The sequence below is a fragment of the Bacillus sp. BHET2 genome (assembly GCF_005938125.1).
In the GTDB taxonomy this organism is placed as follows: domain Bacteria; phylum Bacillota; class Bacilli; order Bacillales; family Bacillaceae_B; genus Rossellomorea.
Genome location: NZ_VCQN01000003.1, coordinates 57,672 through 173,014, shown reverse-complemented (window position 1 = coordinate 173,014; position 115,343 = coordinate 57,672). Strand labels below are relative to the sequence as shown.

The 115,343-nt window shown below is 43.4% G+C and carries 109 protein-coding genes, 1 riboswitch and 1 other annotated feature (2 of these 111 cut by a window edge); of the genes, 28 read left to right on the top strand and 81 right to left on the bottom strand.

The window, feature by feature from the left end:
• Both kynB and FGG79_RS21825 read left to right on the top strand, forming a co-directional pair.
• Positions 1-382, top strand: partial view of an arylformamidase gene (gene kynB / locus FGG79_RS13510; RefSeq protein ID WP_138779184.1) — the 3' portion only. Its footprint begins 242 nt before the window's first position; 382 of the gene's 624 nt are visible here — the last part of the coding sequence; its start codon lies beyond the left edge, outside the window; the stop codon is at positions 380-382.
• Positions 383-615: 233 nt separating this feature from the next.
• Positions 616-762 carry a hypothetical protein gene (locus tag FGG79_RS21825; protein WP_171050927.1) on the top strand — a complete coding sequence of 49 codons (147 nt, stop codon included), beginning with the start codon at positions 616-618 and terminating at the stop codon, positions 760-762.
• 184 nt (positions 763-946) lie between these two features.
• Here the strand turns inward: FGG79_RS21825 and FGG79_RS13505 are convergent, their stop codons facing one another.
• The gene (locus FGG79_RS13505) at positions 947-3,199 is read right to left on the bottom strand and encodes a UvrD-helicase domain-containing protein (protein WP_138779182.1); all 2,253 of its coding nucleotides are present in this window, start codon (positions 3,197-3,199) and stop codon (positions 947-949) included.
• 257 nt (positions 3,200-3,456) lie between these two features.
• Here FGG79_RS13505 and FGG79_RS13500 point away from each other — a divergent pair, with 257 nt between their 5' ends.
• On the top strand, positions 3,457-3,690 hold the full coding sequence (locus tag FGG79_RS13500) for a hypothetical protein (RefSeq protein WP_138779180.1): 234 nt from the start codon (positions 3,457-3,459) through the stop codon (positions 3,688-3,690).
• A 181-nt stretch (positions 3,691-3,871) separates the two neighbouring features.
• Here the strand turns inward: FGG79_RS13500 and FGG79_RS21820 are convergent, their stop codons facing one another.
• On the bottom strand, positions 3,872-4,036 hold the full coding sequence (locus FGG79_RS21820) for a hypothetical protein (protein WP_171050926.1): 165 nt from the start codon (positions 4,034-4,036) through the stop codon (positions 3,872-3,874).
• Between the two features lie 761 nt (positions 4,037-4,797).
• Positions 4,798-5,343, bottom strand: coding sequence for a GNAT family N-acetyltransferase (locus FGG79_RS13495; RefSeq protein ID WP_138779178.1), 546 nt, complete (start codon positions 5,341-5,343; stop codon positions 4,798-4,800).
• A 175-nt stretch (positions 5,344-5,518) separates the two neighbouring features.
• Here FGG79_RS13495 and FGG79_RS13490 point away from each other — a divergent pair, with 175 nt between their 5' ends.
• A complete protein-coding gene (locus tag FGG79_RS13490; protein ID WP_138779175.1) occupies positions 5,519-7,126 on the top strand; it encodes an amidohydrolase in 1,608 nt (535 codons plus the stop codon).
• A 67-nt stretch (positions 7,127-7,193) separates the two neighbouring features.
• Here FGG79_RS13490 and FGG79_RS13485 read toward each other — a convergent pair whose 3' ends face one another.
• The 3 genes from FGG79_RS13485 to FGG79_RS13475 form a co-directional block, all read right to left on the bottom strand.
• Entirely contained in the window at positions 7,194-8,327 is a 1,134-nt protein-coding gene (locus tag FGG79_RS13485; protein ID WP_138779173.1) for a DEAD/DEAH box helicase, read from the bottom strand.
• 15 nt (positions 8,328-8,342) lie between these two features.
• Positions 8,343-9,665: an ATP-binding protein gene (locus FGG79_RS13480; RefSeq protein WP_138779171.1), complete on the bottom strand. Its 1,323-nt coding sequence runs from the start codon at positions 9,663-9,665 to the stop codon at positions 8,343-8,345.
• 63 nt (positions 9,666-9,728) lie between these two features.
• Positions 9,729-10,934: a cation:proton antiporter gene (locus FGG79_RS13475; RefSeq protein WP_138779169.1), complete on the bottom strand. Its 1,206-nt coding sequence runs from the start codon at positions 10,932-10,934 to the stop codon at positions 9,729-9,731.
• A gap of 133 nt (positions 10,935-11,067) precedes the next feature.
• Here FGG79_RS13475 and FGG79_RS13470 point away from each other — a divergent pair, with 133 nt between their 5' ends.
• The gene (locus FGG79_RS13470) at positions 11,068-11,391 is read left to right on the top strand and encodes an AbrB/MazE/SpoVT family DNA-binding domain-containing protein (protein ID WP_240794279.1); all 324 of its coding nucleotides are present in this window, start codon (positions 11,068-11,070) and stop codon (positions 11,389-11,391) included.
• 73 nt (positions 11,392-11,464) lie between these two features.
• Here FGG79_RS13470 and thrB read toward each other — a convergent pair whose 3' ends face one another.
• The 28 genes from thrB to FGG79_RS13330 all read right to left on the bottom strand — a co-directional run bounded on the left by thrB (position 11,465) and on the right by FGG79_RS13330 (position 44,917).
• The gene (gene thrB, locus FGG79_RS13465) at positions 11,465-12,400 is read right to left on the bottom strand and encodes a homoserine kinase (RefSeq protein WP_138779167.1); all 936 of its coding nucleotides are present in this window, start codon (positions 12,398-12,400) and stop codon (positions 11,465-11,467) included.
• Positions 12,397-13,458: a threonine synthase gene (gene thrC, locus FGG79_RS13460; RefSeq protein WP_138779165.1), complete on the bottom strand. Its 1,062-nt coding sequence runs from the start codon at positions 13,456-13,458 to the stop codon at positions 12,397-12,399. The genes thrB and thrC overlap by 4 nt, the downstream gene beginning before the upstream one ends.
• Entirely contained in the window at positions 13,455-14,753 is a 1,299-nt protein-coding gene (locus tag FGG79_RS13455) for a homoserine dehydrogenase (RefSeq protein ID WP_138779163.1), read from the bottom strand. Before FGG79_RS13455 ends, thrC begins: the two co-directional genes overlap by 4 nt.
• A 431-nt stretch (positions 14,754-15,184) precedes the next feature.
• Positions 15,185-16,168, bottom strand: coding sequence for a threonine ammonia-lyase (gene ilvA, locus FGG79_RS13450; RefSeq protein WP_240794278.1), 984 nt, complete (start codon positions 16,166-16,168; stop codon positions 15,185-15,187).
• Positions 16,168-16,773 (bottom strand): 3-isopropylmalate dehydratase small subunit, encoded by a 606-nt coding sequence (gene leuD, locus FGG79_RS13445; RefSeq protein WP_138779161.1) that lies wholly within the window; start codon positions 16,771-16,773, stop codon positions 16,168-16,170. Before leuD ends, ilvA begins: the two co-directional genes overlap by 1 nt.
• Positions 16,774-16,784: 11 nt before the next feature.
• Positions 16,785-18,200: a 3-isopropylmalate dehydratase large subunit gene (gene leuC / locus FGG79_RS13440; RefSeq protein ID WP_138779159.1), complete on the bottom strand. Its 1,416-nt coding sequence runs from the start codon at positions 18,198-18,200 to the stop codon at positions 16,785-16,787.
• 98 nt (positions 18,201-18,298) lie between these two features.
• Positions 18,299-19,411: a 3-isopropylmalate dehydrogenase gene (leuB, locus tag FGG79_RS13435; RefSeq protein ID WP_138779157.1), complete on the bottom strand. Its 1,113-nt coding sequence runs from the start codon at positions 19,409-19,411 to the stop codon at positions 18,299-18,301.
• Between the two features lie 60 nt (positions 19,412-19,471).
• Positions 19,472-21,025 carry a 2-isopropylmalate synthase gene (locus FGG79_RS13430; protein ID WP_138779155.1) on the bottom strand — a complete coding sequence of 518 codons (1,554 nt, stop codon included), beginning with the start codon at positions 21,023-21,025 and terminating at the stop codon, positions 19,472-19,474.
• On the bottom strand, positions 21,012-22,043 hold the full coding sequence (gene ilvC, locus FGG79_RS13425) for a ketol-acid reductoisomerase (protein ID WP_138779152.1): 1,032 nt from the start codon (positions 22,041-22,043) through the stop codon (positions 21,012-21,014). The genes FGG79_RS13430 and ilvC overlap by 14 nt, the downstream gene beginning before the upstream one ends.
• Positions 22,044-22,097: 54 nt before the next feature.
• Positions 22,098-22,622, bottom strand: a complete 525-nt coding sequence (gene ilvN, locus FGG79_RS13420) for an acetolactate synthase small subunit (protein WP_138779150.1) — start codon at positions 22,620-22,622, stop codon at positions 22,098-22,100.
• Positions 22,619-24,340 (bottom strand): acetolactate synthase large subunit, encoded by a 1,722-nt coding sequence (gene ilvB / locus FGG79_RS13415; protein ID WP_138779148.1) that lies wholly within the window; start codon positions 24,338-24,340, stop codon positions 22,619-22,621. Before ilvB ends, ilvN begins: the two co-directional genes overlap by 4 nt.
• A gap of 587 nt (positions 24,341-24,927) precedes the next feature.
• Positions 24,928-26,595: a dihydroxy-acid dehydratase gene (gene ilvD / locus FGG79_RS13410; RefSeq protein WP_138779146.1), complete on the bottom strand. Its 1,668-nt coding sequence runs from the start codon at positions 26,593-26,595 to the stop codon at positions 24,928-24,930.
• A gap of 15 nt (positions 26,596-26,610) precedes the next feature.
• Positions 26,611-27,510 carry a branched-chain-amino-acid transaminase gene (ilvE, locus tag FGG79_RS13405; protein WP_138779144.1) on the bottom strand — a complete coding sequence of 300 codons (900 nt, stop codon included), beginning with the start codon at positions 27,508-27,510 and terminating at the stop codon, positions 26,611-26,613.
• Positions 27,511-28,226: 716 nt separating this feature from the next.
• Positions 28,227-29,372, bottom strand: coding sequence for a homogentisate 1,2-dioxygenase (locus FGG79_RS13400; RefSeq protein WP_138779142.1), 1,146 nt, complete (start codon positions 29,370-29,372; stop codon positions 28,227-28,229).
• The gene (locus FGG79_RS13395; RefSeq protein WP_138779140.1) at positions 29,320-30,303 is read right to left on the bottom strand and encodes a fumarylacetoacetate hydrolase family protein; all 984 of its coding nucleotides are present in this window, start codon (positions 30,301-30,303) and stop codon (positions 29,320-29,322) included. Before FGG79_RS13395 ends, FGG79_RS13400 begins: the two co-directional genes overlap by 53 nt.
• 6 nt (positions 30,304-30,309) lie before the next feature.
• A complete protein-coding gene (locus FGG79_RS13390; protein WP_138779139.1) occupies positions 30,310-30,921 on the bottom strand; it encodes a flavin reductase family protein in 612 nt (203 codons plus the stop codon).
• Entirely contained in the window at positions 30,922-32,154 is a 1,233-nt protein-coding gene (hisC, locus tag FGG79_RS13385) for a histidinol-phosphate transaminase (protein ID WP_346764064.1), read from the bottom strand.
• A 64-nt stretch (positions 32,155-32,218) separates the two neighbouring features.
• Positions 32,219-33,334, bottom strand: a complete 1,116-nt coding sequence (gene hppD / locus FGG79_RS13380; RefSeq protein WP_138779137.1) for a 4-hydroxyphenylpyruvate dioxygenase — start codon at positions 33,332-33,334, stop codon at positions 32,219-32,221.
• Positions 33,335-33,453: 119 nt separating this feature from the next.
• Positions 33,454-34,881 (bottom strand): dihydrolipoyl dehydrogenase family protein, encoded by a 1,428-nt coding sequence (locus FGG79_RS13375; protein WP_138779135.1) that lies wholly within the window; start codon positions 34,879-34,881, stop codon positions 33,454-33,456.
• On the bottom strand, positions 34,882-36,057 hold the full coding sequence (locus tag FGG79_RS13370; protein ID WP_138779133.1) for a dihydrolipoamide acetyltransferase family protein: 1,176 nt from the start codon (positions 36,055-36,057) through the stop codon (positions 34,882-34,884).
• A 15-nt stretch (positions 36,058-36,072) separates the two neighbouring features.
• A complete protein-coding gene (locus tag FGG79_RS13365; RefSeq protein ID WP_138779130.1) occupies positions 36,073-37,068 on the bottom strand; it encodes an alpha-ketoacid dehydrogenase subunit beta in 996 nt (331 codons plus the stop codon).
• Position 37,069: 1 nt separating this feature from the next.
• On the bottom strand, positions 37,070-38,134 hold the full coding sequence (gene pdhA, locus FGG79_RS13360) for a pyruvate dehydrogenase (acetyl-transferring) E1 component subunit alpha (protein ID WP_138779128.1): 1,065 nt from the start codon (positions 38,132-38,134) through the stop codon (positions 37,070-37,072).
• A 364-nt stretch (positions 38,135-38,498) separates the two neighbouring features.
• Positions 38,499-39,605, bottom strand: a complete 1,107-nt coding sequence (locus FGG79_RS13355) for a Leu/Phe/Val dehydrogenase (protein ID WP_138779783.1) — start codon at positions 39,603-39,605, stop codon at positions 38,499-38,501.
• A 107-nt stretch (positions 39,606-39,712) separates the two neighbouring features.
• Positions 39,713-40,108 (bottom strand): thioesterase family protein, encoded by a 396-nt coding sequence (locus FGG79_RS13350; RefSeq protein ID WP_138779126.1) that lies wholly within the window; start codon positions 40,106-40,108, stop codon positions 39,713-39,715.
• A 614-nt stretch (positions 40,109-40,722) separates the two neighbouring features.
• On the bottom strand, positions 40,723-41,517 hold the full coding sequence (locus FGG79_RS13345; protein WP_138779124.1) for an ABC transporter ATP-binding protein: 795 nt from the start codon (positions 41,515-41,517) through the stop codon (positions 40,723-40,725).
• On the bottom strand, positions 41,492-42,520 hold the full coding sequence (locus tag FGG79_RS13340; protein WP_138779123.1) for an ABC transporter permease: 1,029 nt from the start codon (positions 42,518-42,520) through the stop codon (positions 41,492-41,494). Before FGG79_RS13340 ends, FGG79_RS13345 begins: the two co-directional genes overlap by 26 nt.
• Before the next feature lie 16 nt (positions 42,521-42,536).
• The gene (locus FGG79_RS13335) at positions 42,537-43,508 is read right to left on the bottom strand and encodes an ABC transporter substrate-binding protein (protein WP_138779781.1); all 972 of its coding nucleotides are present in this window, start codon (positions 43,506-43,508) and stop codon (positions 42,537-42,539) included.
• Between the two features lie 452 nt (positions 43,509-43,960).
• Entirely contained in the window at positions 43,961-44,917 is a 957-nt protein-coding gene (locus FGG79_RS13330) for an NAD(P)H-dependent flavin oxidoreductase (RefSeq protein ID WP_138779122.1), read from the bottom strand.
• A 203-nt stretch (positions 44,918-45,120) separates the two neighbouring features.
• On the opposite strand from FGG79_RS13330, the gene FGG79_RS13325 reads away from it, so the two are divergent.
• Both FGG79_RS13325 and FGG79_RS13320 read left to right on the top strand, forming a co-directional pair.
• A complete protein-coding gene (locus FGG79_RS13325) occupies positions 45,121-45,456 on the top strand; it encodes a PadR family transcriptional regulator (protein ID WP_138779121.1) in 336 nt (111 codons plus the stop codon).
• Entirely contained in the window at positions 45,449-46,114 is a 666-nt protein-coding gene (locus FGG79_RS13320; RefSeq protein ID WP_240794277.1) for a DUF1129 family protein, read from the top strand. The genes FGG79_RS13325 and FGG79_RS13320 overlap by 8 nt, the downstream gene beginning before the upstream one ends.
• Before the next feature lie 50 nt (positions 46,115-46,164).
• Here FGG79_RS13320 and paaX read toward each other — a convergent pair whose 3' ends face one another.
• From paaX to FGG79_RS13255, 13 genes are all read right to left on the bottom strand, one after another.
• Positions 46,165-47,040, bottom strand: a complete 876-nt coding sequence (gene paaX, locus FGG79_RS13315; protein ID WP_138779120.1) for a phenylacetic acid degradation operon negative regulatory protein PaaX — start codon at positions 47,038-47,040, stop codon at positions 46,165-46,167.
• A gap of 167 nt (positions 47,041-47,207) precedes the next feature.
• Positions 47,208-47,429 (bottom strand): hypothetical protein, encoded by a 222-nt coding sequence (locus tag FGG79_RS13310; protein ID WP_138779119.1) that lies wholly within the window; start codon positions 47,427-47,429, stop codon positions 47,208-47,210.
• An 83-nt stretch (positions 47,430-47,512) separates the two neighbouring features.
• Positions 47,513-48,718, bottom strand: a complete 1,206-nt coding sequence (locus tag FGG79_RS13305; RefSeq protein WP_138779117.1) for a thiolase family protein — start codon at positions 48,716-48,718, stop codon at positions 47,513-47,515.
• The gene (locus tag FGG79_RS13300; protein WP_138779115.1) at positions 48,715-49,590 is read right to left on the bottom strand and encodes a 3-hydroxyacyl-CoA dehydrogenase; all 876 of its coding nucleotides are present in this window, start codon (positions 49,588-49,590) and stop codon (positions 48,715-48,717) included. Before FGG79_RS13300 ends, FGG79_RS13305 begins: the two co-directional genes overlap by 4 nt.
• A gap of 70 nt (positions 49,591-49,660) precedes the next feature.
• A complete protein-coding gene (locus FGG79_RS13295) occupies positions 49,661-51,178 on the bottom strand; it encodes an aldehyde dehydrogenase family protein (RefSeq protein ID WP_138779113.1) in 1,518 nt (505 codons plus the stop codon).
• 24 nt (positions 51,179-51,202) lie between these two features.
• On the bottom strand, positions 51,203-51,976 hold the full coding sequence (locus FGG79_RS13290; RefSeq protein ID WP_138779111.1) for an enoyl-CoA hydratase-related protein: 774 nt from the start codon (positions 51,974-51,976) through the stop codon (positions 51,203-51,205).
• Between the two features lie 12 nt (positions 51,977-51,988).
• Positions 51,989-52,768 carry an enoyl-CoA hydratase/isomerase family protein gene (locus FGG79_RS13285; RefSeq protein ID WP_138779109.1) on the bottom strand — a complete coding sequence of 260 codons (780 nt, stop codon included), beginning with the start codon at positions 52,766-52,768 and terminating at the stop codon, positions 51,989-51,991.
• Positions 52,761-53,069, bottom strand: coding sequence for an EthD family reductase (locus tag FGG79_RS13280; RefSeq protein ID WP_138779107.1), 309 nt, complete (start codon positions 53,067-53,069; stop codon positions 52,761-52,763). Before FGG79_RS13280 ends, FGG79_RS13285 begins: the two co-directional genes overlap by 8 nt.
• 42 nt (positions 53,070-53,111) lie before the next feature.
• Positions 53,112-53,591, bottom strand: coding sequence for a 1,2-phenylacetyl-CoA epoxidase subunit PaaD (paaD, locus tag FGG79_RS13275; RefSeq protein ID WP_481747280.1), 480 nt, complete (start codon positions 53,589-53,591; stop codon positions 53,112-53,114).
• 12 nt (positions 53,592-53,603) lie between these two features.
• A complete protein-coding gene (gene paaC / locus FGG79_RS13270) occupies positions 53,604-54,422 on the bottom strand; it encodes a 1,2-phenylacetyl-CoA epoxidase subunit PaaC (RefSeq protein ID WP_138779776.1) in 819 nt (272 codons plus the stop codon).
• Complete coding sequence (gene paaB / locus FGG79_RS13265; RefSeq protein WP_138779103.1) at positions 54,419-54,775, bottom strand: 1,2-phenylacetyl-CoA epoxidase subunit PaaB; 357 nt, start codon at positions 54,773-54,775, stop codon at positions 54,419-54,421. The genes paaC and paaB overlap by 4 nt, the downstream gene beginning before the upstream one ends.
• Positions 54,776-54,791: 16 nt before the next feature.
• Positions 54,792-55,760 (bottom strand): 1,2-phenylacetyl-CoA epoxidase subunit PaaA, encoded by a 969-nt coding sequence (paaA, locus tag FGG79_RS13260; RefSeq protein ID WP_138779101.1) that lies wholly within the window; start codon positions 55,758-55,760, stop codon positions 54,792-54,794.
• Between the two features lie 73 nt (positions 55,761-55,833).
• A complete protein-coding gene (locus tag FGG79_RS13255; RefSeq protein ID WP_138779099.1) occupies positions 55,834-57,159 on the bottom strand; it encodes a phenylacetate--CoA ligase family protein in 1,326 nt (441 codons plus the stop codon).
• 546 nt (positions 57,160-57,705) lie between these two features.
• Here FGG79_RS13255 and FGG79_RS13250 point away from each other — a divergent pair.
• On the top strand, positions 57,706-57,999 hold the full coding sequence (locus FGG79_RS13250) for a VOC family protein (RefSeq protein ID WP_171050925.1): 294 nt from the start codon (positions 57,706-57,708) through the stop codon (positions 57,997-57,999).
• A 45-nt stretch (positions 58,000-58,044) separates the two neighbouring features.
• Here the strand turns inward: FGG79_RS13250 and FGG79_RS13245 are convergent, their stop codons facing one another.
• Together FGG79_RS13245 and FGG79_RS13240 are read right to left on the bottom strand one after the other, a co-directional pair.
• A complete protein-coding gene (locus tag FGG79_RS13245) occupies positions 58,045-59,646 on the bottom strand; it encodes an MDR family MFS transporter (protein ID WP_138779095.1) in 1,602 nt (533 codons plus the stop codon).
• Between the two features lie 13 nt (positions 59,647-59,659).
• Complete coding sequence (locus FGG79_RS13240; RefSeq protein ID WP_171050924.1) at positions 59,660-60,115, bottom strand: MarR family winged helix-turn-helix transcriptional regulator; 456 nt, start codon at positions 60,113-60,115, stop codon at positions 59,660-59,662.
• Between the two features lie 246 nt (positions 60,116-60,361).
• On the opposite strand from FGG79_RS13240, the gene FGG79_RS13235 reads away from it, so the two are divergent.
• Both FGG79_RS13235 and FGG79_RS13230 read left to right on the top strand, forming a co-directional pair.
• Positions 60,362-61,207 (top strand): YitT family protein, encoded by an 846-nt coding sequence (locus FGG79_RS13235; protein ID WP_138779091.1) that lies wholly within the window; start codon positions 60,362-60,364, stop codon positions 61,205-61,207.
• A gap of 109 nt (positions 61,208-61,316) precedes the next feature.
• Positions 61,317-62,000 (top strand): GntR family transcriptional regulator, encoded by a 684-nt coding sequence (locus FGG79_RS13230; protein WP_171050923.1) that lies wholly within the window; start codon positions 61,317-61,319, stop codon positions 61,998-62,000.
• A gap of 237 nt (positions 62,001-62,237) precedes the next feature.
• On the opposite strand, the gene FGG79_RS13225 is transcribed toward FGG79_RS13230, so the two are convergent.
• Complete coding sequence (locus FGG79_RS13225) at positions 62,238-63,794, bottom strand: ABC-F family ATP-binding cassette domain-containing protein (RefSeq protein WP_138779087.1); 1,557 nt, start codon at positions 63,792-63,794, stop codon at positions 62,238-62,240.
• A gap of 103 nt (positions 63,795-63,897) precedes the next feature.
• A complete protein-coding gene (locus FGG79_RS13220; RefSeq protein ID WP_138779085.1) occupies positions 63,898-65,013 on the bottom strand; it encodes an NAD(P)/FAD-dependent oxidoreductase in 1,116 nt (371 codons plus the stop codon).
• 258 nt (positions 65,014-65,271) lie between these two features.
• Positions 65,272-65,487 (top strand) — a binding site (T-box leader).
• A gap of 74 nt (positions 65,488-65,561) precedes the next feature.
• Between FGG79_RS13220 and FGG79_RS13215 the strand changes: the two genes are divergently transcribed.
• On the top strand, positions 65,562-66,905 hold the full coding sequence (locus FGG79_RS13215; RefSeq protein WP_138779083.1) for a sodium-dependent transporter: 1,344 nt from the start codon (positions 65,562-65,564) through the stop codon (positions 66,903-66,905).
• A gap of 95 nt (positions 66,906-67,000) precedes the next feature.
• Here FGG79_RS13215 and FGG79_RS13210 read toward each other — a convergent pair whose 3' ends face one another.
• Complete coding sequence (locus FGG79_RS13210; RefSeq protein ID WP_481747279.1) at positions 67,001-67,522, bottom strand: superoxide dismutase family protein; 522 nt, start codon at positions 67,520-67,522, stop codon at positions 67,001-67,003.
• Between the two features lie 357 nt (positions 67,523-67,879).
• Here FGG79_RS13210 and FGG79_RS13205 point away from each other — a divergent pair, with 357 nt between their 5' ends.
• Entirely contained in the window at positions 67,880-68,842 is a 963-nt protein-coding gene (locus FGG79_RS13205) for a S8 family peptidase (RefSeq protein ID WP_138779079.1), read from the top strand.
• 123 nt (positions 68,843-68,965) lie between these two features.
• Here FGG79_RS13205 and FGG79_RS13200 read toward each other — a convergent pair whose 3' ends face one another.
• Positions 68,966-69,205 (bottom strand): YkuS family protein, encoded by a 240-nt coding sequence (locus tag FGG79_RS13200; RefSeq protein ID WP_138779077.1) that lies wholly within the window; start codon positions 69,203-69,205, stop codon positions 68,966-68,968.
• Positions 69,206-69,267: 62 nt separating this feature from the next.
• A complete protein-coding gene (locus FGG79_RS21815; protein ID WP_171050922.1) occupies positions 69,268-69,423 on the bottom strand; it encodes a hypothetical protein in 156 nt (51 codons plus the stop codon).
• Positions 69,424-69,572: 149 nt separating this feature from the next.
• On the opposite strand from FGG79_RS21815, the gene FGG79_RS13195 reads away from it, so the two are divergent.
• Positions 69,573-70,010, top strand: a complete 438-nt coding sequence (locus FGG79_RS13195; protein ID WP_138779075.1) for a ferritin-like domain-containing protein — start codon at positions 69,573-69,575, stop codon at positions 70,008-70,010.
• A 33-nt stretch (positions 70,011-70,043) separates the two neighbouring features.
• On the opposite strand, the gene FGG79_RS13190 is transcribed toward FGG79_RS13195, so the two are convergent.
• On the bottom strand, positions 70,044-72,308 hold the full coding sequence (locus FGG79_RS13190) for an ATP-dependent DNA helicase (RefSeq protein ID WP_138779073.1): 2,265 nt from the start codon (positions 72,306-72,308) through the stop codon (positions 70,044-70,046).
• A 101-nt stretch (positions 72,309-72,409) separates the two neighbouring features.
• Between FGG79_RS13190 and FGG79_RS13185 the strand changes: the two genes are divergently transcribed.
• Positions 72,410-73,009: a YczE/YyaS/YitT family protein gene (locus FGG79_RS13185; RefSeq protein ID WP_138779071.1), complete on the top strand. Its 600-nt coding sequence runs from the start codon at positions 72,410-72,412 to the stop codon at positions 73,007-73,009.
• Between the two features lie 43 nt (positions 73,010-73,052).
• Here FGG79_RS13185 and FGG79_RS13180 read toward each other — a convergent pair whose 3' ends face one another.
• Together FGG79_RS13180 and FGG79_RS13175 are read right to left on the bottom strand one after the other, a co-directional pair.
• Positions 73,053-74,363, bottom strand: coding sequence for an ATP-binding protein (locus FGG79_RS13180; RefSeq protein WP_138779069.1), 1,311 nt, complete (start codon positions 74,361-74,363; stop codon positions 73,053-73,055).
• A gap of 326 nt (positions 74,364-74,689) precedes the next feature.
• Positions 74,690-75,739 (bottom strand): ATP synthase beta subunit C-terminal domain-containing protein, encoded by a 1,050-nt coding sequence (locus FGG79_RS13175; RefSeq protein WP_138779067.1) that lies wholly within the window; start codon positions 75,737-75,739, stop codon positions 74,690-74,692.
• Between the two features lie 211 nt (positions 75,740-75,950).
• On the opposite strand from FGG79_RS13175, the gene FGG79_RS13170 reads away from it, so the two are divergent.
• From FGG79_RS13170 to FGG79_RS13160, 3 genes are all read left to right on the top strand, one after another.
• Complete coding sequence (locus tag FGG79_RS13170; protein WP_240794276.1) at positions 75,951-76,898, top strand: glycerophosphodiester phosphodiesterase family protein; 948 nt, start codon at positions 75,951-75,953, stop codon at positions 76,896-76,898.
• A 173-nt stretch (positions 76,899-77,071) separates the two neighbouring features.
• Positions 77,072-77,398 carry a cyclic-phosphate processing receiver domain-containing protein gene (locus FGG79_RS13165; protein ID WP_138779065.1) on the top strand — a complete coding sequence of 109 codons (327 nt, stop codon included), beginning with the start codon at positions 77,072-77,074 and terminating at the stop codon, positions 77,396-77,398.
• A gap of 119 nt (positions 77,399-77,517) precedes the next feature.
• The gene (locus FGG79_RS13160) at positions 77,518-78,591 is read left to right on the top strand and encodes an aromatic acid exporter family protein (RefSeq protein ID WP_138779063.1); all 1,074 of its coding nucleotides are present in this window, start codon (positions 77,518-77,520) and stop codon (positions 78,589-78,591) included.
• Positions 78,592-78,654: 63 nt separating this feature from the next.
• Here the strand turns inward: FGG79_RS13160 and FGG79_RS13155 are convergent, their stop codons facing one another.
• The gene (locus FGG79_RS13155; protein WP_138779061.1) at positions 78,655-79,821 is read right to left on the bottom strand and encodes an acyl-CoA dehydrogenase family protein; all 1,167 of its coding nucleotides are present in this window, start codon (positions 79,819-79,821) and stop codon (positions 78,655-78,657) included.
• 189 nt (positions 79,822-80,010) lie between these two features.
• Between FGG79_RS13155 and FGG79_RS13150 the strand changes: the two genes are divergently transcribed.
• The gene (locus FGG79_RS13150; protein WP_240794275.1) at positions 80,011-80,496 is read left to right on the top strand and encodes a hypothetical protein; all 486 of its coding nucleotides are present in this window, start codon (positions 80,011-80,013) and stop codon (positions 80,494-80,496) included.
• Positions 80,497-80,543: 47 nt separating this feature from the next.
• On the opposite strand, the gene FGG79_RS13145 is transcribed toward FGG79_RS13150, so the two are convergent.
• The gene (locus FGG79_RS13145; RefSeq protein ID WP_138779059.1) at positions 80,544-82,001 is read right to left on the bottom strand and encodes an alanine/glycine:cation symporter family protein; all 1,458 of its coding nucleotides are present in this window, start codon (positions 81,999-82,001) and stop codon (positions 80,544-80,546) included.
• 179 nt (positions 82,002-82,180) lie between these two features.
• On the opposite strand from FGG79_RS13145, the gene FGG79_RS13140 reads away from it, so the two are divergent.
• On the top strand, positions 82,181-82,429 hold the full coding sequence (locus tag FGG79_RS13140) for an alpha/beta-type small acid-soluble spore protein (RefSeq protein ID WP_138779057.1): 249 nt from the start codon (positions 82,181-82,183) through the stop codon (positions 82,427-82,429).
• Positions 82,430-82,485: 56 nt separating this feature from the next.
• Here FGG79_RS13140 and FGG79_RS13135 read toward each other — a convergent pair whose 3' ends face one another.
• Complete coding sequence (locus tag FGG79_RS13135; protein WP_138779055.1) at positions 82,486-83,001, bottom strand: DUF421 domain-containing protein; 516 nt, start codon at positions 82,999-83,001, stop codon at positions 82,486-82,488.
• A gap of 70 nt (positions 83,002-83,071) precedes the next feature.
• On the bottom strand, positions 83,072-83,710 hold the full coding sequence (locus tag FGG79_RS13130; RefSeq protein ID WP_240794274.1) for a uracil-DNA glycosylase: 639 nt from the start codon (positions 83,708-83,710) through the stop codon (positions 83,072-83,074).
• Positions 83,711-83,840: 130 nt separating this feature from the next.
• On the opposite strand from FGG79_RS13130, the gene FGG79_RS13125 reads away from it, so the two are divergent.
• Entirely contained in the window at positions 83,841-84,263 is a 423-nt protein-coding gene (locus FGG79_RS13125; RefSeq protein WP_138779051.1) for a pyridoxamine 5'-phosphate oxidase family protein, read from the top strand.
• 590 nt (positions 84,264-84,853) lie between these two features.
• On the opposite strand, the gene FGG79_RS13120 is transcribed toward FGG79_RS13125, so the two are convergent.
• The 12 genes from FGG79_RS13120 to FGG79_RS13070 form a co-directional block, all read right to left on the bottom strand.
• Positions 84,854-86,635 (bottom strand): ABC transporter ATP-binding protein, encoded by a 1,782-nt coding sequence (locus FGG79_RS13120; RefSeq protein ID WP_138779049.1) that lies wholly within the window; start codon positions 86,633-86,635, stop codon positions 84,854-84,856.
• The gene (locus FGG79_RS13115; RefSeq protein WP_138779047.1) at positions 86,628-88,385 is read right to left on the bottom strand and encodes an ABC transporter ATP-binding protein; all 1,758 of its coding nucleotides are present in this window, start codon (positions 88,383-88,385) and stop codon (positions 86,628-86,630) included. The genes FGG79_RS13120 and FGG79_RS13115 overlap by 8 nt, the downstream gene beginning before the upstream one ends.
• Before the next feature lie 158 nt (positions 88,386-88,543).
• Positions 88,544-90,715 (bottom strand): beta-propeller domain-containing protein, encoded by a 2,172-nt coding sequence (locus FGG79_RS13110; protein WP_138779045.1) that lies wholly within the window; start codon positions 90,713-90,715, stop codon positions 88,544-88,546.
• Positions 90,716-90,873: 158 nt separating this feature from the next.
• On the bottom strand, positions 90,874-91,329 hold the full coding sequence (locus FGG79_RS13105; protein WP_138779043.1) for a threonine/serine exporter family protein: 456 nt from the start codon (positions 91,327-91,329) through the stop codon (positions 90,874-90,876).
• 39 nt (positions 91,330-91,368) lie between these two features.
• Positions 91,369-92,130 (bottom strand): threonine/serine exporter family protein, encoded by a 762-nt coding sequence (locus FGG79_RS13100; RefSeq protein WP_138779041.1) that lies wholly within the window; start codon positions 92,128-92,130, stop codon positions 91,369-91,371.
• Positions 92,131-92,399: 269 nt separating this feature from the next.
• Positions 92,400-92,996, bottom strand: coding sequence for an energy-coupled thiamine transporter ThiT (gene thiT, locus FGG79_RS13095; RefSeq protein ID WP_138779039.1), 597 nt, complete (start codon positions 92,994-92,996; stop codon positions 92,400-92,402).
• Positions 92,997-93,068: 72 nt separating this feature from the next.
• A riboswitch (TPP riboswitch) is annotated at positions 93,069-93,167 on the bottom strand.
• Positions 93,168-93,245: 78 nt separating this feature from the next.
• Positions 93,246-93,545, bottom strand: coding sequence for a hypothetical protein (locus FGG79_RS13090; RefSeq protein WP_138779037.1), 300 nt, complete (start codon positions 93,543-93,545; stop codon positions 93,246-93,248).
• 61 nt (positions 93,546-93,606) lie between these two features.
• Positions 93,607-93,750, bottom strand: a complete 144-nt coding sequence (locus FGG79_RS21810; RefSeq protein WP_171050921.1) for a hypothetical protein — start codon at positions 93,748-93,750, stop codon at positions 93,607-93,609.
• A gap of 308 nt (positions 93,751-94,058) precedes the next feature.
• Positions 94,059-94,601, bottom strand: a complete 543-nt coding sequence (locus tag FGG79_RS13085) for a histidine phosphatase family protein (protein WP_138779035.1) — start codon at positions 94,599-94,601, stop codon at positions 94,059-94,061.
• A 97-nt stretch (positions 94,602-94,698) separates the two neighbouring features.
• Positions 94,699-95,511, bottom strand: a complete 813-nt coding sequence (locus tag FGG79_RS13080) for a ZIP family metal transporter (RefSeq protein WP_481747283.1) — start codon at positions 95,509-95,511, stop codon at positions 94,699-94,701.
• A gap of 262 nt (positions 95,512-95,773) precedes the next feature.
• Positions 95,774-97,396 (bottom strand): hypothetical protein, encoded by a 1,623-nt coding sequence (locus FGG79_RS13075; RefSeq protein WP_138779031.1) that lies wholly within the window; start codon positions 97,394-97,396, stop codon positions 95,774-95,776.
• A gap of 2 nt (positions 97,397-97,398) precedes the next feature.
• Positions 97,399-98,184, bottom strand: coding sequence for an ABC transporter ATP-binding protein (locus FGG79_RS13070; protein WP_138779029.1), 786 nt, complete (start codon positions 98,182-98,184; stop codon positions 97,399-97,401).
• Positions 98,185-98,402: 218 nt separating this feature from the next.
• On the opposite strand from FGG79_RS13070, the gene FGG79_RS13065 reads away from it, so the two are divergent.
• The 4 genes from FGG79_RS13065 to FGG79_RS13050 are packed head-to-tail and all read left to right on the top strand — an operon-like array spanning position 98,403 to position 102,180.
• Complete coding sequence (locus FGG79_RS13065; protein WP_138779026.1) at positions 98,403-98,798, top strand: GntR family transcriptional regulator; 396 nt, start codon at positions 98,403-98,405, stop codon at positions 98,796-98,798.
• Entirely contained in the window at positions 98,785-99,687 is a 903-nt protein-coding gene (locus tag FGG79_RS13060) for an ABC transporter ATP-binding protein (protein ID WP_138779024.1), read from the top strand. Before FGG79_RS13065 ends, FGG79_RS13060 begins: the two co-directional genes overlap by 14 nt.
• Positions 99,659-101,623, top strand: a complete 1,965-nt coding sequence (locus FGG79_RS13055) for a DUF6449 domain-containing protein (protein ID WP_138779022.1) — start codon at positions 99,659-99,661, stop codon at positions 101,621-101,623. The genes FGG79_RS13060 and FGG79_RS13055 overlap by 29 nt, the downstream gene beginning before the upstream one ends.
• 23 nt (positions 101,624-101,646) lie before the next feature.
• Complete coding sequence (locus FGG79_RS13050) at positions 101,647-102,180, top strand: RNA polymerase sigma factor (protein ID WP_138779020.1); 534 nt, start codon at positions 101,647-101,649, stop codon at positions 102,178-102,180.
• A 203-nt stretch (positions 102,181-102,383) separates the two neighbouring features.
• On the opposite strand, the gene FGG79_RS13045 is transcribed toward FGG79_RS13050, so the two are convergent.
• From FGG79_RS13045 to FGG79_RS13035, 3 genes are all read right to left on the bottom strand, one after another.
• On the bottom strand, positions 102,384-103,106 hold the full coding sequence (locus tag FGG79_RS13045) for an amino acid ABC transporter ATP-binding protein (protein ID WP_138779018.1): 723 nt from the start codon (positions 103,104-103,106) through the stop codon (positions 102,384-102,386).
• The gene (locus FGG79_RS13040) at positions 103,103-103,759 is read right to left on the bottom strand and encodes an amino acid ABC transporter permease (RefSeq protein ID WP_138779771.1); all 657 of its coding nucleotides are present in this window, start codon (positions 103,757-103,759) and stop codon (positions 103,103-103,105) included. Before FGG79_RS13040 ends, FGG79_RS13045 begins: the two co-directional genes overlap by 4 nt.
• A gap of 168 nt (positions 103,760-103,927) precedes the next feature.
• Entirely contained in the window at positions 103,928-104,743 is an 816-nt protein-coding gene (locus tag FGG79_RS13035; RefSeq protein ID WP_138779016.1) for a basic amino acid ABC transporter substrate-binding protein, read from the bottom strand.
• Between the two features lie 233 nt (positions 104,744-104,976).
• Here FGG79_RS13035 and FGG79_RS13030 point away from each other — a divergent pair, with 233 nt between their 5' ends.
• Positions 104,977-105,843, top strand: a complete 867-nt coding sequence (locus FGG79_RS13030) for an STAS domain-containing protein (protein WP_138779014.1) — start codon at positions 104,977-104,979, stop codon at positions 105,841-105,843.
• Between the two features lie 73 nt (positions 105,844-105,916).
• Here FGG79_RS13030 and FGG79_RS13025 read toward each other — a convergent pair whose 3' ends face one another.
• Both FGG79_RS13025 and FGG79_RS13020 read right to left on the bottom strand, forming a co-directional pair.
• Entirely contained in the window at positions 105,917-108,661 is a 2,745-nt protein-coding gene (locus FGG79_RS13025; protein ID WP_138779012.1) for a GTP-binding protein, read from the bottom strand.
• Positions 108,662-108,905: 244 nt separating this feature from the next.
• Positions 108,906-110,099: an MFS transporter gene (locus FGG79_RS13020; protein WP_138779010.1), complete on the bottom strand. Its 1,194-nt coding sequence runs from the start codon at positions 110,097-110,099 to the stop codon at positions 108,906-108,908.
• A 365-nt stretch (positions 110,100-110,464) separates the two neighbouring features.
• Here FGG79_RS13020 and pxpB point away from each other — a divergent pair, with 365 nt between their 5' ends.
• From pxpB to FGG79_RS13005, 3 genes are all read left to right on the top strand, one after another.
• Positions 110,465-111,184 (top strand): 5-oxoprolinase subunit PxpB, encoded by a 720-nt coding sequence (pxpB, locus tag FGG79_RS13015; RefSeq protein ID WP_138779008.1) that lies wholly within the window; start codon positions 110,465-110,467, stop codon positions 111,182-111,184.
• Positions 111,181-112,188, top strand: a complete 1,008-nt coding sequence (locus tag FGG79_RS13010; RefSeq protein WP_138779006.1) for a 5-oxoprolinase subunit C family protein — start codon at positions 111,181-111,183, stop codon at positions 112,186-112,188. The genes pxpB and FGG79_RS13010 overlap by 4 nt, the downstream gene beginning before the upstream one ends.
• Positions 112,189-112,267: 79 nt before the next feature.
• Positions 112,268-113,410 (top strand): NRAMP family divalent metal transporter, encoded by a 1,143-nt coding sequence (locus tag FGG79_RS13005; protein WP_138779769.1) that lies wholly within the window; start codon positions 112,268-112,270, stop codon positions 113,408-113,410.
• A 123-nt stretch (positions 113,411-113,533) separates the two neighbouring features.
• Here FGG79_RS13005 and FGG79_RS13000 read toward each other — a convergent pair whose 3' ends face one another.
• The 3 genes in view from FGG79_RS13000 to rlmD are tightly spaced (at most 43 nt apart) and all read right to left on the bottom strand, a layout consistent with a single transcriptional unit that may run on beyond the window.
• On the bottom strand, positions 113,534-113,728 hold the full coding sequence (locus FGG79_RS13000) for a YwbE family protein (RefSeq protein ID WP_138779004.1): 195 nt from the start codon (positions 113,726-113,728) through the stop codon (positions 113,534-113,536).
• A gap of 43 nt (positions 113,729-113,771) precedes the next feature.
• Complete coding sequence (locus FGG79_RS12995; protein ID WP_138779002.1) at positions 113,772-114,002, bottom strand: excisionase family DNA-binding protein; 231 nt, start codon at positions 114,000-114,002, stop codon at positions 113,772-113,774.
• A gap of 20 nt (positions 114,003-114,022) precedes the next feature.
• Positions 114,023-115,343 carry the 3' portion of a 23S rRNA (uracil(1939)-C(5))-methyltransferase RlmD gene (gene rlmD / locus FGG79_RS12990; protein WP_138779000.1) on the bottom strand. The gene runs 56 nt beyond the window's last position, so only the last 1,321 of its 1,377 coding nucleotides appear in the window; the start codon falls outside the window, past its right edge; the stop codon is at positions 114,023-114,025.

The following is a 115,343-nucleotide window of genomic DNA, read 5'->3' as shown; positions in this document are numbered from 1 at the left end:
TATGGAGAATACTTCTGAAATAAATGCTGAGCAGTTGAAGGATATCGACTTTTCAGGTACGAAGAAGATTCTATTCAAGACAAATGCCTGGAAGGATTCGAATCAATTCCCTGAGCAAATTCCTCCTATCGCGAAAGAGCTTGCTCCGTTTTTGAAAGAAAAGGGGATTGAGCTGATTGGAATCGATCTTCCTTCAGTCGATCCTTTGGACAGTAAGGAATTGGAAGCACATCATTCATTACAGGAAAATGATATCGGAATATTAGAAGGGCTTAACCTTACCGATGTCATGCCCGGTCGATACGAATTGATCGCACTTCCCCTCCCTCTTCAAGAAGGAGATGGCTCCCCCGTTCGTGCGGTATTAATCGATCGAACATGAGAAATTTCACGAAGAAAGAAGTAACCTTTCCTCTAAGGAGATCATAGTGGAAAGGTTATTTTTTTTGCTTGAATGCGTTTTTTAAATTCCCAAAGGAGAGCTTTACTGGATGATTCCCTTCACAATTTGTTTTTCTAATCGAATATATTCCCTCCCCCTATTCATAGACTAAACATATAGAGGTTTAGAATGATGAGAAATGGACCATAGCTAAGGAAAAAGGAGGGCTTAAGATGGGAATTACAATAACGATTGGTCTAATCGTGATGCTTGGGATGATTATGGGTATTCTTATTTATTTCTTAAGACAAGCTTTGGATTCGAATGATGCGAAAAAGATTGATTCTTATGATCATGACAATGACCACTTTTCTCAGTGATGATGGGGTTTTGGTGGTGTAGATTATTACGGTTGCATCGAAATTCGTCCGTCTTTTCAGGATGGTCGATATCCTGAAAATATGGTTGATAAAATGAAAGAACGGTTGATACATCCGGATAACGGTCGATATATCGTGATAAAAAGCCCGAGGACCCTATTTTCATAGGGCGCTCGGGCTTTTATTATTCCGTAATTTCCTTTTCGCCCAACTTCATTGAACTTGAGCAAAGGGGACAAATCTTGGATTTTGTATCCTCATGGGTTTCCGGTCTTTGCCAGGCGATGCACTTGGAATTCGTGCAAACCCAGGCCAGGATCTTGCTGGTTTTCCCGCTCCGTACCTTTTTGGTTCGTTGCGGCTGATCCGATTGGGGAACAGTTTGAAATAAGTCCGCAATAAAGCGTGAGCATTTTCGCTGTTCACCTTGATAATATGCAGGAGATGAAATAAATAACTTCTCTTTTGCCCTCGTAATGGCTACATAGGCTAGTCGCCTTTCTTCCTCAACTGCCTCCGTTGTCTTTTCCTTTTCGTTCGGATCCTTGTACACCTTATCCTCTAGCTTATTGGCATTAAGAGCTGAACTGTGGGGAAGATTCCCTTCGATGGCCCCGATTAGAAACACGACCGGGAACTCCAATCCCTTGGAACGATGGATCGTCATGAGGGACACGCTGTCTGTGTTCTTCTTTTGGCTTTGATTTGAGTAGATCTCCTCATACTTTGCCTTCATCTCATCAATGAAGGTGATAAAGCTTGAAATCGTATCAAAACGCTTTGCCGAACCTTCAAGCTCGTCCAGCATTTCTTTAATGATTTCCTTCTGTTCCGTCACTACATGAGATTCCTGGGCATCGATGTACTGGTGATAGAATTCTTTACGGATCCGTTTGATCGCCGCTTCTGGTGATTGATCTCCGATTGACTTAAGGAACTTCATACGTTCTTTAATGTTTTTCACCTGGAAAGGCTTTAGTCCAGATAAAGTCGTTAAGTGAATGAGAGGATACTTCTTTCTCTCTTTCCCCTCTTCTTCCAGAATATGAGCCATACCCCTATCTCTTCTAATGAAGAGGGTGGGAAGGATGGATTCTATCGCTTGAAAGTTCCTTGGCACAATCGATAATCGCAAATAATCCACGACAGGCTTCACCGTCCAGTTTTCATAGAAGAGAGAATCCTTTTGATTATATGGTGTAAAAGGAATATCCTTTAACAGAAGTTGCTCAAATACAGCACGGCCGCTGCTCATGGTCCGGTGAAGTATCGTCATGTCCCTATATTTGTAACCCTCTTTTATTAACCTCTCTATTTCCTCTGTAATCCAGACGGCTTCTTCATCTGCCGTTGCCGGTCTTGAGTAAAGAGGTTTTTGACCCTCGATTTTGGTGGCGATCAACTCTTTTTTCCGTCGGTGATCATTCCGGCCGATTACTTCATTCCCTAATCCGATGATATAAGCATCGGACCGGTAATTCTCTTTTAACGTCACGACTCTGGCATCCGGAAATTCTTCATCAAAGTCCAGGATGAATTCGTTCCTGGCACCATTAAAGGTGTAGATTGTTTGATCATCATCCCCTACCACAAACAAGTTCCGGTGAGCAGCAATCAGTTTCATAAGCTCATATTGTACAAGATTCGTATCCTGGAACTCATCCACCATCACATACTGGAAACGATGCTGAAGAGACGTCAACAGATTAGGATTCCCTAATAATAATTGATAGGCCTCGGTCAAAATGTCATCGAAATCCATTTTATGATTCATTCGCTTCCACTCTTCATATTTTAAAAGAATGCTTCGTACTTCTTTTTCTGATTTGGATTTCTGCGGCAGTTCCCTAATATCTTTCTGATTCAACTTATAATGCGAGAGTTTGGCAAGGAGCGTCTCGGCATCATAAGGGTCATATATATTCATTTCCCTTTGAATTTGCTTAAGAATAATTTGTTTATATCGCTCGTTTCCCAGCACTTCTTGTGTGTAATGACGGGACCTCAGCAAATATAGAAACAAAGCGTGAAAGGTGCTGGCATGGACCGCTCCACCAGCTTCTGTACCTGGAAGACTTGCAATCCGCTGCTTCATTTCTTCCGCGGCTTTCTTAGTGAACGTGACGAGTAGGATATTTCTTGGTTGGATATCTTTGACGGCCATGAGATAACCTGCTCGACAGACTAGAACCGTTGTCTTGCCTGTCCCTGCACCTGCAAGGGTCAAACATGGTCCCTTTACATGACGGACTGCTTCGATTTGTGAAGCATTCAGGTGAATGCCCGCTTCTTCCATCGTCCGAAAGAAAAAAGCATCCTCTTCATGGGAGGATACCAGCTGCTTCGTAGTCTCTCCCTTATGGAGCGCGGCGACCGGGATTTCCTTTTTTTCCGCATCATATGGATAAATAGAATAGTTGGTTAATACTTTATTCAAAGCTCATTCTCCTAGCTTACCTTTCAATTCATAACCTTTTCATCATAACAAGAGCCCTTTGAAAATAGCAATGACAATCTAAGGGCGACAGGGAGACAACATTCGATCGATAAATAGTAGTAAACGGTTGTTTAATACCTTTAAGCCTTGTAAAATAAAGGTTTCTGGTGACTAACCAAACGTTTGTTTAAATTGGATATGCTCCTTGATGATTAAGCACCGGACAGAACAGGGAATAGGAAATCAGGTGATAAATGATGAAACTAACAAAATGGGGCTTTACCCGCTTCAACAGCATAAAAGCAGAATTCGACCTCTTCCCCCACTCCCTGGTCATCCTTAGAAAGATCAGAAACTATTACTTTGTCAATAAAGTCCACTGGTCCGAACTCGACCCCGTTGTGGAAACCCGGCATCTTGAAGAAATGGAACTGCTTGTGAACCGGGAGCTCGATTTGGAAACGTTCTATCTTAATAGAAGATTAAATTAATGAAGATTTTTTGCTAATTTCATACTCTTTCTTTTTGGCTGTTTTCACAAGGCTCTTTTCGTAAACTTTGTTGCTATTGAAGGTAGCGAGTGGAGGACTAATCAACTACCATACACGGCTAGAAAACACATTTTTCATCGAGTGCAGTGGTCGATTTTAGCTTGAATAGTAAAATGCCACTTCATTCGTTTTTTTCACTAATAAGCTCTGTCACGACATCTCTTGTAGATGGTGAGGGGAACGGCGTAGACTCCTGCGGAAAAACGGGCGTGCCGAGACCCCGGAAGCGAAGCTGAGGAGGCTTGGCCGTTCGTCCGCCGGAAAGCGAAGCCGTTCCCCTCACCATCTATCGCACTCCCTCATAGACAGAGCCTTAGCAGCTGCTCCTATGTTTAGAAAACAACAATCTTTGCGAAAAGAGCCTTTCACAAAGATTGTTGCTATATTTCCGCTGCAGGTGCTCGCTTTCCGCGGGGCGTGAGTTGAGCCTCCTCAGGCTTTGCCCTACGGGGTATCAACTTTCCCAAAAGAGATTTATAAAAGAATGAGCAATAATAAGATAAAGTGAGATAACCTACAATTTCATCATAAAAAACAGCCCAAATCGCATTATATTGATTATTCTGAACATTTGCATTAATTTTATAATTTGTTAATATATAATTAATAAATGATTTACAAACACACAAAACTTTAAAGGAAGGCGTGATTCCAATGACGTAAGCAAGCAAAGCATGTCAGCATCACATCTCGCTTTTGAGATCGGCCCGTGAAAACTGATTTCAGGATGTGTGGATATGCGGGAATGCGCAATCTTATTTCAGGAGATGATTCCAATGAAGAGTGTCAGCGAAACATGCTAACATCATGGTACGCAAGGAGGTAGTCAGTGAAAACTATCTTCGTAACATGTAGGCGTGTGGGGAAATCAGTAACAAATGAAAATAAACTAAATAATACATGCAAGACCATTAATTTACATTAATTTAAATGAATGTTAAGTATGTGTATTAGTAAGAAAGGATAGGAAAGTTAATTGAATAAGGTTTACTTAAGTTAAGGCGCTGTTTATGTGGTATAGACATAAGCAGCGTCTTAAATTTGTGCTTAAAATTCTTCTTTTAGTAGAGAACAAACCGCCATATCACAAAATACGCCTTTTTCATATGCAGCTTTTCGTAATACACCTTCAAATGTAAAGCCTGCTTTTTCAAGGCTCTTCAAAGATGCCAGATTTTCAGGATCATAATAGGCCTCTATTCTGTTCAGTGCCATTTCTTCAAAGCCATATTTCAGGATGGGTCGAAGCACCTCTGTTATTATCCCCTGTCTCCAATATGCAGGATGAATTTCAAACCCCACCTCTGCTTTAAAATGTTCTTTCTCCCATTGATGATAACCGCAACTTCCGATGATCTCATTTGTTTCTTTAAGTGAAATCCCCCATCGTATTCCTTCATTCATACGAAATCGCTCGTTCCAGCTTTGAATGATTTCAACAGCTTGTGTTTCATCCTGAAACGATTCTAAGTCATAATATCGGGTGACTTCATCTTTTGAAAAATAATCAAACACTTTGGGAGCATCTTCTTCTCCCATTTGTCTTAAACAATATCTTTCTGTTTCAAGCACTGGGAAGGCTCTTGTCAGCATACTCATTCTCCTTTTCTATTTGTTCTCCTTATTAATTCAACATTGATTTTTCCAATGCCTTCTTGGAAGAGGAATTTTTCATCAATCTACCTTTCTCTGTTTGCTTATAGCGTTGTATTATTCCCTTATTCTGGTTACAATCGATTAAATAGGTTAAAAAGGATGGGAGTAAGAGATGAAGGCTCATAAAATCATTGTAAGCAGTACCATTTTCACCGGGAACGCTACCTCCCCATTTGACGGGTTCGTGGCTGTAAGGGATGACACCATTATTGGAGTGGGGCCACGTTCCGAGATAGAGTGCTTTGTAGGTCCGTCCACCGAAACATGGGATGTCGGTGATCGTCTCGTGATGGCAGGATTTCATGACTTTCATCTCCATTTATTTTTAGGGGCGATGTTCGAGGGGTTTTGTCAGCTTACTTTCGGTCATACAGAAGATGACTCGGCAAAAATGGCGGCGAGCTATGCCTCGAAACATCCCGATGAGGAATGGGTGCTTGGATTCGGATGGCATCACGTCCGCTGGCCTGGCCAGAACCTCCCTACTCGTCATTCGTTAGATCGCTACATTCCTCACCGTCCGGTTGTACTTCTGAATGAAGAAGCACATAGTGCTTGGCTGAATACAGCAGCTCTGCAGAAACTAGGAATTCAACGGGATACCCCCGAACCTCTTTTCGGGAAAATTGAAAAAGACGAGTACGGAGATCCCACTGGATTTTTATATGAAACGGCAGTGCAGTATGTGGTAAAAGCTTTCACGTTTGATGAAAAAGTAAAAAATAGATTGTTAACTGGAATGCTATTAAAGACTTCATCCAATGGAATCACTTCTGTTTCCGACATGCTCCCTCTTCCTGGATATACATTGGGAGATCCGGCTTTTTATAAAAGCTTTGAGGAGAAGGGGAAACTGACATCAAGAATTCATTTCCTCGATGTTCTCGATGGTGATCTAGAACGGGGTGTTCAGTTTAGAGAGAAGTATCAATCGGATAAGCTCCAATTTTCAGGCTTGAAGCAATTTCTGGATGGTGTTCCCCTCACATATACCGGTTATTTATTGAATCCATACTCCGATCGCCCTACAGAAAGAGGCGGTACCATTTATGAACCACATGTGTACCAACAGTGGATTGATGATGCTGACCGGGAAGGTTTCCGTGTGCGTCTTCACGCATGTGGTGACGGAGCGGTTCGATTGGCACTCGATTTATATGAACATGCCCGAAGCGTAAATGGGATACGGGATTCCCGGCATACCATTGAACATATTGAAGTGTGTAACCCCGGCGATTTCGATCGATTTGCGAAATTAGGAGTCATAGCATCAATTCAGCCTGAGCATCTTACGGCAGGTTCGATGGACACCCACGCCTATTTAGATCGACTGGGTCTTGACAGGTCACGGTATACGTGGCCGATTGGATCCTTACAGGAACACCGTGCAAATATAGCGTTCGGTACAGACTTCCCGATTGTGGATTTGAACCCGATGCTCGGTCTTTACAGGGCAGTCACCCGTAAGCATGAAGATGGCACCCCTCAGAGCGGATGGAATCCTCGCGAGAAAATTTCATTGGCATCTGCCTTGACTCACTATACGAAAGCCTCTGCTTTCGGAAATTTCAGGGAGCACGATTTAGGAACGATCGAGATTGGCAAGAAAGCCGATTTAGTCGTTTTGGATCGGAATCTTTTTGACGTGGAGATGGAGGAAATCTTGGAGACTAATGTCTGGATGACACTGATGAATGGGGAAGTTGTGTTTCGAAGCTAATGACAGACCCGACAAAAAACAGAGGTCCGTCCCTCAAGAATGAGGGACGGACCTCTGAATATGTTGTTTATTTTTGTTCTGGAGCTTGTAGGCCACCACCACGAATGGTTTTTTCTTCGAATGGGAGGTTAAGTTCTTTGCTTAGTTTTTCAAGGAAGCTGAGCTCACGTTTGGATACCAGACAGATGACGGTTCCTTCTGCACCCATACGGCCTGTTCTTCCAGAGCGGTGAATATATTGTTTCGTATCACTTGGGAAGTCGTAGTGAACGACATGTGTAACATCTGTAATGTCCAGTCCACGTGCTGCAACGTCTGTTGTCAGAAGCATGGACACTTTCCCTGAACGGAAGCGGTCCAATGATTGCTTGCGCTCGGTTTTAGTTGACTCTCCTGCCAATACTTCGAGCTCTACTCCTTTAAATTTAAGCTTCTCTTCTATTTCAGAGAGTTTCTCCAGTTGATTAAAGAATACGAGTGCTTTGATTCCTTTAAAGTAGGAGATGCTTCTAAGGGCTTCCATTTTGTCCCGCAATTCACTATACACAAAAACATGATCTACTTTCTGATTATCTAGGTTCGCTTCCATTTTAACGATTTCATGGTTTTGCAGAAGTGTTTCTGCGACACTCTCGGTTTCATCTGATAAAGTAGCTGAGAAGAAGAGAACTTGACGCTCTTTTAAAGTCGATTTAATGATTTCCTTCACTTCACGGATATGTTCTGAGGAGATCATTAAGTCGAATTCATCGACGACGATCGTCTTCACTTCATGCATCTTCAATTTTTTCAACTTCATCAATTCAATCATACGACCCGTTGTACCTACGACGATATGCGGCTTTTTCTTCAGCTTTTCGACCTGCTTCTTAATGTTGGCTCCACCAATGAAGGCAGCGCTTGTCACGTCTGTTCCCTTTGCCCATTTCTGGATTTCCTGATGGATCTGCATGACAAGTTCTCTCGATGGGGCAAGAATAACAGCTTGAGCCTGTTTCCTTGATGGGTCGATTGATTGGATGATCGGGAGTAAATACGCCAGGGTTTTCCCTGTACCGGTTGGCGATTCACACACTACATCTTTTCCTTCCATAATCAGAGGTACCACTTTTTCCTGTACGGGAGTTAATGTTGTAAAGCCAGATTCTTCCCAGTTCTTCTGAATCGTTGGGGTATGGATAATGCTTGAAATTGAGTTCATTCTTTTCGTCCCTTCTTAATCGGACAAGGCAGAAGGAATCGATCTCTCCTCAATTGGCAAGATGATTTCCACTACCGTCCCTATTTCTTTTTCGCTTTGAAAATGGATATGCCCATTATGGCGTTCAATGATTTTTTGACATACAGCAAGTCCCAGACCGGTGCCTTTCTCTTTCGTAGAGTAGAATGGTTCCCCCAGGTGTTCGATCCGCTCAGGCTCCATTCCGATTCCATTGTCACTTACAATGACATGTGCTTCCATATCCAGTTCCTGCAAGGTAATGGTTACTCTACCTTCCTTACCTTTAGGGATGGATTCTACTGCATTTTTAATAATATTGATAAACACCTGTTTAAGCTGATTGACTTCCCCTAGAACATTTAACGGCCTTTCAGCGAGGTTATTATATGCTATTGATACGTTATCAAGATTAGCCTGAGCTTCCATCAACACCAACACCTGTCTGAGGATATCGTCCAGTCTTTCATGAAGGAAATGGGTTTCTTGCTGCTTTCCAAGAATCAGCATCTCCCCTGAAATTAAATCGATGCGATCCACTTCGGAGAGCATAATTTCCAAGTGAGCATCATTAATCGTTTTGGTGGTTTGCATCAGTTGAATGAACCCCTTGAGAGATGTGAGCGGATTGCGGATTTCATGAGCCACTGCTGCCGCAAGTTGGCCAATGACAGAAAGCTTTTCAGAAGCTACGACCATTTCCTCATTCTCCCGATTAAGGGTGATGTCCCTTGCGATCGCAAACATCCCTGTAACCTTTTGATCAATGATGATTGGCACAAGGGAGCATCGTAGGAGCTTCCTCTTTTTCTTTCCTAGATAAAGTGTTGTTTCAAAGGTGGATGGAATGCCTTTGAAAGATTCGAAAAAGTAACCGGTGATCCGATTCATTTCTTCTTCATCCAAATAATTGCTGAATTTCACTTCTTTTAATTCTTGATGTGTGGATTCTAGCATCACTTCAGCTGCTGAGTTCACTGATATCACTTTACCATCAAAGCTAAGCTCTAATACGGCATCTGGATTTTGTTCGAACAATGAATGGTAATGCTGGTTCCTAACCTGAAGTTGCCTCTCCTTACTTTTCAATTTTTCATTAGAGAGGATCAACTCACCGGTTCTCCGGTAGACCAATGAAAAAATAACGATACCAGTCACCAAGATAAATAACCAGCCCTTATAGCGCTGAAAATAAATATACATACTCAGGTTTTCATGTGTTATGACCATAGAAAAATAGTCGGAAAACACAATCCACAAGGTGCCTAATAACACATAGGTGATGGAAATTTTTAAGGCAATGTCTTTTGCTTTTTTCATCTAGTGTCTTCACCTAAATTCAAATAGTCTTTCCCCTATGGTTTCACAGTTCTTACCAATTTATCAATAATCTTTACCCTTCCCATCTCCTTTAAGAAATAAGGTAGATAAAGGATAGATTCCCACACTTTGTATCACAAGTGAAAACAGGATGACTCCGAATGTTAAGGAGTGAAGAAGAAATGGACCTTGTTCATTTAAACCCAGTAATAAAGCAACAGACATGGTTCCTTTAATGCCCGACCAGGTTAAGATGAATACTTCCTTCCATCCATATGTGTTTCTCCACGTTCCTTTCATTTTTACAACACCAATAATAATAACATAGCGAACGAATAAGGAGAGAACAAATAGTAAGAAGATCCACCCAATTAATGAAAAGGATAAATATCGTGTCGTTTGGATCCCGATCATTAAGAATAAAAAGGTCAGGATGGTCGGTTCGATCACGGTCCAAAAGCCATCCAGATCCTTCCTGAAGTGATTTTCTTTAATTGTTTTGCCGAATTCATAGGAAAGCATGATTCCTGAAGACACGGTGGCAAGAACGCCGGAAACTCCAAGTTCTTCACCTATGTAAAAGGTTCCGTACGCCAGGATGATACTGAGCATAATCTGATACCTCGCATCAATCGTGAAATGAATCGCCTTGCTCGCAAGCCACCCCAATGTAATCCCAATCACGATTCCTCCAAGAGAAACCAAAAGGAATTCCCCGAGGAATGAAGGAACTGAAAAACTCTCCTCTCCAAAGTAAATTCCAGCCACAACCGTAAAAAGGACTATACTTGTCCCGTCATTGATCATCGACTCTCCTTCCACTACGTCAGCGATATCCTGTCTATTGGATGATTCTTTCAAAATTGAAACAACGGAAACGGGATCCGTGGGTGTCAAAATCGCCGAAATCAATAGTGCTTCTACAAACGAAATAGAAAGCCATGGATGTAAACCGTAGTAGAAGAGAAGGCTCATCAATAACGTAGTGATGATGATACCGACCGTACTAAGGATAGCGATGATTGCAGCATGCCTCTTCAAGGCCTTTGTTGGAAATTGATATGCGGAAATAAATAAGAGTGCTGGCAGGAACCATTCGAAGATAATATCTTTAGTAAGTGTGACACCGGAAAAAGCAGGTACAAACGAAAGCACCACTCCAATAAGCAATAAAACGACAGGAACGGGAAAATTCTTTTTCTTTTTATCAATGGTAAAGACACTATAGCCGATCACAAGCAAGAACAAAATATGTATAGGTTCGATCATTCACACCTCCAAATAATGCTTATATGTTTTTTTCCTCTCACATTATTTTACTAAACTTCTCCTCCAACCTTCTTCCTATTTATTCAAATTTGTGTTTATTTTTTATTTAATAGGTAAAAGAGTAGCAAAGATAGTGAAAGCAGGTGATGATATGTTGAGCATGGTGTACGGAAGCAAAACATTCAGTAAGAGTGGCACGATCACCCTTCCACATAAATGGCGGCAGCAGTTTGGACTATTGCCGGGAAGACTCGCAGAACTTTTCTATCAAAACAATTGCCTATATATTAAGCATGCGGTAAAAGAATCCACGCACAACAAGCGCTACATCTCAGAAAAAGGAACTGTTCACATCCCAAAGGAACTCCGTGAAGAAATGGGTATAACCCATCAATCTCCCTACTACTTACACATCAATGAAAAAGAAAATTGTTTTATGATCACCAGGGACCATTAACTTACCCTCCTCCTTCACGACCCGCAGGAGCTGACTTATACGAACACACCAAGGGTCCGTCCCTTAACTCGCATCAAAGCGATGAGGGACGGACCTTAGTGTGTTCGATAGTGATGCTGCTTCCAGTTTGGGAGATGGATAGTTTACGAACGTCCATACTCGGGAAGGATTGCTCGAGTTGACGGAACAGCCACTCACTTGCTTCCCGTTCCACAAAGCAGGCAATCGTCGGACCTGCACCGCTTAACGCAACTCCGAATGCACCGAATCGATTTGCCACCTCTTCTACTGCATCATAATGTGGAATCAGCTTCCTCCTGTAAGGCTGATGATATCGATCACGCTTCATCATCTTCCCTACCGTTTCCCAGTCTCCGGTTAGAAATGCCGCCACTAGTACATTTGAAATCGTTCCAGCCTCCACAGATTCGTCGAATGAAAGACGTGATGGAAGAACATTTCTTGAATCCGATGTTTTCAGTTCCGCTTTCGGGATGACACATACGACATCTACAGGCAAATCCGACACCGAGACTAAGCTGACACCCTTTTCATGCTGACAAGTGACCACAAACCCACCATAGAGGGACGCCCCTACATTATCCGGGTGACCTTCAAAGCGATTTGCATGGGCAAGCTTCTTTTCTTGTGACAGGTTAAGACCACATAATACATTCGCTAACTCGACCCCTGCCACAACCGCTGCCGCACTGGATCCAAGCCCTCTCGTTAAAGGGATATCACTCGACACATAGAGGTGGCACGGAGTAGGCTTCCGACCATATTCCTCCGCCACCTCTTTTACGACTTCGATAATAAAATGGGTCTCATCCGATGGGAAAATCTTAAGGTCTGACGAAAGAGGGATCACTTTCCATTCTCCTGCTTCATGTACTTCAACGGTCAAATACACATTTAACGCAAGGCCTAATGAATCGAACCCAGCACCTAAATTAGCCGTACTTCCCGGGACGATGATTTTAAAGGAGCGTGGTTCCCGGCTTTTCATACGCCAATCGTCCCCTTAATATAATCCTTCACCAATTCACGATTATTAGGTAACTTCACAGGTGTGACTGGGCTGCATTCCATGGCCATCTCAGGATCTTTCAACCCGTTCCCCGTCAGTACAGCCACTACTTTCGCTCCCTTTTCGAGAAGTCCTTTCTCCAATGACTTCTTTATACCTGCAATGGAAGCACAAGAAGCCGGTTCAGCAAAGATTCCTTCCTTACTTGCCATAAGTTGATAGGCTTCCAGGATTTCTTCATCTGTCACTTCATCAATATGCCCATTTGATTCCTTTAACGCGTCAACAGCCAACATCCAGCTCGCTGGGTTACCGATGCGAATCGCAGTGGCAATGGTTTCAGGCTCGGGGAATATACGGTCATGAACCAGTGCCGCTGCTCCAGAAGCCTCAAAGCCAAACATTCGGGGAAGTGTTGAAGCATTGCGATCGTGATACTCTTTAAACCCTTTCCAGTAAGCAGAAATATTCCCGGCATTTCCAACAGGGATGGCTAACACATCGGGAGCGTCCCCGAGCCCTTCAATGACTTCGAAAGCTGCCGTTTTCTGACCTTCCAAACGATAAGGATTCACAGAATTCACAAGAGTGACCGATTCAGTCTTGCTTAACTCACGTACAATCTCGAGGGCTTCATCAAAATTGCCTTCGATGGAAATGATCTCGGCGCCGTACATGACGGCCTGAGCCAGTTTCCCTTGAGCGATTTTCCCCTCGGGTATGACCACGATGCATTTGATTCCCGCTCTTGCTGCATAGGCTGCTGCAGAAGCAGATGTATTGCCGGTCGAAGCGCAAATGACTGTCTGGCTGCCGGATTCCAATGCTTTGGCTACAGCAAGGACCATCCCCCGATCCTTAAAGGATCCTGTTGGGTTAGCCCCTTCTACCTTTGCATAAAGATCGATGCCCCATTCTTCGGATAGCTTCTTCAACTCAATTAAAGGGGTGTTTCCCTCATTTAAGCTTAAAAGAGGAGTATCTGCATTTAATGGAAGATACTCTCCGAATTGTTCCAACAATCCTTTCCACCTCATCCTTTTTCTCCCCCTTCTACACGGTATGAGCTCTCAATCGAATGAATGGCTTCATAATCCTTCAGTTCCATCAAAATATCCTCATAATGATCCAGAGATGCTTTATGAGTGACAACGACAATTTCAGCAAACTCATCACTGTCTAAAGGGTTCTGAAGAATTTTCTCGAAACTAACTCCATGATTCGAGAAAATGGATGTCAGCTTGGCTAAAACGCCAACTTCATCCTGAACGTGCAGACGCAAAAAATATTTTGAGTGGATTTCATTCCGTTCCTTCAACTTTTTCGGGAATTGCGGGTTCACTGCACTCTTTCCAGTGACACCCAACCTCATATTCTTCATGATTCCCACCATATCCGATACGACAGCTGTCGCCGTAGGGAGACTCCCTGCACCCGGTCCATAAAACATCGTTTCGCCAACCGCTTCACCGTAAACGTACACCGCATTGTATTCGTCGTGAACAGAAGCGAGCGGGTGCTCATTTTGCAGGAGGGTCGGCTCTACGCTTACCTCAACCTTTTCCCCTTCACGGTGAGCATAGCCGATGAGCTTCATAGTGTAACCAAATTGCTCAGCATATTGGATATCCTCACCTGTTACTTCTGTGATGCCCTTCACTTTCACATCGTCTAAATGGACGTTCATGGAAAACCCTAGCGTAGATAGAATGGCCATCTTCCTTGCAGCATCCAAGCCGCCGACATCGGCCGTCGGATCCGCTTCAGCATATCCGAGCTCCTGGGCTTCCTTCAAGACATCATCGAAGGTCCGTCCCTCTTTCGTCATCTTGGTCAATATGAAGTTCGTCGTTCCGTTGACGATTCCCATCATTTTCGTGATGCGGTCTGAAGCAAGACCATCTACTAAACTTCTTAATATCGGGATGCCTCCGGCCACGCTCGCTTCGTAGAATAAATCACAACCGTTTTCTGAAGCGGCTCTTAATAGTTCCGGTCCATGGAGTGCCATCAGATCCTTATTTGCCGTTACGACATGCTTCTTCTGGTTTAATGCATGGAGGAGATGTTCCTTCGTCGCATCGATTCCCCCCATCACCTCGACCACAATATCAATTTCAGGATCAAACAGGACTTCCTCAGGATTCAAGGTCAATATGCCTTGTTCAATATCCATTCCTCTATCTTTCTCTAAATCCTGAACGAGAGCTTTTTTCACTGTCACGGGACAGCCGATTTGATGTGACAGTTTATCCTGATGATTTTCTACAATCTTCACCACTCCAGCCCCCACCGTTCCAAGTCCTAACAGTCCGATTGAAATTGATTCCATATGCCGAAAACCTCCATTTGTTTATTTCGAGTGTACATTTGTTCTTCTATAGTGGACATTATAGTTGAAAAAATTACCTATTACAATAGGTATTTGTGTATTTTCAGAATGTAAGAGCTTTCATTATTAATAGATGATGAGATTTACTTTTTTTGGTGATTCTACTTGTATCTCGTTCGGTATACTCTTTTAACGTGATTGTTACTCATGCATGAGTAACTTTCACACTTAATTGTGTAACCTCCCCCGTTAATTGGGCCACTTTTACAATTAATTGGGCCACTTCCACCATTTATCGGGCCACTTTTCCCTTTAATTGGGCCACTTTCATCATTCATCGTGCCAAATCGTGAACAAAACAAAGCAAAATACACCTGATAAAAACAGAGGACCGCCCCCGACTACACACATAGTCGAGAGCCGCCCTACTTTCACACAATATGGTGCAGCTGTCTTGCCATCTTAGATAAGTCACGATACACAGGTATTTTGCTTGGGTCGGCATTTCCGCCACTGATGACGCAGCCGACTTTCTTTCCCTGTACCTTTACTTTTTGGCACATGGCTGCAGCTAGAGATGCGGCTCCCGCTCCTTCAACGAGAGTTTTCTCCCGTTGGAGCATAAACATGATGCTATAGGAAATTTCTTCATCCGTGACTGTGACCATGTCATCCACATATTTCCGGATAATCGGAAATGTGAGTTCTCCGGGCTTCTTCACCAGGATGCCGTCAGCAATGGTGTGAACATGCTCGAGGGACCCTTTATTTCTGCCAGTGAAAAAGTTATACGTTGCCGGTGCTCCCAGAGCCTGCACCCCGACGATTTGTACTCTGGGGTTAAAAGCCTTTACAGCAAGTGCCATCCCTGCAAGCAAGCCTCCTCCACCGACAGGAACGAGGATCATGTCTAAATCACTGAGTTGTTGAAGCATTTCAAGTGCGACTGTCCCTTGTCCAGCCATCACTTTGTAATCATCAAATGCATGAACATACGTCGAACCTTTTTTGATTTTCTCTTCAAGCGCTGCTCCGTAGGCTTCTTGATAGGTGTCTCCTGTCAAAACGATTTCAGCTCCGTAATGTTTCGTTGCGGCAACTTTCGTAGAAGGCGTTCTTTTTGGCATGAAGATTTTGGACGGAATGCCGCGCTTAGAAGCAGCGAGCGCCACCCCTTGGGCATGATTGCCTGCAGATGCAGCGATGATGCCCATCCTTGCTTCTTCATCCGACAATGACATGATTTTATTCATTGCACCTCTCACTTTGAAGGAGCCTGTTCGCTGCAGGTTTTCCATTTTCAAATAGACCTCTCCACCAGTGAATGTATTCAGCGTCGATGATTGCTTTAACGGTGTCCGGTGCACCTGATGACTGATTCTTTCCATGGCTTCTACAACTTCAGTGTTATCCATTAAATTCCCAAGTCACTCACCTCATCATTTTTTTCGTATTCTTCAATATTCTTTTCGTAATTCAACGTTAAGTCGATCTCATCCAATCCTTTTAATAGCATTGTCTTCCAATAAGGATCAATGTCAAAGGAGACGCGTTGCCCCTCCGAATCACAAATTGTCTGATGAAGAAGGGACACTTCAATTTTATATAAATCTACTTGACTCTCATTTTTCAATAGGGCATCCACTGTGGTTTCATCAAGCTGAATGGGCAGGATCCCATTTTTCAAACAATTGTTATAAAAAATATCTGCGAAGCTTTTCGCTATGATTATCTTAAATCCGAAGTCCTGAAGGGCCCACGGCGCGTGTTCTCTTGAAGATCCACAGCCAAAATTCTTGCCGCCAAGGAGAACCTCGGCATCCTGGTATTGAGGCGTGTCTAGTAAAAAGTCGTTTCGTAAGGATTGCCCGTCGTCTTCAAAACGCCAATGATAAAACAAGTACTGACCGAAGCCTTGGCGCTCGATCCTTTTTAAAAATTGCTTCGGAATGATTTGATCAGTATCCACATTGTCTCTTCTGAGAGGAAATACTTTCCCTTCCACATGATTGATTGCCACCTCTTCACCTCCTATGAGCTCGGTATTTTCTCAAGCTTTCGTACATCAGTCAGTTTCCCGGTCACGGCAGCTGCCGCCGCCATAGATGGGCTGAGTAGATGGGTTCTTGATCCGTTTCCTTGCCGTCCTTCAAAGTTCCGGTTGGACGTCGATGCACAACGTTTACCCGGAGGAACAATATCATCGTTCATAGCCAGGCACATGCTGCACCCTGCTTCTCTCCACTGAAATCCGGCTTCTTTAAAGATGATATCCAGGCCTTCCTTTTCGGCTTCTTTCTTCACTTTATAAGAGCCTGGTACAACCAATGCGTTGACGCCCTCCTTGACCGATTGACCCTTCACCACCTCAGCCGCCACTCTCAGATCACTCAATCTTGAATTTGTACAAGAACCGATGAACACATAATCAACCGCGATGTCTTCAATCCTCATACCGGCCTCGAGCCCCATATAATGAAGAGCCCTTTCAACCCCTTCTCTATCAGAAGGATCGGTATACTCTTCCGGATGAGGGACGGACCTTGAAATCCCTGCCCCCATCCCCGGGTTGGTTCCCCAAGTCACATGAGGCTCGATTTCTTTACCATTTACCTCAATTTTGTGATCATAGGTAGCGCCAGAATCGCTCTTCAAAGATTGCCATTCATCTTTGCATTGTTGGAACGATTTATTCTTAGGGAGATACTGCCTTCCTTTTAAATAGTCAAAGGTCGTCTCGTCAGGACAGATTAGCCCTGCCTTCGCGCCAGCTTCAATACTCATATTGCAAACGGTCATTCTTTCCTCCATGGATAGATTGCGGATCACGTCTCCGGTAAATTCGATGACATACCCGGTCCCAAATCCTACTCCATAGGTCGAAATGATGTTAAGAATCACGTCTTTAGCCGTGACACCAAATCCCAGTTCCCCTGATACTTCTACTTGAAGCGTTTTTGGTTGCGATTGCCAAAGGGTTTGCGTAGCCAGTACATGCTCCACTTCACTCGTCCCGATCCCGAAGGCAAGTGCTCCGAATGCTCCATGGGTTGAAGTATGGCTGTCTCCGCATACAATCGTTTTCCCCGGTTGGGTCAGGCCCAGTTCAGGGCCGATAACGTGGACGATTCCCTGATCCGGATGGTGGATATCGGCAAGGGTGACTCCGAATTCCGCGCAATTTTTCTTCAAGGTGTCCATTTGCAATTTGGCAATTTCATCCCTGATGATATGACGTTCTCTCGTCGGAACGTTATGATCCATGGTGGCGTAGGTTAAGTCTGGTCTCCGCACCTTACGATTTTTTATACGCAGCCCTTCAAATGCTTGGGGAGAGGTGACTTCATGTACAAGGTGAAGGTCAATATATAATAAATCCGGCTTTCCTTTTTCTCTGTGCACAATATGTTTTTCCCATATCTTTTCGATGATATTTTTCCCTGCCATGGACTCCCTCCTGGTATGGTAAGATTTTTATTTAAGTAAAAAGGTACAAATAGTGCTCTGCGAGTAGTGGTTGAATCACAAAACCGGCAAATTCGCTCCTACAAGTAGGCGGCCAAGATAGAAGACAGCGCATGATCTGCTTCCAAACGTTCAACGACTAGCTGGCTCATTGCACCAGTCCCAACTACGGTTCCACGTCCCATCGTCCAAAGATCTCCTGTGCGATAACCTGCATTCAGTACTTCCTGAACAGCCATTTCAATCATTTCCGCCTCTTCTTTTAAACCGAAGGAATGACGAAGCATCATGGCAACCGATAGAATCATAGCCAGTGGATTGGCTTTTCCTTTTCCGGCGATATCGGGTGCGGAGCCGTGCACCGGTTCATAGAGGCCAAAGGAATCTCCTCGTAAACTTGCTGAAGGCAGCATTCCCAGAGAACCTGTGATCATGGAGGCTTCGTCACTCAGGATATCCCCGAACATATTTTCAGTTACTAACACGTCGAATTGCTTCGGTTGATACATCAATTTCATCGCTGCGACATCGACCAGCATGTGCTCTACTTTCACATCCTGATATTCTGTTGCCACTTCATTCACGACTTCCCTCCACATTCGACTGGTTTCCAACACATTCGCCTTGTCGACTGACGTTACTTTTTTCTTCCGTTTTTGAGCCAGCTTAAACGCTTTGTGGACGATTCGTTCGATTTCGCTTTTTTCATAGACAAGGGTGTCGACCGCCACTTCATTTCGTTTTCCTTGGCGACCGGATGGCTGACCGAAGTACAATCCTCCTGTCAGTTCACGGACAATCACTAAGTCCACTTCTTCCACGATCTCCCGTTTCAGGGGGGATGCCGCCAACAAGCTTTCAAATGCTTTGACTGGACGAAGGTTCCCGAACAGTTCAAACTCTTTGCGAATAGCTAGGAGTCCTTTTTCAGGACGCAGCTCTTTCGGAAGGTGCTCCCATTTCGGTCCTCCTACAGCTCCTAATAGAACAGCGTCACTTTCTTTACACAGCTTGATCGTTTCAGGAGGTAATGGTACACCGGTTCGATCGATGGCAGCCCCGCCGATGTACCCTTTCTCGACTTCGAATTCATGACCGAACCAGTCACCTACAGCCTTCAGTACTTCTAATGCCCCGTCCATAATCTCTTGACCGATACCGTCTCCCGGTAGTACAGCGATTTTTTTCTTCATTAGAATTACCTCCTGTTTTTGGTTTTTAGGAAGAGCTTTGGAAACTAAAGCCCTTTTCTTTTACAAGCTTGCTTCAGCCGCTTCCTCTTCTCTTGTGTGTGACTTCCGTTGAGCTGATCGATTCACTGCATTTAAATAAGCACGGGCGGATGCTTCCAATACATCCTGAGCGGTTCCACGTCCACTTGTCTTCTCTCCGTTATATTCCAGTCTGACGTATACTTCAGCAAGGGCATCACGGCCGCCTCCCACTGAGTTGATTTTGTAGTCCAACAGCTTTGACTTACCCGGCAGGATTTTTTCGATTGTATTGTAGATGGCTTCCACACTTCCTGATCCGGTTGAAGCGAGACGTGTTGCACTTCCGTCTTCGAATTTCAACTCGATCGTCGCCGTAGGGATATTGTCCATTCCGTATTGAACCTGCATCCTCTCTAACGTAAACCCAACTCCATCGGTCATTTCCGTCTGCTTATTCGTCAAGATACTGAAGAGATCTTCATCAACGATTTCCTTCTTCTTATCCGCCAGATCTTTAAAGGTATGGAATGCTTCATTCAACTTTTCATCCGTTAGTTCAAAGCCCAGTTCAACGGCTTTATTTTTGAAAGCGTGACGTCCAGAATGTTTCCCGAGTACGAGACGATTGGAGTTTACACCAATCAATTCAGGTGTGATGATTTCGTACGTCGTTTTCTCTTTCAAAACACCATCCTGGTGAATGCCTGATTCATGGGCAAAAGCATTGTCACCCACGACTGCTTTGTTCGCTGGAACCCTCATTCCTGTAAGCTTACTGACAAGAGAACTGGTTTTCTTGATTTCGTCAAGCTTCAGGTGGGTGGTCGCCCCGTAAAAATCTTCTCGGATCCGAAGAGCAACAGCCACTTCTTCTAGTGCAGCATTTCCAGCACGTTCACCGATTCCATTAATGGTTCCTTCAATTTGATCGGCTCCGTTTTCAATGGCAGCAAGGGAATTGGCGGTCGCCATACCCAAGTCATCATGACAGTGGGCAGATAGCTTCACTCCTTCAATGTTTGGAACATTTTCTCTTACGTACCGAAACAGTTCACCGTATTTATGAGGAGTAATGTATCCTACCGTATCTGGCAAGTTAATGACCGAAGCACCTGCCCCGATCACCTTCTCCATGATCTTAACTAAGAAATTGAGATCCGACCGGCACGCATCTTCTGCTGACCACTGAACTACCGGGAAAAATTTCTTCGCATATTGAACGGCCTGGACAGCTGTATCAATGACCTGATCCGGAGTCATCTTTAGCTTATGGGTCATGTGAATGGGAGAGGTGGCAAGAAAGACATGAATCCTTGGTTCTGTGGTTCCTTTAAGCGATTCCCATACGGCATCGATGTCACGCTGTTGAGCCCTTGCAAGCCCCGTAACCGAGCTGTATTTGATCGTGGAACCGATCCTCTGCACAGCATCGAAATCCCCTTTTGAAGCTGCCGGAAATCCAGCTTCAATGACGTCTACCCCGAGTCTTTCCAACTGTTTCGCTACCTCGATTTTTTCAATCGTGTTAAGATTTACGCCCGCTGACTGTTCACCGTCCCGTAGAGTTGTGTCGAAGATCTCAATGGTTCGCACTCGCTACCACTTCCTTTTCTTTAGTAGAAGGTTTTTGTACAAATGGCATCATTTTACGTAGCTCTCTCCCAACGACTTCAATCGGGTGCTGACTCTCACGCTGGTTGATTGCGTTAAATTCCGGACGGTTCGCCTGGTTCTCCAAGATCCATCCCTTCGCAAATTTTCCTGTTTGGATATCCGTTAATACTTCCTTCATGCGGGCTTTCGTTTCTTCGTTCACAACCCGTGGGCCTGAAACGAAGTCTCCCCATTGAGCGGTGTCGGAGATCGAGAACCGCATTCCTTCTAATCCTTGCTCATACATCAGATCGACGATCAGCTTTAATTCGTGTAAGCACTCAAAATAGGCGACCTCTTTTTGATAACCTGCTTCCACAAGCGTTTCGAATCCCGCTTTAACAAGGGATGTCACGCCTCCACACAGAACCGCCTGTTCTCCGAATAGATCGGTTTCTGTTTCCTCCTGAAAGGATGTTTCCAGGATTCCTGCACGCCCAGCCCCAACACCTTTTGCATAAGCTAGGGCAAGTTCTGCTGCTTGACCTGAAGCATCTTGATAAACCCCGAAGAGTGCAGGTACTCCAGCTCCTTCTTCAAACGTCCTTCTTACAAGGTGTCCCGGTCCTTTCGGTGCTACTAAGAATACATCCACATCTTCTGGCGGCACGACTTGATGGAAATGGATGTTGAATCCGTGGGCAAATGCCAGTGCTTTGCCCGCCGACAAGGCCGGCTTGATTTCTGCTTCATATACTTTCGGCTGATGCTCATCGGGCAGGAGAACCATGATGACATCCGCCTGCTCACTTGCTTCTCGCACAGAGTAGACATCAAACCCGTCTTTTTCCGCCTGGTCCCAGGACTTCCCTTTCCGTAATCCAACAACGACATCAAATCCGCTTTCCTTCAGGTTTTGAGCATGTGCGTGACCTTGTGAACCATAGCCGACTACCGCTACCTTCTTCCCTTTTAATACCTCTTCATTCACATCTCCGTTATAATAAACCTTTACCATTTCCCTCATCCTCTCCATTTTTAGAATAATAAGTTTTTTGAAAGTGTGAATCCTCTAATTGACAATTGAATACTGTTTCAGATCCGTGACTGATTTACCATTTCCTCTCGCAAATGCAGTAATGCCTGTTCGTGCAATTTCTTTGATCCCGTATGGTCTTAATAGATCAATGATGGCTTCTATCTTGGATATTTCGCCGGTTACTTGAACTGTGACGCTGTCTCTTGCCACATCAATGATGGCGGCTCTGAACGGTTCTACGATGCCGTTGATTTCGGAACGAGTCTGCCCAGTACTCAACACCTTGATGAGTGCAAGTTCCCTGGCGACCACCCCTTGATCGGTGATATCAGATACCTTCAGAACATCAATTTGTTTATGCAGCTGTTTTAGAAGCTGTTCAATTTTCCGATCATCTTCTACGTTGACGACAAAGGTCATTCTAGAAATCCCTTCTACTTCCGTATAACCGACCGAAATACTTTCAATGTTGAACTGGCGTTTTGTAAACAATCCGGTCACCCGGTTCAGGACACCGCTCCGGTTATGAACAAGGGCCGTTACAATCCGTTTCCTCATGGTTTCACTCCTAACATTTCATGTAATCCCTTCCCTGGAGCCACCATCGGGTAGACATTTTCTTTCGGATTCACCCAGCAATCGATGAGTACCGGTTCATCACTCGTTAAGGCTTCTTTTAAAACGGAATCGACGTCCTCCTGGGTTTTCACCTGATACCCCTTGATTCCATAAGATTCAGCCAGTTTCACAAAGTCAGGCTGCATGGCGAACACCGATTGAGAGTATCTCTTTTCAAAGAATGTTTCCTGCCATTGTCTCACCATTCCAAGTGTTCCGTTATTGAGAAGGACCACTTTCACAGGCAGGTTCAGCTCTTTCAGGAGAACAAGCTCTTGGAGAGTCATTTGGAATCCCCCATCTCCTACAAAGGCAACTACTGTACTGGATGGGTTCGCTAACTGAGCTCCGATTGCTGCCGGAAATCCAAACCCCATCGTGCCAAGCCCTCCTGAAGTGACCCAATTATTCGGCTTTTTAAACGAATAGTATTGTGCCGCCCACATTTGATGCTGCCCTACATCCGTTGTGACGACCGCTTCCCCGTTCGTCATTTCATACACTTGCTCAATCAAACGCTGAGGAGACAACACGTCATGAGCCTGGTTATACCAGAAAGGATAGTCCCTTTTATATGATTGAAGGTGATGATGCCAGACACTTAGATCCGGCTTTATTACTTCATGTTGAAGAAGTTTGACGAGAGCCTGTTTGGCATCGGCTACGATTGGAATCTGCGTAGAAACGTTCTTTCCAATTTCAGCTGGATCGATATCGATATGAACCACTTTGGCCCTTGGTGCAAAGGTTGAGAGATTCCCTGTCAACCGGTCATCAAATCGTGCGCCGATATTAATAAGCAAGTCGCATTCATGGATGGCCATATTGCTTGCATAGCATCCGTGCATGCCGGCCATTCCAAGGAACAACGTGTGATCTGCTGGAAATCCACCTAACCCGAGTAAGGTGTGAATCACGGGAATATCATATTGTTCTGCGAAACTCTTCAATTCCACAGTTGCCTTTCCGTGCAGGACTCCTGCTCCTGCTAAGATGACGGGCTGCTTCGAAACCTTGATGGCTTCTGCCATCTTCCTTATTTGCAGTGGGTTTGGTTGGAAATTCGGCTGGTAACCTGGTAAATCCATTTCTACATCATGTACAGGATAGGCCTGCTGTAAGGTCAAGTCTTTCGGTATATCAACAAGGACCGGCCCAGGTCTTCCGGTTGATGCGATATGAAAAGCTTCCTTCACGATTCTTGGCAAATCTTTGAGGTCCCGAACCTGATAATTATGCTTTGTAATCGGCATCGTAATGCCTACTACATCAGCTTCCTGGAAAGCATCGGTCCCGATGACCCCTGACGCCACCTGCCCAGTAAATATGACAAGAGGCAATGAATCCATCATGGCATCGGCAATCCCCGTCACCAAATTGGTAGCTCCTGGCCCTGAGGTGGCGATGACAACTCCCGGTCTACCTGATACACGGGCATATCCTTCAGCTGCATGAATGGCCCCCTGCTCATGACGAGCGAGAACGTGCTTGATTGGGGCTTTGTAAAGAGCATCGTAAATCGGCAAGACCGCTCCTCCAGGATACCCAAACAGAATCTCAACCTTTTCCTTCTTTAACGCTTTCATGAGCATATCAGCACCATTGACGTATTCTGTTAGCGTCTGTGAAGCCAGTTCTTCCTCAACTTTTGCTCTCATTGCCTATCTCCTCCCTTATTTTAAAAGCGCAGGCGGCTTGATTAGAGGCGACAAGCATAAAGCGAATATGCCGGAAAGGCGTTTTCTTTGCCTTTTTGGCATATTTGCTTTATGACCTCGAGCCTCTAGCCGCCGGAGCTGGATATATGAAAAGCGCAGGCGGCTTGATTAGAGGCGACAAGCATAAAGCGAATATGCCGGATAGGCGTTCCTTGCCTTTTTGGCATATTGATTTATGACCTCGAACCTCTAATCGCCGGAGCTTTATTGCATCTACTTTCCAATACAAAAAAGACCTTTCCACCCACTACGACAGAATTTATCTTTCGCAGGGGCGAAAAGGTCTTTCTTCCTTTCCACGGTACCACCCTAATTCAGAGACAACGGATATCATCTCCCTTTACAGGCTGGTCGGTTTCACCAGCCTTTGTTTTTGTAACGAGTATGATCTACTCGATCGTTCCTACTTGAGACGTTCAGAACGATACTCAGAGGGGATGTCGGTATTGGGAGTATTACTGGTTCGCAGCCCCACCAGCTCTCTGAAAATACGGTTCCAACCCTTTTACCTCTTCAACGCTTTTACTCTATTCTGTTTTCAAAACCCCGCCTGTACTAGCTGACGTTACAAGTTTGGCATAGCGTGCCAGGTAGCCTTTTTTGATCTTAGGAGGAGGCTGTACCCATTCCTTCTGTCTGAACTGTAGTTCTGTTTCTGAAATCATCAAGGAAATCGTCCGATTCGTGAGATCAATGAAGATGGGGTCCCCATTTTCAACCACACCGATGGGACCTCCCTCAGCCGCTTCCGGCGACACATGACCGATTGAAATGCCTCTAGAAGCTCCTGAAAATCTTCCGTCTGTCATGAGTGCCACTTTCTTTTCCAATCCCCGTCCTGCAATAGCTGCCGTTGGGGCAAGCATCTCAGGCATTCCCGGACCGCCTTTTGGTCCTTCATATCTGATCACTACTACATGCCCTTCTTTCACTTCACCGCTTTCAATGCCTGCAAGTGCATCATCCTGGGACTCGTATATAATCGCTTCTCCCATAAATGTTTTAATGGAAGGATCAACTGCCCCTACCTTAATGACTCCTCCGTTTGGGGCGATATTCCCGAAGAGGACAGATAATCCTCCGACGGGGCTGTGGGCGTTTTCTCTGCTACGGATAACGTCATCATTTTGAATATGAGAATCCTTCACATTTTCATAAAGAGATTTTCCAGTTACCGTGATTCGATCTTTGTGGACAGCTTCCATTTCACACAGCTCTTTAATGATGGCGCTGACCCCTCCGGCATTGTGAACATCCTGCATGGAATAATCTGAGGCCGGGCTTATTTTGGATAAGTACGGAACACGCTCAGCAACTTTATTAATCCGGTTTATGTCGTAATCGATTTCCGCTTCATTGGCTATTGCTAATGTATGGAGGACGGTATTGGTTGATCCCCCCATTGCCATATCCAAAGCGAATGCATCATCGATGGTGTCTTCCGTTATGATGTCTCTTGGTTTGATATCCTTCTTGACCATTTCTACTAAATATTTGGCTGCATCCTTGATTAGCTGATGCCGCTCTTCAGATGTGGCAACAATCGTCCCATTCCCCGGTGGAGCCATTCCGAGCATCTCCATCAGCGAATTCATGGAATTCGCTGTGAACATTCCTGAGCATGATCCACATGTCGGACAGGCATTGGCCTCAATATCGAGAAGCTGTTCTGCCGTCATTCTACCTGACTGATGGGCACCGACCCCTTCGAAAACGGATACGAGTGATAATGGCTTCCCTTCACTGGAAACCCCCGCTTCCATCGGCCCTCCCGATACGAAAACGGAAGGGACATTCGTTCGAACCGATGCCATAAGCATTCCCGGTGTAATCTTGTCGCAGTTAGGAATGTAGAACACTCCGTCGAACCAGTGGGCGTTGATGACGGTTTCTGCTGAGTCTGCAATCAGTTCGCGACTTGGCAATGAGTACCTCATCCCGATATGCCCCATAGCAATCCCGTCGTCAACGCCGATCGTATTGAACTCGAATGGGATCCCACCTGCTTCTCGAATTGCTTCTTTCACCACTTGTGCAAATCCGTTTAAATGCATGTGACCGGGAATGATATCGATATAAGAGTTACACACCCCGATAAATGGCTTCTCCATGTCTTCAAGCTTTACCCCCGTTGCATAAAGTAAGCTGCGATGGGGAGCCCGGTCGATTCCTTTCTTGATCATGTCACTTCGCACGTCATCACCTCCAACTTAGCCAACTTGAGCATTTTGTTTGTAAACTTTTCTTCCATCCTGCGTGACAGTGTCTCTGAACTCCTGTAATAATTGGGTTGTATACTTCCCAGGTTTTCCTTCACCGATTACCCGGCCGTCAACCTTCACAACTGCAATGACTTCTGCGGCTGTACCGGTTAAGAACACTTCATCTGCCGTATATACATCATGACGTGTGAAGACTTCTTCTTTCATCTTGAAGCCTAATTTCTCGGCAATTTCGATGATGGCATTTCGGGTGATTCCTTCAAGTGCCCCTACATATCCAGGAGGCGTCAGGATCTTTCCTTTTTTCACAATAAAGATGTTATCCGCAGATCCTTCTGCTACATATCCTTGATCGTTCAGCATCAACGCTTCACTTACACCAGCAAGGTTCGCTTCGATCTTAACGAGAATGTTATTTAAGTAGTTTAAAGATTTAACCTTTGGCGACAGAACATCCGCACGATTTCGGCGGCTCGCCACCGTAACGATATCGATGCCCGTTTCGTATAAGCTCTTAGGGAACAAGGCCAATTGTTCGGCAATGACGATGATTTGTGGCTTTCTACAAGTAAATGGATCCAACCCCAAGTTCCCAACACCTCTAGAAATAACCACACGTATGTAGGCATTTTCTAGCTGATTCTTCTTCAATGTATCAACGATAATGTCACTCATCTCTTGTTTCGAGACTTCAATATGCAACATGATGGACTTTGCAGAGTCATAAAGGCGATCAACATGTTCTTCCAGACGGAATACATTCCCATCGTACATTCGAATCCCTTCGAACACTCCATCTCCATAAAGAAAACCATGGTCGTACACAGAAACAACTGCGTCTTCTTTTTTTACAAATTGTCCGTCTAAGTAGATCCACTGTTCGTTCATGTTAATCATTCCTTTCGTGTCATTAATTTATTTGAATATTCCGAATTTAACTTTTGCACTGAAGGAATTACTTCTTCAGATTTATTGGAACCTATTCAGCTGCAGGTCAGAGAAAGTTGTTACCACCGCATCCCGCTGCCTAAGATTTTTTTATTGAGGACAATATTACTCCCGTTTCCTGAGTAGGTCAACAGGCTTTTTGTAAATTGTTTGACTATTTAGATTAATCTGATTATAAGTAAACGCTTACATCTTTGTCCTTATCAAGTTTGTTGGATGAAAAAATATTTTGGGATTTTTTTATTTAAAAGGGAGGATTGCGCTTCTTACTTGCTTAGAATTTCTAAATAATATTTTTCGACAAAATCCTATGGGAATAGGGGTTTGGGGAGTTTAGACCTGTGCGTATATAACTGATTTATTCTCACTAATTATTCATAATTGAGAATGCAGTTTTCTATGTAAATAGATGGAATGCATGTTAATTAAACTGGAATAATGATCGACAATAGGAATTGGCTTCAATATAAACGCTATTTCCCTTCTATTCCGTAACCCCTTGGAACCTATGAATATTTACTTTTGTTTCTATAAGATGAATCTTTTTTCATGAAGAACTTTTTCTCCCAACAATTACTTGACCCTTTTTTAAACTCTATACAAATAAAAAAAGAATCAACCCAAACAACCAGATGGTCGTTGGATTGATTCTTACTTCACACCCACGTAAACATATAATTGGGATCTTCCACGTCCTTTGCTTTCTTGACAATCTTCAACGGTTTGAAGGTATCAATCATGACAGCGAGCTCCAAGGTTTCTTTTTTCCCGATACTTGCTTCTGTCGTTCCTGGATGAGGACCGTGTGGAATACCGCTCGGGTGAAGGGTAATCGACCCTTCCTTGATTCCCTTTCTGCTCATGAAGTTACCTTCAACATAGTACAGCAGCTCATCACTGTTCACATTGCTATGATTATAAGGAGCAGGAATCGACTCAGGGTGATAGTCATATAATCTTGGTACGAATGAACACACGACAAAGTTATGTCCTTCAAACGTTTGATGGACGGGCGGCGGCTGATGCACACGTCCGGTGATCGGTTCGAAATCCTCAATATTAAATACCCATGGATACAAATAGCCATCCCAACCGACTACGTCCAGTGGATGATGAGTTAACAGATGCGAGTGAAGCGCCCCTCTTGACTTAGTGATCACTTCGAATTCGCCTTCCTCATTCTTGGTTGCAAGCTGTTCTGGCCCGCGCAGATCCCTTTCACAAAACGGACTGTGCTCCAATAACTGTCCATACTCATTACGATAACGGCGGGGAGTCGTGATTTGGCTAAAGGATTCGACGATGAGCATTTTCGTTTCCTGTTCAGGAACGACACGGTAAATCGTGCCAATCGGGATCACCACATAATCTCCTTTTCCATAGGTGATCGTTCCGAACATCGTCTCGACTTTCCCTTTACCAAAATGGATGTAAAGCATTTCATCCCCGTCACCATTCCGGTAAAAGCTTGTCATCTCTTCCGTGACAAGAGCTGTTCCGATCAAAAGATCCGAGTTACCTAGTAAGTACTCCCGGCCTTTTAAGGCACATCCCTTCCTCTCGACTTTGTCCGTGAAGAAATGTCGATGACGAAGAGCACCGTCTTCCTCGAATTCCGGTAGATAGTTCCCTAAATACTCCGTTTTCGCCACGGCGGTCGGCAAGTGATGATGATACAGAATCGACTGTGTACCCGAGAACCCTTTCGTTCCCATGACCTGCTCTCTGTAAAGCGTGCCGTCCTCTTTTTTAAACATGGTGTGACGTTTGTGAGGTATTTTCCCCATTTGACGATAGTACATGGTCTTCCTCCTCTCTTCTCTTTGCAATCGTATTCCTCAAAACTCCTAGTCCCGTAATCTCTAATTCCACCATATCCCCAGGCTTTAGCCAAGGGTGTTTCTCTGGACCAAGTTCTAAGATGCATCCTGTTCCTACAGTACCGGATCCAATCACTTCCCCTGGATAAAGGGTGACGTCTTTCGAGGCGCGTTCGATCATGTCAGCAAATGTATAATGGATATCCTGATAATTTCCTCGTGAAAGGAGTTTCCCATTCACTTTCGCAGACATTGTCAGGTCAAATCGGTCGCCCTTGCGATAGACTTCCAGTTCATCCTTCGTCACTACATAAGGACCGATTGATGTGGCAAAATCTTTTCCTTTTGCGGGACCAAGCCCTACTTTCATTTCATGCTTCTGAATGTCTCTTGCACTCCAGTCGTTCATGATGAAATAACCGTATATATAGTCTTCTGCGTCTTCTTTTGAAATGTTTTTTCCTTCTTTCCCAATCACGCAGGCGATTTCTAATTCATAATCCAGCCACTCACAGTCAGCCGGCTTTTCGATGAAATCGAGAGGACCCCTTACTGCTAAATGATTCGTGAAATAGAAAACGGGAATATCATACCATTCAGGCACAACGTCCAGTCCCCTCCGTTTTCGTGCCGTTTTCACATGCTCTTCGAACGCATAGAAATCCCGTATGCTGAATGGCCTTGGGATCGGTGCCTTCAGTGTGACATCACGTAATGAATGCACTCCCTCATCTGTTTCAGAAAAGGGACCGATCGACTTCATCCTTCTCAGTCCTTCTTCACCGAGCGCAATCATAGATAACATGTCTTGAGGAAGGGACCCGCCACTTACAACATGGAGATCTGCTACGTGTTCATCCTGAATAATCCCTGCCCTTACTTCTCCTTCTTTTACAAAACTAACCAGCTTCACGTGTCATCACCTTTTTCGAATCAATTCAAATGAATCGGATAGTGGTTTCGTGTACATTTGACCGGCAAGTCTTCCAACCGGCTTGAGTTTCTCTGAATCTATTTTCCCATCGTAGTAGAGTTCATCATTGATTCTCACACATTCTACCTTCCCGATAACAAGGCTTCCTGCCCCAGGATGGTCGCCGAAATGAAGAACCTCATGAAGAACGCATTCCAATTGAACCTTGCTTTCAAATACTCCAGGAGGCTTTACTGAGACCGACTCTTTCTTCGTCAGCCCGACCTGTTGGAATTCATCAATGTCCGGTTCAAATTCAATAGCACAGTTATTCATTTCCTCCACAAACTCTTCGCTGACGATATTAATGACGAATTCCTTCGTTCTCTCGATATTCTCAAGAGTATCCTTCTTACTGCCGTCCTTCCCTCTTCTCATAGGCGAGAAGCAAACGAGCATTGGATCGGCGCAAATCGCAGTAAAAAAGCTGTAAGGTGCCAAATTCGCATTTCCTTCTTCATCAAGGGATGAAACAAAAGCAATCGGGCGGGGCAAAATCGAACCAATCATTAATTTATAGGCAGCCTGCCATTCTAAAGACTGGGGTTTGATATCCATTTAGTTCACCCCTTCATTTCGTAAAATCTCTTCTAGCCCATCAATGAATCTTTCATTATCCTCTTCCGTTCCAACAGTGACTCTGACGGTTGTCGGATATCCGAGGAGAGTCCCTGAACGTACGACGAGCCCCCTTTTCACAAGCTCATATGACACCGTGTCTCCATTCAAACCCGTATCTACCATGATAAAGTTTGATTGAGACGGGAAATAGGAAATGCCCAACCGGTCAAACTCCCGCTCTAAAAAGAGGCGACCCTGCTCATTCTTATGAGTACACTCCCTAATAAATGCTTGATCAGTAAGGGCGATGACCGCTGACTTCTGAGCAACCGTATTCACATTGAATACATCTTTCACTTTCCGGAGCTGCTCAGCAATTTCTGCATTCATAACACCGAACCCCACCCTTAAACCGGCTAGGCCATATATCTTCGAAAATGTTCTAAGGACGATCAGGTTTTCGAATGCAGAAAGAAGAGGCAGGGTTTCTAAATAATCATCGGTTGTGACATATTCCATATAGGCTTCATCCACCACCACCAAGATATGCGGCGGCACACTCTCGATAAATTGCAAGAGCTCTTTCTTCCCGACAATTGTTCCAGTGGGGTTATTCGGGTTGCACACAAAAATCAGTTTCGTTTCCTTCGTGATCGCCTCATACATCCCTTGTAAGTCATGGGTACCATCTACGAGAGGAACGATAACAGGGGAGCCGCCTTCGATAAGCACATTGGTTTCATACCTCGGAAAGGTCACATCGGCCATGATGGCTTCTTCGCCGCTGCTCAAATACGCCCTCGTCAACAGTCGGATGACCTCATCGGATCCATTTCCAAATACGAGCTGTTCTTTCGTAACCCCTAAAAATGTTGATACCTTTTCACTAAGGTCGACGGCAGCTCCGTCTGGATACAGAAACAGGTCGCTTCCGTTTTCTTTAAACCACTGTTTCACTTTTGGGGAACAGCCATATATGTTTTCATTTTCTGATAGCTTCCTGATTGAGCTTAGACCATGCTCCTTCTGTAAGTCTAAAAGCGTCTTCCCAAGCACATATGGAGCGATATGTGTGACCGCTTCTTTTGTCTTGAACTTTAATGTCATACGTGAATCCTCGCCTTCCTCATGGATGAAGGGGGTTGACTCACGTGTTAGCTTACCTCCAAGTTTTAATATAGTACGCGAAAGATGTACGATATTAAGCGTAGAAGCAGCTAATCTCTTCATGAGTTAACCCCCTGACCGGTCCTTTGACCCCCGTTATATATGCTCTATCTATCTATTTTTTAGTTTATAGGTTTCCTCTTCGTTCCTGCTCGCGCTCGATGGATTCGAATAGTGCCTTGAAGTTTCCTTCACCGAATCCTCTTGCGCCCTTACGTTGAATCACTTCGACGAATAGTGTCGGACGATCCACAATAGGCTTCGTGAAAATTTGAAGCAGGTACCCCTCATCATCACGGTCTACTAAAATATTCAGCTCTTTGATCTTGGAGATCTCTTCATCGATTTCTCCTACACGCTCAGAAAGCATATCGTAATAAGAATCAGGTGTATTCAGGAACTCAACGCCATTTTCTTTCAAGATACCGACTGTTTTCACTATATCTTCCGTCAAAATCGCAATATGCTGCACTCCAGGACCGCCGTAGAACTCAAGATATTCCTGGATTTGTGATTTGCGTTTTCCTTCAGCAGGCTCATTGATCGGGAATTTAATGCGTCCGCCATTATGCATCACCTTGGACATCAGGGCTGAATATTCCGTTGTAATATCTTCATTTGTGAAGTGACGCATTTCCTTAAAGCCCATCACGTTTGCGTAATACTCCACCCACTCTTCCATACGTTCAACATTTCCTACTACGTGATCGACAGCGATGATACCGGAATCTTCATTTTTCAGAGCGGAATCATATTTTACAAATCCTGGCATGAAGATCCCTTTATAATCTTTACGTTCTACAATAGTATGGATTGTATCTCCATATGTACCGATCACGGCTTTTTTTACTATTCCGTTATCATCTTCTAGTGTTGAAGGAGGCATGATTTCAATCGCACCCCGGGATACCGCTCCACTGTAAGCCTTTTCAACATCCTCCACAACAAGAGCAATGTCTTTAATACCATCTCCATGTTTTTTAACAAATTCAGCTACACGACTGCCTTCGTGAAGGCTTCCCGTTATAACCAATCGAACTTTGTTTTGTTGCAGTACATAAGATACTGTGTCACGATTTCCCGTTTCCAATCCTGAATAGGCAACGGTCTTAAATCCGAATGCTGTACAGAAGAAATGAGCGGCCTGTTTTGCATTTCCAGTATAATACTCTAAATAATCAACATCTCTTACCGGGAATACCTCTTCTACCTTTTTTTGCTTTTTTGCTACATTCTCTTGCATATTTACCCCTCCACAAACGTTAGTATATTCTGAATATTATATTAAATAGTTTCTTAGAACTTCTCAAGAGCGGCTAGTAAAGCTTAAACGCTTCTCTGTGTAAAAGCGCGTCCCTCATTTCACCTCGCGGGCTCCTTTATTCTGGGAGGCATGTGCACTGCGTCTCCCTTTAATCCTTCGACCGCTTCGAGTATACTTTCGTTCATACTGGGATGAGGATAAAGTGGAAAGCGAAAGTCCTCATCTCTCGCTGCCATTTCTAAACCAAGCACGCCTGACGTGATAAGCTCCGCTGCCCCCATCCCAATGATATGAATACCAAGAATCAAATCCGTTTCACTGTCTGACACGACTTTCACGAACCCATCCTTTTCATCAATTAACTGAGCGTACCCGTTTCCTCTCACAGGGTTCTCACTAACTGCAACCGAATACCCTTCAGCCCTTGCTTCTTCCTCCGTCAGCCCTGCATAAGCAATCGGTGGACTCATCTGCACCACCATCGGAACAAACTGCAAATCCACTTCCACTGGAAGCCCAGCCATTGCCTCCGCTGCTACCTTCCCTTGCTTGATTGCCTTCACTGCGAGGGACGGACCTTCCGTCGCGTCCCCAATCGCCCATATATGCGGAATGGGGGTCCGTCCCTCTTGATCTGTTTGGATATACCCCTCTTCCGTTAATTCAACACGGAGGCGGTCCAGGCCGATGTCTGTCAGGTTTGGTTTTACTTGTCCGCTCACGACAAAGTGCGAACCTTCGATTGATACCGCTTCACCCGTTTCTTTCTCCAGATTCACGATGACATGTCCGTCCCTTTTACTGGCAGAACGCAGGACGGAATTCTTGATGACATTGATTTTCTGCTTTTTTAACTGTCTGAACAGTTCTTTTGTAATGGCAGAGTCAAATGCAAATTCCTCGTTCAAGAGTAGCGTTACACGGCTTCCAATAATAGAGAAAACCGACGCAATCTCCAATGAAATATAATCTGTACCGTATACAATCAGTTCCTCAGGGATCTCCCCCAGCTGATAAACGTCTCTTTCTTTAAGGATACAGGCATCATCAAACTCGATACTATCCTGATAATGAAAATCCCCTCCTGTTGCCACAATCGCTTCTTTAAAATTAAAGAGGGAAAATTCATGACCGTTTTCAACTCCAACACGTGATTCTGAAAGGAAGGATGCTGACCCCTTTATGATTTCAACTTGATTCGCTTTGCAAAGAGATTCCACCCCTAAGCGAAGCTGGGTGATCTTTTTATTTTTATACTGTTGAAGAGAGGAAAGATTGGTTTCTAATCCCCCGAACTGCATCCCCATCTCCTGCAGATGCTTTGTCTTTTTCAACTCCTGGGCAAAATGGGTGAATACCTTCGACGGAATGCATCCTTTATTTAAGCAGGTGCCGCCCATGTCCTCTCGTTCGATTAACGTCACCTGTCTACCGAGACTTGCGGCCCTTATAGCTGCGTGATAGCCACCGGGGCCTCCTCCGATGACGATAATGTCTTTCTCTTCCATAATCTCTCCCACTACCATTTACATCAACTCCAAAAGCATGGATTGAGGCTGTTCAATCAGATCGCGTAATCGATTCGTAAACCTCACAGCCGTTCCGCCATCTGCCACTCTGTGATCAAAGGACATGGATACATTCATCATCGAGCGGACGACGATTTCATCTCTTTCATTCACCATTGGGCGCTTCTTCGTTTTATGGAAAGCGACGAGTGCCACTTCCGGTTCGTTGATGATTGGAGTGGCTCCGATTGAACCGCCAAGTGGACCGACGTTACTCACCGTGAAGGTTCCGCCTTTGATTTCGTTCATCGTCAACTTGCCCTCTAGTGCTTTGATGGTCAGTTCCTTCATTTCCTCATGTAAGTCCTTCATCGTTTTTCGTTCGACCTGTTTGATAACAGGAACAATCAATCCTTCGTCAGTGTCGACTGCAATGCCGATATTGTGATGGGACTGAAGCTCGACACACTCTTCCTTTTCATTGAGTCGGGCATTAAAGATTGGAAACTCTTTTAAACTAACTGAAAGAGCTTTGATAAAATAAGCTCCTATTGAAATGGACCCGCCGCTTGCTTTCATGGTATCTTTCCAGGCTAATAGATTCGTAACATCGATTTCTTCAAAATGGGTGCAATGAGGAATCGTCCTTAGTGACTGTGACATTTTAGATGCAATCTGTTTGCGTCTGCCACGGAACGGGATGGTATCCTGCTCCCTTATTTCTGCTAAAGGAGCGACAGGTTCAGGTTTTTCATCCCTGATTGGAGCTGTCCCGCTTTCCCCTTTCATATAAAGGATTACATCCTCATCGAGAATCCTTCCTCCTACTCCCGAACCAACCACTTCTTCTATATTAATACCTTTTTCCCTTGCTATTTTCCGCGTATACGGGGATGCCAGTATCCTTTTTTTCTTCAAAATCTGGGTCGTGTTAGGGACGATACGTTTGCCTCCAACCCCATCCTCTTTTTCCATCAACAGAACCGTTGATCCGACTGGAATCGTCTCCCCTTCCCTAACCGTAAATTCCTTCACCACACCAGAAAATGGTGCGGGAATTTCCGCCGTCATTTTATCTGTTTGTACTTCCACCAGTGGTTGATCCGCTCTCACGACATCTCCCACTTCCACAAGAAAGTGATTGATATTGGCTTCAGTCATGCCTTCCCCAATATCATGAAGCTTAACTTCCATGGACTCCCTCCTTGTCTAATAGCGTGCTACTTTCTCGATTGCATCGAGCACACGTTTACTGTCAGGCAAATAGAAATCTTCAAACCCGAAATACGGGACGGGTGTATCAAATCCTGTTACCCGCTCAGTCGGTGCTTTCTGATATAAAAAAGACGTATCATTGATGATCGCGATCACATCATTTCCAACTCCGCCAGTGGCATGGGCTTCATGGACAACCACGGTTCTCCCCGTTTTCTGGACAGAGCTTGAAATGAGATCCTTATCAAGGGGATAAAGGGTTCTAAGATCCAGTACCTCGCAGGAAATGCCTTTATCCCCTGCTTCTTTCGCTGCGTCCTCGGCTACCTTCACCATCGCTCCCCAGGCAATGATCGTGACATCCTCGCCCTCTGTAACCACCTTGCCTTTCCCGATTTCCACGATGTACTTTTCTTCTGGCACTTCTTCTTTGGAAGCTCGATAACATCTCATAGGTTCCAGAAATAATACCGGGTCTGGGTCCTCAATGGCAGCAATCAAGAGTCCCTTTGCATCATAGGGTGTTGACGGACATACCACCTTGATTCCCGGCATATGAGTGAAAAGTGCTTCTGTGCTATCAGAATGAATTTCCGGTGCCCTGACTCCAGCACCATAAGGAGCCCTGATGACCAGCGGACAGGTAAAATGCCCAAGGGTACGGGCTCGTACTCTGGATGCATGAGTCATGATTTGCTCGTACGCCGGATAGATGAATCCTAAAAATTGCACCTCTGCCACAGGGCGAAATCCGTTCAATCCCATCCCAATGGCCGCCCCAATGAAACCAGCCTCACTTAACGGGGTATCTATGACCCGGTCTTCTCCAAATTCCTGCTGCAATCCGTCAGTCGCCCGGAACACACCACCATTCATGCCAATATCTTCTCCCATCAACAGGACATCATCGCTCTCCGCAAGCATCACTCTCATCCCATCAGTAATGGCTTGAACCATCGTCAGGGTCTTCATTTTCGTTAAGGTGCTCATCCTATTCACCTCTCAATCGCTCAAGGAGCTTTTCTTTTTGTTCCTGGATCGTCCAGGTCGGTGTCTCAAACACATAATCGAAGATCACACTCGGGTCGGCTGCAGGATAGGCTTCCAAGTCTTCAACAGCCGAGTCGACTTCCTTCACACATTCCTTTTGAACAGAAGCCATCCATGCCTCATCAAGCCAACCTCTTTGCTTCATGAATTTCGTTAATCGATCAACGGGATCATTCTCCATACGTCGAGACTCACTTTCTTCCTGATCACGATATTTCGTCGGATCATCAGCGGTTGTATGTGCCCCATATCTCCATGTCACCGATTCAATCAATGTAGGTCCGTCCCCGTTCCGAGCTCTCTCCAACGCTTTTAACGTTTCAAAATAAACGGCAAAAATATCATTTCCATCGATTCGTACGCTTGGAATGTCATAGGCAAGAGCCTTCTGGGCAATGGTTTTCGTTTTCATTTGCTTGTGCATGGGGACGGAAATCGCAAACTGGTTATTCTGATTAAAGAAAACAACCGGCGCCTCCCACACACTTGCTATGTTTAACCCTTCATGAAAATCCCCTTCAGAAGTCGCCCCGTCTCCAAAATACACAATCGCTGCATTCCTGGTTCCTTTTTTCTTCTCCGCATAAGCAGCACCCACTGCATGCGGAAGCTGGGTTGCGATTGGAATACCGGGGGTGAAAATATTCATTCCCTCAGGAGGCACACACCCTTCATTGCGGCCTTTCCAAAAGAGAAGTATATGAAGCAGGGAATGGCCGAATGTCATTGTTGCTCCATGATCCCTGTAAGATGGGAATAACCAATCCTTTTCTTGTAATGCAAGGGCACTCCCTACCTGGGATGCTTCCTGTCCTTCAAATGGTGCGTATGTTCCGATACGTCCTTGCCTTTGCAGACTCACCGCTTTACGATCAAAGGTACGGATCCTGATCAAATGACGATAAAACGTACGGGCTAAGTCTTCTGAAATATCCTTTTCAAACTCGCTTTGAAGTAGTTCACCTTGTTGATCCATGACTTGGACCAATTGATATTCCTCAATCATTTCATCACCTCTTGTGGTGCATTTTTGTTGGAGCATTAGATTTCTGATTTGGATTCTGTCTATTTATATTGAAAACTGAGTTGATTTAGCTTCTTTTTGAGATGTGTCACTCGCGAAATTGAATGGCAAGATGGTTGAAAGAGCTTATCCATTTGGTTTATGAATGAAAACGTTGAAATTTGAGCGTCTTTTGGCGTTTGTTGCGTAACTTTTGATGCTTGTTGCGGAACTTTGAGTGTTTGTTGCGGAACTTCCACTGTTATTTGGGCCACTTTCTACGTTCATTGGGCCACTTCCACCATTTATTACGCCAAATTGTGAACAACGCGAATCATCACTCAAAGCTCTCAACATTCATTGGTTCTTATGTCCTAACCGACCATTTCGGACGTTTCGCATGAGAGAAAAAGCTGTTTCTTCTAGTACGAGAATGAATCCGATCTTCACAGAATCGGTTGGCCGCTTCCACCGTGGTCATGTGCTGATTTTCTGATTGCAGATAAATATTCTGAAGGCTGTTATAGATGGCACTTGTCTTTTGAAGGACCCGTTCTTTATTCGGTTCATACAATTCGTCGGCTACCTGGATCAATCCGCCTGCATTGACGATGTAATCAGGGGCATAGAGAATTCCTTTTTCATGAAGCTTCATACCATGGGACAGATCCAATAGCTGGTTGTTGGCAGATCCTACAACCGCTTTTACTCTCAGCTGATCGACCGTGTGATCATTAATGATTCCTCCGATGGCACAAGGGACGAAGACATCAGCATCAACAGAGTAGATTTCATCTCCTGATACGACCTTGATGGCCGCTCCCATGTTTTTCGCCTTTGCAACCAGCTGATCGATTGATTTCTGACTGATATCCGTTACAAAGAGGTCTGCCCCTTCTTCCAACAGACGCTCTGCTACTTTAAAACCTACTTTTCCCAAACCTTGAATGGCATAGCTTTTGCCATGTAGGTCTTTTGAGCCCCAGACGTTCTGATTGGTCGCTTGTAAGCCATAAATGACTCCCATGGCAGTCGGGATGGATGAATCCCCGCTTCCTCCGTACTCTTCATTGACGCCAACGATGCAATTTGTTTCTTTTAATGAATAAACGAAATCTTCAGGCGTGGTCCCCATGTCTGTCCCTGTGTAGAAGCGCCCATTCAGAGATTCAACAAATTGGCCAAATGCACGAAATAGCTCTGGATGTCTGTCTTTTTCAGGATCCCCGATGATGACTGCTTTCCCTCCACCAAAGTCCACATCAGCCGCGGCACATTTATAAGTCATGCCTTTTGATAGGCGCAGGACGTCCTCCAGTGCTTCATCCACTGATGCATAAGGTCTCATCCGACAACCGCCTAGAGCAGGGCCAAGAGTGGTATTATGTATGGCAATGATGGCTTTGAGCCCTGTTTCTTCATCGTTGCAGAATACTACCTGCTCATGATTTTGTATTTTTTGAAACATATCCATGTCATTTCCCCCTGCAAGCTCGTCTTTTGTAAACGCTTTCAGTTTTGTCGATGCGTTAGCCAATTCGCTTCCTCCTTTTACCCTTCTTTTTTAAGAAGTGTATAAAACTAGTTCTCTTTTATTCTTTCTTTAATTTTATCTTTAGATAGAACCACTTGTTTCACCTCACCTTTTCCAATGAGTCTGTCACTCTCTCTATCCCGGACAGTCACTTCGGTTACGATGACGTTTCGTTCATATTTAATTACATTCGCTTTAATTTTCAGAAAGGAACCTTTTTTAGCCGGAGCCATATGCTCGACGTTCACTTTGGCGCCCATTCCTTCTTCATGATCTTCCAAATAAGGGAGGATGATTTTCCTTGAGGCCCACTCCATGTGATAAACCATCGAGACCGTTGAATATACTGGGTGCACAACGCTTCCTTCGAATTGGGCATACATGCTGGGAGTTACTTCTGTCGTCACGACGGCCATATGTCCTTCTACTAATCCAGGCTTCATTGCTTTCCCCCTTCAAACGAACAAATCATACATTTTTATATAACGTTAATTCAACGATATAATAACATTTTGTTTTATAAATAGTCAATAAATTGTTAAAATTTAAAATATTATATTAATATAAATTATGCAGAGGGACGGACCTCCACCAAAAGCGGAGACGGCTTGCCCAGAGGCGACATGCATAAGACGAACATGCCGGAAAGGCGCCCTTTGCCTTTTTGGCATGTTTGACTTATGACCTCGAGCCTCTAGCCGTCGGAGCTAGATGACACCAAAAGCGGAGACGGCTTGCCCAGAGGCGACAAGCATAAGACAAACATGCCGGAAAGGCGCCCTTTGCCTTTTTGGCATGTTTGACTTATGACCTCGAGCCTTTAGCCGTCGGAGCTAGATGACACCAAAAGCGGAGACGGCTTGCCCAGAGGCGACATGCATAAGACGAACATGCCGGAAAGGCGCTCTTTGCCTTTTTGGCATGTTCGACTTATGACCTCGAGCCTTTAGCCGTCGGAGCTAGATGACACCCTTCTCAACATACCTCCACAAATAAAAAGCAACGGAACCAAAGTCCCGTTGCTTTTTACTGAAGGTTGTTTCTTCTTTTATTTAATCTATGAGAGAAGTGCTCGGTCACTTGCCAACTTACTTCCGCGAATCCGCTGGAATTCATGCAGTAACCCTTCGACAGTAAGGTGTTTCTTCTCCTCTTCATTCACTTCCAAAATGATCTGACCTTTATCCATCATTATCAATCGATTTCCAAGGTCCAGCGCCTGCTGCATATTATGGGTGACCATCAACGTGGTGAGCTTATACTTCTCGACAATCTCTTTTGTCAAGTTGGTAATCAGATCTGCTCTGGCCGGATCCAGTGCCGCCGTATGCTCATCCAGTAACAGGATCGACGGTTCAGTGAACGTTGCCATCAAGAGGGAAAGGGCCTGCCGTTCTCCGCCTGATAACAATCCAACCTTTGCATTCAAACGGTTTTCAAGTCCTAGGTGAAGGGTTTCAAGCACTTCTTTAAAGAAAGCTTTCCGTTTTTTAGTAACACCCAATTTAAAGGTTCTTGTCCGATTTCGTGAATACGCCATGGCAAGGTTTTCTTCTATCGTCATGGAAGGGGCCGTCCCTGCCATGGGATCTTGGAACACACGGCCAATCAGCTTTGAGCGTTTATACTCAGAAACTTTGGACACGTCGTGATCATCAATCAACACATTCCCGATGTCAGGTAAGAGTACCCCTGAAACAATGTTCATCAATGTGGATTTCCCCGCTCCATTACTTCCGATGACCGTAACGAAGTCTCCTGGTTTCAGCGAGAGTTGGGTATCATCAAGGGCGATTTTTTCATCGGGTGTCCCCTCATTAAACACCTTATGAATTCGATTTAACTGTAACACCGCTCTCACCCTTTCCATCCGCAATCGTGGCTCTGTTAACGCGTTCTGCCATTCGTTGAGCCTTTCGTTTCTTATCCTTATAGCGATCCATCACCTTTGGCATAACGAGGGCAAGAATGACGATTGTTGCCGTAATCAGCTTCATATCACCTGTTTCAAGGAAGTCAACACGGAGAGCCATGGATACGACCAATCGATAGATAATCGCTCCCCCGATTACAGCGAGCGTCGTACGGGCGATCGTCTTGGTTCCGAATATCGCCTCACCGATGATAACAGAAGCAAGCCCGATGATGATCATTCCAATCCCCATTCCGACATCAGCAAATCGGCTGTACTGGGCAATCAAAGCTCCTGAAAGTGCTACCATTCCATTCGAAATGCCTAAACCAAGAATGATCATGAGATTGGTATTGGCGGAGAAACTGCGAATCATTCGCTGATTATCCCCCGTCGCTCTTAAAGCCAATCCTATTTCCGTTTTCAAAAAACCGTCAGTCAAAAACTTAATCACGAGCGTAATGATCGTCATGATAAATAAAATGCTCCACGTTCCCGGTACAGGTTCCCCGAGTCCAACGGCAACCCACACTTTATTAAGGGCAGCATCGATTCCCAGAGGTGACCAAAAGCCTTCTACTCCAGTAAACGCAGTGTCCTGACTAAGCAAGGGCACATTCGATCTTCCCATAATCCTGAGATTGATGGAATATAGGGCGATCATCATTAATATCCCGGATAATAAGGCATTGATCTTACCAAACGTATGAAGTAATCCTGTTATACACCCTGCGACAAATCCAATCACAATCGCTGTAATCGTTGCGATAATCGGGTTTACACCACTGACAATCATGGTTGCAGCCACAGCAGCCCCGGTCACGAAGCTGCCATCGACTGTTAAATCAGGAAAATCCAATATCCGAAAGGACAGGTAGACTCCGAGGGCCATAATAGCGTAAATGATTCCAGATTCAAAGGATGCAAATATTGCTGTTGGCACGAATCATCATCCCTTCCTATTTTTCTTCTATAAACTTCCCAAGGTCAGACCAGGCTTCCTGCACTTCTACTCCTTGCTCTTCAGCTGCCGCTTTATTGAACATCAATTCGAAGTTTTCCGGAGCTTGCACAGGGAGTTCAGAAGGTTTCTTCTCACCTTTTAAAATCTTCACTGCCATTAATCCAGTTTGGTAACCAAGATCTTCATAGTTGAATCCACTTGCTGCAATCGCACCTTTTTTCAATGAATCTAATTCTCCTACAAAAAGAGGAATATCCTTTTCATTCGCTACTGTGATGACTGATTCAAGCGCTGAAACAACTGTATTATCTTTCGGGATGTATATGACATCGACTCTTCCAACCAAGGATTCTGTCGCCTGTTTAACATCAGCGGACGTTGAAACGGTAGCTTCTACCACATCCACACCATTTTCTTCTGCAAGCTTATTCACTTCAGCTACTTGCACGACAGCATTTTGTTCACCTGAGTTATAGACAACCCCGATTTTCTTCGCTTTCATTTCATCCGTTATAAAGTGGATCGTCTTTGAAATCGCTTCGGGATGAGTATCCGTCGTTCCTGTAATGTTTTCACCTGGTTCGTCAAATGACTTAACCAATTCAGCTCCAACAGGATCAGTAACTGAAGTAAAGACGATAGGAATATCTTTCGTTGCATTCAGTGCGTGTTGTGCACTTGGGGTTGAGTTAGCAAAGATGAGGTCGACACCGTCTCCAACAAAGTTCTTAGCAGCACTTTGTGAATTACTTTGATCTCCTTGAGCGATTTGAACATCATATTTGACGTTTTCGCCTTCCTTGAAACCGTTTTCATCCAAAGCCTTCTTAAACCCTTCAAACGCCGCATCTAATGATGGATGTTCGACAATCTGTGTTACCCCAATGACATATTGCTTTTCACCATCTCCATCACCAGAACTCTTATCACTACCACAACCTGATAGAACCAGCATTCCACATAGCATCGAGATGACAACAAGTAATAAACTCTTCTTCTTCACAGAAATCCCCCTTTTTCTTTTCCTAATATATGATGAGTAGTCTACAAGACTAGCAAATCCATGTATGATAAAAATAACATTCGACGTAAATACAACGTTATATTATCACTCTTGTCACAAAATAGTCAATAATATTCCGAAAATTTAAAAATTAATATTAGTATAGTCGGTCTTTAACTGAATATCTAGGGAATAGGGGAAATTATTGTGTGTGGATGTGATTGGAATGGGTTTTGAAGAAGGTTGAGAGGCGGGCAGTGTCATGTTTTGTCGATCATTAGTAGAAACACTCTTGCAGCGACATAGAGATCAAGATTTTAAAAATGAATATAGTTTCCTCCTCACTTAATGGTTTCTTGCTATAGTAAAAAAGCGTTCCCCCTACTAAGGAAAAAACGCTTCAAAACGGTGTTCTATTAAGACTCAACATTATTTTCGGAAAGTCTATTAAAAATATCTGTGGTTTCTTTCATCATTCTCTCTACCAGTTCCTTTACCGTCGGAACATCCGACACTAGACCTGACACCTGGCCGCCATTTATGAATCCTTGATCCAGTTTCCCTTCAAGCGCCCCTACCCTATGATAGTCCTCAGAGGTCATGTGACTGAACTCATCAAGAGCCACTCCTTCTTGTTCTTTTTGAATCAATTTGGCTGCATACGGGGTCTTCATGACTCGTCTTACCCTCCCCATAGAACGGCCGACGATGACCGTACTGTCGTCCTTTGCCTCGACTAATGTAGATTTATAGTTTGCATGAAAAGGCGCTTCCTTCGTCGCAATGAACCGTGTCCCCATCTGCACTCCACTTGCGCCAAGGGCTAACATGGAAGCAAGTCCCCGTCCATCACCGATCCCTCCTGCTGCCACGACTGGGATGCTGACCGTATCGACAAGCTGTGGGATGAGGGCAAGTGTCGTCGTCTCAAGGTTCGAATTGATTCCGGCTGCTTCATATCCTTCTGCAACGATGACATCTGCCCCTGCGTCTTCTGCTTTTTTCCCTTGTTTTTTTGAGGCAACCACACAGATCACCTTTACATTATGTTCGTGGAAAAAGGGAATGAGCGGGGAAGGATTTCCTGCTGATAAAGAAACGACCGGGATTCCATGAGTCACTACCAGCCGGATCATGTCCTTCAGGTGAGGGGTGATGGAAACCGGGATGTTTAATGCGAAAGGCTTGCTGGTCCTCAATTTTGTTTCAACGATTATTTCTTCCACTTCTTCCACGCTCATCGTGCCGACTCCGATCGTGCCCATCGCCCCTGCCTCCGAAATAGCTGCCGTCAAAGGGGCATTACTGATGTTTCCCATGCCACCTTGAATGATTGGATGTTTTATATGTAGTAAGTCCGTTAATCTATTCATTTTAAAACTCCCCCTTCGTTAAATTAATGTTATACTTTTTGGAATTGTTAGACAAGTGTTGTGGATATTTCAAAACATTTGAATTTATGGTTGACAATTTCTCCCTAAACACATATTCTGGAATTACCTACTTTGCTATACAAGGTAGTTATCTTTTTATCTAAGTACCTTGTTTTGCAATATACCGATAAAGGAAGTGTCACATGTCTATCCGCAGTCAGTTATTAAAGGGAATTTTAGATGGTTGTGTTCTTTCTGTGATTGAAAATGAGCCTGTCTACGGGTATGAACTTTCTAAAAAATTGCAGTCTTCCGGTTTACAAAATGTCAGCGAGGGGACTATTTATCCTGTGCTGTTACGACTCCAAAAAAATAATTTAATTCGTGGAGAAATGCAGGCATCGGATTCTGGACCTAACCGTAAATACTATTATTTAACGGAAGAAGGGCATTCGGCACTTTATGAGATATCACAGGAATGGGAGCAAATCGCCTCACCGGTCACTACACTTTTAAAAAGGGGGAAGAATGATGATTGAAGCGAAACAGTTAATTGTATTAAACAATCAAAAAAGGGAAGAATTATCCGAAGAAAACGAGAAATATTACTCAGATTTTCTAATATACATGCGCCTTCAGCTTTCTTTATCTGAACAGCAGACCGAGGAAATTCTTATGGAAATCCTTGACCACATCATTGAAGGGCAACAGGAGGGGAAAACGGCACGAATGATTTTAGGCGATGATCCTAAAGCTTATGCCGATGAAATCATCGAACAGCTCCCTAATGAGAAGAAGAGAAGTGTTGCTCGCTTTATTTTATCTTTGTCCATGAATTTGGTAGGGTACTTGCTTATTATCCGCGGACTCGTTTTATTGATAGGTCCATGGTTTATAGAGATTAGTAGTGAAATATTTCCTGTCACTTACGGAATCATCGCATTCATTATCGTTTTCTCCAGTTTAATTGGGGTGAGAATCATCTTCTCCATTATTAACAGCTCTTTATTCAAGGAGAAACAATCCACTTTGAAAGATTCAATCAAAGCGGGCACTATGGGAATGCTTTCAATGGGAATCATTATTTGCTCCCCTTACTTCCTCCCTGACCTTGGTCCTTCTTTCATGTTTCCATGGAACGCTTCTTTCATTTCTGGAGCGGTATTATTAGGGATTTCTTATTTACTAAAAAAATAGAGGTCCGTCCCCCCAAAAAAACCACTTGCCAAACCGGCAAGTGGTTTTGATCAATCTAGCAATAATGGATGTGTCATCACGTTATAGCTCAGGTCTTTGTTTTTCAGTTCGTTTCCGTCTTCGAATACACTTTCGAAGAAGCGGGAAGCGGGTTCTGCTAGTTCTTTGTAGTATTCTCCGAACAGGGAGGCTGCGTGTGCTCCGAGCCATTTCTCAGGGAGGAGTTCTTCCGGCAATCCTGGATCAACGAAGAGGAATTTCCGGTATTCGTGGACCAGTTTCGTTCTTTCCACGAAGCATTCGGCATCACTCATCTGTCCCTTTCCAATCTTGCTTTTATCTATCATATATTGTTGACTGTACTGAGAAATGAACTCCTGATACCGGTCATTGATTTCGCTCAGGTCCCAGCTTTTTTCAATCAACCTCTGATTTTCATTCGGGCCTTTGTATTCGGCAATGAAGAAATCAACGTATTCTTTAATATCATATTTTCCAATCAGGGATTGTACTTGTTTTTCAAGATTGTTGGGCGAAATCCACGTACTCGTTGAAAGGGTACCAAATCCGCTCCAAACCAGTTCTTTTCTCAGTTCATCGCGGATGCTCCTGATTTCTTCAGGAATCGAGTACATGAGAATTCTCCATTTTCCGTCCCATTGTTCGGGCTTAAGCTTGAAGATTCTGTTCGCTGCTTCTTCCATTCGCGTCACGCCCCGTTCCGTCAGGGAGTAGTAGCTTTTGTTTCCTTGTTTCTCTGCCTGGACCCATCCTTGCTTATTCATTCGTGAAATCGCTGCACGAACCGCTTGATCATTGTGCCCAAATTCATTCAAGAGGCGAATCAAACTACCGATCCATATTTTATTTCCATAATGTCGAATGTAGTCCCCATATAGTGTAAAGATCATTGATCTTGTATTCATCGCTGGCTCTCCTTTTGTACTATCCCATTTTTTCATGACGTTAATTTTACGTTTAGTTAATATAATATCATAAACAATCCGTGAAAATAAATGAATATTCTCGTTTTATAGACTCTGTATTAAATGCAGAATAAAAAAGAGCAGGCTCCCCTTCATGAGCCTGACCCTCAATGATACACCCTCAACATCTCCAGCATCTTCACAAACGCATATGTATTGACGAACATTTCCTGCGACCAGTTCACCTCGATCCAATTCACAAGCTCTTCCTGGCTGTTAAACACTTCCCCGCTCGTATCCGCCTTCCTAACCATAAATCTGCCGTTATCCTCATCAGCCACTACGAGACAGGGAGAATCACTTTCTCTTGTTATGATTTCAAATTCCATTTTACTCACCTCAATTCTATCTTTTCTATAATAGATATTTTCTAATCACCAAATGAGCCCTGCAAAAACAGGGCCCCAGGTTATTAAGATTCAATATTCTCCACCAGCGTGGCAATCCCCTGGCCCACTCCGATGCACATGGTGGACAGTCCGTAGCGTACCTTCCTTTTTTTCATTTCATATAAAAGGGTGGTAAGGATACGGGCACCACTTGCACCCAATGGGTGACCAAAGGCAATGGCTCCTCCATTGACGTTGACGATTTCCTCATTCAGCCCAAGCTCACGGATGCAGGCAATGGACTGTGCCGCAAAGGCTTCATTTAGTTCCACTAAGCCAATTTGTTCAAGGGCAAGACCTGTTCGCTTTAATATCTTTTGCGTCGCATAGATCGGCCCCAAACCCATCACAGAAGGTTCAAGTCCCGAAGTCGCAGAAGTGACGTAGCGGGCGAGTGGTGTAACGCCCAACTCTTCCGCCTTCTCTCTGCTCATCAGTATAAGTGCCGAGGCACCATCATTGACACCGGATGCATTTCCTGCCGTCACGGTACCTCCCTGGAATAAAGGCTTCAACTTCTGCAATTTCTCATTGTTCGTTTCGGGTCTTGGATGTTCATCGATCTGGAATGTAGAGAGATTCCCTTTGCGATCCCGTAATTCGACGGGAACGATTTCTTCTTTAAACCTGTCTTCATCTATGGCGCGCTTTGCTTTCATTTGACTCCAGTAGGCAAAATGATCCTGTTCTTCCCTCGATATACCGAACTGCTTTGCCACGTTTTCAGCTGTTTCCGGCATAGAATCGGTCCCGTATTGTTCCTTCAGACGGGAATTGACGAATCGCCATCCTATCGTCGTATCAAACATTTCCATATTACCCCTTGGGAAATCCTTTGAAGGCTTTGCCATAACGTACGGAGCCCTCGTCATGCTCTCGGTGCCACCTGCAATGAAGACATCCCCTTCATCCGCTAAAATGGCCCTGGCTGCATAATTCACGGCATCGAGACCGGAACCGCATAGCCTGTTGATGGTGGTCGCTCCTACTTCAACTGGCAGACCGGCAAGGAGTGTCGACATCCGGGCTACATTCCGGTTGTCCTCCCCGGCTCCGTTTGCATTTCCTAGAACTACTTCCTCTATAGTATCCACGGGAACAAGAGGATTCCGTTCCACTAAGGCTTTAATGACATGTGCACCAAGGTCATCCGGACGTACCTCTTTCAAGGAGCCTTTGTATTTCCCGATCGGTGTCCGGACGGCATCGACAATGACAACCTCTCTCATGACTGATGCTCCTTTTCTTTTAGCTTCGTATAGTCATATACACCTTTACCTGTTTTTCTCCCCAGTCGCCCAGCCTTTACGTATTTCTCCAACAAAGGTGCCGGGCGATATTTTTCACCGAGCTTTTCGTGAAGATATTTAAGGTTATTCAATCGTGTATCCAACCCGACCAAATCTCCCAATTCAAAGGGACCCATTGGGTAGTTGAGTCCAAGTTTAATCGCTTTGTCGATTTCTTCAGCAGAGCCCAGACCCTCCTGTAACATGTAAAAAGCTTCGTTTCCTACGAGGGCGCTGATCCTACTCGTGACAAAACCGGGGAACTCATTGATGACAACCGTTTCTTTCCCCATCATCCTGGCAATCTGCCCAATGACTTCGGTGGTTTCATCGCTTGTCTCCAACCCCTTCACAATTTCAACAAGGGGCATCTTATGTACAGGATTGAAAAAGTGCATGGCGATCACTTTGTCAGGTCGTTTCGTAAAGGAGCCAATTTCGGTCGGACTCATGGTAGAGGTGTTCGTTGCCAAATAGCAATATTGGGGAGCATGGGCATCTAGCACTTCAAATACCCCACGCTTAATATCCGTTTTTTCCGGAACCGCTTCGATGACCACATCCGCATCCCGGACGGCAATCGATAGATTCGTTGAATAGCTCATAAGCTCCTTTGCTTCTACGTACTGCTGTTGTGTGAGCTTATTTCTTTCAATTCCCTTTTGAAAAATGAGGCCAATCTCATTCTTGGCATGATCCAGCTGCTCTTGTTTAATATCCACCAATGTTGTCCGGAATCCTCCTGTTGCACTTACGTAGGCAATCCCTCTTCCCATTACACCGGAACCAACGACAACGATATGCTGCGTCATATATGTTTTCCCCTTTCTTGCAATAAGGGGTTGACCCTGATAGGACAACCCCCTGCTTGATTATGTCAACTTAAACTCCAAATGGATTTAACGGACGGTTTCCAAAGTAAGAAATAATACTCTTCGTTTCTGTATAAAGATCAAGGGTTTCAACACAAAGTTCCCTGCCGAATCCTGATTGCTTATAGCCTCCGAATGGAGTACCTGGGAAAGCGGAGAACGGACAGTTCACCATCACGATGCCTGCCTGAATCGCCTTCGATACTCTTGTCGCACGACCATGGTTTTGAGTCCATACAGCCGATCCGAGTCCGAATTCGCTATCATTGGCCAATTTGATCGCTTCTTTTTCATCCTTGAACTTCATCACGACCACAACAGGTCCGAAGATTTCTTCCTTCACTACCTTCATATCGTGGTTTACATCCGTAATGATGGTCGGCTCATACCAGTATCCCTTTTCGAAGCCTTCTACTTTTGCCTGACTTCCCCCGGCAAGAATCGTGGCACCCTCTTCTTTAGCAGATTGAACATAGCCGTCGATCGTATCCAGCTGATCTTGATTGATGATCGCCCCGATATGAGTTCCTTTATCGTGTGGATCAGCAAGTTTCAGCTTCTTCGTCTTTTCCACGAATTTATCCATGAACTCATCGTAGATATCTTCATGTACATATAATCTGGAGCGCGCTTCACATGATTGCCCTGTATTATAGAAGATTCCGAACAAGGAACCGTCCACCGCTGCATCCACATCGGCATCTTCAAATACGATGTTAGGGGATTTCCCTCCTAATTCGAGCGTGACCCTTTTTAGCGTTTGAGAAGCTTTTTCCATGATGTTTTTACCGATAGGGGTAGAACCTGTGAAAGCTACTTTATCAACTTTTTTATGCTCTACCAAGTAATTCCCCACAGATGAACCTGCACCTGGGATAATATTGACAACCCCTTCAGGAACCCCTGCTTCGATACAAATTTCACCGAGAACAATCGCAGTCAGCGGTGTTAGCGTAGCTGGTTTTACGACAACCGAACAACCTGCAGCAATCGCTGGGGCGATCTTCCAAGCTGCCATCATCAATGGATAATTCCACGGAATGATCTGGGCACATACACCAACAGGCTCTTTCTCCGCTACGTTCGTGAATTGGCCCGGTACGTTATTAACGGTTCCACGGTGACCCACGATCGCTCCTGCATAAAATTCAAAGTCTTCAATAGCTTGCATGACTTGACCTTGGGCAGCCGATAACGATTTACCGCTGTCCATGATCTCAAGAGAAACCAATTCATTGAAACGGGACCTCATAATGCCTGCAATTTTGTTAAGCACGCGGGAACGTTTATTGATCGGAAACTTCTTCCATTTACCGAAGTCGAATGCATTCCTTGCTGCTTCTACCGCTTTTTCAGCATCTTCTACGGATGCAAGTGAGACGGTAGCAATGGCTTCACCTGTTGCCGGGTTGTAGGTCGTAAAGGTTTCTCCCCCACCGCTTTCCATTCGCTGACCGTTGATCACCAATGAATAATGCTCTCTTTTCATTTCAAGGACTTCAAAGCTTTGCTCTTTTACTGTAGACATAACTCCATCTCCTTTTTGTTTGAATTATTTTCCGTGAAAGACTGGTCTTCTTTTTTCCATGAAAGCTGTTACCCCTTCGCGATGATCTTCTGTCTGACCTGCGATCCGTTGGGCACAGGCTTCCTTTTCTAAGTATTCATTAAAGGATAGATCGCTGCTCCCCTTTAATAAGCGCTTCATCATACCAATTGCCTTTGTTGGCACGGAGGCGATTCTTTCAGCAAAGGCAGCCGTCTCTTCCTGCCACTCTTCAAGTGAAATAATTTTCGTGACAAGGCCCAGTTTTTCTGCATCGATCGCCTTTATCTTCTCTCCAAACACCGCAAGCTCGAGCGCTTTTGCATAGCCGACAATCTTTGATAAATAATAAAGGTTCCCTGAATCCGGGACTAATCCAACATGGACAAATGCTTGCACAAAACTTGCTTTCTCTGACACGAGCCTGAAATCACAAGCGAGGGCCAGACTGAATCCTGCTCCTGCCGCTACACCATTGACGGCCGCAATGACCGGCTTTTCACACTGCTCTATTTCTTTCACCATCGGTCCGTAATTATTCCGGAGCACTTCGCCATGGTCCATGGAGTCATCCACTTCACTTAAATCCTGGCCAGAGCAAAAAGCTCTTCCTTCACCTGTGATGACGATGGCTCTCACTTCTTCATTTCGAGAAGAGTCCTTCACAGCCTTTTGGATTTCCAGATTGAGTTGACGAATGAAAGCATTCAGTTTATCCGGGCGATTCAATGTAATCCACGCAACGTTATTTTTCACTTCATATTTAATCGTTTCGAACATGCACAAGCCTCCTTATCTCCCTTTATAATCCGGTTTCCGCTTTTCAACGAAAGCCTTCATACCTTCTTTCTGATCTTCAGAAGCAAAAAGAAGATAGAAGTTCTTACGTTCATATTGCATCCCTTCATAAATCGAGGAATCTACGGCTTTATGCACTGATTCCTTGATTAATCGCAAGGAAAGTGGAGGTTTTGAAGCTAATTTTCTCGCAAATTTCTCTGTTTCTTCTATTAATACCTCTTTCGGAATCGTCCGATTGATGACACCCCATCCGAGGGCTTGGTTTGCTGTAAATATGTCTCCCGATAACAGCCACTCCATGGCACGTGACTTTCCGATCAGCTTCGTCAGTCTTTGCGTTCCACCTGCTCCCGGCATCACCCCAAGATTCACTTCCGGAAAGCCGAAGCTCGCATCTTCCGTCGCAAATAGAAGATCACAACAAAGGGCAAGCTCGAAACCTCCACCTAACGCAAACCCCTGGACCGCGCCGATGATAGGCTTCTTAATCCAGGCAAGGCGATCCCATTCGGTGAATTGATTCAAGAGCTCTAAATCAATCGCTCCGTCCTCTGCCATTTCATCGATATCTGCTCCGGCAGCAAATGCTCTGCCCCTACCGGATAACAGGATGACTTTTACATTTTCGTTCCGGTCAAATGCCTCAAATGCATGAACCAATTCAGATACCATAGGACGATTGATGGCGTTCAGGACTTTAGGTCTATTCAATTCGATGAAACCAAGTCCGTCCCTCTCGCTCACTACGATATATTCGTACTCTTTACTCATTCACTTCTTCGCCGATCATAAGAGTGACGAGTTCAGCTGCAAATCCCATTAAGTCCTTCCCTGATGCTTTTCCTTCATCGGATTTCATCGCTGCTTTCAATGATTCATGATTGTCATAATACATTTCGCACATTAAATAATATTTGCCTTCGCCGCCCATTGGGGAACCGACGATTCTCGTTACATCCATCTTTTTAAGCCCTGGAATCTTTGAGGTAATCGGAGCGTGGGTATTGAAGTAGTGTTCATCGAATTTCTCTTTGTTTTCAGGGTGCTTGTATAATGCAATTAGTTTTACCATAGTGGAATCTCTCCTTTAATTTTCAATTGTTTAATAGATTTTTTACATCATCGTCGATATCGGCTTCATAGCTTCAAACGGATTCCGGCATTGTTTGCAGTAGAGAATGCTTCTGCAGGCGGTCGGACCGAATAGATTCTCCATGGAAGTATAGGGTGACTCACAGTATGGGCAAAGTATCTCCCAGTCCTCTTCTCCGGAGAAGTGTCGAGGGGGTGGCGCAATGCCAAATTCCTTTAGTCTCTCACGTCCATTTTCGGTCAACCTATCCGATGTCCACGGCGGAGAATAGACGAACTTCACCCTCACCCTTTGTATCCCAAGCTTTTCTATACAGGCTTTCTCCACGTTTCCTCTAATAATCTCCAATGCAGGACAGCCTACAAAAGTCGGTAGAAGCTCAATCATAAGATCATCTTCTTGATATTGGATGCGATTGACCATACCTAAGTCCACAATACTGATGGAATCAATTTCAGGGTCTTTCACAGTTTGAAGAACATCTAAAATCGTTGCAGTCATTTCCTTCATCCTTTACCAGCTTGCTGCGGGATTTGTGTTATAAACTTCGCTTAATGTTGCGAGGGCCGTATCTAAGTCAGGGGTATGTTCCCCTAGGCGTCCGTTCCCCTTTTTCATACTTACCTTCGGTGGAAAGACGAGATGAATAGATTGGAAGACCGGTTGAAGGGCCAGCTCCCAGCGCTTCGTCATGCTCTCTTCTCCTTCGATAAGAGCCATAAGAGACATTTCTTTCCCATTTGGCCCCAGGGTGAGAACACCATGAAATTCATCCAGTACCCGATCTATCGCCTTATTCATTCGGTCTCTTGCTTCGCCACCTGCATTCATCAGTTGAATGAACCAGGTTTTCCAGTGAAGCAGGTGATAGTATAATTCTGTATTGATTTTGACGGCCATTTCGGCAAGCGGTTCATAGGAAGAATTCTTTAATGCGTCAATCCGCACCTTTTTGGCGACGCTGTAGAAATAATGCCGTACAACCGTAAATGCCCAATCATAGCGAGGTTCTTTCAAGTAATGACCGGGTCCATTCACTTCTTCAAGTAGAATGGCATTCCTTCTTTCTGACGATTTCCTTCCATGAGCCAGATGGTCCTGATCTCCCTCACCCAAATCTTCCAGGAGCTGATAAAACATCGTGGCGTGTCCCATTGTGTCCTGATTAATGGAAGAAAACGCAACATCTTCTTCGATATGAGGAGCGAGTCCTAGCCATTCAGATCCTCGATAAGCAAGGATGAAATCATCATCGGCCAATTGATAAAGCAGGCTCAGCAAGGCTTCCTTATAATCTGCATTTGGGATGTCTTGTGGACTTTTCACCTTCATTTCTTCTTCACCAACTCTCCCCATGACATGATTTCTTTCTCATCGAGCATTTCCTGTTCGTACTGTCTCCATTTCTTTTTCAAATAGCCGTACCCTTTGGCATTTCGGTAATCTTTATTATCAAGCCGTGCAACACTTTCTCTTTCCTCTGGTGTCATCATTCGCACGTCTGACCGTTTTACGACCCAAATATCCGAAACAGGCTCTCTTCTCATGAAATTCTCTTGAGCCATTACCATGGCAAGCTCATGGTTCGGAGCTAACAGACTGAATTGATGCTGCATCTGTGCCCCGTCTGACCTTTTACTAAACACTTCAAATTCCTGATAAAAATTCTTCCCCTTGTCAGACATCCATTTTCATTCCCTTCTAACTCACTTGGTCACTAGGGCTTAACGCTTCACGAACCCAAGCATTGTTGTCGTAAGATAGTTCTCTTAATCGAAGGCGATCCTTGGATTTTGGCCCGTTATTGCGAATGATTTCCTTAAAACGGCTCCAATCAGGCTGCTTATAAATCCATAAGTCTTTTTCTTCATCGAAGTACATCGTGTCATCCGGAAGTGTTAATCCTAATGAGAGCATTCTCGGGACATATTTCGTGAAGAAGTCCTGGCGCAGCTGTTCATTTGTTTTCGTTCGGATGTTGTACTTGATCGTGATATCCTGTTTCGATGAACCGGTCGTTTTCGCATCACCTGGTCCAAAGAACATAAGGAGTGCTTCCCACCATCGATCTACTGCATCCTGGACTAACGCCTTTTGATCAGGAGTTCCTTCTGTCAATGCCATAATGATGGCTTCACCATGCTGGGCATGAAAGACCTCTTCCGCACAAATTCGCTTTAACGCCCTGGCATATGGTCCATATGAGGCATGCAACATATTCGTCTGAGTGATGATAGCAGCTCCGTCCACAAGCCATCCGATTAGCCCGGCGTCCCCCCAAGTAGGTGCTTCCATATGGAAGACGTTATGAAACTTTAAATCTCCTGAAAACAGATCTCGCATTATATGCTCTCTTGTTTTTCCGTAAGGCTTCATTAAATCTTCTGCTACACGAAGCAGAAGCTGCCCATGGCCCATCTCGTCCTGTACCTTTGCCATAATCCCCAGTTTTCTTCTGAGCGTAGGTGCTTTCGGTACCCATTCCTTCTCAGGAAGAGCCCCCATGATTTCACTGATTCCATGCATGGAAATCAGCTTGATCAATGCATTCCGGTATTCATCCGGCATCCAATCGTCTGCCTCAATTTTTTCGTCATTCTCGATTTTCTTCATGAAATGAGCCATCCGCTCTTCTTCAGTTAACTGCTGATTCGATAATACGTCACTCATTGTAGTCCCTCCTTTATCACACTGTTCATACGTGATCAATAAATCGTGTGATAACTAATTTTCTCAAAAAAAATTATTGAAGCATGGCCTCTCCTCTTAAATCCACAATCCGAATCGCTTTTCCTTCTGAACGGGGGATCTCTTTCGGGCCTCGTACTTTCACAGCCATGGAAACGTAACAGCGATCTTTCATCAAGGTTCTCACTCTTTCCTCCAATTGACGCATATTTTCGTGGTGTAAATCGTTAGACATGCCTTTAAAGCATTCATCCGTAACTTCCACCTGCAGTTCTACTAAGTCCAGAGCTCCCTGTTTCTTTAGATGTACCTGGTAATGGGGAGCGAGTTCATTCACCTGCAATAGAAAGTGTTCCATTTCAGATGGAAATACGTTCACTCCTCTGATGATGAGCATGTCGTCTACTCTTCCTTTTACCCGGGACATCTTCACCGTTGTTCGCCCACATGAGCATGTTCCATGCTGGATCGAAGCAATATCACCGGTTCTGTAACGGATGATTGGAAAGGCTTCCTTCGTTAAGCTCGTAAACACAAGCTCCCCGGTTTCACCCTCAGGCAGCGGTTCCAATGTATCGGGATGGATGACTTCCACCAGGAAATGGTCCTCTGCAATATGAAGGCCATCCTGTGCTTCCTGACATTCCATCGCCACCCCTGGGCCCACGATTTCACTCAACCCATAAATGTCGCACGCCTTAATATCCAGTTTCCCCTCCAACGTCTGTCTCATCGAATCCGACCAAGGCTCGGCTCCGAATATTCCATATCTCAAGGAAAGTGAAGCGGGATCCTTCCCTTGTGCTTCCATTGACTCGGCTAAATTGAGAACATATGACGGTGTGCCGCAAATGACCGTCGGCTGAAAGTCCTCCAATAAAGTAATCTGCCTGGACATGTTTCCACCCGATACCGGCACGGTGATCATGCCGAGCTTCTCACTTCCATAATGGATACCCAATCCGCCTGTAAACAATCCATATCCGTATGCATTATGGAGGACGTCCCCTGGTTTTCCGCCGGCCATGGCAATCGCCCGGGCAACGATTCCGCCCCACATATCAATATCATTCTGGGTATAACCTACAACCGTCGGCTTTCCGCTCGTACCGGAGGAAGCGTGAACCCTAACCATTTCTTCCCGTTTAACCGCAAACAGTCCGAACGGATAATGATCCCGAAGATCCTTTTTATATGTAAGCGGTAACATTTTTAAGTCTGCCAAAGACTTTACATCCCCAGGCTTCAGACCTCTAAGGTCAAACTGTTCCCGGTAAAAAGGGACTCGTTCATACACATAGGATGCAACATGTTGCAGTTTCTCTAGTTGAAGGCGTTCCATTTGCGATCGACTGGCAGTTTCAATCTCATGCAAAATCAATATTTCAGCCTCCCTGTCCTTATATAAAAATATATTTATATAACGTTATTTATTCGTTTGTATAAATATGTGTTATATTTAACTACTCAAAAGATAACGTGTCTGTGGAAAATTGTCAATATATTTTCAGAAAATTTAATAATTAAAAAGAGGATATAGATAATTAATCTACAGTAGCCGTGGCGTTCATTTGAAGTATTGAACGGTTTCGCCGTTATATTTTAAATTTCGCCGTTAAAAATGAGATTTCGCCGTTATATTCAAAATATAGCCGTTAAAATGAAAATTTCGCCGTTATCCGGTCTACTGTTCTGATAACCCACTCGATTATTTGAAACTTCTCCTGCCGACGGGTAATCGAATTGAGTTACCTGCTATGAAATAGCTCTATTCGATAGAAAATAATGTTATTTCGACTAAACTAAGCAACGTTTTCTCTACATCTATTGCAGCGTCTGGAGACCTTCCAACTTTGCTGACTTTGTGCCTCAGCTGAAACAAAACAACCGTTCTTCCTTTCAACTGACTAATAATGTGGCAGTGGGCGTGCAGCATTATATGGAGCCAATCCAATTTTATTCAAACATTATCGGCATGAAAGAAGAGACGCACGGAGAAAAGGAAACAATGTTTACGATTAACGGTCGGAATTTCTTTATTGAAAACAGTGAGCATAATACGGTTTATTTCGAGTTTGCTGTGGATGATTTTGAAAGGAGCAAAAAGAAGCTTTTAGACAGCGGGTGTAAAGTGGATCATATCTATCATGAGCGAAGTGAAATGATTTCTGATCCATTCGGACTGAAGTTTCATTTGTATGAGGTGGGGAAAACCAAATAGGAATAAAAAGCTTGCTTTGAAGTCAATTCAAAGCAAGCTTTTTGTTTATTCTGTAGCCGGTTCAAGTGCCGGTTCTTCTTTGGACGCTTCTTGCTGCAATTCTTTATCCCGCTTAATCTTCCCATTCCCGACGGATAAGGCTACCCCTACACCGATTGCAATGAAGATCAAACCTGTTAAGAAGACGGTAGTAAATGCATCGGACCATGCTGTTTCAATGGAAGTGATCACGATGCTCCCAATTTCTTTCGGAACTGCCAGTAAACCTGGCGTTACTAGCAATCCGAACAATGCATCCGTTTTTTCACTTAGATCCGTAAGAATCTGACCTGCAGCAGGATTTTGTTGCCCTGCGGCCACTTCTTTCATATTGTCTTGAAGAGATTGATTCATGACAGCGTTCAATATGGTTATCCCAATCGTCCCTCCGATTGAGCGGAAGAAGGTAGCCGATGAGGTGACAGCCCCTAGTCTTGATTTTGGGAATTCATTCTGAACCGCAATCATGAGTGTCGGCATCACGAGACCCATTCCGAATCCCATTACAATCATATACAAATATGCTGTATATTCCTTGGAGGTTGGGCCCATGGTACTCATCAAGAAGAATCCTACAACCGTAATCAGCATTCCTGACGTAAGTACGGTACGATATTGCAATCTTAGCAATAATCTACCGCCAATAATACTTGCTGTGATTAAGGCGATCATCATCGGCGTCATGGTTGATCCAGCTTGAGTTGGCGTAACCCCGAGGATCCCCTGCATGAACATCGGCACAAACATGATCGCACCGAACATCCCCAATCCCAATAGGAAACCTAAGGCATTGGTTGTAGCAAATACTCTATTTTTAAACAGGCTTAAATCAAGAATCGGTTCTTTCGCTTTGTTTTCAATAAAACCAAACAATAGCAGTAAGGCAATCGATCCACCAAAAAGCATAAAGCTTGTTCCTGAAGCCCAATCGAATTTGTCCCCACCGAAATTCAAGCCAATCAATAATAAGACCAATGCCGGAATAAGGGTGATGATCCCTAAGTAGTCGATGCTTACCTTATCTGTCGGGCGACCTACATTTTCATACTTCAGACCAACGAATAATAGAAGTGCCGATAGTAATCCAAATGGTACATTAATTAAGAAAATCCAATGCCAGCTGATTGTATCAACGATAAAGCCGCCAATGAAGGGTCCGATGACAGAGCTTAAACCGAATAACGCCCCGAACACACCTTGCCACTTGGCACGCTGCTCAGCTGTGAAGATATCCCCAATGATGGTTTGGGACAGTGGCATAATCATTCCTCCGCCAATCCCTTGCAGTCCACGATAGAGAACGAGTTGCTCCATGGAACTAGCTGTGGCACAAAGGCCAGATCCGATAATAAAAATGATGACTCCGATTAAATACAATAAACGTCTTCCATATAAATCCGATAATTTCCCAACGATCGGTGTAACTGTCGTGGACGTAATTAAATAAGCTGTGGTTACCCATGCAAAGATGGAAAATCCGTTCAGTTCAGCGATGATTGTCGGCATAGCTGTCCCGACTACCGTTTGTTCAAGGGCACTAAAGAACATACCGATAATCAAACCGGTCAGAACTAAGCGTCTATTGATCCCTGGTTGTTGTACTGTCATTATTGTTCTCTCCTTATTCTTCTGAAATGTTCTCTACAGCTGCAGCCAGCTTTTCGTAAATCGATACAAGCTGATCGACATCTTCTTCATCAAGATATGCTAGGTAACGTGAGAAGACTTTCCTTCTCATGTCCTTCGCTTTCTCATAAACCTCTCGCCCCTCAGATGAAAGCATTAAATTTACAATTCTCCTGTCATTCTCATCTCTCTCCCTGACAACGAGGTTATGTTTCAGCAAACGGTCGATCATTACTGTGATAGCACTCGGCTTAACTTCTAACTTTTCCGCTAATTCCGTTGACTTGATACGTTCTGATGCAGACAAGAGATACAGGATATAAAACTGTGGCACGGTCAGATTCATGTCTTTTAATTGAGAGGACATCTCTTGCTGAATATGCCGATTCGAAACCTGAAAAGCGGCAAACAAGCGATCTATATATGAATGCTGGATATGTTCAGAGTTCACTTTATTCCTCCACTTCATTTCAATCAATTAATATTTAACCTATTTAAATATTAATGAGGTGACCCAAAAAAGTCAACATCTTTTTCTCATCAAATTCCGCCTTATAAATAGTCAGAAAACATCCATTATAAAAACTTTTATAAGTAAATGCTTACATGGAAATTTATCATTTACATCCTGTTCTTCACTCTTTATAATCGGGTTGATTGTTTTTCAAACTACCGTTACTAAAAAGGAGCTTGCTGCATGATGAAACAAGTTCAATCCTTATTAAATATAAGCCTTGGTGCTTTTTTAATTGCACTGAATATACATTTTTTCTTGTCACCAAATAAAGTCGGCACAGGTGGTACGAGCGGAGCAGGCATCGTGTTGGCGCAATTCATAGACTTACCTGTCGGAGTTATCATGTTTACACTTGATATGATTTTATTCATTCTCGGTTTGGTATTGCTCGGTCCGAGTTTTGGTGTTAAATCCGTATTCGCAAGTCTTACACTCAGCGGAATGGTTTGGGGGTTAGAGGTGTTTCATCCCCTCCAAAACCCCATCGGCCATGATGTTCTCATTCAGATTGTAATCGGGACGCTCATAGGAGCCATCGGAGTTGCTCTGATCTTTAATCAGGAAGCGTCCGCAGGTGGAACCGGGGTGCTGGCAAAAATCATCCATAGGTTCACAGGTCTTGACCTTGGCCGGGCGGTTCTCGCTTCCGACATTCTCATTGTCATTGCGTCAACGTGGTTCTTTGGACTCCAAATTGGATTGTATGCCTTCTTTGGACTGCTGTTAAAAGGGATGATGATTGATCGCACCCTTCAGTTTTTCAATGAGAACAAAGAAGTGGTGATCATTAGTGAGCATAGTGAAGAAATCAAGGAGTTCATCGTCTTAGACCTTGAAAAAGGAGCTACCGTGCATTCAGCCAAAGGTGCTTTCTCGGATGATCAAAAAGAGGTCATCACCACCATTGTTGGACGCAAGGAATTCTCCCAATTGAAATCCTACATTAAATCCACCGATGAGAAAGCATTCATTACGGTTCACAAAATGAACGAAATTTGGGGCCAAAACTTTAAATCATTTGCTTAAAAGGCTGGTTCATTCAGGTGTCTTCATATAGAAGGCACCTGATTTTGGATCAGCCTCTTTTTCATATATGATAGACAGTAGGAAATTTTAGATTGAATGGATGATGACCGTGAAGAAGAGACAGACCACAGAGCTAAGAGTATATGACCATCTGAAGGACGCGTTATTGGCCCGAAAGATTGCACCAGGGACCCAGCTTGTCGAGCAAATCATTTCTGAAAAAATGGCTGTGAGCAGGACCCCCATCAGACATGCGTTGAAGCGGCTGCAAACAGAAGGCCTTGTTCAGATCATCCCGAATCGTGGAGCTTTTGTCGTCCATCCTACAAGGGAAGAGATTATTTCTTTCTTTGAATTAAGAAAAGAAATAGAATTCCTGACTGTGAAGTACGGGCTCCCTAAAGTGAAAAAGTCCGATTTACCGAAGCTTTATGCGTTTCTTGAAGAAGAACAAGAAACCTACAAACAGAAGAACCTGTTAAAATATGTTGAACTCAATAAACAATTCCATTTATTCCTCGCTGAAGTGAGTGGCAATAAATTCCTGATGCGTTATATGGATGAAATGCTTACTCAATCCAATGTCTATCTGTTTTTATTTGATGTGTTTTATCATGTTGAGCCAGGTGAAAATGTCCGATTTCGTGAACACGAAGAAATGGTGAAGGCAATTGAAAACAAGGATCAGGAAACACTCCTAGAATTAATTGACCTTCATATGAAGCACAGCTTCGATGATTTACGCTTAGAGGATAAAGGATATTCTTCTTTGGAGTCGGTTTTAGTAGAGTAGTTTTGAAGCTCTTTGTAAATATTAGTGATAGGTTAGAGGATGCCGAAGATTTTTCTAATCATACCAAAAGATTTTAAAAAGCCTCCTCCCTCGTGTTTCAAACGTGGGAGGAGGCTTGGCCGTTCGTCCGCCGGAAAGCGAAGCCGTTTCCCTCACCATCTACCGCATTCACTCATAGACAGAGCCTTGGCAGTTCCTATGTTAGAAAACAACAATCTTTGCGAAAATAGCCTTTGATTAAAATAATTTCGTCGTCCAGTCTTCACAGTTCCATACTTCTGTCGCTACATCCAGGTAGAATTCAGGTTCGTGACTGATTAAGAGGACGGTGCCTTTGTATTCCTTCAGGGCACGTTTCAATTCTTCTTTCGCATCAACATCCAAGTGGTTGGTTGGCTCATCAAATACAAGAACGTTCGATTCTTTATTCATTAGTTTACAAAGACGTACCTTCGCTTTCTCTCCACCGCTCAGTACTTCTACCTTGCTTTCGATATGCTTGGTAGTCAAGCCGCATTTTGCAAGGGCCGCACGCACTTCCGCTTGATTGAATGACGGGAACTCGTTCCATACTTCCTCAATACACGTATGGTTAGTTTTCGTCTTGATTTCCTGTTCGAAATAACCGACATGGAGATAGTCTCCAAGCTCCACCGTACCTGAAATGGGTTTGATTTCGCCTAAAATACTTCGTAATAAAGTCGTCTTCCCGATTCCGTTGGCTCCTGATAGAGCAATCTTCTGACCACGTTCCATCTTGAGGTTGAGAGGTTTGGATAATGGCTCATCATACCCAATTACAAGATCCTTCGTTTCAAAAATAACCCTGCCGGCGGTTCGTGCTAGTTTAAAATGGAACTCAGGCTTCGGTTTCTCACCGGCCAGTTCGATCATATCCATCTTATCCAGTTTCTTCTGACGGGACATAGCCATATTCCTTGTCGACACACGGGCTTTGTTACGGGCAACGAAATCCTTCAGCTCGGAAATTTCCTTCTGCTGTCTCTTGAAAGCAGACTCAAGCTGCTGCTTTTTCATTTCATGGACTCGCTTGAATTCATGATAATCCCCTGCATAACGATTCAATTCCTGATTTTCCATATGATAAATAAGATTAATGACACTATTTAAGAATGGAATATCATGTGAGATCAAGATAAACGCGTTTTCATATTCTTGCAGGTAGCGTTTTAACCAGGTAATATGCTGCTCGTCAAGATAGTTAGTAGGCTCATCAAGAAGGAGGATATCCGGTTTTTCAAGTAAAAGCTTAGCCAGTAAGACTTTCGTCCGCTGACCTCCACTTAGATCGTGGACATCCTTTTCCAACCCAATATCGTCTAATCCGAGGCCACGGCCGATTTCTTCCACCTTTGCATCGATAATATAAAAATCATTATTCGTCAGGGCATCTTGGAGCGTCCCGGTTTCTTCCAGTAATTCTTCCAACTCTTCAGGAGATGCTTCTCCCATCTTGGCAAAGAGCTCATTCATTTCAGTTTCCATGTCAAACAAGTATTGGAATGCTGTCTTCAACACATCCCGAATCGTCATGCCTTGCTTAAGCTGTGCATGTTGATCTAAATAACCAATACGGCTCCGCTTTGCCCATTCCACTTTACCTTCATCAGGCTCAAGCTTCCCGGTAATGATATTCATAAATGTAGACTTTCCTTCTCCATTTGCACCGATCAAGCCGATGTGCTCACCCTTTAACAAACGGAAAGAAACGTCATTAAAAATCGCACGGTCACCGAAACCGTGGGTTAAATTTTGAACTGTTAATAAACTCATATTCTAAACACCTTTTCTTCCTATACTAAAATTCGCTTCCTCCATTATAAGGGTCATTCCACTTAGAAGATAGAGGGAATTGAGCTAGTGTTTTTTTCTTTTTTCATTCGATTGCAAGAGCTACATCATAGTCGGCAGGATTGAGCTCAGTAGGTTCACCTAGCACCAGTTTGGCAAGCTCCGAACCAAGATATGGTCCAACCGTCAACCCAGATGCCCCAAGACCATTCGCCACCCACACGTCACTGAATCCAGGCATTGCACCGAAAACCGGGAGAAAGCCCGGAGTAAAGGGGCGAAACCCAACCCTCGACTCCAGTATTGTCCCATCCACAATTCCCGGAGCAACCTCTATCGCTTTGTCGAGAATTTCATGGAGTCCTCCAGCTGTTACCCGGTAATCTAAGCCTACATCATTTTCATGTGTCGCTCCGGCTACGACTCTTCCTTCTGGAAACGCAAGAAGGTATTGATCATTAGGCGGCATGACGACCGGCCAATCTACAGTCTCTCTTTCGCCAACTTCCAAATGGAGAATTTGCGCTTTTTGGGAGGAGACAAGAAAGTTTATCCCCAAGGGTTGAAAAAGCTCTTTCGCCCACGCGCCCGCTGTCACAACCACTCCGTCCGCCGAAAGGATTTCCTCACCTAGTTTGACGCCACTGATCCTATGATTGTCGTTTAACAACCTGGCATCACCTTTACGAAATGAAGCTCCGTGCTTTTTAGCACCGTTCAAAAGAGCATCACGTAACAATCTTCCATCCACTCGCGCAGCGCCACTAACATGAACGGCACGATATTCTTCAGAGAGCAACGGAAAATGCTGACGTGTTTCCTCTGAAGTCAGAAGGGTGAGATCTCCGATTTCCGGGGCGTCCTCCCTGCGCTTCTCGGCTCTTTCAACCATTTTTTGAAGCTTATTTTCATCCGTATGAAGGCTGATCGCCCCTACACGCTTATAACCTGTTTCAGTTTCGCCGTCCGCTTCAAGCTGTCGGATGATGTCCGGATAATATTTCGCTCCACCCTTTGCCATCCGATACCACACTTTATTCCTGCGCTGTGACAGCCACGGACAGACGATCCCGGCGGCGGCACCTGTCGCCTGTCCTGGTTCGTGACGGTCTACGACAGTGACTGCAGCACCGGCTTTAGCAAGATGGTACGCTGTAGACGCGCCCAGGATGCCGGCACCAATGATAATATATGATTTCATCTAAAACACCTTTTCATTCGACTTTTCTTTATTCTACTTGAGAAAAAAGTGGAACTCAATGGGACGGGGATAGGATGTATGATCTCTATGTAGTACCCTTTTGATGCACCAGGTCAATTTGACCTTGTTGTACCTGGTACCCCCACCTCCTAACTAAATCCAAAAACCCCCACCATTCCCAGACAATTCTCACACCTTTTCCCAAAATAGATTGACAAGTTGATTTAATTCATGATAAAAATTGAATAACCTAATATTGAATAAGCTTTGAAGGAAACTAGTAGCAAACATTTCCCTGTTGAAGAGAGCCGATGGTTGGTGTGAATCGGTACAAAGATGTTTTAGTGAATTTCGATTCCGGAGCTTCTTTTGACGAGATCAAAAGACGGTGAATGCCGTTATGTGTGAAGAGTGATGAGAAAGATGTTTTTCTCATAACTAGGGTGGTACCGCGATATTCAAATCGTCCCTACGATATGTAGGGGCGATTTTTTTATTTGTTCAAATATCTCCCCACGCATCAATTAAAAACAGAAAGGAGAATAAAAATGAGTCAGCGTGAACAATGGTCATCAAAAATCGGCTTTATCCTGGCAGCCGCCGGGTCTGCAATCGGATTGGGGGCCATATGGAAATTCCCTTACACTGCCGGTCAAAATGGAGGCGGCGCTTTTTTCCTGATCTTCATCTTATTTACTTTACTACTTGGACTTCCATTACTATTGGCCGAGTTCTCAATTGGACGGACCGCTGGGAGCAACGCGGTTGATTCGTATCGAAAAATAGCTCCCGGATCGAAGTGGCACTGGGTTGGGATTCTTGGGATGATTACATCCTTTATCTTACTCTCCTTCTACAGTGTAATCGGCGGATGGATCGTTGTTTATTTATTCAAAGCCGTAACCGGGCAATTAAATCACCTTTCATCGGATCAATATGCGGAGGTATTCGGTGCAACGATTTCCAATCCGGCTACCAGTGTATTCGTTCAATTTCTCTTCATTTTAATGACCATTATTGTGGTAGCAAAAGGGGTTCAAAAGGGAATTGAACTGGCCAGTAAAATTATGATGCCGGCATTATTTATCTTATTTATTTTCTTAGTCATACGGGCCGTAACACTTGATGGAGCAGTTGAAGGAATTACTTTTTTACTTCAACCTGACTTTTCCAAAGTAACGTCCCAGACGATTTTAGAAGCGATGGGACAATCGTTTTTCACATTGAGTGTCGGTGTTTCAGTCATGGTGACCTACAGCTCTTACTTACCTAAAACACAAAGTCTGCCTAGGTCGGCCATCTCAATTGTTGCGATGAATATTTTCATCGTCCTGTTAGCGGGCTTAGCCATTTTCCCTGCCGTCTTTGCCTTTGACTTAGAGCCAGGAGCCGGTCCTGTACTACTATTCAATGTACTGCCTACCGTCTTCAGCCAGTTGCCTTTCGGGATGTTCTTCTTCGTTGCATTCCTTGTCCTATTTTTATTCGCAGCCTTGACTTCTGCGTTTTCAATGCTTGAAATCATCGTATCGGTCATTTCAAAAGGGGAACAAGAAAAACGCGTGAAATGGTCTTGGATTATCGGTCTTGCGATTTTTGTTTGTGGTATTCCATCTGCATTATCTTTCGGAATCCTTGGTGATATCACCCTATTTGGAAAAACCATTTTCGACTTAGCTGATTTCGCCGTCAGCAATGTATTGCTTCCAATAGGAGCCTTACTCATTGCACTATTCGTGCCGATGAAAATGAAAAAAACTGCTCTATATGAAGAATTAAAGCTAGGAAGCGGGTTGAAACGGGGATTATTCGAAACATGGTACTTCCTGATCCGTTTTGTGGCACCAGTCCTAATCATTGTTGTGATGCTTGATGTACTTGGTGTATTTTAAGTGAATGAGACGGATATAGCTGCCAGATATGAATGAAACCTACGCTTATTCTTTCTAACTTTAAAATGTCGACCCGACTAATGGGTCGACATTTTTTATATCCCATACCCCATGATTACTCCGCATGCCAGTCTTTTTCCTGCGTCTCCAGAAGGCTGCGAGCGAAAGTCATCAGGGTTTTGATGAATAATAACTCCTTTTCCAATGACGTCCTTCACTTTAAACTTATTCGTGAAAAAGGACATTTTGGCATAGCCATCGTTTGAGAATAGAACAGGGAAATCTCCGGCATGATTCCCATGAGGCTGATTTGCTGGGTTCCAATGTCCCCCGGCAGAAGTGAAAGGTTCCTTTGGATCACCTATTTCACAAACTCCCTTTTCATGGAGGTGAAAGCCATGTGGCCCAATCGGTTTTTGTTCACCCTTCCCTTCTTTATATGGAGGCAATCCTGTCACTTCAGCATATACTTCCACCCCATTTTGCACTTCCCGAAAAAAAACATACCCCTGCAATCCTGGTGCTAATGGCCCTCCCTGCACATGAGCGTATGCCATGTTGGGCGCATTCCGATAATAGGAATAAGCAGGATAACCATATTGATAATAATTCATCATTGACCCCCTCCATCACTTTATTTTATGTGGGAAGCAGAGATGACATGATGAAAAAACCGATTCTTCCTTTTTAACCAAACGTTTGTCTAACATCAAGCAACCTTTCAACATCAGGGGTTCACAGGACTAGTCAAACGTTTGTTTAAATTTTTCGTAACCTCGATGAATCCCTCGTCCTTTCCCTTTGGCTATTATGCCTTTATTTTTAAAACTCCTTCCCCTATGCAGAAAACCTAGATACTATGATTGGTTTTATATTCCTATTACTATTATCCCTTTTCATTTTGTCCAAAAAATGTTATATTTTCAGAAACTTCTGATTTTTATTGCACAGTACAAATTTTAGGAGGGATTGATATGCAAGGTGAAATGAGGTTAATTCCATATTTCATGGACGAAATGATGGTTGATACAAATGAAATTCCTAAAGGGATTGATTTAATCCAAGCACCTAGCATGTGGAAGAATGGATATAAGGGGAAGGGTATGACCATCGCCATCCTGGATACAGGATGCGATATGAACCATCCTGATCTATCCGGAAGGGTGAAAGAATTCCGCAATTTCACCGATGATGATGACGGCGCGGAAGATAACGTGACAGATTACAGCGGCCACGGAACTCATGTTGCAGGCACGATTGGTGCAAGTGAAAATGGGAGTGGCGTGATTGGAGTTGCACCACTAGCTGATTTGGTCGTGATTAAAGTTCTTGCTGGTAGTCGTGGTAGTGGTGAGTATGATTGGATCGTAAACGGACTTTTATATGCGATTGAACAAAAGGTGGACATCATCTCCATGTCTTTAGGTGGCCCTTCAGACTACGAACCACTGCACAAAGCCATCCAAAAGGCTGTGGATTCCGATATTTTAGTCGTCTGCGCCGCTGGTAACGAAGGTGATGCAAATAGCAGCACCGATGAATTCTCTTATCCTGCTTCCTACAACGAAGTCATTTCTGTCGGGGCCATCGACCTTCAGAGAAAGTCGTCCTACTTTACGAATTCCAACAATGAAGTTGATTTAGTAGCACCCGGAGAACAAATCTTATCGACCATACCAGGTGAAAAGTATGCTAAACTCAGCGGAACCTCCATGTCTGCTCCTCATGTATCCGGCGCTCTAGCCCTCATCAAAGAATTCGAACAGGTTTCGTTTGACCGATTGTTATTTGAATGTGAAGTGTATGCACAACTGATTAAACGGACGGTACCAATCGGATTTCCGAAAACGTTAGAAGGAAATGGACTGTTATTCTTGACCGCACCAGACCTTTTACGGGAGCATTTGAGAAATCAGCCTCTTGCCCATATCGGGTAAACCTCTTCACATGAAAAAAGGACAGCGGTTGCCACTGTCCTTTTTTCATGTGTATCCGTGTTGGCTCGAACCTTATCCGTTTTTCAATATGTCGAAGCTCCGGTGGCTAAGCCCCCCGATGTCCTAGTGAAATCTGTTTTCAACTTCATGACAGATTTGGTCAGCACTAAGTCCACTTGCTTCGATAACAGGACCTTGTGTTGCCACGTTTTGAATACCCATAACATTCGTATCCATGCCCGTCACGATACAGCAGTCACAGCCGTTTGCATCTGACTCTTGCTTAAGCTCCACTACATCATGCCCTTTTTCACGTAAGGCTTGCACGACGTTTTGTAAGGATTGTTCAACACCAATTCTCATGCCTTTACACCTCCTGGTTTCTACATATAGGTTTTTCTTTCATTGAAAAAGATATTCGTCATTTATTTTTTATTTATTTGTTTTCCACTTTTTTTCTGACTTTGCCCCTTCTCATTCTCTATCTGAATATCAGATGCAAACTCCACATCGTTTTTAGCTTTTTGCTTCGCCAATTGTTCAGATGTTTGGTCCATACTTTTCTTTCCTTGTTTAGACATTCTCATCCCTCCTCGGACTTTTATAGAATTAGAATCCCCTATTAGAGGCAAAATATTTGAAGAGCATCCGATTCTACTCACAATGTTTAATATTCAAGATGCCGGGTAAATCATTAATATAACAATAATTTAAAGGGTGGTATTTACAAATGGATGAAGCAAAATTAAATGAGTTAATTGAAGGATTAAATGAAGATTTAGCAAATGAATATGCTGCAGTTATTCTTTACACAAATTACGCTGCTGTAGTCAGCGGTTTATATCGTCAAGTATTAAAACCTTTCTTTGAACAGGAAATTCCTGATGAACAAGGACATGCTCTTTACTTAGCTGAAAAAATCAAAACATTAGGCGGACATCCTACAACGACTCCTGCCCCTGTTAAACAAACAGACGATGTGAAAGAAATGTTGGAAGAAGGCCGTAAAGCAGAAGCTGATACAATTGAACGCTATAAAAAACGTAAACAACAAGCTGAAGAATTGGGTCTTGTTGAGCTTGGAATCAAACTTGATGATATGCTAGCAGATGAAACCCATCACCTTGAAGAGTTTGACCGCTTGTTAAAGGATCCTTCTTTTAACTAATACGGGAAAGACCGCTATTATAGCGGTCTTTTTTTATGTGAATATCCGGAAGTCCTTCCATTCATCAAGCAATAGGGACTGATATTTAGGAGTCAGGTAACGGTCATCGACCAGCTTCAGCACTCCGCGATCCTCTTCAGACCGAATGAGCCTCCCCCCTGATTGAAATACTTTATTTAGCCCGGGGTATACATAGGCATAATCATACCCATTTTTCCCCATCTCGTTAAAATAGTCCTTGATGATTTCCTGCTCCTTACTCGGCTGGGGAAGTCCAACTCCTATAACGATCACACCCTCCAGCCGATCACCTTTAAGATCAATCCCCTCCGAAAAGATTCCGCCTAATACAGCAAATCCAATGACCGGGCACTCTCTACCGCTTCTGAATTCCTGAAGAAAAGCTTCTCTCGCATCCTCTTTCATGTTGGACTCTTGAATCATTAATACTGCGTCCAATGACTTCTCATTCATTTCCTCAAAAGCTTCCTGCATATAGGCATAGGATGAAAAGAAGACCAAGTAATTTCCTTTATACTGATTGAATGTTTCTTCTATAGAACGTGTAATCGAGGAAAGGGTCCGTTGTCTGTCTTTAAACCTTGTGGAAATTGGATGAATCCCTATCTGCCACTGTTCTTTCTCGAATGGTGAAGGAATCAAGAACCGATAATCTTCTTCTCCTCCACCCAACTGTTGAAAATAATAGGAAAAAGGATGGAGTGTAGCAGAGAAAAATACGGAAGAATGGTAGGAATTCGTGATATGTTTAATCAGATTTGAGGGGTCCATGCAATAAAGCTTCACCTCTAATTCATTGGAGCTCAGGTTGATCACAAAGCGATGTTCACTGGAAAACAGATGGGCTATCCTCACAAAACCGAGAGCATCGAAATACAATTGCAGGAACTCCTCAGACATGTCTCCTTCCCCCAAACTTTTTTCAGCTATTTCAATGAAACTCTCCAACTCGTCCAGTAGCTCTGTATCTAGATCATTCCGGACATCTTCTCCTTGTTCATTTTTCAATCGGAGGAACTGCTTGTTGACAGCAGTTATCCGTTGCTTCAATGCCTTATGGTCAGGATACATTCTTTTGATTTCCAGGAAAGCGGATTTTTTTAGGGTAGCGGAATACATTTCCCTTCCCCGCCCAACAAGATTATGGGCTTCATCTATCAGAAGAGTCGTCCTTTTCTTACTTTCTTCGCTCATTCTTTTTAAGGAAACCTTCGGATCGAAAATATAGTTGTAATCGCAGATGACACCGTCCACTAAGTAGGAAAGATCGATTGAATATTCAAAGGGGCATACCTTATGCTTATTGGCATAGGTCTCAACGATTGGACGTGTGATGACTGTTTCGTTCGACAGTATATCGATCAGCGCTTCGTTAATTCGATCATAATAGCCATTGGCGTACTCACAATACTCTTTCTGACAAATCGTTTCTTCTTTAAAGCAGATTTTGTCTTTCGCCGTAAGGGTAACGGTCCTTTGTGACAGCCCTTTTCGTTCTAACAGGAGCATGGCCTCCTCTGCTACCGTACGGGTGATTGTTTTGGCGGTCACATAATACCATCTTGAATTCCCTTCTTTCGCGGCCTTAATGGTCGGAAATAAGGTGGAAATGGTTTTACCTGTTCCCGTTGGCGCATTTGCGTACAGAGATTTGGATTCAGAGACTGTTTTATAGACGGCACCGGCTAGTTTTTTCTGCCCTTTCCGATAAGAAGGATAAGGAAAGCCCAGCTCACCAATGCTTTTCCTTTTATCTTCCTGATTGCTTAATAAAACAAACGCGAATGGAGTATAGGCAATGAGAATCTCGTTTACGATGCCTTCAAGCTCTTCAATGGTATACATATGGTTGAATGATTTCGTTTCTTCTGATTCAACCTCTATGTAAGTGAGCTGTACCCCCACCTTTGTAAGCTGTTTTTCTTTCGCTAAAAGGTACGCGTAGCATTCCCCTTGAGCCCAGTGGACCCGGGAGCCAGATTCGATCTGATCCAAACTTTTTGCCGTTGACTTAATTTCTTCCACCATCACTTCCTCGCCGTCATAGTGGATGCCATCACAACGTCCCTCGATTTGATAGAGAATATCTTCAATCACTTCTTCCCCCTTCAGAAAGACCTCTTTCTCATCGCCGTCCTTGTATTCTTTCTGTAATTTCTGATGGAGTCTTGTCCCAAGGGTCATGGAGGAACGGGCTTGAAAGCGTAAATCTATACTTCCTTCCCGAAACACATACTCCACTAATTCTCTGACAGATATTTTTACGATATTCTCCATAGGTCGTTTCACCTCATGCTTTCACACAGATTTAATGATTCTAACTTTTTCCCGGTGCTCATATATATTAGACATGCTTTTTGGAACGGAGGATTTGGGGAATGAAGACAAGATTCGTCTTTTATTGCATAGGATTACTAGCTCTATCATTTGGGGTTTCACTAATTATCAAAGGAGACTTGGGTGCGGCTCCATGGGATGCACTTGCCGTCGGGGAGTCGACTCTACTTCACCTTTCAATCGGGACATGCATCTTCATGAATGGATGTCTCCTCATCTGCATCAACGCCCTGCTATTGAAAGAAAGGATTCAATGGCTCGCTGCTCTCTCCATTTTTGTCATCGGAATGATGGTTGATTATTGGATAACGTCCGGACTTAAAGTGGTAGAACCGGTCGGATTCGCTCAACAGTTGTCCCTCGTAATGATAGGGATTTTCCTGTTGGGGATTGGAATATCAATCTACCTTCAGGCAGGGCTCCCTTCAAGCCCAATGGATACCTTTATGGTCGCAATCCATAGGCGCTTCGGATTAAATATACGTAATTCTCGTTTACTAAATGAAGCGATCGCCATCACACTGGCTATGGTATTCCATGGAGCCGTCGGCATCGGGACCGTCATTGTTGCCTGCACGCTAGGATTTATCATTCATATCTTCTATCCTATCATGGAACGTATGTACGATAAATGGAGTTGAAGAATTTAACTGATTATACTAAAAAAACGCTTAGTCCTTTGACCTAAGCGTTTTGGTTGTTCATAAATCTGTTTGCTGATTTGGAATCGTATTTAACAACTTTCTCACTATTCAATGGTAAGGAGATGGTCGCTGACGTTCCCTTATTTACAATGCTTGAATAATGAACATGCCCACCCATTGCTTCAATGATTCTTAGTGACACGGACGTTCCAAGGCCGGTTCCTTGATCTTTAGTTGTGTAAAATAATGTCCCGATTCTCGCAACCTGTTCTTTCGTCATTCCTTTTCCTGTATCTTTTATCCTGACGATTGCTTGTGTGTGGGTAACCTCTAAACTAACCGTTACGTTGCCCTGTGAAGGTGTTGCCTCAATCGCATTCTTAATGATATTGACGAATGCCTGCTTCAATTTATTTCTGTCTGTTAACAGAAATCCATCCTCTTTCACGTTTGACTCTAAATGGACACCTTCTTTCAGAGCATAAGCATTTAGAAGGAGAGTGACATCTGATAGGACGTCTTTCACGTTGATTTTCTCTATCTTCTCAAACTCAGGTTTGGCAAAGTTCAAATAATCATTAATAATTTCTTCCGCCCTGCCCAACTCACTTAACACTATCTTCAGGTATTCATCATGATCGCCATTCACCTGTTTCTTCATTAACTGAAGAAAACCTTTGACCACTGTTAGCGGGTTTCGGACTTCATGAGCGATGGAAGCTGCGAGTTCCCCTAAGGTGTTAAGCTTTTCTGACTTTAAGATTTCTTCCCTCAATAACTTCTTTTCTATCATCCATTCATTGAGTTGAGCTGCAAGCCCCACTCCAACTACCTGAATTCCACCGAATATGAGAACATAGATCCCCATCTCTTTGTTGCCAGAAACTGGGACACCTGAGATGAACGCAAAAGACAAGAGGATGCCCAACATGACCAGTGCAGGCCAAAATCCAAGTAACACAGCGAAGTTAACGCGTTTCCTTGGAGAAAAAGACCAAAACCGACTGGAAATCAAAAATGGCATAAGCCCAGCTAGAAACGCACTAATGAATCCGAAAACAATCGCATCGCCACCATTGATGATTCGCGCAGTTAAAATGAATAAAAATACGATGACTCCTGCTTTCCTTCCCCCATAAAGCATAGAAAGAACCAACGGGATATAACGGAAATCCCAATACAGACCGAAACTTTCATATGCAAAAATCAAACACATGAACGCAGCTATCCCATGCAATACACCTATAAAAATAGGAGATTTCCCGAGCCTATGGTTCTCAAGGAGCGAAGTTTGAATAAGGACAGGTGCCAATATGATCAGTACATGTAACAATAATTTCTCGACCAGCATCGATTTGTCTCCCAAAATTAAAATGTATTACATTACACATACGACAAATTCCCTTCAAATCCTCTTTCATCTTCCAAAAAAAAACAAAAATCTCCCATACAAACTAGATGAGGGACGGACCTCGCCATTTCTGTCGAGGTCCGTCCCTACAATATTTATGCTTCTCATCCCACAGAATACGAAATGGCGGCATGATCACTCAATCATTTGAATTTAATTCAGGGAATGTGAAAGGTCCGTCCCTCCACATTTTGGTTCTATTTACCCTTATATTCTATCTCTATCCGAGGTCCGTCCCTCGGATAGAGTTCCTCAGGTCAGGTTGTTTATTTCAGCTGTCCTTTGTAGGTGAGGTCTTTGGGGTCTTTGTGGTTATATTGGCCTTGGAGTATTTGTTGGATGTCTTGGATGGTGTTCTTGATCGGTACCGTTTGCCCTTTGGTCTTTGTAAACTCTTCTGCTACGAAGAAGGGCTGGCTCATATATGCTTCCAGTCGTTCTCCTATTTGAAATAGCTCGAGATCTGCTTCTGGTATTTTCTCCTTGCCGATGGTGTTCATCAGAACGCGAATTTCCTTATATCGTCTAAGTACTTTTTTCGCTTTCTTGTGAGTAGCCGTGTGGCTTGGGTCCAACGCGTCATCTTCAAGAAGAACTGACGTAGATTGCACGGGATGAATGGCCGGGTAGATCCCCCGTGTCGCAAGATCGATATCGAAATAGCATAAGGTATCCAATGGTCCGAATGGGTCATCTTCATCGACTGCTTCTCCACTCGGATCAAATAAGATCGTGGTGATATCGCCATAATCTTCCGCTTCGAATCGTTCACGTAACTCATACAATGCCCCTGACACGATAAACGAGCGGTCAACATATAACAGAATACTTTCTTTGTTCCCAACGAGTGACACTTCTGCAAATGCATCCTCTAATGTATGACACTTCGCATCTACGAATTCTTCCAAATCACTCAAACCAGGATAGGCTTTATCTGGCGTTAATAAGATCGACTGATAACCCTTACCTTTTAATACACTTGTCATTTCTGCCAATACAACAAATTGACCAATCTGTGATCTGGCCACGAATCCATTCGTCCCACCCTGAATAATCGGTGCAAATAAATCAATCGGTTTAATTCCCGTTTCAATCATACTTAATTTCCCTCCTTGAATAATTAATTCATCCAATGTGCAATTTGCCAGATTTGCCAGAGTAACGAGCGTTTTGACTTCGGCACGTCCAACCGATATCTTCCCTGTGCATAAATTTGAAACGGTGGCTGGCCTTAACCCCACTGATTTAGCTGCAGTCGTTAAATGAGGTACTCGCCGACGTAGCAATGACACATTTAATCTTAAATGTTCTTTCATGGTAAACGCCTCCCTTACTTAATAAGGTAATTTATTTTACTTTAAAAAGCAATAGCTTTTATGTTAAAACGTAAAAAAATTGCTTCAAAGAGTAATACAGAAACCTAATTATAATGTTCTACCTAAATCTTTTCATAATTTGTTGTCCTAAATAAACAAGGCCCTACCTATAATAGAAAAAAGAATCTTTTCTTTAAAAGGATGAAAGCGCATGAAAAATATGAACCTCAAAATCTCAAACCCTTCTAAAAAACAGCGCTTCATCATCCTCACAATGGTGATCGCTTTCTTTGTCTCGTTTTCCATCATTGTGTATTGGCTACCTGTCAAAAAGGCTGCTTCCCCTCTTTTCTTTCAACAAGAAAATGGTCGCCCCCTTGTCATCGCCCATCAGGGAGGTAAGCTCCTTGCTCCTGGAAACACAATCGAGGCGTTCGGGCATGCTGTGGATTTAGGGGTCGATGTGATTGAAACAGATATACATATAACAAAAGACGGCCACTTAGTAACGATCCATGACCCTACGGTGGATGCCACAACAAACGGAAGTGGGTATGTTAGAGATTACACGTTGAAAGAGCTTCAGCGCCTTGATGCTGCATACCACTTTCAAGATCTCAAGGGGGCATTTTCTTATCGGGGTAAGCATGTATATGTACCAACGCTCGAAGAAGTATTTCAACGGTTTCCTAACACGAAAGTAAATATCGAAATCAAAGATGATAATCCTCAAGATCGGATAGAGGAAATCATTCAGAAATTACTAAAGCTCCTTACAGAATATAATATGGAAGACAAAGTCCTCATCGCCTCATTCGACCAGAACATTATTAATCTAGTTGAAAAACACTCGCGAGGAAGGGTGGCAACCCAAGGCGGAAGACAAGAAGCAAAGAAATTCGTTATCTTCCAAAAATTGTTTCTAAGAAACTTATACAGGTCCAACGTCGATGCCTTTCAGCTTCCTCTTCAAGAAGGGAACTTAGACCTGACACAGCCCATCCTAATCAACGGGGCTCACCGCATTGGACTCTATGTTCACTATTGGACGATCAACGATAAAGACACGATGGAACGACTCGTAAGGAACGGGGCTGACGGAGTCATTACGGATCGACCTGATTTATTATTAGAAGTTGTCAATAATAAGGAATCTTGAATATTCTATTCATCGCAGATTTTTCTCCCCACCTTATTCAAATCAAGATTCCTCCCTAAAAACCCACAAAAAAATTACAAGTATATTTGTAATAATCATACTATATACCTATATAAGTATTTGTCAATCTCTGATAAGGTTAAATTAAGTCAAATGACGAAAGAAGAATAAATATGACAGTAAATGTGTTTTTAGACGATTATCGACACTGTCCTGAAGGATACATTCTTGCGAAAGATATCGATGAATGTATTGACCTGCTACTTAATTTTTCTATCGATCACCTTTCATTGGATCATGACTTAGAGAGTAAGACACGGAATGGCTTAATGCTTGTACACTACATGGTGGAAAAGCAATTATTCGCTGAACGAATCACGATACATTCCGCAAACTCTGGTGCTGGCAAACAGATGTTCAGGTATTTAAAAGAGGCTCAGAAGGCAAGCAAGATGCCTCAAGCCATCAAGATTTTATTACGACCTCTGCCTCTAAGATGAGTTATCATATATCAAGAACTGTTCTTCTTTAGAACAGTTCTTTTTTGTCAATGGATTTAAATTGACTTTTACTTCCTTTATAATTGAAGAGATAGTATTTTGCTAAAGAGGGTTAAATGATGGATTATCTTAAAAAATTTCAGTTTGTCGGAGGAAGAATTGCCAAAACGGGCATCGCTGTATTTCTTACAGCGTTTATTTGTGGGTTGATGAATTGGCCGGCGACCTTTGCTGTGATTACAGCCATCGTCACGATTGAACCGACCGCTGCCAACTCAATAAAAAAGGCATTTATACGCTTCCCAGCATCCGCTATTGGAGCTTTATTTGCGGTGATCATCACTCATACATTAGGAGATCATGCCATTACATATGCACTGGTAGCTCTCCTGACCATCATCACCTGCCATAAACTTCATCTCGGAGCAGGGATACTGGTTGCCACTTTAACAGGAATCGCAATGATTCCCACGATCCATGATCACTATGTTGCCACGTTTTTCATCCGCCTTGGGACGACTACAATCGGGCTAATTGTATCTACATTGGTAAACCTGTGGATCCTGCCTCCAAAATATTCACAAACGATTTCGACCAACATTCATAATCTTTACTTCAAAACGGGAAATTTATTGGAAAGAAGAGGGTCTGAAGTTCTGCAGAACCATTCCCTCCATAAGGACACCAAATTGATATTCAATGATATTTTAAGAGAGATCGAGTCGACGGATACGCTTTGTGAATATCAAAAGGAAGAATGGAAACTTCATCGCTCGAGCCGTCAGGAAATGCGCTACTTCCATTATGAGTACAAAAAACTTAACATTTTAAGACAGATTCTTTTTCATATCGGGAACTTGATCTATCTTCCCGTTCAGTATTCTTTCAGTAATGAAGAGAAAGAAAGGATCTTGGATGCAACGCAAAGTATAAAGGGAATCATGCATCATCCATCGTTCCATATATCTGAACAGCATTTCACCCTAATGAAAAACCTTTTGGAAGAATTCTGGGATGATCATGAAGGGCTTCATATGAAACCATTCCAATCCATGAAGCATCATTTTTCCTGTGAAACCGTTATGCTCTATGAACTCTTGTCCATTCACGATTTGATTGAAGAATTGAGTGAAATCCACATATTAGAAGAACAGCATCAAACCGTATTGGAAAAAGCATTATATCCTGAATAAGTCATGAGGCGTTTTCTCCTCAGCCAAAAAGGTATAGACGGAATCGTCTATACCTTTTTGGGATTATTTTAAAGCGATTTTCGCCAACACCCCGATAACCATGTCATCCATCGGCGGGTTATGAAGGCCTGCCCTCACATCGCGATAATATCGCTGCATTGGGTTTGAGCGGAAAAGACTCTTTGCTCCGACAATTCTCATGGCTGTATCAACAATCTGGAAAGCGCTGTTCGTGACGACATGTTTGACGGAAGCAAGCTCTTGTGCCATGTCTTTCCGCTTTTGAGGTTCTCTCCCCCACTTATCAGCCACTGAATAAAGAATTTGTCTGGCTTTAAACAGTTCTAGTTCCATTTCTCCGATTTTCCTCTGAACTTCAGGTACATCCTTGATCGGTCCGGGCAAACTGTTTGGGGAATAATCTTTCGCGAATTGAATGGCATAATTTCGTGCTGCAATCGCGACTCCAATGTAGCAAGCAGGTATATGAAGAAGCCATGCTTTAGGTATGTCATTCTTTCCATCCGGATTTAATCCGTCACGTTCGACAAGTGCTGATGGCGGGACCTGAACATCTGTAAGAACAAGGTCATCACTACCTGTTCCCTTCATAGACATCGTATCCCACGTCTCATCGATACTTACCCCTTCTATATCATGATCTACAAGAAAGAAACCCTTTTCGTCTGTGTCACCGATTGTTGCTGATACTAAAGAATAGTCCAGCACTCTCGCCATCGAAGTAAAGGATTTCCTTCCAGTTAATGTCCATCCTTCTTCGGTTTTCATCGCTTTTGTCTCCGGTAGCCCTCCACGCGTCGGACTACCTGTTGCTGGTTCTGTCGCAGCCCGGTTAATAAGTGCATAGTTAGCTGTGATCTTCTCACAAAGATCCTTGAATACCTCTTCTTCCCACAACCGGGTTTCCGTCAGTTCCATCAATCCTCCGAGATGCCAGCCAATGGATAATGCTGTTGCAGCATCTCCTGTGGCAAGTCTTTCCTGGATCATCACTAGCTCATATAGACTGATTTCTTCCCCTCCATACTCTTTAGGAAGGGATAATGCCCCATACCCACTTTTCTTTAGGTCTTCAAAATTTTCATAAGGAAAAGCATCTTGCCTATCATACGCTTCCCCTCGTTCAGAAAACGAATCCGCAAGCCTCCCTGCCAATCCAACCAGCTTCCTTTGGCGTTCATTTTGTATATACGATTCATATAAGTCCATGGGAACAGCACCTCCTAGTTAATGCATTGCGTTAACTCTCCATTTATCATAATCAATTTGAATCTCCAACTCAAAGATATTGTTTACTAATCTGATCGGAATACATTTTCATCTCTATCCGTATAATTTCCTTTCCAATGTACCATTCTAACGTTAAGATATTTTGCGATTCTTTAAGGGGGAATCACCTTGAGTCAACATAAAAATAAACTTTACATACTCGTACTGATGCTCATTTCGTGGACATTTCTCATATTAGCTGGAAAGGAAAGTATTAAACGATATTTACCTGCCTCACTATTCATGTCTGTGCTTGTTTATTCTGAAAATGTATTGGCAGAAAGGCTGAAATGGTGGACAATCACGACGAAAATCTTTCCGAAAACGAATGGTATTTTACCTTTTACCTTAGGGGTTTTCCTGAGCGGTTCAATATGGATTCTTAAATTCAGTTATAAGAACTTTTATCTTTATGTATTCGTGAATATTCTGGTCGATGCATTCTTTACATACCCGTTCTACTCCCTTTTCAAAAAGCTCGGTGTGTGGAGAATGGTTGATTTAAGACAATACCAATTATCAATCCTATTCTTTATTAAATCCCTGCTCATGTATGCTTTTCAAAAATATATTGGAGACCCGTTTTATTTCTCTGATGAAAGCTCAGTTTCATAAACAATAAGAAGCCTGTTGCCACTTCGGCAACAGGCTTCTTACGTTTATTATGATGCGTTTTCTTTGTCTTCCACTTTATATTCTTGTTCCCAGAACTCTGCATTTTTAATACCGAGTTTCGTTGAGTTGAAGACGGGATCAAGACCTTGTTTCTTCTGCTCCTCATAATCCTTCAATGCTTTAAGAGCTGGTTTTGCCAAGATGAGGATGGCGATCAAGTTCAGCCAGACCATGATTCCAAGGCCGATATCACCCAATGCCCACGCTAATGCTGCTTCTCTTACAGCCCCATAGAAAGTCGCTCCAAGCAAGACGAACTTCAAGATTGTCATCGCTACCTTCGAGTTCTTTCCTCTTAATAAATAAGCGACATTTGTTTCTGCCATGTAATAGTAAGCCATGATCGTTGTAAAAGCAAAGAAGAATAATGCGATCGCAACAAATGAAGCCCCGAAACCAGGAATCACTGATTCAATGGCTGCCTGCGTGTATCCTGGTCCTGCTTCAATGCCCTCTAAATTGTTCGCAAGCATCGTTCCATCGGGCCCTTCTGTATTGAAGGAACCTGTGAACAAAATCATGAAGGCTGTTGCCGTACATACAAGGAGGGTATCGATGTATACCGAAAACGCTTGGACCAAACCTTGCTTAGCAGGATGGGAAACCTCTGCAGCCGCTGCAGCATGTGGCCCAGTACCCTGACCTGCTTCATTGGAGTAGATTCCACGCTTCACTCCCCATGACACTGCCATCCCAATGATTCCTCCGAAGGCCGAATCAACTCCAAAAGCGCTTTTAAATATCAAAGAAAAAACAGCCGGAATTTCCGTAATATTCATTCCTACAATAATAAGAGATAAAAGAATATAGGCAATGGCCATAAATGGAACGACGTATTGAGCGACTCCTACAATACGCTTCACTCCTCCAAAAATAATGACGGCAAGTAATACCACAAGACCGATTCCTGTTACCGTCGTATTAAGACCAAATGCATTTTCAAGACCTAATGCAATGGAATTCGATTGAATCCCCGGCATTAAAATGCTCATGGCCAGCAGCGTTGCCAATGAAAAGAGAACTGCATACCATTTCCAGCCGATTCCTTTTTCAATGTAATAAGCAGGTCCCCCACGATATTCTCCGTCCTGCTTCACCTTATAGATTTGTGCCAACGTCGATTCTATAAATGCACTGCTCGCCCCAATAAAGGCAATCGTCCACATCCAGAACACTGCTCCTGGACCACCAAAGGCTATCGCTGTTGCCGTACCGGCGATATTTCCAGTTCCAACACGTCCGGATAATGAAAGCGCCAAGGCCTGAAATGAGGATACACCTGCACTGGAGCTTCCTCCCTTGAACATTTGGGCCACCATGTCCTTGATCAACCGCACTTGTAAAAACTTCGTTAAAATTGAAAATAGTAAGCCAACACCCAAGCAAAAATAAATCATGACCGGAGACCAAAGGACCCCTACCAACTTGCCAATGAATTCTTCCATGGCATTTCCCCCATTTCTTTCACAAAATTATCTAACTATTAAGAATTATATTTTATTTGACATAATATAGACAATCTTTTTTTATTCCTCTTTCATTGCAACAGATAGGAAACCCTTATAGAACAAGTCTTTTTACTTATAAAAAAAATTTAGGGCATTCTAATTGAAGGGGTGATAATATGCCGAAAAGAAAACTTCTAGTACCTGAATCGCGAGAAGCGATGGACCAATTGAAAGCGAAAGTATCAGGTACACAGGACCCGAAAGATGCGAAATATGAAATCGCCAGGGAACAGGGAATTCCACTTCAAAGGGGCTATAATGGAAAATTGACATCGGAGCAAGCAGGAAAAGTCGGCGGTAGGATTGGCGGTAGTATGGTTAAGGAGCTTGTGAAAATGGCGCGGGAAAATCTAACGAAACAGTAGGCTCACAGGTTATAGACAAGAAAAAGATGGCATTCCTTCTGAAATGCCATCCAACTTTATTCTGAATATCCTCTAACGTGCTTCATGACCTCACCATCTGTATCATTTGACTTGCCGATGACCGAAAATCCTCCATCCGCTTCGAGAATCACCATTTTCACATCATTCAATGATCCATATCCATTATCCCTGACAGCCTGAAAAACATCCATTTCGGCTATTCTTTCCTTTTTCATTCTCTCACTTATAAATTGATCCTGATAATATAAAAGACTAGGTGAAGACTTCACCAACTGATCGATTGTGTGAGATCGTACAGATAACCAAGCGACCACATATTGCATTCCAATCAAGACCAGATATGCTGTCACACCTTCCACCAAGGGTACTTTCTTATTCAGGAGAATGATTCCAAGCACCGAACCGATCCCCACGGTTACAATCAAGTCAAAGGCATTCATCTTAGATAAAGTCCTTTTTCCTGATACCCTTAATAGAACAACCAGAGATAAGTATCCGAGTACTCCAACTATTATGATTCGGTATATGCCATACCACGTTCCAAAAAACATCTGTCATCACCTTTACATTCATTTTCCTTACGTTTCCCATTCAATTAGGGCATAAAACATGAATGGCTCATTATTTTTCCCTAAAGAGTTCTTTCAACACTTCAAGGTCTTTGTAAATCTCTTTCTCCAACGAACGATTATAAAATATGGAGGCCGGGTGATAGGTGGGAAAAATGTGAAAAGCCTCATCACTCATCCCCCATTCATTCGTTTCAGGATCCACCAATCGCCTAACGGGTGAATAGATCAACTTACCATGCACTTTAGAAATGGTGTATTGCTTACCCAATAATCGCTGTAATCCTATATTCCCCAATGTCACTAGCTGTTTCGGCTTGATGTGCTGCATCTCATAATCCAGAATCGGAGCATGGGCAACCTGTTCTTTACTATTCGGTGCCCTATTATATTTCTTTTGAATGATTTCACCATCATTGGTTTGTTTTGAGACGATTTTGTAAGGTCTGCTTCTAACCGTAGAAGTGAAATAGATCTCTTCCCTTGAAACGCCTAAGTAGTGAAAGAATTCATCCAGCACCTTTCCTGCCCGCCCGCTAAATGGCAATCCATTGTGAATTTCGGTTTCTCCAGGAGCTTCCCCTACAATCATAATGGACGGCGTTTGCGGGCCACGGCCATACACAAACCCTTCACAGGCGAATGGCTCCATCCTCTTCTTGCAAAGTTCTACCAACTCTTCGGGTATCATAGGCATCCTCCTTCATTTTTGGTTATTTCCGCTATTCCCGATAAGCACACTGTGTACACATTCCTATGTTTATTTCGCCTTATTAAAAGGAATAGTATGGTTATATGACTGATTAAAGGAGATGGATTAAGTGTCACAAGTTGAACTGAAACAACAAATCATAAAGGTTCTTGATGAAAGTAAGATAGGAACGCTTGCAACGGTTAAAAATAATAAGCCACATTCAAGATACATGACATTTTCACATGAGGACCTTACAATGTATACACCAACAAATAAGCAAACACATAAAGCTGATGAAATTGAAGATAATCCAAATGTTCATATCCTTCTTGGCTATGAAGGAGAAGGCTATGGGGACACCTTCGTTGAAGTGGAAGGCCGAGCTTCTATTGAAGAGTCTGCCCATTACAAAGAAAAATTATGGAATGACCATATGAAGCGTTGGTTTGAAGGTCCGGACGACCCGAATTACATTGTTTTGAAAATCGAGCCTACTGCCATCCGCTTAATGAATGATGAGGAAGATTCACCTCAGTCACTTGAATTATAACAATTTTAACCCTTGACACGTTTTAATATTGATGTTATATTTAGTTATTGTAATCTTGTAACATACATTAAAACGATAGAGAAGATAATTCGTAATTCTATTCTGTTTTGATTTAACAACTTATTCACACTGGATCGGCTTCGGAGCCGTTAGGATGTAAGAGAGGTAGGGCTTACGTCGTTTAGGTATATCAAACGACTCAAGGAATTGCCCGCGGCTGTTTATTATCTGCAAACAACATACAACGTTCAAGATATAAATATATTACTTGTGATGTTGCAAGTTACAGAGTTGCCTTTTATCCGATCAAAGGCAATACGAGAGGGATCACTAACAGGATGATTAGCCCCTCTACAAAGAGAAACACCTCAAAAGTGCTGACTTTTGAGGTGTTTTTTATTGTTCTGGCTGAAAAGGATGGTTTCATGGAGTAGAGCTGCATATTTTTGACCAGTGTCAGCCGTTCACTTCCTTTTTATTTTCAATTCCATTATATTTATTTTCAAAAAGTGGATTTTATTTTCAATTTTGCAGATTTTATTTTCAATCCCCACGTTTTATTTTTAAATCGGATATTTCCCTCGCCTCGCCTAACCGCTTTCCTTCAACTGACTATGATACAACCCATGATAGAATCCTTTCTGTTTGAGAAGCTCATCATGAGATCCCCTTTCAATGATCTTCCCTTGTTCTAATACCAGGATTTGATCAGCCTGGCGAATTGTGTTCAGGCGGTGTGCCACCACCACACTCGTCCGTCCCGCCATCAAACGTTTGAGGGCTTCCTGGATTTTCAACTCTGTTATCGTATCAATACTGCTTGTCGCTTCATCCAGGATGAGGATGGAGGGATTGGAAAGGATCGCCCTTGCGATAGACAGCAGCTGTTTTTGTCCCTGGCTGATGCCGTTTCCATCAGGGCGTAACAGAGTGTCATAGCCCTCTGGCATTTTTTCTATAAAAGAATGGGCATTTGCGAGCTTTGCTGCATCCCTTACCTCTCCATCGCTGGCATCTAGCCTCCCATAACGGATATTATCTGCAATCGTTCCTTGAAACAGGAAGCTATCCTGCAGGACAAACCCCATTTGCTGACGTAAGCTTTTCCGCTTAATCGATTGAATGTTCTGATCGTCAATCTCAATACTTCCTTCATTCAGCTCATAAAAGCGGGACAGGAGATTGGTGATTGTCGTTTTCCCGGCGCCGGTCGGTCCAACCAGGGCAACGGTTTCACCTGGTGCGATGGAAAACGATACATCCTGGAGCGTTTGATCTCCTTTTTCATAGGAAAAGGATACATGGCGAAACTCCACTTTCCCTTCAACTGCATCGATTTCCGTAGAATCTCCTTCATCGTTTGCTTCTTCCTCTTCATCTAATATTTGAAACACACGCTCAGCGCCTGCAATGGCCGAAAGGAGCGTATTATATTGATTGGCAAGTTCATTCAGCGGGCGGGTAAATTGACGGGCATATTCAGCAAAGATCACGATGACACCGATTGTAATCATGCCATTTAAAGCGAAGATCCCCCCCACTCCTGCAATGACGGCAAAGCTTAGATTGTTCAACACATTCATGAGCTTCGGTATGAATCCTGAATACGTATCTGCCCAATAAGCAGCCGTTCGCAGTCGTTGATTCTTTTCGCGGAAATCCTTAATCGCTGTTTCTTCCCTTGAAAAGGTCTTGATGATGGTATGACCTGAAATCGTTTCTTCGATATATCCGTTCAATTCACCGATATTCTGTTGATATTGCTTGAATAGGCGGCCAGTCCTTTTCGTAATCCACTTCATACCAAGTACCATAAGGGGAACAATGGTCATTGTAATAAGTGTCAGAAGCGGACTGAGCCAGATCATGATCGATACGGTCCCGACCAGTGTAAGGATACTGGATATGATTTGAATGAATGAACTATTCAAGGTAGCACTCACATTATCGATATCATTGGTCACCCTGCTCATCAGCTCTCCATGCTTCCGCTTATCAAAGAAAGGGATGGAAAGCTGGTGTAATTGATGAAAGAGATCTTTCCGTAACCGGTAGACCGTATCCTGTGCGACACCGATCATCCAATAATTTTGGAACCACACTGAAAGGGAGTGAAAGATATACACCGCAATCAAACCGATAACTAATCCTGCCAACCCAGACGAAGTCTTCGTCACAATATAGTCATCAATTGCTTTTCCTACAAGGAACGGCCCCATAAGCGACGCTGCTGAACTAATGATCACCATTAAAATGACAAGATACAATATCACTTTCATTTCAGAGAGATAGTTCCATAATCGGCGGAGGGTACCCTTTGCATCTTTCGCTTTATCGTTCTTTCCCAATTGCTTTCCCACATGTCTAGACATGATGGATTTCCCCCTCTCCGAACTGAGATTGATAGATATGTTGATAGAGACGTGAACCTTCCAAAAGGGAGGCGTGGGATCCCGATCCGATCAACACCCCATCTTCCAGAAGGAGAATTGTATCCGACTCCATCGCTGTACTGATTTTCTGGGTGATGATCATGGTGGTGCATTCATATTGCTTCAGTGCATGGAGGAGCTTGAATTCGGTGTTTAAATCTAGTGCACTTGTACTATCATCCAGTAATAGGATTTTCGGCTTTCGAATAAGTGCTCGGGCAATCGATAGTCGCTGTTTCTGTCCTCCAGAAAGATTGACCCCTTTCTGTCCGAGGACCGTGTCATATCCATGGGAAAGGTTCAGGATGGTTTCATGAATCTGCGCGTCCTTTGCTGCTTGAATCATTTCTTCCCTGGTCGCATCTTCTTTCCCCCATAAGAGGTTCTCAGAAACGGAGCCGGAAAACAGGATGACTTCCTGAGGGACATATCCAATATTCTTTCTTATCCCGTCCAGAGGAATGGATCTGATGGGCCTGCCATCTAGTTCAACAAACCCCTCCGTTGCATCGTAAAGACGAGGAATGAGCTGGAACATGGAGGTTTTCCCTGATCCTGTAGCTCCTAATATGGAAACTGTCTGGCCAGCTTCGACTTTAAACGAAATATTCTGGAGAACGTTCACACGGGTTGTGGGATATTGAAACGAAACATCCTTAAAGATGATGTCACCCTTAACCTCGGGATTTTCCAGATTGACTTCCTCTCCATCCTTTAAGTCAACCTCTACTTGAAGGACTTCTTCCACCCTTTGTGCCGAAGCTCTTGCTCTTGAAAAGCTTGTGATGATGAATGAGAAAATGGAAAAGACAGAAGAAATTCTCGTAACATATGTGACGATTGCCACGACTTCCCCAACCTTCGCCCCACCTGCAGCTACATTAATACTCCCGAACCACAAAACGGAAAGAAGGGCGACATTCATCACCAGCATCAAAAGAGGCATAATGATCTCCATAAAACGGAGGGCACGGACAGTTCGATTCTTCAAATCTTCATTCGCACCATGAAATCGACTTTCTTCATATTCGCTTCTCGTATATGCTTTGATCAACCTCATACCGGAAAGGTTTTCCTTCATGACCTCGTTCACTTTATCCAACCGGGACTGAACTCTTTCAAACAGGCGCCATCCCCGTTTTAGAACCCATAACAGGAACATCCATAAAATCGGGATCACGATTAGTAAGATAATGGCAAGGCGGGCATTTACAATCAATGCCATAATCGTTGATCCGATGACAAGCAATGGGGCTCTCAACATGATCCTAAGACTCATAAAAATCGTGTTTTGAAGCTGCCTTACGTCATTGGTCATCCTGGTGATGAGAGAAGATGACGGAAGCTTATCAAAGCTCGCAAACGAAAATGATTGCACCTTCTTATAGAGACTTTCCCGCACGTCATATCCAAACCCTTGACTCGTTTGAGCGGCAAAAAATGAATTCGTTACACCTGAAATAAAAGCAATGAGGGACATCCCCACCATGATGAATCCCCATCTTAATACGACATCCAAATCTTCATTCAGAATCCCTTCATCGATGATCCGTGCCATGAACAGCGGATTCAATAATTCTACTGCAAGCTCTACCAGCATTAAACTCCAGGCAATCGCCATGGCAATCCGGTACGGCTTTAAAAAGTGTATGACCTTCAAACGAACACCCCTCTTACGTGATTCTGCCATTATGTATATATGTATCATTCTATCGTTTTTTTATGCTGGGGGGTAGTTGGAAAGTGCCTGGTGAACGTGTCAGGTGCTTTTAACAAAAGCGAACCTTCCTTAGAAATCGATCAGTAAAAAGAGGCCACGCTTCGCACGGCCTCTAATCGCAGCTCGAATCAGTATAGATCTACTGAATGACTCTCTCTAAAATCGTCCAGAGAATATGAAGTGATCTGATGGTTTGAAATGGTGTACAGCTGATCATCGATATAGAGGAGTCTTTGAACTTGATCTTCCCACTGCTCATAAAACTCTTTGTCTTTCCTTTCTTCAGCAACGAGCTTTGATTTCAATACGATTCCTTTTTCAGGAGTGATCTCATACAGGAGCGCACCTTGATAGTCGAAATCGAGCTCATGGCTACTATTATCTGTTTCATTGTAAACAGAAATCGGAAATCCATAAAGATGCCTCGAAGCCTCATGCAATAAGGCTTTATGATCTTCTAACAAAGAGGAATGAGTCCCTGCCCCTCCAATGATTTCTGTATCCGTTTCCTTAGGATGGTGAAAGTCTGTAATATCAAACAACGAAATCTTCATTCCGTTCCGTGTGATTCTCGGCTCTATACTTACTTCATTTTTATCATTCACCACACTCGTATCATAGCCAAATCCGATAAGGTGATGGTCATCAATCGGGTGGAGATAGGTGCTGAATCCAGGTATTTTCAACTCTCCCATCACTTTTGGATGAGCAGGATCCGACGCATCAATGACGAATAATGGATCCACTTGTTTAAAGGTTACGATATACGCCTTGGCTCCCATGAATCTAACAGAATAGATTTTTTCTCCCCTTGCCAAATCCTTTACTTCTCCAACGTTTTTCATAGTTGAATCTAATATATATAGTGCATTGGACGAAGGGGTATCACTGTTCCACACCTCCCCTTTTGTCGTGGCAATTCGAAAATTCCCTTCGTACTCATCCATTGAGAATTGATTTAACACTCTTCCCTCTACACTCCCTGATGAGGTGTATGCGATTTCCCCATTTCGAACGGCAAATTTATGAATTTCCGTGTCAGCAGAAGCCCATTCATTTTCTTCATATTTTTCTACTGCGACATACAGATTCTCTTTCGACATATACACTGCATTTCCGCCCCCAAGATAGGATTGAACAGTAAGGGGAGCTTTAGGATCCTCCATGTTCAACGCCGTCAATAAGGTATAGTTCGGAGAATAGGCTTGGGGAAAATATTTGATGTCTTCCACTGGAATTGGTTCGGTTTTATCCCCGGTCAAACTATCTTTCATTCTCGGTCTCAAATCAAGATTTTCGTTCCGTTCAAGCATCCAGTAGTTTGGGAACATATTCGAAATCAAGTAAACGTTAGAACCGATTTTCCTTGACGTTACATACTGCCCTTCCAGCTCCACCCTTCTAAGCAGGGTTGGGGTTTCCTTATTCGAGATATCATACAACAGTGCTACGGTCATCCCGTCCACCGGCATGATGGCCGATATGTTCTTTTGTTCATTCTCTTCATAAAGAGGAGGTGAAAAGCTTGTGCCGATAATGAGAAGCGTCTCTTTGTTTATGAAAAGGTGTTGTGGCTGCAGGTCTTTGAACGAAACGGATGAAACCATCTTCATTTCATTCACCGGTTTCGCCTTTGTGATCATAAGCCGCCCATCGGTTGCTTGGTAGATATAGTTCCCATCCGTCTTCACTCTGTCTCCTTCATCGACACCTTGAACCTGATTATTCGTTTCAGAGAACTGAGAGGACGATTTAGAAGATTCTAAAGACACACGATCTTCCATGGTTTGAGTTTCGATTTTCTCTCCCCTTCCAAAAAACGTTGTATTTTCTTGATTCAATTTGATGACTCTCTTGAAATAATTTGTCAACGCTTCCTTCGATTGTATGCTTGGTAATTGAGAGGTAACTGTAAAGGGTATCTCTGTGTCTCCATCATAGGAGAATCCCCATTTGGTTGTTACTCTTGGAGATATATGAAGTGTGAATGGGTGAAGTTCAGAAGGATATCCTCCTGGAGGTGCAAACACTTGCAACGATTTTCGATCATCACTCAATTTCAGGTCTACATCAACCCTCTTTCCGCCGTAGTCTTTGACATAGATGTTTTGTAAAGTCACGGTCTCTTTCTCAAGAGCGGCAGAAAATTGCAGATTCCAAGATTGATTATCCATCACAAGAAGATCTTCAGTCAGCTTCCCGTCCACCGTCACAACAGGTCTTTGGCTATACATGAACGTTCCTAGTCCAATCAGCAGAACAACACCAGCAAGAATAAGCAGATACGATCTCTTACTCACGGCATGACCCTCCTATTTGTCATATTTGTTGATTAGACGTTCCGGAGAGGAAAGCGTTACATGATAAGAGGAGCTTAACAACAAAGGATCGCTAGAATTCACCACAACGATAAAGAAGACAATAGAAAAAGGACCTCACAAAAGTAAGGTCCGTCCCTCTATCTCATTCGTCTCGCACTTGCATTTACTTTGGCGTTTTGGATGACTTGGTTGATGACTTCTGAGAAGATGAGTCCGATGGCGATGGACCCTGATATCATGAAGGCTTTCGCGGCCAGGTTGATGGCGGCATTGTAATCGTTTTGAACGAAGTTTCTCATCGCATCGTACGCAAGTCCTCCAGGAACGAGAGGGATGATCCCGGCAACCGAAAAGATGATGACCGGGGTTTTGTACATTTTCGCAAACACCTGACTGATCACAGCAACGACAAATGAGGCAAGTAACGTAGCAAGAACGGTGTCTGCCTCGTTAAAACTCATGACGATGTAGATGATCCAGCCTAACATTCCGACAATTCCACATTTGAAAAGGGACTGTTTTGGCGCATTGAAGATAATTCCGAATGCCGCTGCGGCAATGAAACTGGTGACTAATTGTTCGATGATGAGCATTCTCTTTTCACCTCAATCTATTTTAACGAAATACACCCTCTACGTCAGAGTGAAAACGACCGCAATACCGGTTCCGATTGCGAAAGCCGTCAAAAAGGCTTCTGCCCCCTTTGACAAACCCGATACTAAATGCCCGGCCATCAAGTCCCGGACCGCGTTGGTAATAAGGAGACCAGGAACAAGTGGCATGACGGATCCGATGATAATCTTATCTAATTCCTGTCCCACTCCAAGTTGGACAAATCCGTAAGAAAGCATCCCAATAATGAATGACGCCAGAAACTCTGCAAAGAACTTTATCGGAACAAAGCGATGAAAATAGATCAAACTGGTAAACCCGATTCCGCCTGTAATTAATGCCGGGATGAAGTCCTTCCACATTCCCTGGAACATGATGAGGAAACACCCGCTTGCAATCGATGCGGCCGCTACTTGTATCAGGAAAGAATAAGATAAATCTGACTGATCCAGCTTTTCAAGGGCATTGTAAGCTTCTTCAATGGTGAGATGCCCTTTGCTGATTTGTCTTGAAATGCTATTCACAAGAGTTACCTTTTCCAAATCAGTTGAACGTTCGTTAATGCGGATCAGCTTCGTTTTCGTTGGTTCAGATGTTTCGATCGAGAAGATGATCCCCGTGGGGGTCACATAGCTGTGGGATTCTTTTATGCCATAAGAGGCAGCGATACGCATCATCGTATCTTCCACCCGATAGGTTTCCGCCCCGCTTTGCAGCATGATCTTCCCTGCCAACAGGCTGACCTCCATAATGTCATATCTTCTTATCATTTTTGCTTCCATACGATCTCTCCACACCTGCTATTTTTTGAATAGGTCTAGTGTATAGGAAAGCATGAGTGTAAGCAATGAGGATGGATCAAAAAAAAGAGATTATAGGCTAGCGAATGCCTACTGAGACGTTCTTGGTTCCCATCCCTTTTATTAACGAGCATAAGTAAGCCTTGTGCATTGAGTATATTAGAGAACCGCGCCTTCTGCCCGATGTTTCTAGAACCCAGGTTATTTCCTCTCAAAAAAAAACCGGCCCCAGGAGGACCAGTCAGTTTTTACTATGATGCCTTGCGGGTGATTTCTTGATGATGTGTCCTAACTTTGATCAACCTCGGTGCGATGTTGGTGATGATCACCAGCGTAATCGAACATAGTATCGCAGAACCGATCATGGTGATGCCATTCACGACTAAAGAAAAGAGCAACGGGGACATGTCATCTGGTGCATACTCGGCAAAAAAGACGAAGCCTGCGATAAAGTGCCAAACATATCTGGCAAGACTCCCTAAAAATGTCGCGATGATTACCCACATGATGGCTTTAAATCGACTGTTATCCCCTAATGCCGACTGAATCTTACCAGCTAAGAGCCCGGCAAGACCGATAAAGGCAAAAGCGATGAAATACTCAATCACCATTTGAACAGGCGTGGCAATCCACGCATCCCCGAGGACAATCTGCAAGATTCCCCACACAAAGCCGGCCAAGACCCCGGCTCTAAAGCCTCTTCGATAAGATAATAGAAAGATAGGGACCATCGCAATCGAAATAGAGATGCTTGGTGATAACTTAATAGAAGGAAGCAAATCAAGAATCACAGCAAATGCTGCCATCAATGAAGCTTCCAGTAGTACAACAAGACGTAAATTCTTCATAAAAAAAATCCCCCTAGGTTAATGAAACGAGACCATAAGAAGGATGAGTGGACAATCTGAAATAAGCAACATTACGCTTACTTTCCACATCCCTACGCTAGTGCTAACTAACAGGTTCAGAGGGTTAGAACAATATGTTCACTCTCAGCTTTCGCTCCCCTTGTGGTAACGTCTATAAAGTTATGATTATTTATTATACATGAATAATGAAAGATTGAAAGGTAAATAGATTCTTTATAGCAGCCTTGATTATGGTTTCTCACTCAGAGGGTCATGAAGTATGATGATGGGCATTGATTTAGGGGTAACCATGAATCCGTATACCTTTCCATCCTTATCCTTATATGCAACAGAGTAATCTCCAAACTGTGGTGAGAATTCCACGTTTTGGTATTCAAGATCCAGATCTTGATACTTCAGGTTCACATACAAATTGGTAGCCATCCTTGCTGTCAGGTGCTGTACGCTCGATATCCGATTGGCTATTATAATAAGAATGATGGCTAAAGCTACCAACATGACTTTCTTGGTTCTGGATAATCTGATCATTCACCATGCCCCCCTTTCATATCCTTATAACTACTATACTCTTACACTATCTATTATATACCTATTCACTTACCCATGACAAAAGAGCTACTTTTTTTAGCAGCTCTTTTTTTCTCACTATTGAATTTCTACCACTTTCAACTACTGAATCGGCATGAAAGTACAATTCGTAAAGCTCTTCTAAATGATCTCGATCTTCTGTCAATGGCCATCCCTCCTTTACTATACCTATTAGTCGTTACATGGTATCAGATGGTTTCGATACCATATAAATTTTTTATCTAAAAGAAAAAGAGCCGTTCTCATAACAGCTCTATGGTTGAGTATTTCACCATACTTCCCTCTAAACCGATTACCTTCTTAAACAATCGTTTAGTTCCATTAGCCTTGCGAGATTAACTCCTTCAACTCTTAATCAAACGTTTGTTTAGTTTTCTAGCAGCTCAGTGAGACGGGCAATCTGGTCTATCCTTCTCTCTTTGAACTATACAGATTTTCAGGTAACCGGTGAGATCATGAGGTGTTGTTTTGATACACATACACTTTCCCATTGGTCGGCTTGCTGAACGAAGGACCGGTAAATCCACGTTTTCTCAATGCTTTTTTCATCAACATCATGATGCCGCCGTGGCCCACAATGAGGACATCTTTCCCTTCGTGAATGATTCTATCAACAACTCCGTTGACTCTCTCCTCAATCTCACGCCTGCTTTCCGGCTGGGACTCATGGTTAAACCACCAGGCAATCCTAATCATGATTAAGTGAAGAAAAAACGGAAGCTTCTTGTTAGAACGGAATAGGGGAGACAGTCTGATTTCTCTCAGCTCCTCCAAAAAATGAATATCCCCATCATATACCGTTTGTGCCGTTATTCGGGCCCTGGATAAGTCACTTGAATAGCAGCTTCTCCAATCGACCGCTTGGAGATCTACTTCATTTCCTTCTACATCAGACGCATCATACTCTTCCACCCACTTCATCAACTCTTCGGTGGTTACAAATGATGCCGGGTAACCCCTTGTAACTTTAAAATGACGCACGAGACCAATCTTCATACAGTTCCCTCCCAGTATCATTATACTATTTTTTGATACTATTTTTTGGAAACAAAAAAAGCATCCGGTCGAAACCGAACGCTTCCCAAGATTGAAATTATCCTAACGACACATCCAGAATCATCATCACAACAAATCCCAGCATAAGTCCTAGTGTAGCCAGGTCCGTACTTCCAGAGGATTGAGACTCCGGAACCAGCTCTTCTACCACAACGAATATCATTGCACCCGCCGCAAATGCAAGGGCATATGGAAGGATAGGCTGTATGAGTAGGACAGCTGCAGCACCGATGACGGCAGCAATCGGCTCAACAATGGCTGAAATTTGACCATATTGAAAGGATCTAAAACGGGACATCCCGTCTCCCCGCAATGGAATCGACAATGCCGCCCCTTCTGGCATATTCTGAATTCCGATACCGATAGTAAGACCGATTGCTCCTACAAGGGTGGCATCTCCCAGTCCAAGGGATGCAGCCCCAAAGGCAACCCCGATGGCGAGACCTTCCGGAATATTATGAAGTGTAATGGCGAGAAATAGTAAGGTCGATTTTTTAAATTTTGTCGGAGGTCCTTCTGCTTTCTCCGAACTGCTTCCCAAGTGAAGATGAGGTACGACAAAATCTAATAACCTGATAAAAAGTCCACCTAGTAAAAAGCCGATCGCAGGGGCCAGCCATGGAATCTGACCATTTTGCTCGCTAAACTCTATCGAAGGAGCCAGTAGGGACCAAAACGAAGCCGCAATCATGACGCCTGCCGCAAATCCAAGCATCATGTTCAATGTGTGCTTTTCAATTTTCGTAAAGAAGAAAACTGTGGCCGCTCCAAGGGCAGTCAACCCCCATGTCACCATACCTCCAAACAAAGCTTGTACTGCTGGATTAAATCCACCTAGCCAATCCAAGATCATTTCTGCTCACTCCTCCTATCAAAAAATGTCGAATACCACCATTTTGCACCTAGGAAACTTTCTTTGTCAAAGGAAGTGTTTATACCTGTTATAAAAGGAACTACAGCACTTCCCAATCTTAATTTACCTAACTGTTAGTATTGATCTTATTTTATATACTACCTAACTTTGAAAAACCTATTCCTAGAAGAGACTTGCTTGGTAAGGATAGGTAAAATAGGATATGCGCTCCCGTCTTCATAAGACAAGAGCGCATATCCTATTGATCCTTAATCGCTGTTTTCCACACGATCCAATTCGTGACGAGCAAGAGAACGAGATAGATTGGAATACCAAACGGCAGCCGGAGAGCCACATAATGCAGAGCTAAAAACACACCGACAATAATATAGAAAGGAAGCACCTTCCAGCTGTCACTTTGCTGGATGCCTTCAAAGCTTTCTGAAAAAGGCAGTGTCCCTCTCAACAACTCTAAGCATACGACTGTGAATATACAGGCACTAACAAAAGCGATGATGACCTCAGGAATGATGCGGTAACCAAATAGAAAGATAAAAACAATGCTTAATAAGGTATATAATGGAAGAAATAGTTTCACAAGGAATGCTTTTAACGTACCTTTGTAAACGGAGGCCATGCTAATGACAGGCGCTACTTTATATATCCAGGAGCCTTTGTATTTACCTGAATAGTTGAGCATCATCACCACAGTTGGAATGACGATGAAACTTGAATAAATGGATAGATACATGCTGGAAGTCAGCAGATCTTCCCGGGTACCCTCCATCAATCCATTAAAGATGAAAATAAAAGGCATAACCATTGCGAATCCAAGTGCCGGGTACACCTTTAGTTTAAATTCCCTTTCGTTTTTCATCATGTACTGGGCAAATCGATAAAAGGCTCTTTCTTCTTTCGACTTGCACAAAACCATTGTGAACCCCTCACCGAGTCGAAAAGCAGATTTCTTCTTATTCCCGCCATGGGAAGACAATTTCTGAAGATTCTTCTCAAAAGTTGGCAATGCTTTCACATAAACGATAAGGGCAAGGAACGGAAAGACGACGGCGATACATGATAGAATCAGGATCAATCCGTTATGGTTTCCGTTCAGCAACCATTCAAACGGAGCACCGAACCAGATTGGAGGAAGAAAGATATTCCACCACTTGGGTGTAAACGTAATCGTTAAATCAACAAATTCAAAGGAACGAGCCACAACCTGGTAACCTACCGCCAGGCCGACCGACAATCCGATTTGAACGTAATTGATGATATCCTTCAGCTTTTCCCCATCAAAATATTGCAGGATGAAATAATAAAGCATGGCCGTAAACACAACAATGAATATGTTCATGAGAAAGATCCCTGCCAGGAAGATCAAAAAGAAAGAAATCCCTTTATTGATCAAGCCCACCACCAAAGGAATGGCTGTCAGAGAACCTGTCAGGAAGAAAAGATAAATAAACACATGAATCGTTTTAGCCAGACTGATCGTTTTTCTTTCGACAGGCTTTGTAAAGAGAATCGTATGATCCCTGATATCGAGAATGACGACCGAGAAATCTGAAATCATGGAGGTCATGACGATGAAAATCAGTATGGCAAAGGTTATGCTCATTTGGAAAAAATATTGATCGCCAAAGAACATAAAAGGAATTACAAATAATCCAAATAGGGCATACACCCACAGAGATTTAATAAAGCGGTTTTCATCCTTCCCTTTCTTCCTCCCTTGTTGCTGAAAGATTGTCGGAACCCGCCTTTGATCCATCGTAAGTTTGACTTGGAGGATTCTTCTCAATAATCGGTAATCGAACCCAAGCTTCGTAATTAATCCTCTAAACCAATCCAGAAACAGCAGTGTACGAAATTCCCTCATACTTACACCTCTTGCACAACAGAAACAATTTCCGTTGCCGTTTCCTTGTGCTCATTAAATCCGGTTAATTGATTGAAGATTTCTTCCAATGACCCTTCCATACTCTGATTCTTTAATTCTTCAAAACTTCCATCTGCCACGATTTGTCCATTATGCAAGAGTATGATGCGGTTACTGATCTTCTCCACAACATCCATGATGTGTGAGGAATAGAAGATCGTTTTCCCTTGTTCAGCAAGCTGTGCCAATAATTCTTTAAAGATCATAACCGAGTTGGCATCCAATCCATTGATGGGCTCATCGAGGAATAAAACATCGGGATTATGTAATAGACTCGAAATAATCAAGACCTTCTGTTTCATCCCCTTTGAAAAGGACGCAATTCTTGACTCATACACCTCGGATAATCCAAACAATCCCATGAGTTTCTCCGCTTTCTCCCCGGCCTTACCCTGCTCAAGCCCATATAACTCCCCCATGAAAGTGAGGTATTCTTCTGCCGTTAAGTTATCATAAAGATCCGCCATTTCAGGAACATAACCAATACGTTTCTTATAGTCAACTGAACCCTTAGAAATGTCTTCACCGAATAACGTCACCTGTCCAGAATATTCTTCTTCAAGTCCGAGGATAATCTTAACTGTTGTACTTTTCCCCGCGCCGTTCGGACCGATATAGCCAATAATCTGTCCTTTATAAACATCCAATTGAACGCCCTTTAACACTTCCTTTGATCCAAACTTCTTTTTCAAATCCTTGATCGATAGAATCGGTTCTTGTACGTCCATATGAATCTCCTTTTTTCCTTAGATATGCCTATGCTAACATAAATTTCCTTTTATGGTCAGGAATTTATGGAATACACATGATCTTCCTTCCCTATCCGCTTCTCTGGACCCCATTCTGAACTATTTTTCATTTCCCCTCTTCCCAACTGGTAGAACTTGTTATATACTTTAACTGTATTAAGACACATAGTACACTACACACAATTGGGAGGGTGGATATGTTTGAGCTTGATTTAAGAAGTCGTAAGCCCATTTATGAACAATTAGTCGAGAAATTTAAAGAATTAATCATCAATGAAGTGCTGAAGCCTGACGAGCAATTGCCTTCGGTTCGTGCACTTGCCCAGCAGCTGACCATAAATCCAAACACAATCCAAAAAGCATACAGGGAACTAGAAACTCAAGGATACATCTATTCGGTGAAAGGACGGGGTAGCTTTGTTAATCCTTCAAGTCACATTCAAAACGCGGAGAAGATTATGAAAGTAAAAGAAGAATTGTCTAAACTTTTGTCTGAAGCCATGTATTTAGGGATCACACCGGAAGATTTAAAGCAGATGATTGCGGATATCGAGGCAACGGTTGGAGGTAATCAAACTCATGATAGAGATTAAAGAAGTAACCAAAGACTTTGAAGGCACGGAAATCATTCATAATATAACTTTTTCTGTTCAAAAAGGTTCGATTTACGGACTGCTCGGATCGAACGGTGCAGGAAAGACCACCTTACTTAAGACGATAGCTGGAGTGCTTAAGCCTGCAAGCGGTGAGATTCTCTTGCAGGATGAGCCTATTTACGAAAATATCGAGACGAAGGAAACCTTGTTTTTCATCCCTGATCAACCGTTTTTCTTTGCCCATTATACATTGCTTCAAATGGCACGGTTTTACCAGAACACCTATAGCCGGTGGGACGAAGAGCAATATACATCTTTAAGCAGCCAGTTCGGGATTGATCCTCATAAAAAGCTTCATAAATTCTCCAAAGGCGTGCAGAGGCAAGCGGCTTTCATACTGGCTCTGGCCACTCAACCAGATGTGCTGATTTTAGACGAACCGATGGATGGCTTAGACCCCGTTGTGAGGAAGAAAGTCAAGAGCGTGCTGATTTCAGAGGTAGCCAATCGGGATATGACCATCCTCATTTCATCTCACAACCTGCGGGAAGTGGAAGATATTTGTGATCATATCGGAATTTTGCATCACGGTCGATTTTTACTGGAGAAGGAACTTGATGACTTGAAGTCAGGCATTCATAAAGTGCAGCTGGCATTCAAAGGTGACATCCCAGAGCAACTTTTTACGAAGCTTGAAATTCTGCATAGGGAGAACCGTGGAAGTGTTTCCCTCTGCATTGTTCGAGGGGACGAAGAGCAGGTAAGGGAAATCATCAAGCCCTATCATCCGGTGATCTTTGATTTGTTGCCATTGACCCTGGAAGAAATTTTTGTTTATGAAATGGAGGACGTCGGATATGCCATCCAAAACATCATGGATCAATAAGGAAATCATCGTTCAAAGCCTTCGGAGTACTGGATGGGTGGGCATTGTTTATTTTGTCGGTCTACTGTTTGCTTTGCCGGTTGATATTATCGGTCAATTATCCAGGGACAACCAATCCTATCCGATTACGATTTACGATAATCTGTTTAAAATGCAATACCCAATACAAATAGGGTTGATGTTGTTTATTCCGGTCATTCTCTCCTTGTTCCTATTTCGTTATTTACATGTGAAACAAGCAGGGGACTTCATGCACAGCCTCCCGATTAAGCGCAGTAAATTATTTTTCCATTTTACCGGGGTGGGGTTTAGCCAACTCATCATTCCGATAGTGCTCAATACGATTATTTTACTATCTCTTTATATGTTCACAGATCTTCCACAATTCATTGAGGTCAGTGACATTTTAATCTGGTGCGGCATTACTGCAGTCGTGAGCCTGCTTCTGTTCACGGCAGCTACCTTGGTGGCCATGATAACGGGCCTGACCGCCGTTCAAGGTGCAATGACCTATATCCTGCTCTTATTACCAGCAGGAATGTTTATGCTCATATGCTTCAGTTTAAAAAATCTGTTATTTGGATTTCCTGAGGATTATTTCTTCAATGTTCAAATTGAGAAATACTCCCCGCTCATCAAGGCGGTATACCTTGAGAATACACTCTTTTCCGGTATAGACGTCTTGCTGTTCTTCACTATCACTCTCGTATTATATGGTTTATCGTATATGTTATACAACATGAGAAAAGTGGAGGTTGCCTCCCAGGCCATAGTGTACCCTTTCTTGAGACCGCTGTTTAAATATGGTGTCGCATTCAGCTTCATGCTGGTCGGCGGGATGTACTTCTACGGAGTATACCAGACTCAAGGATGGACATTATTCGGGTATTTTATTGGGTCTCTCATCGGTTATTATCTTGGTGAGATGGTCTTACAGAAACATTGGAGAGTCTTCCGTCACTGGAAGGGCTATGCAGGATTTGCCTTCGCCGTTGCTCTTCTTGGTTTACTCATTCAGTTTGATCTTTTCCAGTATGAAGAGAAGGTGCCTGATCTGGCTGATGTTGAAAAGGTTCACGTCAGTTCGAGCTATTATTCGTTAACAGATAATCCCGATAATCTAATTAAAGACCCGTTTATGACAGATCCAAAAGCCATTGAAGCTGTTCTGGATCTCCATGAGGAAATTGTTCACATTCAGGATGAAATACATGGGACGGATGAAAACCGGGAACAGATCTTTCTTTATTATAAGATGAAGGATGGAAGCAAGTTGGTGAGGAATTACCAGATTGATAGAGGAGAATTCGATTCTGAGTACGCTTCCCTTTATGAAATGAAGGATTACAAAGAGAAGACGGAGCAGATTTATGGTGTTGATTCTGGCAAGGTGGATAAAATCACCCTCTATAGCGAAATGGGGAACAAACCTAGCATCACCATAGCCGACCCTCCTGAAATCAATGAAGCCATCGATATTTTAAAGGAAGAAACGTATCATGATTCGTTTGAAGATCGTGACAAAGTTAATCTTTACAACGTTGAACTCCTTTTATCCGACGGTCAATGGTCAAATGTGGGCGTAACACATAACTATAAGAAATTCATAAGCTGGCTTCAGGATAAAGGATACTTAGAGGATATTAAGATGACAGCATCAGATATTGAATGGATGTATGTGACAGATCAAGTACCTAACAATGACCAGTTATTTCAACCGACGGAACAAGCAGTTACGGAGTTAAAAGAAGAAAACAAAGGAATCGAAGTAAAAGATACCGGCCAGATAGAAACCATTATGGATCAACTGGTATATGATCATGTAAATAGTGGATACAACGTCATCATCAAGTATCAGAACCAAGAGTCCTTCCAAACCTTTGGGTTACAAAAGGAAGATGCACCTTCCTTTATCAAAGCTGAGTTGAACAAGTGAAGTTAAGAAGTCGAGGTGACCTTATGTACACATTGGAAACATCTACATCTCCTCCCGCTTTCGAGGAGATGTATGAACACTTTCACAAGCTGATCTATCACATCGCTTATAACCTGACGAAGGACGTCCATTTATCTCAGGATATCGTACAGGAAACCTTCCTGAAAGCATATGTGAAGATAGACACACTGATGGATGGCGCTAAAACAAAAGCATGGCTCACTTCGATTGCAAGGTGTACGGCCATTGACTTCATCCGGAAACGATCGAAACGTAATGAAGTATGCATAGAAGATCATGAAGAGTTACACCCCATTCAGGAACATCGCCATACGGAAGAAGAAATCGAAGCACGCTTCCTTAAGAGCAGCATCGAGTCCAACATTAAGAGGCTGCCTCTCTCTCAACAGGAAGTCATGGTATTGAAAGTCACGGGAGACCTGAGTGACAAAGAGATTGCATTAAAGCTGAATCTCCCTTCTTCCACGGTCAAAACCCGTTTTCACCGCGCAAGGAAACAGCTCTATTCCATCGTTCATACAAATATATCTGCATAAGAAAAGGAGCCTCGATGAGAAGGCTCCTTTTCCTGTTGAAGGGTGGATTTGAAAATAAATCCTCGTTTTTGAAAATAAATATCCTGGAATTGAAAATAAACCTTCAGATTTGAGAATAAACCCCTCCGAATTGAAAATAAACGTCAGGATCGGGCTGTTCCTCCTCCAAACTACAGGACTTCTTACTCTCAATCGACCAAAATCTATAACACTTTGCTCAGAAATGCCTGCGTTCGTTCATGTTTAGGACTTCCAAAGAGCTCAGCCGGTCTGTTTTCCTCGACGATATACCCGCCGTCCATAAAGATCACACGGTCCCCCACTTCTCTGGCGAATCCCATTTCATGGGTAACAACCACCATAGTCATCCCCTCTTTCGCCAGTTGTTTCATTACCTCCAACACCTCTCCCACCATTTCCGGATCCAGAGCCGATGTCGGCTCATCAAACAGCATGATCTCAGGCTCCATGGCTAGTGCCCTTGCGATGGCTACACGCTGCTTTTGTCCTCCTGATAAAGAGTCAGGATACACGTAAGCTTTCTCTGCCAGCCCCACCTTATCTAGAAGCTCTAAAGCTTTTTTTTCCGCCTTATCCTTAGACCATTTTCTTACCTTCATTGGTGAAAGCATAATGTTTTGAATCACGGTTTTATGAGGGAATAAATTGAATTGTTGAAAGACCATTCCCACATCTGTACGCACTTTATTGATATCAGTTTGTTTGTCGGTTATATCCCTGTCTTTAATATACACATGTCCATCGGTGATTGATTCTAAAAGGTTTAAGCACCTGAGGAACGTTGATTTCCCTGATCCGGACGGCCCAATGACAACGACCACTTCCTGAGGGTCAACCTTGACATTAATATCTTTCAATACTTCTAATTCTCCAAAGGATTTCTTAAGATTCTCTGCTTTAATCATTCGGTTGCCATCCTCCGCTCAATATAGTTTAGTAGATACGTAAGAGATAGAGTAAGGATTAAATAAATGATTGCTACTGCTAAGTACGGTTCCCATACGCGGTAATATTGTCCCTGCATGGCCCGGCCCCAGTACATAAGCTCCGGTGCCGCGATGACTGCTGCCAGGGAAGAGTCTTTCAGTAACACGATGAACTCATTCCCAAGAGGCGGGATCATCCGCTTAAATGCCTGCGGGACGATGATATACCTCATCGCCTGGATGTTAGTCATACCTAGGGAACGGGCTGCTTCCATTTGCCCTCTGTCAATGGACTGGATACCACCACGGAAAATCTCAGCGATATAAGCTGTGGCATTCAGCGACAACGCTACTAGAGCGGAAACAGCAGGGTTGATTTCCGACATGATCATCGGCATGACGCCGAAATGGATCAAGAGGATCTGTACAAATAACGGTGTTCCCCTGAAAAAATTTATGTACCAAATGAAAGGTGTCCGAACGAGCAGGTAGGGTGATATCCGGAAGATCCCCATTAGCAGACCAAAAATCAGTCCGAGAAAGATGCCTCCCACCGATAAACCGATTGTTAATAGTGCCCCTTTTAAAAAGAAGGGTAAGTATTCCCCGATAATGTCCCATCTGAAATCCACCATACGATAACTCCTTTTGTCTAGTTAGCGACGCTGTGTCGCTTCCCACTTCGATAGTAAGTAATTAGACCCATATAAGAGGCACAGTTCAAGAAGGAACAGGACCTCTTCCATCACTTTATTCTTGAAGGCCCAGTATTCCCTTCTTTCTCTATGCCCCTCGTTTCCTTATTCTGCTTGTTCTAGTAAAGCGTCTGTATTCGGCTCTTTACCAAACCATTCTTTGTAAATTTCAGCATATGTTCCATTTTCGATTACTTCTTTTACTGCTTTATCAAAATCATCTTTCAAATCACTATCTTTCGAAAACATCAAGCCGTAAAATTCGGATTCAAAGTTCTCCGGATCTTCCAACGTATTGAAATTGTCTTGTGGATTGTTTTTTACATATTCATTTACGACGGTGTTATCCGTTACGACTGCATCTACCTGTCCTTGCTTTAACGCCGTAATCGCTACGACATTGTTTTCATATTTCGAAATATCAGGACTGTTTTGGCCGACAATTTTCTCTGCTGCCTCTTGACCAGTCGTACCATTTTGGACCCCGATTTTAAGACCTTTTAAGTCATTAGCACTCTTAATATCCACATCTTCTCCAAACATAATCATATGAGTAGATTCAAAGTAAGGGTTTGAAAAATCAAACGTTTCCTTACGGTCATCATTGATCGTGATTCCGGAGATTCCCATATCGACTTCCTTGCCGCCTTGAACCGCTGCAAATAATGGATCCCAGCCAATATTCTTCACATCGTATTCATAGCCGGCTTCTTCCATCACGGCATCTAAGAAATCAATGTCAAATCCGACTACTTCCCCTTTATCCATATACTCAAATGGAGCAAATGCAGCATCGGTTCCGACAACTAGTTTCTCTTTTTTGTCTCCTCCACCGCTTGCTTCATCGCTTCCACAGGCAGTCATGATGCCTGCCATTCCTATCATACATACCAGTAATAATCCTCTGACTCTCTTTTTCATCGTTGTCCCCCTAAAGTTTTTTGTTTTTTCTAATAATTATAATTATACATAGATTCTCAGACAATTCCAACTATTATTAGAATATTACTAGAATTAAGAATATTACTCGGCAACAATCCTACTTAGCTTTCCTATATAACAAGTTCGAACAGAAGTATTTCTACCTTATTCATTGACAGCCCTTTCAATAGGTTTCAAAATAGAAGAATAAGCCAATTTCAAAGGGAGAGTCTATGGATACACATTCGTCTCATTTATATGAATATTTAGTTGATCACGCCTTAGAATTTACAGAAGACTGGTTACGCTTTCAGAAAGTTAAACCTGGATCACACTACTCTCTTGATTCTCCACCCGAAGTCCTCAATAAAATAAAGGAACAGAATTCTCATTATGTGAAGCTTATTGCTAAATGTCTGTTGCTTTCGACTGAAGAGTCAAAGGAATTAATTTCTAACTGGACAAAGGAAACAGCTGCCGACCGCAGTAAGTCAGGTACGACCCTGGATGAAGTTGTACATAATTCAGGTGTGTTTAGAAGGGTGTACTGGACGTATGTCGAAATGTTCGTGGAAGAAGAATCTGAATTAAACATCCAGTTGAAAGAGGTATTTGAGTGGGAACGGAAGATTAACTTCGCCTTGGATTATATTTTAGAAACGTTCACATCGACGTTCCTGTCGATCTTGATGACCAGGCTTCATGCTCAATCTACGTTGATTAAAGAATTAAGTACACCTGTTATTTCTTTATCCTCTGAAGTCGGGCTCCTGCCTATCATTGGGGACATCGATACGGACCGAGCAAGGACAATAGTCGAATCAACACTCCAACAAAGCGCTGATTCCCATCTATCCTTGTTGCTCATCGATTTATCCGGAGTAGTTCTGATCGATACCATGGTTGCACAGCAAATCTTTCATTTGATCGATGCTTTAAATTTACTTGGAGTGAAATCCATCATCACGGGTATCCGTCCCGAAGTGGCTCAGACAGCCATCCACTTAGGCTTGAATTTCTCTAAGATCCACACTGAAAACTCCCTTGAACGAATCATTGCGAGTGTTATTCAGGAAAACAGTGAATTTTCTCCTATCTAACCAGGGAACAGAATTATTTTTAAAAAAAGACTGATTCAAAAAGGGAGCCCCCTTTTATGAATCAGTCTTTTTCTTATGAATAATGGCGGGAAGCCTTAAAGCTCGCTTTCACCATGTACTCGTGTTGAAGCAGTTGCACTTCAAATAAAGTGATCGGATCGAAATACTGTTCTGGATTTGCTTTCATTTTCTTTAGTGCTTCTTCATCGACCCTAATATTTGTTTCCGTATCTTTAATCGTCACTTCTAATTGTTTGAAAGGCTCCGCAAAGAATGAATGTACATCCTGCTGCAATGATTTTTCAAATAAATCAAATTGAAGGAAGAATTTATCGATAACGGATGCGGTAATATCTTGATAATCCTCGTTCTCCAAATAGCGTTTGTATTGATTATGGAGAAGCGACTTGTTCTGAGGAAGGACTCCGAGAAGCTTTCCTGCACTCTTCAATAAGAATTGGGCAGGCTTAAATCTCAATAAAATATTTTCTTTATCAATTTGTGCTCTCGTCCCCATTCTGCTGACATCCCTGCGCCAGTCGTCAATCACTTGGAAATCGCATTGTAATACGACTTTATCCTTACCAAAGAGGGCGTTAAAGGTTTCACTCATTTCATTCAAATACACCTGACTATCTTGAAGCTCCTGCTTTGAGAATCCAAGCCAATCCTCAAGGGAGGTAACGTATCGAGGCATGAGATCCCCTTGAATATACTCTTGGATTCGTGTATTCATCGCGTCATTTAATTCGGTATGAATCTGTCGGAAGTCACTTTCTTCACTGATTAATTCCGAGCAACCGCTAAGGATAGCAGGAATCTGTTCGGAGATTTCCTTCTTCATGGCTTCTTTTTTCTTATGGAAAGAATCTTTGATAATCGACACCTTTTCGCTTTGCATGTCTCCTAGGTAGTTCTCAAAGCCATTTAGACGTGACAGGATATCTTCGTTATTTGCGATAGTCTCTTTTAAGTCATTTTCACGATTCTTACGCTTTGAGTATAGATCTCTTAATGTCTTTCTCACCAGATAAAATAATTTGGCTCCACGTTCAGATTTGAGGGTGCTTCCTTTAAACCTGTACTGTTCGTTTATGAACGCTTCTACATCGTTTCGCTGCAGATGAACAGCTTCTAAGGATGAGTATGGCAGCACTTCTGCATCCGGGAACCATTCCCGGGCTTTGTTTCGTGTCGATTCAATGATTTCTTCTGTATGGTCTGAATGGGATACCTTGTCCATTTTGTTTAATAAGAAATGAACGTTCAAAGGCTGTCCGATTTCCGTTATTTTCCTTAATATTTGTCGATCCTCTGAATTGAAAGGTGCATCGGCATTCAAGACAAATAGTAACCCATCGGCTACAGGATAAAATGCGGTCAAATCATCCAGATCTCTTTGCCCAGTTTGAACATCAATGATGGCACTTCCATTTCCCTTAAGAAATTCAGACGGAATCTTATACTCGACAAATGCCTCTCTTTGCATCAGTTCTTCAAAATCAGCGATGCTTTCTACTTTATGAATCCCCTGATCGTGGATCTCATTCACTTCCACCTGCTGATCGTGATAGCTATAAATGATGGTAGAGTCCTCAGCCTCTCCAACGCTTTCACCCAAAACGGATTGAACGAAGGAAGACTTCCCGCTTGAGGTGCTTCCTGCAATCAAAAGGTGATGCTCACTCAGATCCATTAACTGCTCAGCGATCCACTGGGTTTTGTATCCTACTGGCGAGTCATTACGTGCAGACCAATGAATGATTTTGTTCAAGAACAGAATGATGTCTTCGAATCGGGCCTGATAGGAGTCCCCTTCCAGAAGGACCATTTCTGCCTCTTCGGTTACCACCTGCTCGATGCTGTAAGAAAACACGTCGCCCCAGGCTAAAACGGCTGCCGCTGGGAATAGGGGCTGTTGATCCCTGCTCACTTTCAACCAATTGGTCAGCATGCTTGGCATAAAGCCTTCTAAGTCCTTCACAAGGTAATCGCCTTCCAGGAAGCCCATGTACGCCTCTTGAAATTGAGAGAGGATGTCCTGCCACGATTCGTTCGGAAGAACTTCTACATATTCAAAGATCCTATTGACCGTCAGCATCCATTCAATATGGCCAGCCGAATGACTTCTGTAGCTTGTCCATAGAGAAGAAACCAGTTCCTTGAATTGCTTACGATCCTTTTCATACGCGGCAATCAACAAATCATAGAAATAATTCGGGGCAAATGCCCTTGTATGTCCTTGGTCACCATATTCCCTCAGCACCATAAACCAAGAAGGATCCCCGGTTCGAATCGATTCCTGTACCGCCAATTCCACGGCTTTCTTCCAGTCTTCTTGTTCCTCATAAAACGTTCTGGCAAGGACCGCAACATTCGGATAGTCTGGATCAATCGATAAAGCCTTCTCGATTATGCGATAGGCAGACTTGATCTTGTTTCGCTCGATATAAAGGGAAAATAATTGCAGGGACACTTCCATCGTTAGAATCGTACTTTCTGTTTGGATAGAGGTGTATACATCTTCTGCAGACGAAAGCATCCCTAATTCGTAATAAGAATCTGCAATATTCTTCTTTGCCCAGGGCTCAAGCTCATTCAGTATGCTTTCCCATTTAAAGATGGCCGCTTCATAGTCTTTGCTATGAAAATACACTTCTCCTTGTGCAAAGCGAATGAACGTTAAATCGTACGGTTCATTTTGCTGTTCTTCGACAAATGCTTGTCCAAGCACTTCGATCGGATGAGGTGCCCCGTCATTGTCTACTAAAAAAGTTTCATAGAATGACTTTTCCATCAGTAATTTTTCTTCTGTCATAATGTCCTCCGTTATATGTGGGCCTCCAGTAGAGGAGACTCACAGACTTGTCTATTTCTATCATTCTAACAGAATTTCATCGTGATAAAATTTCATTTCCTTTTCAATTTCCGATTGATTCTTTCTGCCTTGATGCTTAGGAATCACTTACATTACAGAAAAAAGGACTCTCCATTACGAAAGGTTGAAGTCACCTTTATAACAGATAGTCCTTTATACTTACCACCAATCCCACACCATCAAACTATGGTGAAGTCTGGTGAACGAGTTTTTTGTGTTTTCGGCCTTCAAGAATAGAGACGACTAGTGCAATGAGCAGGAATAGGCTGGAGATTTGGAATAATACACCTGTCTCCACATATTGAGCCAGGACGCCAAATACTAAACCGCTCAGTCCAATCCCAAGATCGATGGATGAGAAGAACATACCATTTGCCACTCCTCGTCTATGATCTGGCGTCATAGACAATGTCCATGATTGAAGAGTTGGAATCAGCGATCCAAATCCAACTCCAAATAATATGCCTGCAATAATAATGAGGAGATCAGAATGTGCGAAAGACAGCACCCACATCCCTATAAACGTAATCGCGATACAGAAACGGACAAGCCCCTTAGGTCCACGTTCATCAAACCACTTTCCGGCAATTGGTCTGGAGAGGGACGCCATGATCGCATTGCATAAATAGAACAAGAAGATATGTTGTATTCCTCGTTCTTCCCCAAAGATGACGATAAACGTAACGATTGAACCATAACCGAACGTGACCATGATGGTAATAAACGCCGGGAACCAGCTGGATTTCTCAACTAAAGAGCCAAGATAAGAAAACGTCAAATCTTCCTTTTTCGTTTCTTTGACCACTTGAGGTGTTCGGTAGTGTACGATCCCCAACAAGATAATCGCAATGACACCAAGGGCACTTGATGTGATGATCAGGTTCGTGAAAGTTGTTACCTGGAATAAGTAGATGCCAAGACTCGGAGCAATGATCATCCCAATCGTAATCGACAGTCCATAATACCCCATTCCTTCTCCTAAACGGGATTTTGGTACCACATCGACGGCAGCCGTTCCATTAACCGTGGTCGACCATCCCCAAGCGAGTCCATGGACAAAGCGGAATAATAGAAAAATCAAAACAACACTAGACAATGGATAAATCACCGTAATCGCGAGTAACGAGATCCCCCCTATTAAAACAAGAGGTTTCCTGTCTCTATATTCCAACATAAACCCAATGAACGGACGGCTTAGCACAGCCCCAATTGAAAATAACGTCGTCACCAATCCAATCTCAAGACCCGATGCACCCAGCGACTTAATATAAGGTGGAAGCGTCGGAATCAACATCTGAAATGACATAAACACAAACAAGTTTCCTACCATCAACATAATAAAAGACCTCGTCCATAAACGATCCTTTACCTTCACCATAGGAAAACCCCCTTTCAACATCTATCAACAATCCCCACGTCTTAATCAATGAGGATACTATTTCGGATTACTAAATAATAGCACATAAAACATAAATTCGATACGAATGAACACTCGTGAATACCAGCTAGATTTTTTACAAAAACTGATAGAAAATGTTTGAAAGGATCGTTTCACTCGAATAATCCCAAAAAACTCCTCCAGAATAACTTAGGTGCAAAGCCTTATTCTCACCAAATAACCATCTAATTCCCGACCTTATATTGAAATGACAAAAAATTATACTATAATAACAACATGGTTAAAATTTCTGAATAATCATTTTTATCCTTAGTAAACAAACAACTAAGAATGGAGGTAGTTCCTTGAAGTATACGTTACGACCAGTAGGCGATCATGCAGTCGCCATCCAATTAGGAAACTCAATCCAGCAAGAAACTCACAAACTTGTGAAAGCGGTAACATACTTTCTCGAAACCCAAACAATCGATTGGCTCGTAGAAATTATTCCTGCATTTACAACCGTCACCCTTTATTACGATCCAATCAAGATCATTGCATCCAACAAACCATTTCAAAACACATTGCCATACTCAATTGTTTGTTCAGAAGTCGAACATATCCTGTCCCAACTCACAATAGGAGAACAATCACAATCACGCATCATCGATATTCCCGTCTGCTACGGAGGAGAATTCGGTCCAGATCTTGAGGAAGTCGCAACCCATAACGGAATGTCTTCAGATGAGGTCATCCAAACACATTCCAACGGTGAATACCTTGTATACATGATTGGCTTTGCACCCGGTTTCCCTTATATCGGTGGCATGTCTTCAGATATTGCGACTCCGAGAAGAGAATCCCCTCGGCTGAAAATACCGGCTGGAACAGTCGGGATCGCAGGAGAGCAAACCGGCGTATATCCTATTGAAACACCAGGTGGATGGCAGTTGATCGGACGTACCCCCCTTAAACTATTCAAGCCTGAACACGACGAAGAACCAAGCTTACTTAAAGCCGGAGATCAGATCCGCTTCAAACCGATTTCACTAGAAGAATATAAAGCATTGGAGGAGGAACAATGATTAATGTAAAGAAGCCCGGCCTCCTTTCGACCATACAAGATTTAGGAAGGCATGGCTATCAGAAATACGGCGTCATCGTAAGCGGAAGTATGGACCCTCTCGCCCATAAAATTTCAAACCTTCTAGTTGGAAATGATGAAAACGAGGCAGCCCTTGAAATCACCCTGATGGGTCCTGTCCTGGAATTTAAGGAAACCACTCTTATCTCGATCTGTGGCGGAGACTTATCTCCAACCATTGATGGGAAGCCTGTTCCGTTAAGAAGATCCCTGTTGATCAAAGCTGGAAGTGTCCTCAAATTCGGTGCCTCTAGAAATGGCTGTCGCAGTTACCTTGCAGTGGCCGGTGGATTCAATGTACCAACGGTCATGAACAGCAAGTCCACCTATGTAAGAGCCGGGATTGGAGGTTTGGATGGCCGCCCCTTGAAGGCAGGTGACGCCCTGCAAGCAGGAAGACCGCTCAAGAAAGAATCAGAAAAGATCATTGACTATTTACTGCCTTATTTGGAGGACAACCATTTCACAGAGATCGATTGGTCGATTTCCTCTGAATTTATTTCCTCCTATCAACAGAAGCAGGCGATCCGGATAATCCCTGGAACCGAGTATGAGTTATTTTCTGCAGAAAGTCAGGAACAATTTTTCAATAAACCCTTTAAAGTCTCTGCTCAATCAGATCGGATGGGATATCGACTAGAAGGTCCTTCCCTCTCTCTTGAAGAAGAACTCAATATGATATCAGAAGCGGTTGTTTTCGGAACGATTCAAGTTCCGTCGAATGGAGATCCTATTATACTGCTTGCGGACCGGCAAACAACCGGAGGGTATCCGCGAATCGGGTACATCGCTTCAGTGGACCTTCCTCTCATCGCTCAAACAAAGCCTGGAGATGAATTGACATTCACTATGGTCACTCAGGAAAAGGCGCAAGAGCTATACATAGATCGGGAGAAACAATTAAATCATTTAAAACAGGGCATTGCCCTGAAATGTAACTCTTAACACAATCCATGACAGCAAAGGAGCGAACCTCTTGAAGAAAAAATCGAATTTTAGTCTTTTATTGGGAGCTGCATTCTTAATGGCGACATCTGCCATTGGACCAGGTTTCCTAACTCAAACAACCGTCTTTACCGAAAAGCTTGCCGCAAGCTTTGGTTTCGTCATTTTAATTTCCATACTCATTGATATCGGTGCCCAGCTAAATATATGGCGAATCATCGCTATTTCTGAAAAAAGGGCCCAGGATATCGCGAACGATGTCTTACCGGGCTTAGGCTATTTCCTATCCATTCTCATCGTCGCTGGTGGCTTAGCCTTTAATATCGGAAACATTGCCGGGGCGGGATTAGGAACAAATGTCCTGTTCGGGATTTCACCTGAGATGGGTGCGTTATTTAGTGGGATTGTAGCGGTTGGAATCTTTCTTGTGAAAGAAGCAGGAAGACTAATGGACAAGTTTGCACAAATCCTAGGATTACTCATGATCATCCTTACAGTGTACGTGATGTTTACGGCGAATCCTCCTATTGGGGAAGCCGTAACGAAAACATTTGCTCCAGACACCATTGATTTCTTAGCCATTATTACACTGGTAGGAGGTACAGTCGGAGGCTATATCACGTTTGCCGGTGGTCACCGATTATTGGAAGCAGGAATAACCGGGAGGCAAGCACTTCCAGAGATTACGAAAAGCTCTGTATCTGCCATTGGTATCGCATCCATCATGCGAATCTTTCTATTCTTGGCAGCTTTAGGAATTGTCGCGCAAGGATTTACATTAGACCCTTCGAATCCTCCTGCGTCTGTATTCCAATTGGCTGCAGGTGATATTGGGTACAAGATGTTCGGAATTGTCATGTGGTCCGCCGCTGTTTCATCCGTTGTAGGTGCCGCTTATACGTCAGTATCTTTTATCCGTACATTCAGTCCCCTCCTGGAAAAATATCATAAGTGGCTGATCGTTGGATTCATTTCAATTTCCACACTCGTATTTGTGATTGTAGGGAAGCCCGTCGCTATTTTGATCCTGGTAGGTTCCCTAAATGGATTGATCCTGCCAATCGCATTAGGTGTTATGCTGATTGCCGCTCATAAAACCAAAATTGTCGGTGACTACAAGCACCCGATTTGGATGACCACGTTCGGGGTACTAATTGTCGTGGCCATGTCTTATATGGGAGTTTACGCATTGATAAAAGGAATTCCTCAATTGTTTAGTTAGATGTAAAAAAGACCACGATGGTCTTTTTTACATCTGTCCAGGACAAATCAGAACATTGATTTTGGTACCAGGAACGTAATCAATCGCCTGCGAAAAAAGAGACCTCATTGGTCCCTTTCCTTTCTACTGAATGATATTCTTCACACGGCCAACTTGTCCATCAGCCAACCGGACTTTGATGCCGTGTGGATGATTCGGTGAGTTGGTTAAAATGTCTTTCACAATCCCACGGGTCAATTTGTTTGTTCTTTGGTCTTTTTTCAGGACGATGTCCACTTCGAGACCTGGTTTAATATTGGAACGCTGTTGTCCGCTCATTGTATTCTCCATTTCTATAGATAATTTCCGGAATCATACAGGATCAGTCTTCGTCTTTCACATCGATATCTTCCGGAATCGGTTCACTTAAATAGTCAGCGAGCTGCCGCTTCATTTTTTCCATTTGCTCCAGATGCTGATTAAATTGATCACGGTATAATAAATATTGTTCCCCGTCATGTACCGCCCGTATTTTCTTTTGTTGCACAAGGCTTTCGATATACGATTCAGGCAGGGACAGAAATACCGCTGTTTCTTTAATGGTGAGATACATGGGCTTTCTTCCTCACTTTTTTATTCAACTAATTCTATCTTGGCAACTGCTTCACAATGCATCGTCTGTGGGAACATATCAACAGGTTGGACCCCTGTTGTTTTATAACCGCTGTCCTCGAGAATTCTCAAATCCCGGGCAAGTGTTGCAGGGTTGCAGGATACATAGACTACCTTCTTTGGTTTCATCGCTATGATGGTATTGAGAAGGGCTTCATCACAGCCCTTTCGCGGAGGATCCACAACTAGAACATCCGCTCTTATTCCTTCTTTATACCAATCGGGGATGACCACTTCCGCAGGTCCCGCTTTAAATTCTACATTCGTTATGCCATTTAATAGAGCATTTTGCTTCGCATCTACTATCGCCTGTGGAACAATTTCAACCCCGTACACCTTCTTTGCCTTTTGGGCAAGGAATAACGATATCGTTCCAATCCCACAATACGCATCAATGACCGTTTCTTCACCTTGGAGATCCGCATATTCTAAAGCTTTATCGTAAAGCACCTTCGTTTGCTCAGGGTTCACCTGGTAGAAGGATCTTGCAGAAATCGCAAACTTCACGTCCCCGATATAATCATGGATCACTTCTTCCCCCCATAAGACGCGGGTGCTGTCTCCCATGATCACGTTCGTTTTTTTAGGATTCACATTATGAACAATCGATTTTAATCCTTCAATATTCCGAACAAGCGCTTCGACAATGGCATCCTTATGAGGAAGCTCTTGTGTCCGTGTGACCAGGACAACCATCACTTCCCCCGTCGTATACGCCGTCCGTGTCATCAGATGACGCAGCGTCCCTTTATGATTCTTCTCATCATAGGGACGGACCTCCACCTTCTCGCAAATGTCCTTCACATGCTGGATCACTTCATCATTCTTTTCATATTGAATGATGCATTTGTCCATATCAATAATCTCATGACTGCGCTTCTGATAAAATCCGGCTACAAATCGGCCATCCTTTTCCCCTACAGGCACTTGCGCTTTATTCCGGTAGCGCCATGGTTCTTCCATTCCGAGAACAGGGTGCACCTTTACGTCATGTAGCTTCCCGATACGCTGCATAACATCACGAACATTTTTCTCTTTTGCTTGCAGTTGTCCTTCGTAGGTCATGTGTTGTATCTGGCAACCCCCGCACTCCTTGTAAATCGGGCAAGGAGGCTCGTGGCGAAATGGACTTTCTTTCGTGCGTTCTGTCAGACGCCCGAAACCATAGCCCTTGCTCGTCTTCACGACCTTCACCTTGCCTTCTTCACCTGGCAGTGCATTGGGTACGAATAATGGGTATCCGTCGACCTTTGCGACACCATTCCCATCATGTGTCAGGTCT

Excerpts from the sequence above, each read along its gene's own strand:
- FGG79_RS21825 (WP_171050927.1), top strand. The coding sequence starts at position 616 with ATGGGAATTACAATAACGATTGGTCTAATCGTGATGCTTGGGATGATT.
- FGG79_RS13500 (WP_138779180.1), top strand. The coding sequence starts at position 3,457 with ATGAAACTAACAAAATGGGGCTTTACCCGCTTCAACAGCATAAAAGCA.
- FGG79_RS21820 (WP_171050926.1), bottom strand. The coding sequence starts at position 4,036 with ATGGTGAGGGGAACGGCTTCGCTTTCCGGCGGACGAACGGCCAAGCCT.
- FGG79_RS13495 (WP_138779178.1), bottom strand. The coding sequence starts at position 5,343 with ATGCTGACAAGAGCCTTCCCAGTGCTTGAAACAGAAAGATATTGTTTA.
- FGG79_RS13490 (WP_138779175.1), top strand. The coding sequence starts at position 5,519 with ATGAAGGCTCATAAAATCATTGTAAGCAGTACCATTTTCACCGGGAAC.
- FGG79_RS13485 (WP_138779173.1), bottom strand. The coding sequence starts at position 8,327 with ATGAACTCAATTTCAAGCATTATCCATACCCCAACGATTCAGAAGAAC.
- FGG79_RS13480 (WP_138779171.1), bottom strand. The coding sequence starts at position 9,665 with ATGAAAAAAGCAAAAGACATTGCCTTAAAAATTTCCATCACCTATGTG.
- FGG79_RS13475 (WP_138779169.1), bottom strand. The coding sequence starts at position 10,934 with ATGATCGAACCTATACATATTTTGTTCTTGCTTGTGATCGGCTATAGT.
- thrB (WP_138779167.1), bottom strand. The coding sequence starts at position 12,400 with ATGAAAAGCCGGGAACCACGCTCCTTTAAAATCATCGTCCCGGGAAGT.
- thrC (WP_138779165.1), bottom strand. The coding sequence starts at position 13,458 with ATGAGGTGGAAAGGATTGTTGGAACAATTCGGAGAGTATCTTCCATTA.
- FGG79_RS13455 (WP_138779163.1), bottom strand. The coding sequence starts at position 14,753 with ATGGAATCAATTTCAATCGGACTGTTAGGACTTGGAACGGTGGGGGCT.
- ilvA (WP_240794278.1), bottom strand. The coding sequence starts at position 16,168 with ATGGATAACACTGAAGTTGTAGAAGCCATGGAAAGAATCAGTCATCAG.
- leuC (WP_138779159.1), bottom strand. The coding sequence starts at position 18,200 with ATGGCAGGGAAAAATATCATCGAAAAGATATGGGAAAAACATATTGTG.
- leuB (WP_138779157.1), bottom strand. The coding sequence starts at position 19,411 with ATGAAGAAAAAAATCGCTGTACTACCGGGAGACGGTATCGGTCAAGAG.
- ilvC (WP_138779152.1), bottom strand. The coding sequence starts at position 22,043 with ATGGTAAAGGTTTATTATAACGGAGATGTGAATGAAGAGGTATTAAAA.
- ilvN (WP_138779150.1), bottom strand. The coding sequence starts at position 22,622 with ATGAGGAAACGGATTGTAACGGCCCTTGTTCATAACCGGAGCGGTGTC.
- ilvB (WP_138779148.1), bottom strand. The coding sequence starts at position 24,340 with ATGAGAGCAAAAGTTGAGGAAGAACTGGCTTCACAGACGCTAACAGAA.
- ilvE (WP_138779144.1), bottom strand. The coding sequence starts at position 27,510 with ATGAACGAACAGTGGATCTACTTAGACGGACAATTTGTAAAAAAAGAA.
- FGG79_RS13400 (WP_138779142.1), bottom strand. The coding sequence starts at position 29,372 with ATGTACTATCGTCAAATGGGGAAAATACCTCACAAACGTCACACCATG.
- FGG79_RS13390 (WP_138779139.1), bottom strand. The coding sequence starts at position 30,921 with ATGGATATCAAACCCCAGTCTTTAGAATGGCAGGCTGCCTATAAATTA.
- hisC (WP_346764064.1), bottom strand. The coding sequence starts at position 32,154 with ATGAAGAGATTAGCTGCTTCTACGCTTAATATCGTACATCTTTCGCGT.
- hppD (WP_138779137.1), bottom strand. The coding sequence starts at position 33,334 with ATGCAAGAGAATGTAGCAAAAAAGCAAAAAAAGGTAGAAGAGGTATTC.
- FGG79_RS13375 (WP_138779135.1), bottom strand. The coding sequence starts at position 34,881 with ATGGTAGTGGGAGAGATTATGGAAGAGAAAGACATTATCGTCATCGGA.
- FGG79_RS13370 (WP_138779133.1), bottom strand. The coding sequence starts at position 36,057 with ATGGAAGTTAAGCTTCATGATATTGGGGAAGGCATGACTGAAGCCAAT.
- FGG79_RS13365 (WP_138779130.1), bottom strand. The coding sequence starts at position 37,068 with ATGAGCACCTTAACGAAAATGAAGACCCTGACGATGGTTCAAGCCATT.
- pdhA (WP_138779128.1), bottom strand. The coding sequence starts at position 38,134 with ATGATTGAGGAATATCAATTGGTCCAAGTCATGGATCAACAAGGTGAA.
- FGG79_RS13355 (WP_138779783.1), bottom strand. The coding sequence starts at position 39,605 with ATGGATATGTTTCAAAAAATACAAAATCATGAGCAGGTAGTATTCTGC.
- FGG79_RS13350 (WP_138779126.1), bottom strand. The coding sequence starts at position 40,108 with ATGAAGCCTGGATTAGTAGAAGGACATATGGCCGTCGTGACGACAGAA.
- FGG79_RS13335 (WP_138779781.1), bottom strand. The coding sequence starts at position 43,508 with ATGCTATGTGGAATGCTGGTTCTATCAGGTTGTGGTAGTGATAAGAGT.
- FGG79_RS13330 (WP_138779122.1), bottom strand. The coding sequence starts at position 44,917 with ATGAATAGATTAACGGACTTACTACATATAAAACATCCAATCATTCAA.
- FGG79_RS13325 (WP_138779121.1), top strand. The coding sequence starts at position 45,121 with ATGTCTATCCGCAGTCAGTTATTAAAGGGAATTTTAGATGGTTGTGTT.
- FGG79_RS13320 (WP_240794277.1), top strand. The coding sequence starts at position 45,449 with ATGATTGAAGCGAAACAGTTAATTGTATTAAACAATCAAAAAAGGGAA.
- paaX (WP_138779120.1), bottom strand. The coding sequence starts at position 47,040 with ATGAATACAAGATCAATGATCTTTACACTATATGGGGACTACATTCGA.
- FGG79_RS13310 (WP_138779119.1), bottom strand. The coding sequence starts at position 47,429 with ATGGAATTTGAAATCATAACAAGAGAAAGTGATTCTCCCTGTCTCGTA.
- FGG79_RS13305 (WP_138779117.1), bottom strand. The coding sequence starts at position 48,718 with ATGAGAGAGGTTGTCATTGTCGATGCCGTCCGGACACCGATCGGGAAA.
- FGG79_RS13300 (WP_138779115.1), bottom strand. The coding sequence starts at position 49,590 with ATGACGCAGCATATCGTTGTCGTTGGTTCCGGTGTAATGGGAAGAGGG.
- FGG79_RS13295 (WP_138779113.1), bottom strand. The coding sequence starts at position 51,178 with ATGTCTACAGTAAAAGAGCAAAGCTTTGAAGTCCTTGAAATGAAAAGA.
- FGG79_RS13290 (WP_138779111.1), bottom strand. The coding sequence starts at position 51,976 with ATGTTCGAAACGATTAAATATGAAGTGAAAAATAACGTTGCGTGGATT.
- FGG79_RS13285 (WP_138779109.1), bottom strand. The coding sequence starts at position 52,768 with ATGAGTAAAGAGTACGAATATATCGTAGTGAGCGAGAGGGACGGACTT.
- FGG79_RS13280 (WP_138779107.1), bottom strand. The coding sequence starts at position 53,069 with ATGGTAAAACTAATTGCATTATACAAGCACCCTGAAAACAAAGAGAAA.
- paaD (WP_481747280.1), bottom strand. The coding sequence starts at position 53,591 with ATGACTGCAACGATTTTAGATGTTCTTCAAACTGTGAAAGACCCTGAA.
- paaC (WP_138779776.1), bottom strand. The coding sequence starts at position 54,422 with ATGAAGGTGAAAAGTCCACAAGACATCCCAAATGCAGATTATAAGGAA.
- paaB (WP_138779103.1), bottom strand. The coding sequence starts at position 54,775 with ATGTCTGACAAGGGGAAGAATTTTTATCAGGAATTTGAAGTGTTTAGT.
- paaA (WP_138779101.1), bottom strand. The coding sequence starts at position 55,760 with ATGAGTGACGTATTATCGAATCAGCAGTTAACTGAAGAAGAGCGGATG.
- FGG79_RS13245 (WP_138779095.1), bottom strand. The coding sequence starts at position 59,646 with ATGACAGTACAACAACCAGGGATCAATAGACGCTTAGTTCTGACCGGT.
- FGG79_RS13235 (WP_138779091.1), top strand. The coding sequence starts at position 60,362 with ATGATGAAACAAGTTCAATCCTTATTAAATATAAGCCTTGGTGCTTTT.
- FGG79_RS13225 (WP_138779087.1), bottom strand. The coding sequence starts at position 63,794 with ATGAGTTTATTAACAGTTCAAAATTTAACCCACGGTTTCGGTGACCGT.
- FGG79_RS13220 (WP_138779085.1), bottom strand. The coding sequence starts at position 65,013 with ATGAAATCATATATTATCATTGGTGCCGGCATCCTGGGCGCGTCTACA.
- FGG79_RS13215 (WP_138779083.1), top strand. The coding sequence starts at position 65,562 with ATGAGTCAGCGTGAACAATGGTCATCAAAAATCGGCTTTATCCTGGCA.
- FGG79_RS13210 (WP_481747279.1), bottom strand. The coding sequence starts at position 67,522 with ATGATGAATTATTATCAATATGGTTATCCTGCTTATTCCTATTATCGG.
- FGG79_RS13205 (WP_138779079.1), top strand. The coding sequence starts at position 67,880 with ATGCAAGGTGAAATGAGGTTAATTCCATATTTCATGGACGAAATGATG.
- FGG79_RS13200 (WP_138779077.1), bottom strand. The coding sequence starts at position 69,205 with ATGAGAATTGGTGTTGAACAATCCTTACAAAACGTCGTGCAAGCCTTA.
- FGG79_RS21815 (WP_171050922.1), bottom strand. The coding sequence starts at position 69,423 with ATGTCTAAACAAGGAAAGAAAAGTATGGACCAAACATCTGAACAATTG.
- FGG79_RS13195 (WP_138779075.1), top strand. The coding sequence starts at position 69,573 with ATGGATGAAGCAAAATTAAATGAGTTAATTGAAGGATTAAATGAAGAT.
- FGG79_RS13190 (WP_138779073.1), bottom strand. The coding sequence starts at position 72,308 with ATGGAGAATATCGTAAAAATATCTGTCAGAGAATTAGTGGAGTATGTG.
- FGG79_RS13185 (WP_138779071.1), top strand. The coding sequence starts at position 72,410 with ATGAAGACAAGATTCGTCTTTTATTGCATAGGATTACTAGCTCTATCA.
- FGG79_RS13180 (WP_138779069.1), bottom strand. The coding sequence starts at position 74,363 with ATGCTGGTCGAGAAATTATTGTTACATGTACTGATCATATTGGCACCT.
- FGG79_RS13175 (WP_138779067.1), bottom strand. The coding sequence starts at position 75,739 with ATGAAAGAACATTTAAGATTAAATGTGTCATTGCTACGTCGGCGAGTA.
- FGG79_RS13170 (WP_240794276.1), top strand. The coding sequence starts at position 75,951 with ATGAAAAATATGAACCTCAAAATCTCAAACCCTTCTAAAAAACAGCGC.
- FGG79_RS13165 (WP_138779065.1), top strand. The coding sequence starts at position 77,072 with ATGACAGTAAATGTGTTTTTAGACGATTATCGACACTGTCCTGAAGGA.
- FGG79_RS13160 (WP_138779063.1), top strand. The coding sequence starts at position 77,518 with ATGGATTATCTTAAAAAATTTCAGTTTGTCGGAGGAAGAATTGCCAAA.
- FGG79_RS13155 (WP_138779061.1), bottom strand. The coding sequence starts at position 79,821 with ATGGACTTATATGAATCGTATATACAAAATGAACGCCAAAGGAAGCTG.
- FGG79_RS13145 (WP_138779059.1), bottom strand. The coding sequence starts at position 82,001 with ATGGAAGAATTCATTGGCAAGTTGGTAGGGGTCCTTTGGTCTCCGGTC.
- FGG79_RS13140 (WP_138779057.1), top strand. The coding sequence starts at position 82,181 with ATGCCGAAAAGAAAACTTCTAGTACCTGAATCGCGAGAAGCGATGGAC.
- FGG79_RS13135 (WP_138779055.1), bottom strand. The coding sequence starts at position 83,001 with ATGTTTTTTGGAACGTGGTATGGCATATACCGAATCATAATAGTTGGA.
- FGG79_RS13130 (WP_240794274.1), bottom strand. The coding sequence starts at position 83,710 with ATGATACCCGAAGAGTTGGTAGAACTTTGCAAGAAGAGGATGGAGCCA.
- FGG79_RS13120 (WP_138779049.1), bottom strand. The coding sequence starts at position 86,635 with ATGTCTAGACATGTGGGAAAGCAATTGGGAAAGAACGATAAAGCGAAA.
- FGG79_RS13115 (WP_138779047.1), bottom strand. The coding sequence starts at position 88,385 with ATGGCAGAATCACGTAAGAGGGGTGTTCGTTTGAAGGTCATACACTTT.
- FGG79_RS13105 (WP_138779043.1), bottom strand. The coding sequence starts at position 91,329 with ATGCTCATCATCGAACAATTAGTCACCAGTTTCATTGCCGCAGCGGCA.
- FGG79_RS13100 (WP_138779041.1), bottom strand. The coding sequence starts at position 92,130 with ATGGAAGCAAAAATGATAAGAAGATATGACATTATGGAGGTCAGCCTG.
- thiT (WP_138779039.1), bottom strand. The coding sequence starts at position 92,996 with ATGAAGAATTTACGTCTTGTTGTACTACTGGAAGCTTCATTGATGGCA.
- FGG79_RS13090 (WP_138779037.1), bottom strand. The coding sequence starts at position 93,545 with ATGATCAGATTATCCAGAACCAAGAAAGTCATGTTGGTAGCTTTAGCC.
- FGG79_RS13085 (WP_138779035.1), bottom strand. The coding sequence starts at position 94,601 with ATGAAGATTGGTCTCGTGCGTCATTTTAAAGTTACAAGGGGTTACCCG.
- FGG79_RS13075 (WP_138779031.1), bottom strand. The coding sequence starts at position 97,396 with ATGAGGGAATTTCGTACACTGCTGTTTCTGGATTGGTTTAGAGGATTA.
- FGG79_RS13070 (WP_138779029.1), bottom strand. The coding sequence starts at position 98,184 with ATGGACGTACAAGAACCGATTCTATCGATCAAGGATTTGAAAAAGAAG.
- FGG79_RS13065 (WP_138779026.1), top strand. The coding sequence starts at position 98,403 with ATGTTTGAGCTTGATTTAAGAAGTCGTAAGCCCATTTATGAACAATTA.
- FGG79_RS13060 (WP_138779024.1), top strand. The coding sequence starts at position 98,785 with ATGATAGAGATTAAAGAAGTAACCAAAGACTTTGAAGGCACGGAAATC.
- FGG79_RS13055 (WP_138779022.1), top strand. The coding sequence starts at position 99,659 with ATGCCATCCAAAACATCATGGATCAATAAGGAAATCATCGTTCAAAGC.
- FGG79_RS13050 (WP_138779020.1), top strand. The coding sequence starts at position 101,647 with ATGTACACATTGGAAACATCTACATCTCCTCCCGCTTTCGAGGAGATG.
- FGG79_RS13045 (WP_138779018.1), bottom strand. The coding sequence starts at position 103,106 with ATGATTAAAGCAGAGAATCTTAAGAAATCCTTTGGAGAATTAGAAGTA.
- FGG79_RS13035 (WP_138779016.1), bottom strand. The coding sequence starts at position 104,743 with ATGAAAAAGAGAGTCAGAGGATTATTACTGGTATGTATGATAGGAATG.
- FGG79_RS13030 (WP_138779014.1), top strand. The coding sequence starts at position 104,977 with ATGGATACACATTCGTCTCATTTATATGAATATTTAGTTGATCACGCC.
- FGG79_RS13025 (WP_138779012.1), bottom strand. The coding sequence starts at position 108,661 with ATGACAGAAGAAAAATTACTGATGGAAAAGTCATTCTATGAAACTTTT.
- FGG79_RS13020 (WP_138779010.1), bottom strand. The coding sequence starts at position 110,099 with ATGGTGAAGGTAAAGGATCGTTTATGGACGAGGTCTTTTATTATGTTG.
- FGG79_RS13010 (WP_138779006.1), top strand. The coding sequence starts at position 111,181 with ATGATTAATGTAAAGAAGCCCGGCCTCCTTTCGACCATACAAGATTTA.
- FGG79_RS13005 (WP_138779769.1), top strand. The coding sequence starts at position 112,268 with ATGGCGACATCTGCCATTGGACCAGGTTTCCTAACTCAAACAACCGTC.
- FGG79_RS13000 (WP_138779004.1), bottom strand. The coding sequence starts at position 113,728 with ATGAGCGGACAACAGCGTTCCAATATTAAACCAGGTCTCGAAGTGGAC.
- FGG79_RS12995 (WP_138779002.1), bottom strand. The coding sequence starts at position 114,002 with ATGTATCTCACCATTAAAGAAACAGCGGTATTTCTGTCCCTGCCTGAA.